Annotated in this window: 94 protein-coding genes, 3 pseudogenes and 1 riboswitch (2 of these 98 running past the window's edge); of the genes and pseudogenes, 36 read left to right on the plus strand and 61 right to left on the minus strand. The window is 37.2% G+C overall.

Annotated features, from left to right (window positions below):
• The 3 genes from ACN6MT_RS00315 to ACN6MT_RS00325 form a co-directional block, all read right to left on the minus strand.
• Window positions 1-1,021 carry the 5' portion of a TRAP transporter large permease gene (locus ACN6MT_RS00315; RefSeq protein ID WP_419954340.1) on the minus strand. The gene continues 266 nt to the left of window position 1, outside the view, so only the first 1,021 of its 1,287 coding nucleotides appear in the window; its start codon is at window positions 1,019-1,021; its stop codon lies beyond the left edge, outside the window.
• On the minus strand, window positions 1,018-1,497 hold the full coding sequence (locus ACN6MT_RS00320) for a TRAP transporter small permease (RefSeq protein WP_419954341.1): 480 nt from the start codon (window positions 1,495-1,497) through the stop codon (window positions 1,018-1,020). The genes ACN6MT_RS00315 and ACN6MT_RS00320 overlap by 4 nt, the downstream gene beginning before the upstream one ends.
• Before the next feature lie 115 nt (window positions 1,498-1,612).
• Window positions 1,613-2,623, minus strand: a complete 1,011-nt coding sequence (locus ACN6MT_RS00325; RefSeq protein ID WP_419954342.1) for a DctP family TRAP transporter solute-binding subunit — start codon at window positions 2,621-2,623, stop codon at window positions 1,613-1,615.
• Window positions 2,624-2,941: 318 nt separating this feature from the next.
• Here ACN6MT_RS00325 and ACN6MT_RS00330 point away from each other — a divergent pair, with 318 nt between their 5' ends.
• Complete coding sequence (locus ACN6MT_RS00330; protein WP_419954343.1) at window positions 2,942-3,919, plus strand: bile acid:sodium symporter family protein; 978 nt, start codon at window positions 2,942-2,944, stop codon at window positions 3,917-3,919.
• A gap of 72 nt (window positions 3,920-3,991) precedes the next feature.
• Here the strand turns inward: ACN6MT_RS00330 and ACN6MT_RS00335 are convergent, their stop codons facing one another.
• Window positions 3,992-4,738 carry an SDR family NAD(P)-dependent oxidoreductase gene (locus tag ACN6MT_RS00335; protein WP_419954344.1) on the minus strand — a complete coding sequence of 249 codons (747 nt, stop codon included), beginning with the start codon at window positions 4,736-4,738 and terminating at the stop codon, window positions 3,992-3,994.
• A 3-nt stretch (window positions 4,739-4,741) separates the two neighbouring features.
• Window positions 4,742-5,242 (minus strand): PCC domain-containing protein, encoded by a 501-nt coding sequence (locus ACN6MT_RS00340; protein WP_419954345.1) that lies wholly within the window; start codon window positions 5,240-5,242, stop codon window positions 4,742-4,744.
• A 224-nt stretch (window positions 5,243-5,466) separates the two neighbouring features.
• Here ACN6MT_RS00340 and ACN6MT_RS00345 point away from each other — a divergent pair, with 224 nt between their 5' ends.
• From ACN6MT_RS00345 to ACN6MT_RS00370, 6 genes are all read left to right on the plus strand, one after another.
• Window positions 5,467-6,882, plus strand: a complete 1,416-nt coding sequence (locus ACN6MT_RS00345; protein ID WP_419954346.1) for a sigma-54 interaction domain-containing protein — start codon at window positions 5,467-5,469, stop codon at window positions 6,880-6,882.
• A 275-nt stretch (window positions 6,883-7,157) separates the two neighbouring features.
• Entirely contained in the window at window positions 7,158-8,099 is a 942-nt protein-coding gene (locus tag ACN6MT_RS00350) for a thiamine pyrophosphate-dependent dehydrogenase E1 component subunit alpha (RefSeq protein ID WP_419956354.1), read from the plus strand.
• Complete coding sequence (locus ACN6MT_RS00355; protein WP_419954347.1) at window positions 8,096-9,091, plus strand: alpha-ketoacid dehydrogenase subunit beta; 996 nt, start codon at window positions 8,096-8,098, stop codon at window positions 9,089-9,091. The genes ACN6MT_RS00350 and ACN6MT_RS00355 overlap by 4 nt, the downstream gene beginning before the upstream one ends.
• 75 nt (window positions 9,092-9,166) lie before the next feature.
• Complete coding sequence (locus ACN6MT_RS00360; RefSeq protein WP_419954348.1) at window positions 9,167-10,402, plus strand: dihydrolipoamide acetyltransferase family protein; 1,236 nt, start codon at window positions 9,167-9,169, stop codon at window positions 10,400-10,402.
• A gap of 53 nt (window positions 10,403-10,455) precedes the next feature.
• Window positions 10,456-11,916, plus strand: a complete 1,461-nt coding sequence (lpdA, locus tag ACN6MT_RS00365; protein ID WP_419954349.1) for a dihydrolipoyl dehydrogenase — start codon at window positions 10,456-10,458, stop codon at window positions 11,914-11,916.
• A 23-nt stretch (window positions 11,917-11,939) separates the two neighbouring features.
• On the plus strand, window positions 11,940-12,803 hold the full coding sequence (locus tag ACN6MT_RS00370; RefSeq protein WP_419954350.1) for an NAD(P)-binding domain-containing protein: 864 nt from the start codon (window positions 11,940-11,942) through the stop codon (window positions 12,801-12,803).
• Between the two features lie 142 nt (window positions 12,804-12,945).
• Here ACN6MT_RS00370 and ACN6MT_RS00375 read toward each other — a convergent pair whose 3' ends face one another.
• The 6 genes from ACN6MT_RS00375 to ACN6MT_RS00400 form a co-directional block, all read right to left on the minus strand.
• On the minus strand, window positions 12,946-14,217 hold the full coding sequence (locus ACN6MT_RS00375; protein WP_419954351.1) for an FtsW/RodA/SpoVE family cell cycle protein: 1,272 nt from the start codon (window positions 14,215-14,217) through the stop codon (window positions 12,946-12,948).
• A gap of 7 nt (window positions 14,218-14,224) precedes the next feature.
• Window positions 14,225-14,632, minus strand: a complete 408-nt coding sequence (locus tag ACN6MT_RS00380) for a PadR family transcriptional regulator (RefSeq protein WP_419954352.1) — start codon at window positions 14,630-14,632, stop codon at window positions 14,225-14,227.
• Window positions 14,633-14,634: 2 nt separating this feature from the next.
• Window positions 14,635-15,159 (minus strand): sigma-70 family RNA polymerase sigma factor, encoded by a 525-nt coding sequence (locus ACN6MT_RS00385; protein ID WP_419956355.1) that lies wholly within the window; start codon window positions 15,157-15,159, stop codon window positions 14,635-14,637.
• A gap of 296 nt (window positions 15,160-15,455) precedes the next feature.
• Complete coding sequence (locus tag ACN6MT_RS00390) at window positions 15,456-16,652, minus strand: MFS transporter (protein ID WP_419954353.1); 1,197 nt, start codon at window positions 16,650-16,652, stop codon at window positions 15,456-15,458.
• A 191-nt stretch (window positions 16,653-16,843) separates the two neighbouring features.
• Window positions 16,844-17,236: a VOC family protein gene (locus ACN6MT_RS00395; protein WP_419954354.1), complete on the minus strand. Its 393-nt coding sequence runs from the start codon at window positions 17,234-17,236 to the stop codon at window positions 16,844-16,846.
• 82 nt (window positions 17,237-17,318) lie between these two features.
• Window positions 17,319-17,606 (minus strand): putative quinol monooxygenase, encoded by a 288-nt coding sequence (locus ACN6MT_RS00400; protein WP_419954355.1) that lies wholly within the window; start codon window positions 17,604-17,606, stop codon window positions 17,319-17,321.
• 322 nt (window positions 17,607-17,928) lie between these two features.
• Between ACN6MT_RS00400 and ACN6MT_RS00405 the strand changes: the two genes are divergently transcribed.
• Entirely contained in the window at window positions 17,929-18,051 is a 123-nt protein-coding gene (locus ACN6MT_RS00405; RefSeq protein ID WP_419954356.1) for a hypothetical protein, read from the plus strand.
• A gap of 151 nt (window positions 18,052-18,202) precedes the next feature.
• Here ACN6MT_RS00405 and ACN6MT_RS00410 read toward each other — a convergent pair whose 3' ends face one another.
• Both ACN6MT_RS00410 and ACN6MT_RS00415 read right to left on the minus strand, forming a co-directional pair.
• Window positions 18,203-19,012 (minus strand): inositol monophosphatase family protein, encoded by an 810-nt coding sequence (locus ACN6MT_RS00410; protein ID WP_419954357.1) that lies wholly within the window; start codon window positions 19,010-19,012, stop codon window positions 18,203-18,205.
• Between the two features lie 26 nt (window positions 19,013-19,038).
• Window positions 19,039-19,539, minus strand: a complete 501-nt coding sequence (locus ACN6MT_RS00415) for a YbaK/EbsC family protein (protein ID WP_063254239.1) — start codon at window positions 19,537-19,539, stop codon at window positions 19,039-19,041.
• Window positions 19,540-19,718: 179 nt separating this feature from the next.
• Between ACN6MT_RS00415 and ACN6MT_RS00420 the strand changes: the two genes are divergently transcribed.
• Window positions 19,719-20,018 carry a winged helix-turn-helix transcriptional regulator gene (locus ACN6MT_RS00420; protein WP_419956356.1) on the plus strand — a complete coding sequence of 100 codons (300 nt, stop codon included), beginning with the start codon at window positions 19,719-19,721 and terminating at the stop codon, window positions 20,016-20,018.
• 151 nt (window positions 20,019-20,169) lie between these two features.
• On the opposite strand, the gene ACN6MT_RS00425 is transcribed toward ACN6MT_RS00420, so the two are convergent.
• Window positions 20,170-21,234, minus strand: a complete 1,065-nt coding sequence (locus ACN6MT_RS00425) for a Gfo/Idh/MocA family protein (protein WP_419954358.1) — start codon at window positions 21,232-21,234, stop codon at window positions 20,170-20,172.
• Between the two features lie 297 nt (window positions 21,235-21,531).
• Between ACN6MT_RS00425 and ACN6MT_RS00430 the strand changes: the two genes are divergently transcribed.
• The gene (locus ACN6MT_RS00430; protein ID WP_419954359.1) at window positions 21,532-22,293 is read left to right on the plus strand and encodes an IclR family transcriptional regulator; all 762 of its coding nucleotides are present in this window, start codon (window positions 21,532-21,534) and stop codon (window positions 22,291-22,293) included.
• A gap of 58 nt (window positions 22,294-22,351) precedes the next feature.
• Here the strand turns inward: ACN6MT_RS00430 and ACN6MT_RS00435 are convergent, their stop codons facing one another.
• From ACN6MT_RS00435 to ACN6MT_RS00455, 5 genes are all read right to left on the minus strand, one after another.
• Window positions 22,352-22,984 (minus strand): FMN-dependent NADH-azoreductase, encoded by a 633-nt coding sequence (locus ACN6MT_RS00435; protein WP_419954360.1) that lies wholly within the window; start codon window positions 22,982-22,984, stop codon window positions 22,352-22,354.
• 646 nt (window positions 22,985-23,630) lie between these two features.
• The gene (locus ACN6MT_RS00440; protein WP_419956357.1) at window positions 23,631-24,683 is read right to left on the minus strand and encodes an AbrB family transcriptional regulator; all 1,053 of its coding nucleotides are present in this window, start codon (window positions 24,681-24,683) and stop codon (window positions 23,631-23,633) included.
• Window positions 24,684-24,784: 101 nt separating this feature from the next.
• On the minus strand, window positions 24,785-25,762 hold the full coding sequence (locus ACN6MT_RS00445) for a VOC family protein (RefSeq protein WP_419954361.1): 978 nt from the start codon (window positions 25,760-25,762) through the stop codon (window positions 24,785-24,787).
• 81 nt (window positions 25,763-25,843) lie between these two features.
• Complete coding sequence (locus ACN6MT_RS00450; RefSeq protein ID WP_419954362.1) at window positions 25,844-27,013, minus strand: acyl-CoA dehydrogenase family protein; 1,170 nt, start codon at window positions 27,011-27,013, stop codon at window positions 25,844-25,846.
• Between the two features lie 24 nt (window positions 27,014-27,037).
• Window positions 27,038-27,934 carry an alpha/beta fold hydrolase gene (locus tag ACN6MT_RS00455; protein ID WP_419954363.1) on the minus strand — a complete coding sequence of 299 codons (897 nt, stop codon included), beginning with the start codon at window positions 27,932-27,934 and terminating at the stop codon, window positions 27,038-27,040.
• A 177-nt stretch (window positions 27,935-28,111) separates the two neighbouring features.
• Here ACN6MT_RS00455 and ACN6MT_RS00460 point away from each other — a divergent pair, with 177 nt between their 5' ends.
• Window positions 28,112-29,917, plus strand: a complete 1,806-nt coding sequence (locus ACN6MT_RS00460) for a V4R domain-containing protein (RefSeq protein WP_419954364.1) — start codon at window positions 28,112-28,114, stop codon at window positions 29,915-29,917.
• A 110-nt stretch (window positions 29,918-30,027) separates the two neighbouring features.
• Here the strand turns inward: ACN6MT_RS00460 and ACN6MT_RS00465 are convergent, their stop codons facing one another.
• A complete protein-coding gene (locus ACN6MT_RS00465; RefSeq protein ID WP_419954365.1) occupies window positions 30,028-31,329 on the minus strand; it encodes an MFS transporter in 1,302 nt (433 codons plus the stop codon).
• Between the two features lie 515 nt (window positions 31,330-31,844).
• Between ACN6MT_RS00465 and ACN6MT_RS00470 the strand changes: the two genes are divergently transcribed.
• Genes ACN6MT_RS00470 through ACN6MT_RS00480 form a run of 3 tightly spaced genes read left to right on the plus strand, consistent with a single transcriptional unit; the run spans window position 31,845 to window position 33,963 of the window.
• Window positions 31,845-32,318, plus strand: coding sequence for a flavin reductase family protein (locus ACN6MT_RS00470; protein ID WP_419954366.1), 474 nt, complete (start codon window positions 31,845-31,847; stop codon window positions 32,316-32,318).
• A gap of 15 nt (window positions 32,319-32,333) precedes the next feature.
• Window positions 32,334-33,128 carry a 2-keto-4-pentenoate hydratase gene (locus ACN6MT_RS00475; RefSeq protein ID WP_419954367.1) on the plus strand — a complete coding sequence of 265 codons (795 nt, stop codon included), beginning with the start codon at window positions 32,334-32,336 and terminating at the stop codon, window positions 33,126-33,128.
• A 46-nt stretch (window positions 33,129-33,174) separates the two neighbouring features.
• The gene (locus ACN6MT_RS00480) at window positions 33,175-33,963 is read left to right on the plus strand and encodes an adenylyltransferase/cytidyltransferase family protein (RefSeq protein WP_419954368.1); all 789 of its coding nucleotides are present in this window, start codon (window positions 33,175-33,177) and stop codon (window positions 33,961-33,963) included.
• 101 nt (window positions 33,964-34,064) lie between these two features.
• Here ACN6MT_RS00480 and ACN6MT_RS00485 read toward each other — a convergent pair whose 3' ends face one another.
• The 19 genes and pseudogenes from ACN6MT_RS00485 to fsa all read right to left on the minus strand — a co-directional run bounded on the left by ACN6MT_RS00485 (window position 34,065) and on the right by fsa (window position 50,435).
• Complete coding sequence (locus ACN6MT_RS00485; protein ID WP_419954369.1) at window positions 34,065-34,535, minus strand: CBO0543 family protein; 471 nt, start codon at window positions 34,533-34,535, stop codon at window positions 34,065-34,067.
• A gap of 158 nt (window positions 34,536-34,693) precedes the next feature.
• The gene (gene wrbA / locus ACN6MT_RS00490; protein ID WP_063254254.1) at window positions 34,694-35,305 is read right to left on the minus strand and encodes an NAD(P)H:quinone oxidoreductase; all 612 of its coding nucleotides are present in this window, start codon (window positions 35,303-35,305) and stop codon (window positions 34,694-34,696) included.
• A 101-nt stretch (window positions 35,306-35,406) separates the two neighbouring features.
• The gene (locus tag ACN6MT_RS00495; RefSeq protein ID WP_419954370.1) at window positions 35,407-35,829 is read right to left on the minus strand and encodes a DoxX family protein; all 423 of its coding nucleotides are present in this window, start codon (window positions 35,827-35,829) and stop codon (window positions 35,407-35,409) included.
• Window positions 35,830-35,855: 26 nt separating this feature from the next.
• Entirely contained in the window at window positions 35,856-36,470 is a 615-nt protein-coding gene (locus tag ACN6MT_RS00500; protein ID WP_419954371.1) for an alpha/beta hydrolase, read from the minus strand.
• A gap of 19 nt (window positions 36,471-36,489) precedes the next feature.
• Complete coding sequence (locus ACN6MT_RS00505; protein ID WP_419954372.1) at window positions 36,490-37,428, minus strand: ring-cleaving dioxygenase; 939 nt, start codon at window positions 37,426-37,428, stop codon at window positions 36,490-36,492.
• A gap of 87 nt (window positions 37,429-37,515) precedes the next feature.
• Complete coding sequence (locus tag ACN6MT_RS00510; protein ID WP_419954373.1) at window positions 37,516-37,914, minus strand: DoxX family protein; 399 nt, start codon at window positions 37,912-37,914, stop codon at window positions 37,516-37,518.
• 52 nt (window positions 37,915-37,966) lie between these two features.
• The gene (locus ACN6MT_RS00515; RefSeq protein WP_419954374.1) at window positions 37,967-38,392 is read right to left on the minus strand and encodes a MarR family winged helix-turn-helix transcriptional regulator; all 426 of its coding nucleotides are present in this window, start codon (window positions 38,390-38,392) and stop codon (window positions 37,967-37,969) included.
• Between the two features lie 96 nt (window positions 38,393-38,488).
• Window positions 38,489-38,893 (minus strand): transcriptional regulator SpxA, encoded by a 405-nt coding sequence (gene spxA, locus ACN6MT_RS00520; RefSeq protein ID WP_063254251.1) that lies wholly within the window; start codon window positions 38,891-38,893, stop codon window positions 38,489-38,491.
• A gap of 357 nt (window positions 38,894-39,250) precedes the next feature.
• The gene (locus ACN6MT_RS00525) at window positions 39,251-39,490 is read right to left on the minus strand and encodes a spore germination protein (protein WP_419954375.1); all 240 of its coding nucleotides are present in this window, start codon (window positions 39,488-39,490) and stop codon (window positions 39,251-39,253) included.
• Between the two features lie 320 nt (window positions 39,491-39,810).
• Window positions 39,811-40,824: a pirin family protein gene (locus tag ACN6MT_RS00530; protein ID WP_419954376.1), complete on the minus strand. Its 1,014-nt coding sequence runs from the start codon at window positions 40,822-40,824 to the stop codon at window positions 39,811-39,813.
• Window positions 40,825-41,172: 348 nt separating this feature from the next.
• Window positions 41,173-42,150: a ring-cleaving dioxygenase gene (locus ACN6MT_RS00535; RefSeq protein ID WP_419954377.1), complete on the minus strand. Its 978-nt coding sequence runs from the start codon at window positions 42,148-42,150 to the stop codon at window positions 41,173-41,175.
• A 19-nt stretch (window positions 42,151-42,169) separates the two neighbouring features.
• Window positions 42,170-43,138 carry a ring-cleaving dioxygenase gene (locus ACN6MT_RS00540; RefSeq protein ID WP_419954378.1) on the minus strand — a complete coding sequence of 323 codons (969 nt, stop codon included), beginning with the start codon at window positions 43,136-43,138 and terminating at the stop codon, window positions 42,170-42,172.
• 517 nt (window positions 43,139-43,655) lie between these two features.
• Window positions 43,656-44,438: an SDR family oxidoreductase gene (locus tag ACN6MT_RS00545; protein WP_419954379.1), complete on the minus strand. Its 783-nt coding sequence runs from the start codon at window positions 44,436-44,438 to the stop codon at window positions 43,656-43,658.
• A gap of 135 nt (window positions 44,439-44,573) precedes the next feature.
• Window positions 44,574-45,242, minus strand: a complete 669-nt coding sequence (gene rpiA, locus ACN6MT_RS00550; protein WP_419954380.1) for a ribose-5-phosphate isomerase RpiA — start codon at window positions 45,240-45,242, stop codon at window positions 44,574-44,576.
• A gap of 53 nt (window positions 45,243-45,295) precedes the next feature.
• On the minus strand, window positions 45,296-45,448 hold the full coding sequence (locus tag ACN6MT_RS00555; protein ID WP_419954381.1) for a BA3454 family stress response protein: 153 nt from the start codon (window positions 45,446-45,448) through the stop codon (window positions 45,296-45,298).
• A gap of 244 nt (window positions 45,449-45,692) precedes the next feature.
• Window positions 45,693-47,303: a DUF4179 domain-containing protein gene (locus ACN6MT_RS00560; protein WP_419954382.1), complete on the minus strand. Its 1,611-nt coding sequence runs from the start codon at window positions 47,301-47,303 to the stop codon at window positions 45,693-45,695.
• Window positions 47,281-47,847 (minus strand): RNA polymerase sigma factor, encoded by a 567-nt coding sequence (locus tag ACN6MT_RS00565; RefSeq protein WP_419954383.1) that lies wholly within the window; start codon window positions 47,845-47,847, stop codon window positions 47,281-47,283. The genes ACN6MT_RS00560 and ACN6MT_RS00565 overlap by 23 nt, the downstream gene beginning before the upstream one ends.
• Window positions 47,848-48,136: 289 nt before the next feature.
• A pseudogene (gene zwf / locus ACN6MT_RS00570) lies at window positions 48,137-49,609 on the minus strand (glucose-6-phosphate dehydrogenase); the annotation flags it as partial.
• Window positions 49,610-49,778: 169 nt separating this feature from the next.
• On the minus strand, window positions 49,779-50,435 hold the full coding sequence (gene fsa / locus ACN6MT_RS00575; RefSeq protein WP_419954384.1) for a fructose-6-phosphate aldolase: 657 nt from the start codon (window positions 50,433-50,435) through the stop codon (window positions 49,779-49,781).
• 523 nt (window positions 50,436-50,958) lie between these two features.
• On the opposite strand from fsa, the gene ACN6MT_RS00580 reads away from it, so the two are divergent.
• Window positions 50,959-51,399: a YaiI/YqxD family protein gene (locus ACN6MT_RS00580; RefSeq protein ID WP_419954385.1), complete on the plus strand. Its 441-nt coding sequence runs from the start codon at window positions 50,959-50,961 to the stop codon at window positions 51,397-51,399.
• A 69-nt stretch (window positions 51,400-51,468) separates the two neighbouring features.
• Here the strand turns inward: ACN6MT_RS00580 and ACN6MT_RS00585 are convergent, their stop codons facing one another.
• The gene (locus ACN6MT_RS00585; protein ID WP_419954386.1) at window positions 51,469-52,647 is read right to left on the minus strand and encodes a helix-turn-helix transcriptional regulator; all 1,179 of its coding nucleotides are present in this window, start codon (window positions 52,645-52,647) and stop codon (window positions 51,469-51,471) included.
• Between the two features lie 257 nt (window positions 52,648-52,904).
• Here ACN6MT_RS00585 and ACN6MT_RS00590 point away from each other — a divergent pair, with 257 nt between their 5' ends.
• Window positions 52,905-54,512 carry a glucose PTS transporter subunit IIA gene (locus ACN6MT_RS00590; RefSeq protein ID WP_419954387.1) on the plus strand — a complete coding sequence of 536 codons (1,608 nt, stop codon included), beginning with the start codon at window positions 52,905-52,907 and terminating at the stop codon, window positions 54,510-54,512.
• Window positions 54,513-54,724: 212 nt separating this feature from the next.
• Here the strand turns inward: ACN6MT_RS00590 and ACN6MT_RS00595 are convergent, their stop codons facing one another.
• Window positions 54,725-55,108, minus strand: coding sequence for a hypothetical protein (locus ACN6MT_RS00595; RefSeq protein ID WP_419954388.1), 384 nt, complete (start codon window positions 55,106-55,108; stop codon window positions 54,725-54,727).
• A 225-nt stretch (window positions 55,109-55,333) separates the two neighbouring features.
• Here ACN6MT_RS00595 and ACN6MT_RS00600 point away from each other — a divergent pair, with 225 nt between their 5' ends.
• The 4 genes from ACN6MT_RS00600 (at window position 55,334) to ACN6MT_RS00615 (ending at window position 59,960) form a co-directional block, all read left to right on the plus strand.
• Window positions 55,334-56,866, plus strand: a complete 1,533-nt coding sequence (locus ACN6MT_RS00600; RefSeq protein WP_419954389.1) for a PTS transporter subunit EIIC — start codon at window positions 55,334-55,336, stop codon at window positions 56,864-56,866.
• 25 nt (window positions 56,867-56,891) lie between these two features.
• Window positions 56,892-57,584: an N-acetylmannosamine-6-phosphate 2-epimerase gene (locus ACN6MT_RS00605; protein WP_419954390.1), complete on the plus strand. Its 693-nt coding sequence runs from the start codon at window positions 56,892-56,894 to the stop codon at window positions 57,582-57,584.
• A 432-nt stretch (window positions 57,585-58,016) separates the two neighbouring features.
• Window positions 58,017-58,856, plus strand: coding sequence for a MurR/RpiR family transcriptional regulator (locus ACN6MT_RS00610; protein ID WP_419954391.1), 840 nt, complete (start codon window positions 58,017-58,019; stop codon window positions 58,854-58,856).
• A gap of 102 nt (window positions 58,857-58,958) precedes the next feature.
• Window positions 58,959-59,960: a DUF3231 family protein gene (locus ACN6MT_RS00615; protein WP_419954392.1), complete on the plus strand. Its 1,002-nt coding sequence runs from the start codon at window positions 58,959-58,961 to the stop codon at window positions 59,958-59,960.
• A 146-nt stretch (window positions 59,961-60,106) separates the two neighbouring features.
• Here the strand turns inward: ACN6MT_RS00615 and ACN6MT_RS00620 are convergent, their stop codons facing one another.
• From ACN6MT_RS00620 to ACN6MT_RS00635, 4 genes are all read right to left on the minus strand, one after another.
• The gene (locus tag ACN6MT_RS00620) at window positions 60,107-61,144 is read right to left on the minus strand and encodes a DUF3231 family protein (RefSeq protein WP_419954393.1); all 1,038 of its coding nucleotides are present in this window, start codon (window positions 61,142-61,144) and stop codon (window positions 60,107-60,109) included.
• Between the two features lie 171 nt (window positions 61,145-61,315).
• A complete protein-coding gene (locus ACN6MT_RS00625; RefSeq protein WP_419954394.1) occupies window positions 61,316-61,516 on the minus strand; it encodes a hypothetical protein in 201 nt (66 codons plus the stop codon).
• Between the two features lie 77 nt (window positions 61,517-61,593).
• Window positions 61,594-62,457 (minus strand): amidohydrolase family protein, encoded by an 864-nt coding sequence (locus ACN6MT_RS00630; protein ID WP_419954395.1) that lies wholly within the window; start codon window positions 62,455-62,457, stop codon window positions 61,594-61,596.
• Window positions 62,458-62,746: 289 nt separating this feature from the next.
• Window positions 62,747-63,049, minus strand: a complete 303-nt coding sequence (locus ACN6MT_RS00635; protein ID WP_419954396.1) for a hypothetical protein — start codon at window positions 63,047-63,049, stop codon at window positions 62,747-62,749.
• A 142-nt stretch (window positions 63,050-63,191) separates the two neighbouring features.
• On the opposite strand from ACN6MT_RS00635, the gene ACN6MT_RS00640 reads away from it, so the two are divergent.
• The gene (locus ACN6MT_RS00640; RefSeq protein WP_419954397.1) at window positions 63,192-63,590 is read left to right on the plus strand and encodes a (deoxy)nucleoside triphosphate pyrophosphohydrolase; all 399 of its coding nucleotides are present in this window, start codon (window positions 63,192-63,194) and stop codon (window positions 63,588-63,590) included.
• 18 nt (window positions 63,591-63,608) lie between these two features.
• Here the strand turns inward: ACN6MT_RS00640 and ACN6MT_RS00645 are convergent, their stop codons facing one another.
• From ACN6MT_RS00645 to ACN6MT_RS00665, 5 genes are all read right to left on the minus strand, one after another.
• Window positions 63,609-66,422, minus strand: coding sequence for a DEAD/DEAH box helicase (locus ACN6MT_RS00645; protein ID WP_419954398.1), 2,814 nt, complete (start codon window positions 66,420-66,422; stop codon window positions 63,609-63,611).
• Between the two features lie 199 nt (window positions 66,423-66,621).
• Complete coding sequence (locus ACN6MT_RS00650) at window positions 66,622-67,857, minus strand: TerD family protein (protein WP_419954399.1); 1,236 nt, start codon at window positions 67,855-67,857, stop codon at window positions 66,622-66,624.
• A gap of 146 nt (window positions 67,858-68,003) precedes the next feature.
• Complete coding sequence (locus ACN6MT_RS00655) at window positions 68,004-68,678, minus strand: uracil-DNA glycosylase (RefSeq protein WP_419954400.1); 675 nt, start codon at window positions 68,676-68,678, stop codon at window positions 68,004-68,006.
• Window positions 68,679-68,804: 126 nt separating this feature from the next.
• Window positions 68,805-69,578, minus strand: coding sequence for an SDR family NAD(P)-dependent oxidoreductase (locus tag ACN6MT_RS00660; RefSeq protein ID WP_419954401.1), 774 nt, complete (start codon window positions 69,576-69,578; stop codon window positions 68,805-68,807).
• A 58-nt stretch (window positions 69,579-69,636) separates the two neighbouring features.
• Complete coding sequence (locus tag ACN6MT_RS00665; RefSeq protein ID WP_419954402.1) at window positions 69,637-70,380, minus strand: SDR family NAD(P)-dependent oxidoreductase; 744 nt, start codon at window positions 70,378-70,380, stop codon at window positions 69,637-69,639.
• Between the two features lie 194 nt (window positions 70,381-70,574).
• Between ACN6MT_RS00665 and ACN6MT_RS00670 the strand changes: the two are divergent.
• Window positions 70,575-71,194: pseudogene (locus tag ACN6MT_RS00670) on the plus strand (GyrI-like domain-containing protein); the annotation flags it as partial.
• A 128-nt stretch (window positions 71,195-71,322) separates the two neighbouring features.
• Here ACN6MT_RS00670 and ACN6MT_RS00675 read toward each other — a convergent pair.
• Window positions 71,323-72,210 (minus strand): AraC family transcriptional regulator, encoded by an 888-nt coding sequence (locus ACN6MT_RS00675; protein ID WP_419954403.1) that lies wholly within the window; start codon window positions 72,208-72,210, stop codon window positions 71,323-71,325.
• 828 nt (window positions 72,211-73,038) lie between these two features.
• On the minus strand, window positions 73,039-73,644 hold the full coding sequence (locus ACN6MT_RS00680) for a lysozyme inhibitor LprI family protein (protein ID WP_419954404.1): 606 nt from the start codon (window positions 73,642-73,644) through the stop codon (window positions 73,039-73,041).
• A gap of 344 nt (window positions 73,645-73,988) precedes the next feature.
• Between ACN6MT_RS00680 and ACN6MT_RS00685 the strand changes: the two genes are divergently transcribed.
• Window positions 73,989-74,327 (plus strand): DsrE family protein, encoded by a 339-nt coding sequence (locus ACN6MT_RS00685; RefSeq protein ID WP_419954405.1) that lies wholly within the window; start codon window positions 73,989-73,991, stop codon window positions 74,325-74,327.
• A gap of 249 nt (window positions 74,328-74,576) precedes the next feature.
• Here ACN6MT_RS00685 and ACN6MT_RS00690 read toward each other — a convergent pair.
• From ACN6MT_RS00690 to ACN6MT_RS00700, 3 genes and pseudogenes are all read right to left on the minus strand, one after another.
• Window positions 74,577-74,732: pseudogene (locus ACN6MT_RS00690) on the minus strand (amidohydrolase); the annotation flags it as partial.
• 297 nt (window positions 74,733-75,029) lie between these two features.
• Window positions 75,030-76,199 (minus strand): IS256 family transposase, encoded by a 1,170-nt coding sequence (locus ACN6MT_RS00695; protein WP_419888493.1) that lies wholly within the window; start codon window positions 76,197-76,199, stop codon window positions 75,030-75,032.
• 294 nt (window positions 76,200-76,493) lie between these two features.
• Complete coding sequence (locus ACN6MT_RS00700) at window positions 76,494-77,384, minus strand: LysR family transcriptional regulator (protein ID WP_419954406.1); 891 nt, start codon at window positions 77,382-77,384, stop codon at window positions 76,494-76,496.
• A gap of 113 nt (window positions 77,385-77,497) precedes the next feature.
• On the opposite strand from ACN6MT_RS00700, the gene ACN6MT_RS00705 reads away from it, so the two are divergent.
• Together ACN6MT_RS00705 and ACN6MT_RS00710 are read left to right on the plus strand one after the other, a co-directional pair.
• Window positions 77,498-78,688 (plus strand): coenzyme F420-0:L-glutamate ligase, encoded by a 1,191-nt coding sequence (locus tag ACN6MT_RS00705; protein WP_419954407.1) that lies wholly within the window; start codon window positions 77,498-77,500, stop codon window positions 78,686-78,688.
• A gap of 145 nt (window positions 78,689-78,833) precedes the next feature.
• A complete protein-coding gene (locus ACN6MT_RS00710) occupies window positions 78,834-80,030 on the plus strand; it encodes a DUF4085 family protein (RefSeq protein WP_419954408.1) in 1,197 nt (398 codons plus the stop codon).
• Between the two features lie 94 nt (window positions 80,031-80,124).
• Here the strand turns inward: ACN6MT_RS00710 and ACN6MT_RS00715 are convergent, their stop codons facing one another.
• Entirely contained in the window at window positions 80,125-81,240 is a 1,116-nt protein-coding gene (locus tag ACN6MT_RS00715) for a M20 metallopeptidase family protein (RefSeq protein ID WP_419954409.1), read from the minus strand.
• A gap of 304 nt (window positions 81,241-81,544) precedes the next feature.
• Here ACN6MT_RS00715 and ACN6MT_RS00720 point away from each other — a divergent pair, with 304 nt between their 5' ends.
• Together ACN6MT_RS00720 and ACN6MT_RS00725 are read left to right on the plus strand one after the other, a co-directional pair.
• Window positions 81,545-82,108, plus strand: coding sequence for a hypothetical protein (locus ACN6MT_RS00720; protein WP_419954410.1), 564 nt, complete (start codon window positions 81,545-81,547; stop codon window positions 82,106-82,108).
• A gap of 94 nt (window positions 82,109-82,202) precedes the next feature.
• Window positions 82,203-83,789, plus strand: a complete 1,587-nt coding sequence (locus ACN6MT_RS00725; protein WP_419954411.1) for an acetolactate synthase large subunit — start codon at window positions 82,203-82,205, stop codon at window positions 83,787-83,789.
• A 348-nt stretch (window positions 83,790-84,137) separates the two neighbouring features.
• Here the strand turns inward: ACN6MT_RS00725 and ACN6MT_RS00730 are convergent, their stop codons facing one another.
• Window positions 84,138-84,683 (minus strand): YhcN/YlaJ family sporulation lipoprotein, encoded by a 546-nt coding sequence (locus ACN6MT_RS00730; RefSeq protein ID WP_419954412.1) that lies wholly within the window; start codon window positions 84,681-84,683, stop codon window positions 84,138-84,140.
• Between the two features lie 148 nt (window positions 84,684-84,831).
• Between ACN6MT_RS00730 and guaC the strand changes: the two genes are divergently transcribed.
• Complete coding sequence (gene guaC, locus ACN6MT_RS00735; RefSeq protein WP_419954413.1) at window positions 84,832-85,812, plus strand: GMP reductase; 981 nt, start codon at window positions 84,832-84,834, stop codon at window positions 85,810-85,812.
• 426 nt (window positions 85,813-86,238) lie between these two features.
• Here guaC and ACN6MT_RS00740 read toward each other — a convergent pair whose 3' ends face one another.
• Both ACN6MT_RS00740 and ACN6MT_RS00745 read right to left on the minus strand, forming a co-directional pair.
• Window positions 86,239-87,099: an EamA family transporter gene (locus ACN6MT_RS00740; protein ID WP_419954414.1), complete on the minus strand. Its 861-nt coding sequence runs from the start codon at window positions 87,097-87,099 to the stop codon at window positions 86,239-86,241.
• A 395-nt stretch (window positions 87,100-87,494) separates the two neighbouring features.
• The gene (locus tag ACN6MT_RS00745; protein ID WP_419954415.1) at window positions 87,495-88,343 is read right to left on the minus strand and encodes a DegV family protein; all 849 of its coding nucleotides are present in this window, start codon (window positions 88,341-88,343) and stop codon (window positions 87,495-87,497) included.
• Window positions 88,344-88,669: 326 nt separating this feature from the next.
• Between ACN6MT_RS00745 and ACN6MT_RS00750 the strand changes: the two genes are divergently transcribed.
• The 8 genes from ACN6MT_RS00750 to ACN6MT_RS00785 all read left to right on the plus strand — a co-directional run bounded on the left by ACN6MT_RS00750 (window position 88,670) and on the right by ACN6MT_RS00785 (window position 96,130).
• Window positions 88,670-89,752, plus strand: coding sequence for a branched-chain amino acid aminotransferase (locus ACN6MT_RS00750; RefSeq protein ID WP_419954416.1), 1,083 nt, complete (start codon window positions 88,670-88,672; stop codon window positions 89,750-89,752).
• Between the two features lie 250 nt (window positions 89,753-90,002).
• The gene (locus ACN6MT_RS00755; RefSeq protein ID WP_419956358.1) at window positions 90,003-90,506 is read left to right on the plus strand and encodes a M15 family metallopeptidase; all 504 of its coding nucleotides are present in this window, start codon (window positions 90,003-90,005) and stop codon (window positions 90,504-90,506) included.
• Window positions 90,507-90,736: 230 nt separating this feature from the next.
• Entirely contained in the window at window positions 90,737-91,933 is a 1,197-nt protein-coding gene (locus ACN6MT_RS00760; protein ID WP_419954417.1) for a class I SAM-dependent rRNA methyltransferase, read from the plus strand.
• Window positions 91,934-92,099: 166 nt separating this feature from the next.
• Window positions 92,100-92,280: riboswitch (Lysine riboswitch) on the plus strand.
• Window positions 92,281-92,407: 127 nt separating this feature from the next.
• A complete protein-coding gene (gene dapA / locus ACN6MT_RS00765) occupies window positions 92,408-93,286 on the plus strand; it encodes a 4-hydroxy-tetrahydrodipicolinate synthase (protein ID WP_419954418.1) in 879 nt (292 codons plus the stop codon).
• 195 nt (window positions 93,287-93,481) lie between these two features.
• Complete coding sequence (locus ACN6MT_RS00770; RefSeq protein WP_419954419.1) at window positions 93,482-94,324, plus strand: hypothetical protein; 843 nt, start codon at window positions 93,482-93,484, stop codon at window positions 94,322-94,324.
• A 125-nt stretch (window positions 94,325-94,449) separates the two neighbouring features.
• A complete protein-coding gene (locus ACN6MT_RS00775) occupies window positions 94,450-94,929 on the plus strand; it encodes a DUF2243 domain-containing protein (protein ID WP_419954420.1) in 480 nt (159 codons plus the stop codon).
• Window positions 94,930-95,718 (plus strand): cytochrome c oxidase assembly protein, encoded by a 789-nt coding sequence (locus tag ACN6MT_RS00780; protein WP_419954421.1) that lies wholly within the window; start codon window positions 94,930-94,932, stop codon window positions 95,716-95,718.
• 223 nt (window positions 95,719-95,941) lie between these two features.
• The gene (locus ACN6MT_RS00785) at window positions 95,942-96,130 is read left to right on the plus strand and encodes a hypothetical protein (protein ID WP_063255267.1); all 189 of its coding nucleotides are present in this window, start codon (window positions 95,942-95,944) and stop codon (window positions 96,128-96,130) included.
• Between the two features lie 79 nt (window positions 96,131-96,209).
• Here the strand turns inward: ACN6MT_RS00785 and ACN6MT_RS00790 are convergent, their stop codons facing one another.
• Both ACN6MT_RS00790 and ACN6MT_RS00795 read right to left on the minus strand, forming a co-directional pair.
• A complete protein-coding gene (locus ACN6MT_RS00790) occupies window positions 96,210-96,680 on the minus strand; it encodes an SRPBCC family protein (RefSeq protein ID WP_419954422.1) in 471 nt (156 codons plus the stop codon).
• A gap of 27 nt (window positions 96,681-96,707) precedes the next feature.
• Window positions 96,708-97,329 carry the 3' portion of a nitroreductase family protein gene (locus ACN6MT_RS00795; RefSeq protein ID WP_419954423.1) on the minus strand. 242 nt of this gene lie beyond the right edge of the window, so the window shows 622 of its 864 coding nt (coding positions 243-864); its start codon lies off the right edge, out of view — the gene reads right to left on this strand; its stop codon occupies window positions 96,708-96,710.

Raw genomic sequence — 97,329 nt, forward strand, 5'->3', positions numbered from 1 at the left:
AGAAAATATAGAAAGCTGAAATCGCGTCTACAAACATACCTGCAATCAAAAGAATAATCGTAATCATTAAAAGAAGAGTAATCTTGTCAGAGGCAATGCTCATTAATCCATTTGCTAGCTCCTCTGCAATTCCCTCTACAGTAATTAACCAAGCAAATGCAGATGCAGATGCAACAATAAGCATGATCATTGCAGTGGTCTTTGCAGATTCAAGTAATATGCTAGGAAGATCTTTTATCTTTATCTCTTTATAGATAAATAACCCTACAAATAATCCATAAAACACAGCAACGACAGCTGATTCAGTCGGAGTAAAAAGACCAGAATAAATTCCACCAAGAATAATGACAGGTACTAATAACCCCCACAACGCCTCTTTAAAAGCAACCCATATTTCTTGCTTGCTTGCTTTCGGTAAAGTTGGAATCTTCTCTTTCTTAGAGATAAAATAACTTGTAATTGCTAAAACTACTGCCATTAAAATACCTGGGATGATACCCGCTATAAACAATTCACCTATTGATACTTCTGCGACAACACCGTAGACAATATAGGCTATACTTGGTGGAATAATAATTCCAATTCCGCCAGCTGTCGCAAGTAAACCACCTGACATATCCTTTCGATAACCGGCTTTGACCATAGCTGGGATGATAATTGAACCAACTGCAGCCATAGTGGCAGGCCCTGAACCCGAGATTGCAGCAAAAAAAGTTGCTGCGATAACAGAAACGATAGCCAGTCCACCCGTATAATGCCCTGTAAGCGTTTGAGCAAGATGAATCAATCTTCTAGATATACCTGCTTTTTCTAGAATAAGACCCGCTAAGAAGAAGAAGGGAATGGCTAAAAGTGTAAATTTGGTAAAAGATGAAAATATTGTTGATGGTAATGATTGGATAGGAAGATCGAAGAAAAGCAATGTCAAAGCTGTCGATAATCCTAAAGAGATCGCAATCGGCAGGTTTAAAAAAAGAAAAAGAAAAAAGAGACCCAATAAAACAATTGCTGTTAAACTCATTTTGTCATCCCCTCGCCATTATTGCTTTTCATGATGATTATATACCCTTCCCAAAATCGATAGAGACATAATAAAGCACCAAGAGGGACAGATACTCCCATGATCCACTCTGGCAGTCCCATAGCTGGTGTCGTTTGTTTAAACTCATACTGCTGCATCACCATTTCTATTCCATACCATAATAGAACCGCAAAAAATACAGTCGTTAAGCAACCTACAATGAACGTCACAATATTTTGGATTTTCTTCGGGAGTAAATCTGTAATTAAAGCAAAGCCTAAATGCCCATTTTCTCTTGCGAGCAAGGCAGCACCGATAAAAATAATAAAAGCAAAGAGATTTGTTGTTAACTCTTCCGTGAACGAAAACGAGGCTTTAAGTAAATATCTAGAAATAACATTTGCGAACGTAATCGTACTGATAAATGCCATTAGAATGATAAGGATCCATTCCTCTAACTTCACTAATTTCCGCAATGACTCTCCTCCTATTCTGATGTGAAAATAATATCTAGTAAATTCGATCTTTTTCTCTTTGAATATGAGATTAAAGAACTTTGGTAAAAGGGAAGTTTCCCTTTTACCAAATTCATTAGTTTCTAAATTTATCTAGTAAGTCTTTACCAACAATTTCTTCATATTTCTTAATAGTAGGTTCTACTTTTACTTGGAAATCTTCAATTTGCTTTGGAGTCAACTCGGTAATTTCCATTCCTAGCTTTTCTAGTTCCGCAAGAATTTTATCATTTTCTTTTCTATTTAATTCAATTTGATATTTTGCAGCGTCTTGAGCCGTTTCTGTAAGGATTTTTCGTGTTTCTTCATCTAAACCGTCGTAAAGTTTTTTATTCATTCCAAAAACAAGTGGATCATACATGTAATTCCAAATAGTTAAATGCTTTTGAACTTCATTCAATTTTGCATTCAAAATGATTGGAAGTGGATTTTCTTGTCCATCAATTACGCCCTGTTGCAGTGAAGTGAACACTTCAGAAAAATTCATAACCGTTGGATCCCCGCCAAATCCTTTATATGTATCTAACATCATTTCCATAGCTGGAGTTCTAACTTTTAATCCTTCTAAATCTTTAGGAGTTTTGATTGCATGCTTGCTATTTGTAATTTGACGGTAACCACTTTCACCATAAGCCAGTGGTTCAATACCTTTTGTTCGAATTAAGTCCATTAATTCCTTTCCACCTTCACCATCCATAGCAGCTTGTGCCTTCTCATAAGTTGGTAGTAACCATGGTAGAGATGGTGTCGCAAACTTTTTATCAAGTACGTTGTAAATAATCATTGAATGAATGGAAATATCAGTAGAACCATTTTGAACAGCTTCTAATCCTTTCGGAGAGTTACCATTTGAAAGTGATTCATTAGCATAAAGCTTTAATTCAATACGGCCATCTGTTTTTTCTTGAAGATCTTCATTCCATTTCTTTACCGCTTTCGCCCAAGTATCCTGTTCAGATGTAGTTACACTTACCTTTAACTGCATTTTTTTCTGACCTGAGTCCTTTGACCCACTTGTTTCATTGCTACATCCAACAATGAATGCGATTAAAAACAGGATAAAACCAATGCCTAAAATTTTCTTCATACTCCATCCCCCTAATGAATGCGTTTCCATTTTGCAGCAGTTAAAAATTTAAGCGAGTTGTACCACCGCTACTTTAAAAGACTTTATTATTGTAACAAGTCTTCTCACAAAACTATTAAACTTGAATCAATAAACATAACATATGATTCGTAAACCTGCCCCCCTTTCTTTGTTTCAAAAAATGAAACCAAAGTTTCGTTTTCATTATAATTTTAATTTTTAGAAATTGTCAATAGTTTTTGAAAATTTCAAATTGTTTTATTGACTAATCTATCATCGTTAATTAATATTCATATAAAAGTAGATATGTAGAGAGGGATGGAATTGTTGACGTTTTTAAGTAATACTCTATCAAACAAACTACCGTTGTTAATTCTTTTAACGGCGGTCATAACCTATATTTCTCCAATTCATATAAAGATGGCAACTTGGCTTCCAAGCTTACTATTAGGCATTGTCATCTTTTTCACTGGAGTTTCTATGAATATAGCGGCCATTAAAGATATTCGAACAAAAAAAAGAGAACTTTTCTTTACTGCTTTATTAAAATGGACAATTACTGTCATCGTATCAATTGTTTTAGCTTATTTGTTTTTTACATCTCATCCAGAAATTATGGCGGGTATCATATTATCGGGGACGGTTCCAAGTGCTACTGCGGCTACATTGTATACGTTTTTAGCTGGGGGTAATACTTCTCTTGTGATTGCAAGCTCTTTAATTGATATCGCTATCAGTCCGTTTGTTACTCCACTATCTATGCTAGGAATATCAGAAAATAAAGTATCAATTTCATTTTTTAGCTTGCTTCAATCATTTATGATGATTGTGGTTATTCCGCTAGCAGCAGGAATTTCTATTCAACGATTATATCCAAAATCTGCGAACTATTCTAAGAGCATTACGAAGCTAGGTTCTTCACTCTCACTTCTGCTTATTATTCACACGTTAGTAGGAAATGGGAAAGAAGTGATCGCACGTGAAATTAACATGATTCCACTTATTTTTTTTGCTAGTTTCATACAAGTTGTTTTTCCAATGATAGCTGGATATTTTATCGCAAAAAGATTATCCATTAATGAATCCGACGCCAGAGGAGTTTTATTTCAGGTCGGGCTTTGCAATACAGCATTAGCTGCAATCCTTGCCTTCGAATTTATCGGTGAACTTGCTGCAATTGCTCCAATCATAAATATGATCATAAATCTTTCTGTCGGCGCATGGATATCCAATTATTTCGCTAAAAAACCTATTCCAGCAAACGTAGCGGATTCCAAATTTACAATGAACGGCTAATTTAATAAACCGTATTACAAAAAAAAAGAATCCTTTCGCAAGGATTCTTTTTTGTAATGAAAAATACTCTCTTTAGTCCATCATGATTCCGCCATCAACATCCATGATTTCACCACTAATATAGTCTGAATCGCTTGATGCCAAGAAGCAAACCGCTTTTGCAATATCAGCGGGACTCCCTGGTCTCTTAAGCGGAATCGAGTTAACTAAGTTTACCCTTTGCTCCTGGCTGATGTCTTTAACCATCTCTGTTTCAGTAAATCCAGGTGTCACAGCATTAACATTAATGCCAAACACTCCCGCTTCACGTGCAACTGCTTTAGTAAATGCTATTACTCCGCCTTTTGATGCTGAATAAGCAGATTTTCCAAACAAACCTCCTCCTCTTTTTCCTGCTACAGAGGCTATATTAATGATCTTCCCGCTCTTTTGATTCACCATATAAGGATATACGGCTTTTGTGCATATGAAAACTCCCTTTAAATTGATATCCATGATTCGATCCCATTCCTGCACGGTTGTTTCAGGAAGTGTTTTCGTAGAAGCGAGTCCAGCATTATTAACCAGAATGTCAATCCTACTAAATTGTTTTATGCATTCTTTAACCATTTCCTCTACTTCAGTTTCATTACTTACATCAGCTTTAACAGCAATCGCTTTCCTGCCAAGTTCCTTTATTTCCTCAACCGTTTTTACCGCATTGTCCATGTTCAGGTCATTTATAACGATATCAGTTCCCCTGTTCGCCAGCATTAGAGCAATCGCTTTTCCTATCCCTCTTCCAGATCCAGTTACCAACGCTACTTTCCCTGTTAACATACTCTATATCTCCTCTTTATTGTTTTTTATATCAGTAAATTGAATGGTTCTAAACCCAAGATTCGGATTAAACCTTCGAATTGCTCCTACGCTTTTTCCAACTTGAATCATGAACTCAATTGTGATTAAGGTTGGATTTTCATTAGGCAATGTATGTCCGCCAAAAATAGTTCCCATTTCATTTACGTACATGGCATGCATATGTAAATCGATTTCTCCTTGCTCGTTTTGACAAAAGAAACCGGTTCCATTTAATATTTCAAATATCCCTTTAATTAATTTGGGTTCACTATAATGAGGTGTACCATCTTCATTCTTAAATGGCGTTACAAATCCCGCTTGAGAAACAGAACCAATACAAGTAACCATCCCCGTAGAAAAATCATACTTTCCAAATTCTTCCTTTAGTCCGTCCATTAAATCAGTACCCTTTGCCAGAGCACCCATAATCACTCCGTTTTCCTCATCGTATATAGAATGAGTTTCACTATTATTGGTTATCATTAATTAAAATCTCTCCCCTCTATTAAATGTTTTTGTTTTTTCTGATTATTCATTAAACTAAAAATATCTTACTAAAAAATACACTATTTTGCATATAAGATTTATCCTAAATTATTTATAATAGTGTTAAAATAATAAATATTGCATTATTTCATTGGCGTTTTTGCTATAATAATAGCAAAAATGCCATATTTTTTTACAAATATTAGAAATGGAGGGTTTAGATGGAACATCTTGAGAATTTTTTAATAAATAAACCAGAATTTTTATTACGAAAACTCATTGGCAGTTCTTTTGATGGTGTTACCATTACCAATTCAAAAGGACAAACCATTTGGTATAACCAATCCTTTTTACAAATGTCAGGCTTACTGCCCTCTCAGTTAGATAACTATACAGCCTCAGAATTAGTTAAAAATGGCTGGATGGAAGATTCCGCGTCCATTGAAGCAATATCAAAGGGAGTAACCACTACAAAGTCAGTTAAATACTCCACTGGAGTAGAAGCTTTAGTATCCGCGACACCTATTTTTGATGACGAAGGAAAACTTATTTACACCTTTCAAAATATTAGAGATATAACAGAACTTAATAAATTAAAAAATCAGTTGGATGAAACATATGCCCTTTCCGAATCTTATCGACAAACCCTGCAGGAAGTTCAACTATCAAAGGTAAATGGCAATCAAGTAGTCTATCAAAGTGCATTAATGGAGAAAATTGTTATCCTTGCTCACAAATTTTCAAAAGTGAACACCTCTATTTTAATCTTAGGAGAATCAGGTGTCGGTAAAGATGTATTAGCTAATTACATCCATTCCATTGATACCCGAACCAATAAAGGGCCTTTCGTAAAAATCAACTGTGGAGCCATTCCTGAGCAGTTATTGGAATCGGAGCTTTTCGGATATGAAGCGGGTGCATTTTCCGGTGCTAACCGAAGCGGGAAAGCAGGGTTATTTGAAGTAGCCAATGGAGGGACTATTTTTTTAGATGAAATTGGTGAAATGCCCCTTTCTCTCCAGGTAAAATTACTTGGGGTATTGCAGGATATGAAAATCCAGAGAGTTGGGGGAACGAAAGAAATCCCAATAGATATTAGAGTGATTGCTGCAACAAATGCAGATTTAGAAAAAATGATTAAAGAAAAACAATTTAGACAGGACCTTTACTTTAGATTAAATGTACTGTCCATTTCAATACCTCCACTTCGAGAAAGACCCGATGATATCATTGTCCTTATTGAACATTTTCAAAAACTTTTCAATGAAAAACACCGGATAAATAAATCTTTCTCGCCAAATACAATTCAATTATTTCTCTCCTATGATTGGCCTGGAAACATTCGAGAATTAAAGAATCTAGTCGAACGACTCATGATTATATCTGATGGAAACCTTGTTAATGAGACGTTTCTTCAAGCTAATATTCATACTAAAAATAGTAATACTGATGATAATCTAATTGAAGATCCGATAGACGAAACTCCTGACCTTCAGCTTAAAGACATAATGGATGAATATGAAAAAAAAGTTCTATCTTTCTATCTATCAAAGTATAAGCCTATGAAGCGTTGTGCTGATGTTTTAGGAATTGACCTGACTACCTTAGCCCGTAAGAAAAAAAAGCTTGGGTTGTGATTTACTCATCTTACAAATAAAAGCCAAAACACATGTCAAAAGTGTTTTGGCTTTTTCTTTTGAATTTTAAAGAATAGAATAATTATTTCACTATTTAAAATCTTGGCACGATACTTGCATTGTATTTTAGCAAGATTAAAAAAGCATTTTCAATAAATCGAAAGCGCTTACTAAGTAAATATCAGAGAGGTGTGGAGAAATTGGTTAACGTACTAAGCACAATTGAAACAGAAAATAAATATTCAAAAGAATTTCTAGTTAAGTTGTATGAAGAAATGGTGAGGATTAGGACGTTTGAAACAAAAGCTGGAGAATGCTTTAACAAGGGTGAGTTAGCAGGAAATATCCATCTTTGTATTGGTCAAGAAGCAACTGCAGTCGGTGCAAACTATGCCCTTGAAAAAAGAGATTTTATTACAAGTACCCACCGAGGGCACGGCCATTGTATTGGAAAAGGTGCAAAAACAGATAGAACGATGGCTGAATTATTTGGGAAAGCAACAGGCTATTGTCAAGGAAAAGGCGGTTCTATGCATATTGTGGATGTTAACCTAGGTATTCTCGGTGCTAACGGTATTGTTGGTGCAGGTATCCCAATAGCTACAGGGTCTGCCTTAGCTTCAAAAATTAAGGGGCAAGATGAAGTAACACTTTGCTTTTTCGGTGATTCTGGTGCGAATACTGGTGCTTTTCATGAATCCATTAATATGGCCGCAACATGGAAATTACCTGTTGTTTACTTAATCGAAAATAATGGCCTTGGAGTTTCGGTTGACATCAAATCTGTAACAAACACACCTAATCTTTCTGTAAGAGCTGTAGCTTATGATATTCCTGGTAAAACAGTTGATGGAAATAATGTATTGGCCGTATATGAAGCTGTCAAGGAAGCTGTCGATTACGCAAGAGCAGGCAACGGACCATCCATCGTAGAGTGTGAAACGTTCAGACATGAAGGACATTATTGTGGTGATCCTTCAAGCTATCGTCCAAAAGAATATATAGAAGAAGCCTATAAAAAAGATGCGATTAAGAGATTTAAAGAATACTTGCTTGAAAACGATGTGACCGAAGCAGAATTAGTAGAAATCGATGCAGCGATGAAAAAGGAAATTGATGAGGCATATGAATTTGCCGTTAATTCCCCATATCCTGATCTCAGTGAAGTAACAACTGATGTATATTCTCAAGATAATGAAAGGAGTGTTGCACGATGAGTAAAAAAATAAGCGTAAGTGCTGCAATCAGAGAAGGCATGCATGAAGAAATGGTAAGGGATGAAAATGTCATTATGGTGGGCGAAGATTTAGGAAAAATGGGCAGCCCATTTGCTTTGACTTTAGGATTTTTAGATGAATTCGGTTCTGATAGAGTGATAGAAACACCTATTTCAGAGCTAGGATTTACTGGAATGGCAGTAGGTGCAGCTATGAGAGGAATCAGGCCCGTTGTTGAACTAATGTACAATGATTTCATTAGTGTTAGTTTAGACCCTGTTATGAACCAAGCTGCAAAATTAAGATATATGACTGGCGGACAACTTACAATGCCAATGGTTATTCGGGCACCTATGGGAGCAGGACGAAGAAATGCCGGACAACACTCACAATGTTTAGAAGCGCTGTTTGCCCATATTCCTGGTTTAAAAGTGGTTTGTCCATCCACTGCAAAAGATGCAAAAGGTTTAATTAAAGCAGCTATCAGGGATAACGACCCTGTCGTATTCTTAGAGCATAAGCTCCTTTATGCAAAGAAAGAAGAAGTTCCTGAAGGTGAATATATAATCCCTCTAGGTGAAGCGGATGTAAAAAGAGAAGGTAAAGATATAACCATCATTACATGGAGCAGACAGGTTTATTTTGCCTTAGATGCGGCTAAGGAATTAGCAAAATCAGGTATTGATGCAGAAGTATTAGATCTCCGTACACTCGTTCCGCTTGATTGGGAAGCGATTAAGAAATCGGTCTTAAAAACACATAATGTAGTCGTGGTTGAGGAAGGCGTTAAAAGAGGCGGTTTTGGCGGTGAAATTAGCGCACAAATTATGGAGGAACTATTTGATGAACTAGATTCACCTGTTGAAAGGGTTGCGGGACTTAATATCGTATCACCTTTCAGCCCGCCGCTCGAGGATGCAAATTTCCCACAAGTGGATGATATCGTCAGTGCCGTAAAAAGAGTGCTAAATAAAGCAGTTAGTTTAGCGTAATTTAAAACGTATATTTACGGTGGATTAAGAGAATTAAACGATAAGTTTATGAAAATAGGTTGGAGGGTAATAGTTATGGCTGTAGAAATTAGAATGCCACAGTTAGGTCTTACGATGGAAGAAGGAACCGTAGACCAATGGTTAAAGCAAGAGGGTGACGTAGTAAAAGTTGGGGACCCGATTGCACAGATCCAAACAGATAAATTGACAAGTGAACTAGAGAGTGACGTAGAAGGAGTCTTATTGAAAATAGTAGCACAAGAAGGCGAAGATATTCCTGTTAAAGGTCTATTAGCCTATATTGGAGAAGCAGGCGAATCAGTAGGTATAGTAGATGAAGTAGCTGTGGCTGTAGAAGAATTACTGCCTATGGATGTGGAAGTAAAAGTAGAAGAAACGGCTGAACCTTTACCTATAGAGATAGGAGGAAGAATAAAAATCTCTCCTCTTGCAAAGAAAACAGCTAAAAAAATGGGCGTAGATTATACAACTCTCAAAGGATCCGGTACAGGAGGAAGAATTATCCAACAGGATATCCTTAAAAAGGCAGAAGAGCCAAAAGTTGAAGCTCCTGGACAAGTTAGCCCAGCACCTGCAGCTCTAAAACACGAAAATATTGAATTAATGGATGGAGATACAGTTGTTAAACTTTCCGGAATGAGAAAAACAATTGCGGAAAGAATGTACAAATCCCACAATGAAATTCCTGTTGTGACTCAAGATGTCAAAATTGACGTTACAAAGTTAATGGAGTTTAGGAAGCAACTTAATGCAAACAGAGATACAAAATTATCAGTAAATGATTTTATGTTAAAAGCTGTAGCGAAAGCATTGAAAAACAATAAAAATATTTTAGTAAGCCTTGATGGAGACAAGATTATCAAACGTGCCCATGTTAATCTTGGAATGGCTGTCTCAATGGACGAAGGCCTTATTGTACCTGTTATCAAGGATGCAGACAAAATGGGTATCGAAGAATTATCCGCAGCAGCAAAAGATTTGGCTGTAAGAGCAAGAGAAGGAAAACTAAATATAGATGAATATAAAGGCTCTACCTTTACCATCTCTAATTTAGGTATGTATGGCGTTGAATCATTCACACCAATCATTAATCAACCTGACGCGGCGATACTTGGAGTAAATACCATTCAAAGTGAACTGGATATGGACGATGAAGGAAAAGTATTTAAGAAACAAGTTATGAAAATATCTTTGACATTCGACCACCGACTTTTGGACGGATCAGCAGCTGCTTTATTCCAACTAGATATCAAAAAATTACTTGAAGAACCTATTAATATACTTCTCTAATTCTTAAAAGAAAATCTACGCGAGATTGTTTTCACACAAGGGGGTTCGTAACATTGTCAAACGAAAGTCAAGAAATCATCGTTGTCGGAGGAGGACCTGGTGGATATGTGGCTGCTATCAGGGCGGCTCAACTAGGCGCCAAAGTAACATTAGTTGAAAAAAGCAAACTAGGTGGTACATGCCTAAATGTTGGCTGTATTCCTACAAAAGTACTGCTGCATGCTGCGGATTTATTAGCGGAGGCTGAGTCTGCAAATGACTTCGGTATTCATGTTAATGTTAATGGTTTTGATTGGAAGAAGGTATTGAAGAAAAAGGATAGTGTCTCCAGTCAGCTTGTAAATGGCATAAAGGGCTTAATGAAGGCTAACAAAATAAAGGTAATAAATGGAACAGCTGAGTTTGTTACTTCCGATACATTGGCCGTAACCAAAGCAGATGGAACGAAAGAAAAGTTGTCGGGCGGGAAAATAATTATTGCAACTGGATCCGTTCCAGCAATACCTCCGATTCCAGGTATAAAAGAAAATGATAACTGTATTGATTCTACAGGCGCCCTTTCCTTTTCGGAGGTTCCTAAATCACTTCTTGTAATTGGCGGCGGCGTAATCGGTGTAGAATTTGCATCCGTATACAGCCAATTTGGTACAAAAGTAACCATCATTGAAGCACTGCCTAAGCTCCTGCCACTGATGGAAGGTGAATTAACGGAAATATTAAGAAATAAATTGGAAAAGAACGGCGTTGACATTTATACAGAGGCAAAAGTAAGGTCCGTTGAATATTCACCCGTTGGTGCTATGGTAAAAGTTGAATACAAAGGCGAAGTAATTAGCTTTGAAGCGGAGAAAGTACTTGTAGCTGTTGGAAGAAGAACAAATACAGAGGCACTGAAACTTGAGAATGCCGGTATCGAGAACGACAAAGGCAGAATTTCTGTTAATAATAAAATGCAAACAAATATTGAAAATGTTTATGCTGTCGGTGACTGTTTAGGTCAAGTCATGTTAGCTCATGTAGCTTCTGCACAGGGTGAAGTGGCTGCAGAAAATGCAATGGGTCTGTCAGCTTCTTATAATGGTAAGACAGTTCCTTCCTGTGTCTATACAAATCCTGAATTTGCAGGGGTTGGTTTAACAGAAGAAAAGGCTAAAGAAGAAGGTATTGATTATATAACAGGTCATTTCCCTCTCATGGCTAATGGAAAAGCACTCATCACAAACGGCGGCGAAGGTATGGTCAAAGTAATTCTCGGCAAAGAGTATAAAGAAGTCCTTGGTGTTCATATCTTAGGACCACGAGCAACCGACATTATTGCTGAATGCGCATTAGCTATCGGGATGGAAGCAACCGTTGAAGATTTAATCGAAACCATCCATGCACATCCTACACTAACAGAAGCGGTTAGAGAAGCAGCATTAGCAGCTGAAAATAGAGCCATACATACAATCAATAAGGCAGCTAATCCTCATGAAAGGAGTGATTCCCTATTAATAAAACAATTGGTTTTATAGGCTTAGGGATAATGGGGTTACCTATGGCACTAAATCTTTTAAAAAAATGCGATTACCCCATAATGGGTTATGATATTTTCACTGAAAAGCGGAGTATCTTTATAGGAAACGGCGGGAAATCTCCAGATCATGTAGAAGAAATTTATGAAAATAGTGATATTATATTCCTCTGCCTCCCTTCTAATGATCTTGTAAAAAATAGTATAGAAGAAATCATAAATAGAGGAAAAAAAGGAACTATTATTGTAGACCTTAGTTCTACGTCTCCAACTGTGATTAGGGAAATGTATGATAAGACAAAGCAAGTGGGAATAAGCCTTGTAGATTCTCCTGTTAGCGGCGGAGAGCCTGGAGCAATTGCTGGTACACTTGTCCTCATGTGCGGTGGTGACAAGCAAACATTTGATGAAGTTAGTCCTCTCCTTCATTTTATGGGAACTTCCGTTTCCTATATGGGAAGATCGGGATGTGGCAGTATTGCGAAACTGGCCAATAATATGATTGCAGGTTGTTATCTCGGTGCCATGTCAGAAGGTTTAGCTTTTGCTGTCAAGGCTGGACTTGATCCTGAAACACTATTTTATGCTATAAAAGATGGATATGCAGGCAGTCCTATTTTTGAAGTGAAGGCTCCTAAAATAATGTCCAGAAATTTCGAAGCAAGTGCAAGAATTGCAGTCCATCAAAAAGATCTTAAGAACGCAGTAAAACTGGCAGAAGAAATGGATGTTCAAATTCCGATGTCTAAGATGGTTCTTGATTATATGAACGAAATGGAAGACTTAGGGAAAGATAGTGAGGACCACTGTGCTATTGTTAAAATCTATGAAAAAAATATGGGTGTCTTGGTAAAAAAGCAGGAAATGAATGTATTATACAGGAAATGAATGTATTATAATAGAAGAAACTCATCAGAAAACGCCTCTTTTCTTAAAAAAAAGAGGCGTTTTCTGATGATATTGACATACATTACTTATAATATTAGCGAAAGTCAATGGTATTCGTTAGGAATACTCAAAGTTCTTTTCATTAACTTTTCCATACCAAATCTTTCTGACGGTACACACTTAACACTGCCCCTATTAGTAATGCATTAAGCAAGGTCGGCATTAAACCGTAACTAATGAAAGGCAATGACATAGAAGTCATAGGAAATAATCCCAGTGTCATACCAATATTGCTAACTAGCTGGATACCATAAAGGGCCACCCCGCCGATAAGAAGGAGTTGTCCATAAGAATCTTTAATCTTTGGTTGGATTACAATCATTCTAGCCGCAAACAGCAGGAGAATCATTACAAGCAATACGCCAAAAATCCAGCCATAATAGTAGGTAAAGCTGACAAAAACAAAATTCGTATGTGCCTCTGGTATGAACTCTCTTGCACCAGACTGTCCAAACCAACCAGCTTTTGACATGATCTCCTGTATCCGAAGTATGATGAACCCTTCGGTGTCGGCATACTTCTCTGGATTAACAAACGCCAGCAGTCTTACAATCTGGTAAGGCTTAATAAATGGCCAAACCAATAAGACCATCAACAAAATGGATCCAAGTGTACTAGCAGAGATCATCCACTTAACCCTTTTACTGAATTTGCTCCACCAAAGCATCACGAATACCATCACAGAATATAGGTAGATGGTTGAAATACTCGGTAAGGCCAGAAAGAGCAGGATAGGGCTAAGAAACAATAATAGAAATTGCCAAACTCTTAATTTTCCATTATTGAAAAATGATGCCCAAGCTAGATAGAAGAACGGCAATGCCATTAGACTTTCAATTGTAACCGGTCCAAGCTTTAATAGCTTCAGCCCATTTATCATAGTGTTCGAGAAAAATGCCAAGATGAATAGAAGCAACATTCCGATTGTGTAAAAAAGCCAGCCGTGCTTTTTCCACTTTCGGTAATCTACCAGCATGACGCCTATTGTTGCAGCGAATCCTATAAAGGCAATGAGAAACTTAGAAATGATAAAGTAGTAACCGTCTTTCATATAACCGAGAGAGAACATCGGCAGAAAGCTTAATCCCATCGCAGCAGCTAAAAGAAGTAGCAGCCACCAATCCACCTTTGGACGGTGCAGCTTGTTCATCTGGATTCCTAATTTAGTTGGACTTCCCATCTGCTCTACAGCTTTTTCTTCTGCTTCACTTTCTGATAATCCTTTTTCCACCCAGTTCCTTTTTGCTTCCTTTAAATGATAATTTAATTCGTTTGCAACATAATTTTTTGCTTCCTTTGAGCGGATTTGATCAGTAACCTGATTTAAGAAAATCTGTTTAATATTATTTGTCACAGAACACTCACCCCTCTAATAATTCCTTTAAAATCAATCGGTGTTTTGTTCGTTTTTTTTCTGCCTTGTTCAATAATTTCCTGCCTTTATCCTTTAACCAATAATATTTAGCACCTGCATTATCCCAATTGGTTTCGATGCAGCCAGACTGCTCTAAACGATGTAACAGGGTATACAAAAAACCTTCGTTCTTTTCGAATTTGTGAATTCCCCGTCCCCGAAGCAGCCCTGTTAATTCATGTCCTGTTTTTTCATGAACAAGAAGCTGCATGACTGCCAGCAGAATTTCCTCATCACTTTCTTGCTGTTGGTTAATTTTTTTGTGCACTGCGTGCTGATGATGGTCAGAAAAATGTAAGTCTGCAAATGTTCTCTTATCCATTACTCTCTTTAGGTTTTTTAAACGATCCTCCACAGTTATTCCTCCAATCGTTCTTTTAGAAGCACTTTAGCCCGTCGTAATCTTGTTTTAACCGTATTAACACCTGTTTCGGTTACTGCAGCGATTTCCTTGATTGGCAGTTCTTCATAATAGAAAAGGTAGATTACCTCCCGATATTTAATCGGAAGTTTCATAATGGCAGAAATTAATTCATCATCCTCTTCCCTTTGAATCACAGTCTGCTCTACTAGTTCCTTTTTCGTACCGTTAATTGGTAATTCCTCGCCTGCTATGACCACGTTCTTTTGGTACCAGCTTCTATGGAAATCTTTGCAATGATTAATGGCAATCCGCCACAACCAGGTTCTCAATTTTGCTTTCCCGCTATATGTATGGAGATTTTTATAGCATTTAACAAAGATATCCTGAGTTAGATCCTCTGCAATTGCTTTATTATTTACATAGGAATACGCCAGCTGCAAAATTTCTTGTCCATACTGATTCATGATTTCATCAATGATGAGTTCTTTATCTTCTATAGCTGTTCCATCGATTATCATTTCTTCCACTACTTTCACCCCTTCCTATATTTAGACGACGTATCCGTTTAGGAAGTTTTTAAAATTTTTTCAAAAAAAAGAAGCCTAGGATAAGTTAACCTTATCCTAAAGCTTCTTTTGTATCCATTACTATGATAGGGGAAAATTTTTAACGATTATTTTTTGTACTTTTCCTTACGTAGCAAAACCATGTCATAAGGTAACACATTTTAAATAAATTGGAGTTATCACCAACTAAGTCTGGATTCTAACCAATCCACAAAACGATAGGTAACGAAAATAAGTAACTTAAATTACTAGCTCGCCTGCAGGATATTGTTTTCTGAATGTTTCTTTTTTCCATGGAGTACATGGTACAAAAAAATGCTCGCAAATACGACCACTGCCAAGGTTAAATACAAGCCGCGAAAACCAACGATAGGAATGATAAATCCTAATAGAAAAGGGCCAACTCCTACTCCTAAATCCAAAAACACAAAAAAAGTTGAGGTAGCAAGGCCCACTCGGTGCCGTGGTGATTCCTTTATGGCAATAGCTTGACAGCAAGAATTCATGGTTCCATATCCAAGACCAATTAGCGCTCCTGCTAAAAGGAGAATGAATCCATGGTTGGCTTGACTAAGAGTGACTAATCCGATCACAAATAATAGTAATGCTGGATATATCACAATGTTATCCCCTTTTTTATCTAAAAGCCGTCCGGTAAAGGGTCTTGAAATCAGGATGAAGACAGCGTATATGAGGAAGAAGAAACTTGCGGCCTCCATTAAATTTATTTCTTTAGCGTAGGAAGTCATAAACGAGAGTATGCCTGAGTATGTAAAACCCATAATTGCAATTATGATTGCGATAGGAACAGCCTTTATTTCGAAAAAATCTTTCAACTTAAAGCCTTTCATCGCCTCAATCTGTTCTTTTGTGATATGTCCTTCAGGAATATGCACAAATAATAGGATAATCGTACTTATGAGGGAGAAAAGTGTACAAACTGCAAATATGATCGTAAAACTTCCTTGTTGGCTGATAAAAAGACCTAGGAAGGGGCCAACTGCCATTGCAAGGGTTATACTTAATGAAAAATAGCTTATTCCTTCTCCTCGACGTTCACTTGGAATAATATCTGTAATAACTGTTGATATGACTGTGGTAAACAACCCAAATGCTGCTCCATGAATAAAACGAATTAATAATAATACGTTCATGTTTCCTACAAAAAAATAGAACAACATCATAATCAAAAATAAAAATAATCCGCCATAAAGCATCTTTTTACGCCCAATGACTTCAATATATTTTCCAGCAAAAATACGTGAAACTAGTGCACCTACTACAAAGATACTAGACGCAAAACCCGCCATGCTTTGTGAAGCGTTAAATTCTTCAATTGCATAAACCGTTAAAGTTGTAATTAATAAATAAAAGGTCAAACTCCCAAAAAATGTGGATAGCGACATGATAATAAAATCTTTTGTCCATAATTTCGATGTATTCATCTCTATGCCCCCTATTTCGTCCCTCATATGGTATCACTTATCAAATTTCCCCTATGACCCAGTTGGTTCTTGAACCGGTTACTCCCTTGCTTGGGCACTGGCTGCCGACTCCAGCCACTATCGTTTCTATAAGAGGTTGATGGACGTGCTGCGGGGCGTCAAATTTCCATTGATTTGTTTTTTCCCCTAACTTAACTTTTCATATGTAGGGATTCAGGATTCATTTCCATAAACTCCAGCCAATTTCCATCTGGGTCTAGTACCCAGAATTGGTGGTTCAAAGCCCTGCCTTGCGAAATTTCATCTTCTAAAGCAACTCCCCTTTTTTTCAATTGATCCGCTGTTTCATAAATATCATCGACCTCGAAACAAATATGGTCTGCTCTGTTCTTTATTCCCTCGGTACCTCCGTAAAATAATTCAATGAAACACCCATCAGCCACTTTTACATAGACAATCCACGGTTCACCATTTGGATGATTTAATTCAAACGCTTTCATAAAACCAAGCTTATTACAATAAAAATCCAATGAGCGTTCCATATCTACTACATGAAATCCTTTGTGATTAATCCCTTTAATCATCGTTTATCCCACCATTTGTTTTATTTTTTTTTACTTAATGAGCCTCTGACTTTTCTTATTAAGACTAATAAATTGGACTTCATTATTTCACTTCTTTATAATGGTTTATTTCTGTGCTTTCTCTCAATTTCCTCAGTTCTGGAACAAATTTCATGATATGTTCACTTTTATTGTGAAGGTTGATAACCTCTTCATTTTCCCATTCTTCAATCGTTGTAAGGATGGATGGATCATTGATATCTTCATGAAGAGTATACATAATACAACCTTTTTCTTTTCTGGTTTCGGTCACAACTTTACGAGCAAGAATTAAATATTCTTCAACATTTACCCCTGGTTTAAGTTTTGCCTTACAAACTACTCGAATCATTTTTTAGCTCCTTGTTTTCGTATGGATTGTTGTTATTGCACCATAGTCTATGCCCATATTACTTAAAATGTCGGCACATCTTTTTCTGTTATTATCTAATTTCTGGTATATTCATATTTTTTAATATCAAAAGAATCATTAACCGCATTATGATACATGTGTATCACAATAAGATTAACTCAAGTTTACAGATGTTTAATTACCCTGTCAATCTATTGGTTTTCATCAATATTATTAACCCATTATTACCCCCTAACATATTACCCTATCTGTACTTCATATCTTAAAATGGAACAAAACCATTTATAAAGGAGGCATTAGTATGATGGTGAAGTTGATTTCGGTCAAATGGGATGCCTCCACTTTACCCAAATCAATGTTCACCCATGGATTCGGGCAAGTAAACCGCAAATCAACAATCAAGGTTAACAAAGCCTTCTGTTAGTAAATTATAAAGTTGAAAAAGTTTAAACTTTACAATTAGCAAAAAAACCTCGGCAACTGGGCTGATTGTCCACAACCCCAGTTGCCGAGATTTTTTAGTTAATTTTATAGCATACAATGGTAGTAATTATACTCCTATACAAATCTCCTGCTTACTTCTTCCCTTTTTTCAAATAATCATGAATGATTTCTTTCTGGATAGCAGGATGGCATGTCAATGTAGATTCATTCATCAGCATGTTAACGGAATTCCCATCCAAATTTGTAGAAACCGCCCCCACTTCATTGGCGATAATCATTCCTCCAGCTATATCCCATGGGGCAAGTTTCTTGGTCAAATAACCATCGACAATGCCTTCTGCAACGTAAGCAAGTGCTAAAGCGGCACAGCAATAGGATCTTACCCCGCGAATTTTTTCCACTAACCGTTGCATGACAATTTCATCGATTACATCATTTTCACATAACAAATAATGATTAAAATCGAGAATCGATTCTTCAAGCGTAAGATTTGGAGCTAATTCAGGTAATCCTTCATCATTTTTATAGGCGCCCTTCCCCCTCATAGCTGTGTAAAGATTACCACCCATACAATCATAGACCAAACCAATCTCACCAATTCCGTTATAAAAAATCCCAATCGAAATGGCGAAATTTCTTTTTTGCTTTACAAAGTTCATCGTGCCATCAATAGGATCCACAATCCAGATGACACCGTCTAATGTTTTTAAATCCTCACCATAGCCTTCTTCACTAAATAAATAATGATCTGGAAACGTACGCTTTATATTTTTTGCTAGAAAATATTCTATTTCTCTATCAACTGCTGTAACGAGATCCTTCGGATTTGATTTTGTCTCAACAATCAATGGACCATTTATTTTCTGGCGGATTAATTCTCCTGCCTCTAATATCCATTCTTTAGCTTGACGATAGATAACTTCACGTCTTTCTTCTTTCATGTTATACCTCGCAAATATTACTCTTTTTAACTAACCTTCTCTTCTTGCTCAGTCTCTTCCCACCCTTTACAAACATCCACCCATTCTTTTGCGTATGAATAGCGATAAATCTCTTCATTTGATAATTCAATCGCTGAATTGGTGCTGCCACATGCTGGGAAAAGGGTATCGAACCTTTTCATGGAAACATCAAGGTAAACATCTAGTTCATTTTTTAATCCAAAAGGGCAAACCCCGCCGATTGCATGACCGGTCTGCTCGAGCACTTCTTCCGGAGTCAGCATTCTGGCCTTGAACCCAAAGGTATGACGAAATTTCTTATTATCAATTTTCGCATCTCCGGCAGCGACAATCAAAAGGGCTTTTTCCCCTTCACCTCTAAAAGATAATGTTTTTGCAATGCGGGCCGGAATAACTCCTATTGTTTCCGCTGCTAAATCCACTGTTGCACTTGATGTGTCAAATTCCATCACATCTTGTTCTCTATCCCATTGCCTGAAATGGGCTTTTACACTTTCGATTGACATCCTGTCCATCCTTTCGTAATGGTTATTATGGAAAATAATAACACACTTTAGTGAGGAAAAGCGAAAAGTTGCTCACCCCCCATCATACCTATAGTTCCTAAGAGATCACTCAATGAAGACTATCCTATATCTCTACTTCGTATATACCAGATTTAAGTAAAAGAGTTTTAAATCAACGGATAGAAGAGCTTAAGGACTGTGGAATTGTGTTAAGAAAGGTCCTTGCCGATCGTCCTGTACGGACTGAATATTCGTTAACAAAAAAAGGTTCAGGACTTCGACAGTCTCTTCAAGCTTTAGAGGAATGGGCAGAGAAATGGCTGTTAATTAAAAACCTCTCTAATTTACTAGTAAAATTACCACATAAAAAGGCAGCGGATTGCTGCCTTTTTTGCTTTAATTCCTTAATCGTTTGTATTAACGAAATTATTTCAAATATTGGTCCCTTGAACCCTAGCTTTCGCCGTTTAAGGGAATGATTCTCGAAGTATTGCTCCCTCTAACCTTTATATTCTTCATTCAAGGGAACGATTCTCTCAATATTGTTCCCTTGCCCCCTCATTTTTGCTGTCCAAGGGAACAATTCCATTTTTCAATGCACACACTTTGACATACTTTTTCTATTACTTGTTAAAAATCCGCCATGTTTACAGGCTGACCTGTACGTGCAGATTGATAAATGGCAAAAATAATTTTTAATGGTTTTAATCCTTCTTTCCCATTCACAAGTGGTTCCCTATCTTCTTTAATAGCGTTGATCATATCAATAAACTGTAAACGGTGGGAACTGCCATCAAGTGCCGCTGGGTTGCCAGATGCAGCATTTAGGTCTCCCCTATTAAGACTTTTCATTTCCGCTAAGTTGATAGCTTCTGTTTCATTCTTAGGATCCCGTAGATAATGCTTGATTAACTGATCATTCTCAATCACAGCTGTACCATTTGTTCCGATAATCTCCAACCGGGCTGACAGACCTGGATAGGCAGCTGTTGTCCCTACAATGGTTCCTAACCCGCCATTTTTAAATTTCACCGTAGCAACAGCCACATCCTCCACTTCAATTCCTTCATGAGCTAAAATGGCTGTATGTGCGTATACACTTTCCACCTCTCCCATAAAGTACTGAAATAAGTCTATCGTATGAATGGCCTGATTGATTAAGACACCGCCCCCATCCATTTTCAATGTTCCCCGCCACTTACTAGTATTATAGTAACTTTGAGGGCGATACCAGTTCACAGAGGCTTGCCCGAGGACCATTTTTCCAATTTTCCCTGAATCTATATCTGCTTTTACCTTAACTGATGATGGATCAAATCGATGTTGTGAAATAACACTTAATTTAACATGGTGCTCACGGCATACATCAATCATTTGCTGTGCTTTCTCAAGGGAAATATCCATTGGTTTTTCAACGATTACATGCTTTCCTGCCCAAGCAGCCTCTATCGCCATATCAGCATGAGTTCCGCTGGGCGTAATAATCGATACAATATCAATCTCTTTCCTCTTTAGCATTTCTTGATAATTTGTATACCAATCTGTACAGGTCTTTTCTGCAAGTGCTTTTGCCTTTTGTTCACTTCGGGAATATACAGCAACGACTTTTGCACCTTCAATTGCTGATATTTGCTCATAATGAGTAGTACTAATAAGTCCAGTTCCAACAATAGCAAATCCGAATTCTCTTTTCATCCCTGCCGGTCTCCTCTCTTACACTAAAAAATCTTTTATATTCAAAAAACAAATATCTTAATACCAGCAAAAGAGTAACCGCATTGTGGTACACTAGTATCGTAATGTGGTTACTTTAAGTATAATTAATTCCAACACTAACGTCAATTATGCTTTCCTAATAATCTGCATCATTAAAAATTTTCGTGTATGTCTAATTTGGGTTCTAATTAGTTTTTCTTCAACACAATATTTGAAATTATGGAGATTCTAGTTTTAAATTAATAGAAGTGGCATAACAGAAAGGGAGTATTTTTCTTGAACAATATTCAAGACCAAAATAAAACATCGGGTATCCAGGTTATTACCCGTGCAGCTAAAATACTGCGAACGTTAAGAGAGCACCCAAAAGGATTAAGTCTTACACAGATATCAAAAGAAGTAGACTTAGCTAGATCAACCGTCCAAAGAATTGTTGCTGCATTAGAGCAAGAAAACCTAGTTACTGTGGCGTCTGCTAACAGCGGGTTTCGCCTTGGCCCTGAGATTGCGAGGCTTGCTAGCGCTGTAAATAGTGATTTGAGAGAAGAATTGAGACCATTTTTGATCCAGTTATCTAATAGGATTAATGAAACGGTCGACCTCTCTATTTTAGATAACGGTAAGGTGCTGTTTGTTGATCAAATCATCGCGGCACATCCACTGCAGGCAACCTCACAGCCTGGCGCGTCATTTCCTTTGCATTGCACAGCAAATGGAAAAGCCATCCTCGCTTCACTGCCTATAACTGAAGTTGAAAACCTGTTACCGGAACAACTAAAACAGTACACGGATAAAACCATTACAAACCGTGATGAGTTATTAAAGGAGTTAGAAACAGTCCGAAATGAGGGAGTTGCTTTTTCAAGAGAAGAGCATATTGAAGGTATTTGTGCAGTGGGAGCTGTTGTAGTAGACCGATTGGGAAATCGGAGTGCAGTCTCGATCCCGCTCCCATCTACACGTTTTTATGGGAATGAGGAAAAGCTTGTTACTTCCCTAATCAAAACTTGCCAAAACATTAATCGATACTTTGATTAAAAGACAAAAAAAAAGGCGCTGGGATATCCAAGCGCCTTTCACTTTGTTTACTGCATTATTAAACAGCTACTGCTGATAATTTCTTTGCAGCTTCTTTTACTTTTTCTAGGCCTTCTGCAATAATCGTTTCAGCTTGAGCTGGCATTGCAGCATGTCCTTCGATAATAACTTCGTCAATGATTTCCATACCGAATACGCCGCCAACAACGTTTTTAATATAATTTGCAGACATTTCCATTGGTGCCGCTTCCGGTGTTGAGTAAACCCCTCCGCGTGCACTTAGGATAATCGCCTTTTTGTGTGTCATTAATTGTACTGCTTGACCATTTTCATCGTACTTGAAAGTGAAACCAGCTTGGTAAACATAATCAATGAAGGTTTGTAATGGTGCTGGAATTGTTAAGTTCCATAATGGGAATGCGAATACTACTAAGTCAGCTGCTGTAAGAGCGTCCATTGCTTTTTGTTTTGCAGCAAGAAGACGTTTTTCTAGGTCCGTCATTTCTTCACCTGATTCAAGTTTGCCGAAGGCGTTGAATAAATCTTGGCCGAAATAAGGCATGTCTTCAGCGAAAACATCAAACGTAGTGACATTCACACCATCTAAGTTCTCCATAAAAGTTTCATACATTTTACTTGATACAGCCTCTGAAGCTGGACGATTGTTTGCTTTAACTACTAATACATTCATTATATTTAAATCTCCTTTTTATCTTTAATTTTATTATTTTTAAATTACATATCTCGAATTAATAATATATTAATCTAGTATTATTGTCAATAAAACACTATTAGTAGATATTTCCTTGGTTAGACCTAAACCTATATTTTGAAAAGGGGTGCTGGGTACTCAACTGAAAATAAAAAGCCGATTCTTCCTTCCATTAGAGGATTAAGAGCCGGCTTTTTTATCAAATTACTCAAGAAAACAGTATATTGAAAAAAGGATAAGATAACATTGCATCGAATGATCCCATCTTTATTCAACCTTAATAGGGTTAAGGATTAAATCGGGTAGACCGTTTTATAATCTGCAAGGATTACCAATTGAATTTCCCTAGGTTGAAAGTTTATTTGTGAACCAGAGGAGTAACGCCAAGTCTTTTCGTTTTTTTGTTACAAATATATTTAACTCTTCCTGAAATCTAAAACAATCGAAGCCGTTTCTTCATCAACAGATAAGACTTATTTTGACGAGTTCCTTCTATTATATATGATTCACTTTCATCCTAATTAATATCAATAAAAAAAGCCCCACTGATTTAAATTCAATCATTAGAGCGCCTTGGTCATACTTATTGATTCTTAATATAAACTTTCAGAAATTCTCTTATAGATTAATACTTTACTACGCTTCTTTCTTGGTTGTAGAGAATCTCTTTTTTCCCTCGCCAACGGTAAAACACTTTCATCAAAGGCATAATTAAAATAAAGATGAATAGCAGCCGGAACGTTTGGAACATCGAAACAAGCGAAACCTCTGCATTAACTTCATCAGCTAATAATACCATTTGATCTAAACCACCTGGTGCTGTGCTTAGGAAACTTGTAGCGAATGTAGTGTCCAATGTAAACGACATTAAGAAGCTTGAGCCGAATGTTAGTGCAATCAGTGCGAATGCGCTGAAAATTCCCCCTACTAGTACACGTACTGGTAGCTTAATCATTTGTGGCTTGAGCATTAAGCCGATATGGGCACCGATGAGTAGCTGTGCGACGTCCATAACGATACCAGGTACTTGTGGCATTGCGATCGGTGTTGTGAGTTGCACCGTAATTAACAAAATAATTGGTGTAATGAAATATGCGACTGGCAAATGAATTCGTTTTGTTAAATAGGAGCAACCCCATGCAAGTGCAATTAATAATACTAAACTAATCGTTAGCTTTGCCTCAGTTGGCTGCTTACTCATTACTTGACCAGCAACAATAAATGGTACAAATACAACGACTAGTAATAACCGAATTACTTGAAAATAAGATATAACGCCAATTTCTTTAATTTTTTCTTCTTCAGCAAATACGACGATTTGAGCTAAACCGCCTGGGATAGCGCCCAATACAGCCGCTTTCACCGGGATTTTTACCCACTTGCTCGTTAAGTAGGCAATGCCGATTGAGCCGCCAATTAAAATAATGTTTAATGTTATCATATAAAATAAAAGTGGGCCCATCATGCCGAATAAATCGGTGTTAAATTGTACACCTATTACTGTACCAACCATGACGACACCTATATCACGCATTTGGCTAGACCATTTGAGCGGTCCTTTATAGACAAATTGGGCTAACATGACGATAACAATTGGGCCAAGCATCCAAGGAATAGGGATGTGCAGCAGGCTAAAAATATAACCGCCAATTAAAGATAAGACTAACACCTTTAACATTGCTTTCAACAGTAACACCCCTTCCCATAATTTCCCTATCTACATTTATTACTTGAAACCACCAGCATGTCAGCACATGAAGACTGGTGGTTTAGTTATTATTATTTTGCTAATTCTAATACTTGTGCTTCACGATCTACGTCATCGCGGCGACGATCGCCCCAGTATGCAGAACCATTTTTCAAATATTCTTCATACGTCCATTTCACTGGCTCCCAGTCTGGCTCGAAGATTAAGTATCCGTTTGTGAAAATTTCAAGACGTAAGCCGCTTCCTGGGTCTTTTACGTAAATGTACATGGCTTGAGAAATACCGTGTTTACCTGGACCTACGAATTGTACATCAGCTTCGCATAAAATATCAGCAGCACGTAGTAAGTCTTGTGCGTTGTCTAACCAGTAAGCAATATGGTGCATTTCGTTTGGCTGTTTTGAACGTGATGTAGACATAATTGCTACGTCATGCACTAAGTTTGTTACCGATAACCAGCTCGCTACTTGTACATCGTCTGGATTTACGAAATATTCGCGCAGCTTGAAGCCTAATGCTTTTTGTAAATATTTCACAATTTCAGCGTTATCGTGGGAAGTTTGTAAGTTAACATGGTCGATACGGCGTGGAGATACGCCTTTCGCCCATGATTTATACGTTTGGTTTTTAAGTACTGATTTGCGAGATTCATCAGCAGGTGTTTTTTCCATATCGTAGTAAAGTTCGAAGCGATGACCACTTGGTAATTCGAAGCGGATTGCTTCACCTTGTGCTACTTCTTCTCCAGCAGCTATCCAATGTACGTCTGTACCAGCCTCTTCTAATAATTTTGCGAAAGTTGCTACATCCTCGCGACGTTTTGTACGCCAGCCGATGTGATCGATGTGAGAAGTTTCACCAGCTGTAATGGATAAGGTATGGTGTTCGAAGTCTCCCCATGCTCTTAAGTAGTGTACGCCATCTACGACCTCTGTTTCTTCTAAGCCGATTGTGTCGCGGAAGAACCATAAAGATTTTTCAAGATCTTCTGACACTAAAGCTACGTGTCCTAATTTTGCAATTTCCGGTGCGTAAAGAAATTTTTCCAATTATATTCACCTCATAGTTTAATAGTTTTTTATAAGAGACACGAATCCACTCTTTATAAACGACATTTTCGAATGCTGCTATTATCCTTGAATGTTTGTATTAACGCCGAATAAATGCCTGCCGTAACCTAAAATGCCGTCTTCATATAAAGAAGTAATGTGTACTGCAATTGCCATTAAGTCACGAGTGAATAGCTCGACTGGATGACCTTTTAATAATGCGTGTCCACCTAAAGTAAGTAGTGATTTTACGCCGATTTGTGTACACTTATCGATGATCAATGCACGGATTGCTTTATATTTTGCCCCTTCGTATGGGCCGCCTCTATCCTTTTCCATCATTGCGATGTATTCATTTAATAGACTTTTAGCCGAGAGCATTTCAAGCTTTAACTCCGAAAGCACGCGTTGGCTCGTTGGAGAATCTTTTTCGTTTATGCCGGAGAAGCGTACGCGGCCTGCTGTATGCTTTTCGAATTCGTCAAGTACACGCTCTGCACCGCCAACAGCCATCGCTGCGAACCCTACATAGAAGCCAGGGTAAAATGGTGTGTTGTAGTATAAGTAGTCTTGATCGAAATCTTCATACGGCGGCTGGCTTTTTTCGATAATTTTGTTAAAGCGTAATATAGCCTCAGGCTTAACGAAAACATTATCGACAATTAATGTATTACTGCCTGATCCACGAAGACCCAATGAATCCCAAGTTTTTACAACTTCTAAGTCAGAAACTTTTAATAAAATACCTACACGCTCAGGCTTGTTGCTGTCCTCGAATTTCATCATTGCGCCAACGCCAACCCAATCGGAGTAGTTGATTCCGCTTACAAAATTGTACTTACCTGAAACAATATAGCCATTTTCAACTGCTTCTACTTTGCCGATTGGTGCAAATACATCAGCTACGAAGCCGCCTTGGTTAATGACTTCGTCGCGAATGTGCTTCGGATAGTAGCATACCCAAGAGTTGTGCACGGAGAAGAAGTATGTTAACCACGAGGCAGATAAGTTGTGGTATCCAACTGTGCTTACCATATCAACGAATGTGCGCCAATCAAGTTGAGGATAGCCGAATTCTTTCGGTAAAATTAATCGATGAATTTCCTCCTTGCGGATAATATCCGCGATGCGTGGAGAAATGGTCGAGTTAAAATCGGCTTCAATTGCTTCTAACTCTGCAGCTTCACCGATACGCTTTGCTTTTTGCATAATTTCTTCATAAGAAGCTTTATTCTCAACTACTGTTAACATCTGATCATTCCTTTCCAAAATAGTTTATTGTGCTGTAACTGCTTGGTCTTTTTCAACTGCTAAAAAATCGATGACAAGTTTGTTCACGATTTCTGGCTGGTCAGTTTGTGCTTGGTGACCGCAGTTTTCGATATATTCGAATTTAATGTTCGGTAATAATTTCTCAAGCTTATAACCTGTCTCCACTGGTGCGACAGTATCTTGATTACCCCAAATGAATATGCCGGGAACTTTTAATTTTGGTAAAGTCTCTTTAATGCAATAACGATCCCAAAGCTTTGGTTCTTCGTTCATTCTGGCTAAGTAAGCATCGAACGCTTGATTTGATTCTCTAATGCCTGGGCGAGTGGCTGCTTGATGACGCAGTTGAATTAGTTCTTCAGGAATGACTGTGTCTTCACTTGAATTGCGATACATAAATTTACGTAATGATTCTTCTGTATAATCGTAACCAATCACTTCTAAGAATGAACGCAACTTTCTTAATGGCACTTCTTGCATCGCTTGATAAATTGTATTACTGCCGATGTAAACAACCTTATTTACTTTCTCAGGATGGTCAATTGCATATTTAGCTGCAACGTAAGCACCTTGTGAGTTGCCGACAAGCGATACTTCATCTAGGCATAATGCTTCAATAAAATCATGTACATGATCCACTAAGCTTTGATGACCTTTTACCGGCCAAGCGTGAGGACGTGCATCTGTGAAGCCCATTGATAGTTGATCTACTGCGTATGCGCGGAAGCCAGCTTTAGCTAATGCAGGCAGCATAAAACGCCAACCCGCTGCGCCGCAGGCTCCAGGTCCTGCCCCATGTAGTAAAATTACAGCTGGCCCTTCTGTCCCTGCCCAAGAATAATGTGTACGTACACCATTTGCCAATACGTAACTATTATGAAATCCTTCAAAAATTGTCATCCTTTTTCCTCCTTGTGCTGATTGCTTGTTATTTTCTGTTTTGAGTATAACTGTAAAAAAATCCAAACATAATATTGATTTTTATTGAATGAATAGTTAGAATCATTAAAATTTATTGAAAATTATTTTTAACTTTAGTAACATGGTAAACATAAAAACCTAGGGGATGTGACTTTAGTGAGTGAAATTGCATTTGATTCTAGCGAAACAAAAAATATTTTAATGTCGGCTAATGCCTTCCACACATTAAAAAACAATTTATTTAATAACATTGGCTCCCATAAAACAAAAGGTTTTTTATTCCGATTTGGCAAAGAGTTTGGGATGGAATCAGCAAAAAATAGGCTCCAAAATAAAAACTTGATAAGTCCTGTCGGTAAAAGACATTCGCGCTTAGGTCACGTAAAAGATGTTAATTTCATGGGGGAAATTGTGCGCCATCCGGACGGCACGATTGAATGTATCGATACGTGGGGACAATGGGTGGAATCATTCGAAGCAGCATTACACCTTAAAAATTACGGTTTAGCAAATGAATGTGTTTGTCATATGTTATGCGGCTTTGCGAGTGGTGCATTGACATATGAGTTTGGCGAGTCAATTATTGCCGTTGAGTACAAGTGCGTCGCAAAAGGTGATTCATGCTGCGAGTTTAGAGTGCGTTTAGAGCGCGATTGGCTCAAAGAGAAGGAGGAACTTATACACCTTTATCAAAACGACAACATTTTATCTGAGCTTGAAATGACATATGACGCACTTTTGCACCATAAGCAAATGCTCGAAAAAATTTCGGTGTTTCATGGTCAGCTCACGCAAAAAGTAACAGATAAGCATTCGATGGATGAAATTGTACAAGCTGCGTATGAGCTGTTGAACATCCCGATTTTGATTGAGGATATTCATGGCACTCCATTAAGTCAAAATGGTTTAACCGAGGAACAGCAGCTAATAATTAAAAAAGATAAGGCAAAATTAGTGCATTTTGATGATAAGCACAACGTTTCGAATTACAAAGGAAATGAATATTGGAAGTTGACGGCACCTGTTCTTATTAATAAAAAAAATTATGCCACCTGTTCTTTTTTTTACTTTGATGAAGAACGTATGGATGAAAACGATCACTTATTTTTAGAGCGTATTTCGACTGTCGTAGCGTTATGTATTTTATACGAGGAGGCGCAGTTTGAAGAGCAGCAGCGGATGCGCAGCTCGTTATTAGAGCGCTTAATTCATAATCGAAATATTAAAGATATCGAATCTTACTATAAGTTTTTACCGTTTATGTTTCGGCCGCCGTTTTCTACAGGTATTATTAGTGTGAAAAAGAAAAAGAAAAATAACGAAATTATTGACATTCATGATCAGCTCACACAGCTGTCAAAGTTGGTAAAAGATTGGGATTTACCTTGTATTTTTGCAGTCCTTGGGGAAGAAATCGCTCTCCTTAACTCACTAAATAGCGACAAGCAAGGCTGGCAAAAGAAAATCACGAAAATTTTTCAAAAAATGGAGAAGCAAAATAACAATTATAAATATTCAATCGGGCTTAGTGGAACATTTAGCAACTTTAAAGATTTCGAACGTTCCCTGCAAGAGGCGCGTGTCGCACAGCGCTTCCCAAATCAAAAGCTGCTAACAGATTACGAAGATTTAGGAATGCTTGGCGATATCGTAAAGAACATGAGTATTGAACAGCTACATGAAATGGCGAAAAAGACGTTAAAAGACTTATACAATTTCGAAGATCCTCGAAAAAAGGAGTTGTTGCACACGCTTTACGTTTATTTATTAAATAGCCAGCGCCTAAAAGAAACGATGGATGAGTTGACATTATCAATCGGCGGTGTCCAATATCGTATAAAGCAAATTGAAGAGCAGCTTCAAATTTCACTAAAAAACGCATCAACAGCAGCGTATACTTTATTAGTGATTCAGGCGCTAATATTGTCGGATAGTTTATGCTTTGAGGAATTTGCACGATAAAGAAGCTGAATTCCCTTATTAAACAAAAAAAGAGACTGTAGACAAACTTTTTTAAAAGTTCGTCTACAGTCTTTTGAATTTTTTCTGATAGGATAACCCCTTGTTGGATTTTATTGTTCAACAGAAACATCTAAGCTCAATTGCTTTTCGTCCGTAGTACGACGTGCATCTTCATTTTCAGTTGCTGTAATTTTTAATTTACGTGTAGCTAATAATACTATTGCGGATACAACATATAAACTTACGATCAATAATACCCCTGAATTGAAGCCAGAGCGAATGTCATCACCTGCAAGTGTAATTAAATAACCAGTAATCCATGGACCAATTATACCAGCCATACTTGCAATAGATAATGAAATACCTGTTACACTGCCCACTAAGTTTTTCGGAATGATTAACGTTTTAATTGCAGCGTTTAACGGTAATAAGCTTGTGTTCATTACTAAGCCTACCCCTAAGAAGATACATGCTAAGACTGGAGAGGATACTATAGTTGTCATTGAGTAAGAGGCCGCACCAACAAGTAATACGGTAACTAATACACGGTCATAAGATTTAATAAGGCTTTTATTTTTCTTGAATAAGACGTCTGTAAATTTACCTGCACAAATTGCGAATACCGTACCTGTAATCCCCATTCCAGCGAATATAATGCTCATACTTTGCTGCTTGAGACCGACGATTTGTATTAAGTAAGTTGGGGCCCACGTAAGAACCCAAGTTGTAATCCACATTGATACGAAACCTACAACTAAAATTGATAATACATACGGGTTGATTAATACTTTTACTATATACTTGAATGGTACTTCCTGGGTTGAAGCTAAGGATTTTACGTCTTCGACTAGTGGCTGCCTCGGCTCGTCTCTCATAAAGAAGAAGAAGAGTGCCCATGCCAGGCTCGCTACCCCTAACAATGCGAAAGTATGCTGCCAGCCTACGTTTGTAATACCCATAACTAAAAGTGGGGCAGCTAAATACGTACCAACTGTTGTACCAGAAGTCATAATAGCTGTAGCGACACCACGTTGTGCACTAGTGAACCATCGTGCAAGGTGTACTAGGCAAAAACCGAGCGTAGAACCTTCGAAGAAACCTAAGACAACACGTAGTAAAATTAAGTGTGTTAACGTTTCTACAAAATAAGCGCTCGCTAATGCAATTGTCCATCCAGTGGCAATCATCATTAATAAATACTTTGAGTTGAAGCGATACGTTAATGTGCCTAAAACAATACTTCCGACAGCATATGCAGCAAAGAAGCTGCTTCCTACTAAACCAAATTGATCGTAAGATAGATTCAGTTCAGTCATGATTGGTTCTGCGGCTAATCCTAAAACTGATTTATCCGTATAGTTTAAAACCGATAGCAAGAATAGAAATCCTAATACAACCCAACGCATATGCATGTAAATCCCCCTTGTATTACTGTATTTTCCCATTCACATCATTTCGTAACCAAGTTGTTCGATTTTTCTGAAATTATTCAAGACGATTGTTAGCGTTTTCAATAAAATGTTAGGATAATTTCACACCTCCATTTGTTTTGCTAGAAATGCATTCATTTCAGCATTTTTTTTAATTTCTTTAAAAAAATAATGGTTTCTAATGGGAAAATTCAGTATACGAATCTTCCATGAAATGAATTCTATTTGAAAAAAAAGAGATTTACAAGAAAAAAAAATTGATACCAATTTTGGTTTGAAAGAGAACAAAAAAGAAAAGATTAAATTCCCAGTTAAAATTTTCCCATTAAGATATATTGACAAATCTGACTTTCCTTAAAATTCTGTCGCAAAAAATTCAAATTTGAGTTCACATAAATTTTATTGTTTTTTTCTAAATTTTCAATAAAAATAACAATAACAATTTTAAATGGACTCCTTTATGATTAAATTATTCGATTATGGATGGAGGAATTGTAATGGATGATCGTTTATTTAGAGATGCGATGGGGAAATTCGCCACTGGGGTAACCGTTCTTTTAACTGAAAACGAGGGAGAAACACATGGAATGACAGCAAACGGTTTCATGTCAGTATCATTGGACCCGAAGCTTGTCTTAATCTCTATTGGACATAAAGCAAAATTTTTAGAGAAGGTTTCACAGTCTAAAAAATATACAGTAAATATTTTAGCGGAAGATCAAGAGCATTATTCACGTCATTTCGCTGGGAGGCCCGGTGAAGCTGTAGAATTTGAAACGTTAGATGAGCAGCCAGTACTAAAAGGGGCTATCGCTCAAATCGCATGTGAAGTTGTATCAGAACATGTAGAAGGTGACCATACATTATTCATTGGCAGAGTAGTAGATTTGCGTCTTGAGGATAAAAACCCGTTATTATTCTTCAGTGGCAAATATCGTCAATTGACTGAGGCAGAAACAGTTAAGTCATAAAAGGGAGAATGGCCTATGAATATTCAAATAATGGCTGAAGCATTGCTTGAAGCAGAACGTACAAAACAGCCAATTGCCCCACTAACTGAAACCTATGAAAATATTACAGTTGCTGACGCCTATGCAGTGCAATTAGCGCAAATTCGACAAAAGATTGACAAAGGTGCGACAGTAAAAGGGCTAAAAATTGGTTTAACCAGTAAAGCGATGCAAGAAATGTTGAATGTATATACACCAGACTACGGCTTTATTTTAGATACAATGGTATATGACGAAGCAGATGGTTTAGCTGCTGAATCCTTTATTCAACCAAAGGTAGAGTTTGAAATCGCATTTGTTTTCAATAAAGAGTTAAAAGGGCCAAAAGTGACTCCGCAAGATGTAATCGAAGCCACGGCTTATGTTGTACCAGCCGTTGAAGTAATCGATAGCCGTATCGCGAATTGGAAAATAAAATTCGAGGATACAGTGGCAGACAATGGTTCTTCAGCAGGTGCGATTTTAGGTGAAAAGCATACACTCCTTAAAGATATTGAAGACATTACAAATATCCCCATGATTGTGAAGAAAAATGGTGAATTTTTAGACGAAGCAACGAGCTCGGCCGTGTTAGGCACCCCCCTCAATGCTGTTGTTTGGCTAGCAAATGAAGTGAGTGCATACGGTATTTCTATCGAACCAGGCATGTTTGTTTTATCAGGAGCACTATCAAAAGCTGTTCCCTTTGAACCAGGCGATGAATTTGAAGTTGACTTTGGTATACTCGGGAGAGTAAGCGTTAACATTTTGAAGGAAGTAGTGAAAAAGTAAAAGTTTTATGGTGTAACACAACTAAAAGAAAAAGGAGAGAATCGCAATGAATGTAATCTATGTGAATGCGAATAACTTACAAGAGATTAAACGATCAGCTCCCAACGCAGCGATGGCACTTGGTTATTTTGATGGTGTGCATTTAGGGCATCAAAAAGTAATTCAAACAGCTAAAGAAAAAGCAATAGCACATAATTTATCATTAGCGGTCCTCTCTTTTTTCCCGCATCCCAAAAGTGTGTTATTTCCGGACAAAGAGGTCTCGTATCTAGAGCCGATAGAACAAAAAGTTGAAAAGTTGGAAAGGCTTGAAGTAGACATTTTTTATATTGTAGAGTTTACAAAGGAATTAGCCAAAGTAGAAGCGAACGATTTTTTAGATGATTATATTATAGGTTTGAATGCTGTGGAAATTATTTGTGGTTTCGACTATACATATGGGGCAAAAGCAAGCGGTACTGTTAATACACTGGCAGTTTATGCAACTGCAAAGCAAGTTGGCCTAACGGTTGTCGAAGAGCTAAAGTGGAATAATCAAAAAATTAGTTCGACTTTGATTAGAAAGTACCTAACAGAACGAAAGCTTCGTGATTTACCGACTCTATTGGGAGGCTTTTATAAAACTAAGTATTGTCAAAAGAACGGTTTACTGCCGAATTATTCGTTACCGAATGTAGGCAGTTATAAAGTATTAATTGAAGATCGACAATCTTTTATTGAGTGTGTTGCGACTGTAAAGTGTAATAGATATATTCAGATTCATAATGAAACTTCCATACTACCGAATTTATTAACGATCCTATGGGTGGATCAATTAGAAAAAGTACCGAGCTGAATGTCGGGGTGCATTTAGAATTGCACCCTTCTGACCAATTAAAAAAAGCACCATTGATATTCAGCTCTATGTAAAACTTTATTTAATATTAATTAGGTCACTTATGCTCCCTTTAACTTATCTATTTTCTTCAAAAGGCCGACTAAACCTCTTATAGTAAACAAAGTAAAATTTACACTTGCAAAAGTATGAAAAGGAGTCCACTTTTTCCATTTAAATAATTTAGTGTTTTTTTCAAAGTACCATTGACCGATACTCATGGGCACACTAAATAAGAAACTTTTCAATAGGATTTTACTAAACTTATCGTTATAAGAGAGCTTAACCCACATCACACTTAAAAGTGGGAAAAATAATAATGTATAAATGATGTTAGTCCTAAAAATCTTTGGAAAAGGACGGACTGGATATTCTAGTCTTTTAGTACCAATAACATAAGCGTCTATTAGGTAAGCAAGAACTCCCTTTGAGAAAAAAATAACAAGATTTTCTCTCATTTTTGGCCCTTTAAATAGGAATGGGAGGAAAACAACGCACAAAGATGTGAGTAAATTCAACAGTTTCTTTTCCATACAATAACTCCTTCGATAGAAAAATTTCGCAACAGTGACATCCTACCTATTATTTCTTTAGGTATTATTCACTATTCCTTCGAGTTTAAAATTACTTTCTATGTAATTAAAAAAGCTAATCGGAAGGCTCCGATTAGCTTTTTTAATTAATGTAGATTTTATTGGTTCGCCTTTTTTACCCATTCTGCAACGGTAACCGTACGTTTTGCTTGGTGCTTTACAGCAGCTTCAACATCATCAATCATTTTTCCATCCTGACCAACAGTCACACTTGTTCCATATGGGTTACCGCCAGCTCCAAATGTAACAGGATCCGTATAACCAGGAGCAGCAATAATGGCACCCCAATGCATCATGGATGTATATAATGAAAGAAGTGTAGCTTCTTGACCGCCATGTGGATTTTGTGCAGAGGTCATGGCGCTGACTACTTTGTTTACTGTTTTACCAGTTGCCCAAAGTCCTCCCTGGATATCAAGAAATTGCTTCATTTGAGAAGGCATGTTTCCAAATCGAGTCGGAACACTGAAAATGATGGCATCTGCCCATTCAATATCGTCCCCTGTTGCAATTGGAACATTTTTTGTTGCTTCTACTGTGTTTTTCCATACTTCATTTCTCTCAATAATAGAATCGGGAGCTAATTCTTGTACTTTTAATACTTTAACCTCAGCACCAGCTTCTTTTGCTCCTTCTTCAGCCCACTTTGCTAATTGATAATTTGTTCCACCCATACTGTAAAAAATTACTGCCAATTTTACATTTGTCATACTTTTTTCCTCCTTATCAGGTGTATTCCCAAATAATCTAGACAAGAAACTCATTCATAACACCTCCTATTATTTCTTTGTTTTAAAATTATCATTCACTGCTAAGCAGCTCTTTTTATCTCTTTTGACTCCCTTTGAAAAATCAATTGACTAATTGATAATAGCTTGCTTCCATTAATGAGAAGATATACCGCAATAGCTAAGAATGCTAAGTCTAATTCATAACCGGCCATTTGGCCATTTCCTAATAAACCAATTGCTAGTTTTACTTTTATTGTTGCTCCAATCATTAATAAGGCAAACAAAGCCGCAACTAATCTTGTTGCTAATCCAACGATTAATAGGATCCCACCAATAATTTCGAGTAAAGCAACTCCATATGCCATAACTCCTGGTAAGCCAAGGCTTTCAAACCAGCCTGCTATGTTCTCTATTCCACCTTGAAACTTTACAACTCCATGAATAAAAAATATTGCTCCTAATGTAACGCGTAATATAAGTGCTCCAATTTCATTTTTAAACATTTTCGTTTTTCCCCCGTTTAGTTATATTATTTAGTAATAAAATGTTTTTGATACCAAGACGCTGCTGCTTCTACTTCTTGTTTAGTTAATTGATGGCCTTTATTTTCCCAATGGAGTTCAACTTGCGCATTTGCCTTTTCTAATAAGGATTGAAGTTCAGATGATTCCATAGGAGAGCAAATTGGATCATTTGTCCCCGCAGCAATAAATACTGATTTCCCTGTTAAATCAGGAAGGTCCATTCCTTTTCGCGGCACCATTGGATGATGAAGAATAGCACCCTTTAAAGCATGTTGATAATGAAATAATAAACTAGCAGCAATATTTGCTCCATTTGAGTAGCCGATTGCAAGAATATTATCGCGATCAAAATCATACTTTTCGGCAGATTTATCTAGAAACTCGTTTAATTCTTTTGTTCGAAATATCAGATCTTCCTCATCAAAGACACCTTCTGCTAATCTGCGGAAAAACCGAGGCATTCCATTTTCCAAAACATTCCCGCGAACGCTTAATACATTTGCCTCATCATCAATCATTCCCGCAAGTGGAAGCAGGTCTAATTCATTGCCGCCAGTACCATGAAGCAGTAACAACGTTGGTTTGGTTGGATTTTGTCCCTTATTAAAAATATGTTTCATTATTTATCTCCCCTTATATTCAATCTAATTCTCTCACTTTAATTGGCAGCAACCCACGTTCAATCTGGTCTCTATGTGATTCATACTGTGCAGGAAGCATTAATTTCTCTCCCATTGTTTCTTGTGATTCATCATGAGCAAAGCCTGGAGGATCTGTTGCAATTTCAAATAATATTTCTCCGTGTTCTCTAAAATAAATGGCATTAAAATAGTTTCGATCTCGTACTGAAGTGACGCCATACCCATTCGCAGCAACATACTTTTGCCATTCCAATTGATCTTGATCATCACTTGCCCGCCAAGCGATATGATGTACGGTTCCCACACCCATTTGCCCGCGTCCAATCGGAGTTAATTTTAGATCAATGACATTTCCGATCTCAGCTGATGAACAGTAACGTGCGAAATCTCCTTCTTTACCTACGAATTCAAGTCCCATAACATTTTCTAACAAATCTGCCGTTTTATTAGGCTGGCTGGATAATAGAGTGGCTCCGCCAAACCCTTTTATGGCAACATCCGGTGTTACCCCGCTAAAGTTCCAATGATTAAGTTCGCCTTCTGCTCTTTCAACAATTTCAAGGTGAAGTCCGTGCGGATCATCAAATTCCAAATATTGCTCCCCGAATCGCTCCATTTTTATAAAAGGCACTTTGAACTTTTCTAATCTATTTTCCCAAAACGCAAGGGCACCTTTAGGAACAACGTATGAGGTAACTCCTACTTGACCATCACCGATCGTACCTTGACGGGCTCCAGCCCAAGGAAAAAATGTGATGATCGTTCCAGGTTTTCCTCCTTCATCTCCGAAATAGAGATGATACGTGCCAGGATCATCAAAGTTTACCGTTTGTTTTACTAAGCGGAGCCCTAAAACACCTGCATAAAAATCAACATTCTCCTGTGGATGACCTACGATAGCAGTGATATGATGAATTCCCATTGTTTTCTTACTCATTTTGAAACACCCCTTTTTGTATTATGATGTCTATTAACTGGTTCATATATAATATTTGTAAATCCATATTCTCTAATTCGAGATATTTTAGAATAAAAAAGCATCCAATGCATATTGTCCAGGTCCAATTAATGCTACTCCAATGACCACGGCAATGATTGTCAAATTATATTCATATCCATTTTGTGTGGACCAATAACCATTTGGAGCATGAACCTTAACGATTGCCATAACCATTGTACCTGCAATCATGATACCTGCAAGAGGAGTAAGAAGTCCTAAAGTAAACAACAATCCGCCAATTACTTCTGCTAACCCTGCCATGAGAGCCATCATCACACCTGGTTTCAAACCAAGGGATTCCATCCAGCCTCCTGTACCCTTCAAGCCGTAGCCTCCAAACCAGCCAAATAATTTCTGGGCGCCATGAGCCATGAACGACAAACCAATCACTAATCTAATAATTAATAACCCTATACTCATCATTTTAGTTCCCCCTATTTTTTATCTCGAATCTGAGATATTAGTGCAAAAAAATTTATTTCACTTTCTTAATAATTTTGTTTAACAAATTGACCATTTCCTCATGCTCAAGACCAGTCAAATCTCCAAAAAAGGAATCTACCATCTCTTGATATTTCGGCATAATGTTTTCCATCATTTCCTTTCCTTCAGCCGTTAAGGTAATATGAATAACCCGCCTGTCTTCTCTGCAATCATTTCTTTTTATGATTCCTTTTTGTTCAAGTTTATCAATCACATACGTCATCGAGCCGCTTGAAATTAGAATTCTATTTCCAATCTGTTGAATCGTTTGTTTTCCTTGGTAGAAAAGTACCTCTAAAACAGAAAACTCAGTAATACTAAGTTTATATTGGGACATTTCATCTCTTATTCGTTCCTGAATTGCTTTTGAGGTTTGCATTAACAGCAAAAATGGCTGATTTGTACATTTCCTTTCCATGATTTAGACCTCCTATTTAAATATCCTGAATTAATATATCTCGAATTTAAGATAATGTCAATAGATATTTACAAATGTTTACTATCTATATTTCCTCTATTGAACTTCTTCAAAAAAGCTATACTCTTCATCAAGTTGGAGTAGACGCATTTTACGCGGCAAAAAACTCCGTATCTCTTCTTCGTTAAAACCTACTTGTAATCTTTTTTCATCAAGAATTAAAGGTTTTCTTAATAGCCCAGGATGCTCTTCAATAAGTGTATACAATTCTCGAAGTGAAATAGTATCGATATTTACATTTAACTTTTTGAAAGTTTTTGACTTTGTTGAAATAATTTCATCGGTGCCATCTTCTGTGTAACGAAGGATATCCTTAATTTCATCTACTGATAGCTTTTCAGAAAGAATGTTTCTTTCTTTATAAGGAATTTGATTTTGATCAAACCATGCCTTTGCTCTTCGGCATGAAGTACAACTAGGTGATAAATATAAAGTTACCATTATTCACACTCCCCTGATGTTTATTAATCCGTTTGACTTCTATCAATTAGCTATCCTTTTATCTTAAATCAGCGTATCTCAAATTACAATATCTCGAATTAAATATATTTTTATTATATATCATCTTCTACAATTGTCAACAGAAAATCATAATGTAATAATACGATGCCGTATGGCACAAGGTATTTTCATTTTGTGCAGCTCCTATGTTTCAATAATCTATATATGTGAAAAAGCATACTCAATGAGTATGCTCAATCTTTATAAACACTCTCACATACCCCAGGTTTTGGTTCATAGATTTAGAGAATAGATTATCAGTCCTAGCTAGATCCCTAGAATGAAGTTGATGAACCATCATTGGCTACTGTTTGGTGAAGATGGATTTTCAGTTTGACCTTGATCACTGATATCGGAATCTTGAGCCACCGTAATAATCAGCGATTTAGCAGGTGAAAAATCTCCCATTGAAAAATTAGTACCATATAATTTCATGTTTGAAGTATGGCTGTTTTGCAATGTTCTTCCTATATTAATGTTTGCATTTTGTGTTATCCCATTTACGTGCAGGTTGTAAATATTAATTTGGTTAGACATAAGATCCTCCAATTAAAAGAAGATTTTAGTATACAATATGTTAAACAAGTATCATAAGAAATGGACAAACATGGAATTTAGTTGATAGTTTTTTCTAATCTTATTGAAAAAAAAGCAATGCGTTAAAACATACCAGTCCAATGTTTATATTTTGACTATAATAAAAAAACGAATATCAAACACAATTTTTACATTGGTTTGATATTCGAATCACAATCATTCGCTTTTGTTGAAACTGTATGGTTTTTTGTATAAACTGTACACTTTTTTGTTGAAACTGTATGGTTTTTAAAAGCAGTACCTTTCCTAATGAATAGTGGTTACCTTTTCTCAACTCTACCATCCGCATGGCGTGCGAATCTTCCAGACTCACGCTTATTCACAGGATCTGGACGATCCCACGGCCAGCCTCCGAATTGGGTATTTTGGTAATCCTTGAACGCTTCACGAATTTCCTGCTCGGTATTCATGACAAACGGTCCATAGGCTGCTACAGGTTCTTGTATCGGCTCACCCTCTAGGAGCAGCAAATAACTCTCAGATGATCCATTGGTAATCGTAATCTCCTGATCACCAGCAAGCTTTACACGATGGTACGTCTCAATTGCTGTTTCGTCAATATTTAGTTTTTCTCCCTGATAATAGTATAAATTTCTCGTCATGGTCGCTGAGACAGAAGGCAGGGTGTAGACTGCTTCCGGCTCCATATGAATGACGTAAATGCCCACATGATGATTTTTATCGTTTGCCCAAGAAGCTGCGTTTGGTTCTAAACTAGACTGGCCCATCGCATTCCCTGAAACTAGTCTTACAGTTGTTTTTTGTCCATTCACAGCTGCCGATTGTACTTCCGGTATATCTTCAGCCCATAACATTTTATACTCAGGATCAGCAAATTTATCTTTTGCAGGCAGATTCAGCCAAATCTGAAAGAACTCAAGTGGATTGCCTTTGTCCTGGTTTACGAGAGGAAACATTTCGGTATGTTGGGCGCCCTTTCCTGCTGTCATCCATTGAACATCCCCATTCCCAAATCGTCCTACCGACCCATATGAATCAAAGTGATCAATCAGACCTTCAAGAACGACGGTTACCGTTTCAAAACCTCTGTGGGGATGTACAGGAAATCCAGGAACCGTTTTACCATGATACATTCTAAAACCATCACGTAAGGTAAAATCCTCGCCAAGATTTCTACCTTCCAGTGAGACGTTCGGACCCTGCTCGTCATTTCCTGGTGGATACGCATCTTTATGATGAACCGTCATAAGAAACGGATCTTCGGTCTCCCATGGAAATCCTAATTTTTGTATTTTTATGATTTTGCTCTTCACTTCTACCTCTCCTTTAAAAGCCTCCATGTTATGGTTGAAAAAGTTTGCTATTTTTCCTTTGGCTCTGTTATTACTGAATGTTGATTTCACTATGTTTAGAAATAACCGTAAAATTCCGCCTAAATTGGGAAATACCCATATTCCCTTAAATATAAGGGGATTTTTTCCGCTTATTTTATCAAAATCTTTAGATTTTGTCTTATTTAGAGCTCTTAATCGGAATATCTCCATTTATATGGGCTTCATAAGCTTCCTTTATATACATTAGCGGAAATTCTCCGCCTAGCAATTCACATACCTACACCTACACGGTAAAATCAACACTGGATAATAACATAGCCATTCCATCTATTCTTTAACGAATTCCTTTGTACTTCTCACTGTATCAATTGGACGTACTAATTTTTCGATTTCTTCACGTTTTGGCTCTAAAAAAGGCGGTAACGATAATTTTTCCCCAAGTGTTTCATAAGGTTCATCCCCCATAAAGCCAGGACCGTCGGTAGCGAACTCAAATAAAATTTGCGGTGCAACTCTTGCGTACAAGGACTCAAAAAAGTGACGATTTACATAACCGGATGTTTGGAATCCAAAACTACTCATCCGTTCAATCCATTCCTCTAAAACAGCCCGATCCTCTACACGTAGTGCCGCATGGTGAACTGTACCATATCCTTGTCGGGCTTCAGGAAGAACCGCATTATATTCTACAATGACCGAGGCACCATTTCCGCCTTCACCCACTTCAAATAAATGGAAGGATCCGTCTTGTGCAGTCTCCTTAAATAATAGAACTTTTTCCATCATTTCTTTAAAGTAATCAAAGTTCGCAATTCGAACAAAAACAGGACCTAAACCAGTAATGGCATATTCCAGTGGAATGGGACCTTTTTGCCATGGTGTGCCAGATTCCACGCCTTGATTGAATTCATCGGAAATCAATTGATATTGTTGATCATCAAAATCAACAAAAGAGAGTGTTTTCTTGCCAAATTGTTCTTTGATTCCAGTATGTTTGACTTCTAGGCGATCAAAACGTTTTACCCAATAGTCTAACGCCGCATCACTAGGTACACGGAACGATGTCTTTGAAATTTCATTTGTACCGTGAACGCCTTTCGGAATGCCGGGGAAATCAAAGAACGTCATGTCTGTGCCTGCGCTGCCTTTATCATCAGCAAAGAATAAATGATAGGTTTGAATATCATCTTGATTGACTGTTTTTTTAACTAATCGCATACCTAAAACATATGTGAAAAATTCATAGTTCTTTTCTGCACTGCTTGTAATGGCTGTTACATGGTGTATTCCTTTTAAATGGTTCATGATCTATTCCTCCAAGTGTTTAATTTAAATTTAATGGACGTAAATTTTCTTCAATCTCTTTTCGTTTTGGTTCCAAAAATGATGGTAGTGATAGTTTTTCTCCCATTGTTTCCATTGGTTCATCTGTCGCAAATCCTGGTGTATCTGTTGATAATTCAAATAAGATTCCATTGGGTTCCCTAAAATATAATGCCTTGAAGTAATACCGCTCCACTTTCCCTGAATTCGGTAACCTGTATTCTTCCAAACGCGCTGCCCATTGATTATATTCTTCCTCATTCGGAACACGGAAGGCAACATGGTGAACACCACCACGTCCTAAGCGGCCTCTTGGCAAATCGGGTCTTGTTTCAATATGAACCTCAGCACCGCTGCCGCCTTCGCCAGTAGCATAAACCAATATATCAGGATGATCCCCTTCAAGTGATGGATAGGATCCGACAGAACGAAAACCCATCACTTCTGTTAAAACACCAATCGTTGGTTCTGCTATTGCCACTGTGAGGGTTACAGGTCCTAAACCAATAATGGCATTTTCCAATGGAATGTCATTTCTTTTCCAAGGAACCCCAGCTCTCACACCTTTTTCACCGTTATCCGCTACTAGTATGATGCTTGTCCCCTCGAAATCTCTAAAAGCCAATGTATCACGATTTGCTCTTTTTTGAATCTCATCATGTTCTACACCATATTGCTTAAAACGTTCTTTCCAAAATAACAATGATTCTGAATTTCTAACCCTAAGTGATACAGTAGAAATATCTGAAGTTCCCCTGTATGTCTGCCCAAGATGAGGTATGTCAAAGAACGTGACATCCGTTCCTGGTGTTCCTTCACCGTCAGCATAGAAAAGATGATAGGATTCTGTATTATCTTGATTAACTGTTTTCTTGACCAATCTCATTCCTAAAATTTTAGTATAAAATTCATAATTTTTTTCCGCTTTTCCAGTTAATATGGATACATGATGTAGTCCTAAAAGTTCCATCTTATCATCACTCCTGTCATAATATTAATTAATCCATTTGGTGCACGCACTTTTACGTATAGGATAGCTCCAACATTTATTATTTCTCCAAGTCGTGTTAATAGCCCAAAGCTAGTAAACAAATGTCTATCATCTTAAATCTTATTTATTTTATCTTGGATTCGAGATATTATTTTAAAAAAATAACACTTAACTTTTATTCCTTATTAGATGATTGTATTAATATCAGAAAGGGGAAATTATTGCATTTCCATTCCAAAACTCGAATGAAATTATCTTGAATTTGGTTATCTTGAATATGAGATAATAATAATCCTTTTAAATTATTTTGTCAATCACCTTTTATTTTATTGATTAAAATGCCTTTCTACGACACGATCCATTATCTAAATAAAGATGATGAGTCATTCCGGCCGAGCAAAATTAAAAGCAGTCCAATTGGTATGCATCCAATAATGACCTTAAAAAAAACGAATCCAATTCAAATCATTGGAATCGTCTTTTTTGCATGAAAAAATTAATACTTATAGGATTGTCCGCCATCAATTGGAATAACCGCAGCGTTGATAAAACTTGATTGTTCGGATAATAAGAAAGCTACTAAATAACCAACTTCTTCTGGTCTTCCGAAACGCTTCATTGGATTTGGTTCCACGAAAGCTTTTCCAACCTCTTCCCAATTAACTGGGTCGATTTGTTTTAACGAGCCTTCAACCATAGGGGTCATAATGGCCCCAGGCGCAATGGCATTAACATTAATACCAAATTGTCCATATTCGATAGCTGAGTTTCTAGTTAATCCTACTACACCATGCTTACTAGCTGCATAGCCTGATTGATTTCCTACACCACGGATACCACCAACAGAAGCCGTATTAACAATAGAACCTGAACCTTGTTCTTTCATTACTTTTAAAACATGCTTCATTCCATAAAATACACCGTTTAGATTTACGTTTAATACTTTAGCGAACTCGTCGCTTCCAAATTCTTCGGTTAAATTTTGTTTTCCTTCAATTCCTGCATTATTGAAAAATCCGTCAATTTTGCCGTACTTTTCAACTGTTTGCGTAACATAATTCTGTACTGCTTCTTCATCTGCTACATTCGCAGAAATTAAAAGGACTTCTGCTTCAGGGACAGCTTCTAAAACCAATTTTTTTGTTTCTTCTAGAGAATTAGTGTTTAAATCTACTAGGGCAAGTTTTGCTCCTTCTTTCGCCACTTGTAAAGTTGCAGCTCTACCTAATCCAGATCCTGCACCTGTAACTATAACTACTTTTTCTTCAAACCTTTTCATTTTTATCCAACCTCCTACAATTGTTTACCCTAAACGAAACCCGTTAAACGAAGTATCCCCAATTGCTTCAAATAAGACAAAGGTCAATGATTCCATTATTCTTTCCCCATGTGCATTTTCTGATTCTCCCTTGTTCTAGCTTCGGACTATCGTTGATAGCTTATTATCTTTAATGGTAATAACGATATCTGCCATATCTACAAATAATCCGTTATCCACTACACCTGGTATGAGGTTGAGGTTTTTCTCTAACTCTCTTGATTGTGTAATTTCTTGAAAGTTGCTATCTATAATATAGTTACCATTATCTGTTCGATAAGGAGCCCCATCCTTTTTCCGCAGCTTTGGACTGCCTCCAAGTTTTCTAATATGTTTTGCTGTCATTTCGTATCCAAATGGAACTACTTCAATCGGCAATGGAAAAGTTCCTAACGTATCGACATTTTTATCAGAGTCGGCAACGACAATAAACGTTTTAGCTGCTGCAGCGATGATTTTCTCTCTTAAAAGAGCACCGCCGCCTCCTTTAATAAGATTAAGCTCAGAATCTACCTCATCTGCACCATCAATTGCGACATCAATTTGCTCTATCTCATTAAACGATACAAGTGGAATGCCAAGTTGTATCGCTAATTGTTTCGTTTGTTCAGAAGTAGGAACTCCTTTAATGGAAAGTCCCTGCTGAACTAACTGACCGAGCTTCGTGATGGTATAAAATACAGTAGAACCCGTACCGAGTCCAACCACCATACCGTCTTTCACATATTCAACAGCTTTTTCCCCAACTTCTTTCTTCTCATTCAAGGCTTTGTCTCCTTTCGACTAAAGTTGGAAATTCTCCATTTTTATTTTGTCCATTATTTTGCAACTTGTTCCCATGCCATCTGTAAGATTTGTGGTTCAGAAGTGTCCTTACTTGCAATGACGTTTGTTTGGTATTTCTTCCCCTTATAATTAAGTTTTACAGTGATTTCAATCCTCAGGTTCCCTCCCTGCCAACAATAGTTCATTTCTCATTATTAATTATAATTTTGATTTCTAAGTTATTTTAAATAGTGTTAGTTACTTTATGTAATCAATGTTATATCTTCAAATAAAAGCCGTCAATCAAAGTATCTCAAATTCGAAATACTTTATGAAGTAATTCATTAAGAAAGGCTGGCGAGTTCGCCAGCCTTGTTGTTATGATTATCTGAAACTTCTACAGTTACCCAAGGGTCTTTTTTTCTGTTAACATTCATTTATCAAATTTACTTATTTATACAATGGAACTTCCCATTTATCCCCTGTTTTTTCATATCGCGTTACGGAAAGCAGGTGTAAAGTTAATTCCCCAGAAACTTCTTCAATATCATAGGATTTGAGATCAAGTGTTGTCTTGTAGCGGCCATTTTTATCTTTTTCATCTAGAATAGCTCCGCTATGATATGCAAGGAATGGTTTACCTTGGTTATCCACAATAGCCCAAGCTCCAAAATCAGAACTCCCTGCTTCTTTTCCTCCTTCCATTTCAATGGTAAAAATATTTTCGATATCGACAGGGTTAAGTGACTTGCGGAGCGACAATTTAAGCTTCTTTTTCGCCTCCTTTATCGTGATAAAATTACCTTCATATTCAAACGAGACTGGGTTCTTCTTCAATTCTTTCGGTTTAAACTTGATCGAGAAATCGGAAGGCACTGTTTTCACAACGCCATCTAATACAAATGTTAGTTTGCCATCCTCTTTTTGCGGGATAAAGGATTCATTCCAGGCAACCTGCCCGATTTCCCCCATTTCAGCACCTGAACCTTGGAGTACTCCTGAATCACTCGGGTGCCCTTTTCCTTCCAAAAAACTATTGTGATGGTACACTGTTTTCTTTTCCTCGTTCTCTATATGGTATTGAATAGCCGTTCCAAAATTAGTGAAAGAGTTGACGATTTCCTCACCAAATCTGTCTTTTAGATTCCTAATCTTCTCTTCTACCTTTGCCTGTTCTTCTTTAGCAAAAGACGTTTCATATAATAATTCACTAGAGGAAGGAGCAAATCGAACTTCCTTCATATTAATCTCCACGCCATTCATGCTTGTTACCGCCCCATTTAATGAGAGAGTGGTGGTAAATTTATTTCTTTCTCTTAAATCAACTGGAATCTCCAATCTCCAATTGCCCTTTACACCGTCTAGCTCAACCAAATCAAATGTAACGTTGACTGCCTTTAAATCCTCTTGTTCCCGCAGCGAAAATTCGATTAAGCCGTAATCACTTCCGTCCTGCCAACCCAAGCCAACCCCTTCAAGTCTTTTTCCATTTTGATCGCTGGCGTAGATTTCGTTCTTGGAATCTGCTAATTCAATATAGGAATCTTGTATTTTTCCTTTTTTATTAATGATTTGATAGGATAAAGCCACCCGGGAAGTATCTGCGACCACATCTTCTACCTTTAATGTAAGCCCATGATTTGTCACTTCACGATTAACCCGCTCTGCCATACCTGCATTCGAAGCTATTTTTAAGCCTTCGTCTACTTGATCGGTTGCAAACAAACCTCCAACCCACTTTGCAAAACTTGGATTCAGTGTTGTGCTAAATCCAACAGCTAACACCAGTCCTGCAGCAAACAGCATTCTTCGTTTCCAAACAGGCTTTTTGGGCTGTTTTTTATAAGGTCCAAGCTGAGCAAGAACGGTAGAAGCAAAATCATCTGGCAGCGCCGGTGTTTGTAAGGTTTCCATTAAAAACTTTTGTTCTTCGTCAAGCTTTTCAACGATGTGTTGACAATCCTTGCAGCTTTCTAAATGAGTGCTGAGGTCAACAAGCTCCTGTTTCGATAACATGTTATCAACATATTGTGATAGTTTATCTATCGTTGGACAATTCATGAAAGTACCCTCCTTCTCGTTTGACAGAAGCTCTCATTTTAATCTTTGCGCGATGAAGTTTATTCCGAACGCTTGAGACAGGGAGTTCGCACAACTCACTAATTTCGCTATAGCTTAATTCATTTACATAGCGTAAAAGAATAATCATTCGCTCATCTTCAGGAAGGTCTGCAATTAAACGCTCAAGCTGGCGGTTTTTCTCCTTTTTCAAAAAAATGAGCTCAGGATGATGGGAATTTACTAGTTTTTCTTCCTTTATCTCTACCACTTTCATTTTATAGCTCTTCTTGCGGAACTCATCCATACAATGGTTAATAGCCACGCGGTACATCCAATTGGAAAACGATCCCTTATTATCGTATTTCCCCAGCTGTTGATACACCTTTATAAAGGCTTCTTGTACTAAGTCTTGTGCATTCTGCGGATTTCTTGTCATCCTTAAAATGGTGGCATATAACTGATTTTTGTATTTATTGATAATGTGTGCATAGGCTTGCTTATTTCCAGATAACACTTCTTGAATCCATTGCCATTCTTCATCCATAAGAACCCCTCCTGCTAAAACGACCATGTGCACGTATCGCTTTTCTTTCTTTCATCTATTATAACGAGTTCACATGCTGAATAATTTCATATAAAAAAGAAAAAGAAGCGAAACGTTACCCTCCTCCGTTGCCAATGACCCTAAATTCTTGTTGAACTCCAGATATCAAAAGGGCAGCCTTATCCCACTGATAAGGCTGCCCTTTTATTCTCTACTTTATAGAAAGTTGTTTTTGTAATTCTCCTGTTTCTGCTTTATCTCCTGGTTGAAGGACCGTATCCTTACTATCTTGAAGCTCTTCATCAAGCCACCATTTAAAACCATTTTCCAATAATAAGGATTCTGAAGCAGCAGGACCATATGAACCTGATTGATAAGGATGGAGCGGTACTAGATTTTTCTCAAATGCATGAAGAATAGGCTGTACCCATTCCCATGACAATTCAACCTCTTTCCAATGAGCAAAGAAGGTAGAATCTCCATTAAACGCATCAAAGATTAGTCTCTCATATGCTTCCGGTACGTCCAATCCTAATTGTTCATTAGCGAAATTAATTTTGATTGGAGTAACCATTCCGTTATCCAATGGGTTTTTGCTGTTTAATTGTAAAGAGATATTTTCATTCGGATTGATTTCAATAATCAATAAGTTAGGATCAAGTTGGCTATTTTTATATGACTGGTTTTCCATATTTTTAAATTCAATCACAATCCGTGTTGACTTTTCCTTCATTCTTTTTCCAGTACGAATGTAAAAGGGAACCCCAGTCCATGATGGATGATCGACCCACAATCGGGCAGCAACAAATGTATCTGTAGTGGAAGAAGGATTTACTCCAGGCTCTTCTATATAACTTGGAACCTTTTGATCATGTACCTCTCCTGAAATGTACTGGCCACGGACAATATCGGTTGGAACATCTTCTTCTTTTAAAGGACGAAGAGACTCTATGACCCTCCGCTTCTCCTGTCTAATTCCGGCTGCATTAATTTTTTCAGGCTTATCCATAGCTGTCATCATTAAAATTTGCAGCATGTGGTTTTGGAACATATCACGAATGGCTCCAGCTTGGTCGTAATAACCGGCTCTCTTCTCAACCCCAACGGTTTCACTGGCAGTAATTTGGACATTTGCAATATGGTCTTTATTCCAAACAGAACGTAGAATCGGGTTGGCGAAGGCCAAGGCTTCCAGGTTCTGAATCATTGGTTTGCCTAGGTAATGGTCGATTCGATAAATTTCCTCTTCTAGAAAGGCACGGCTAAGTTTTTGATTAAGTTCACGTGCGGATTTTAGATCATGACCAAAAGGCTTTTCGATGATTAATCGTTTCCAGCCATTTGTCTGACCAAGGCCGCTATTATTTATGTTTAGGGCGATGGTATCAAAAAATTCCGGTGCCACTGAAAGATAAAACATACGATTTTCTTTTAAATCTAGTTCTTCTTCCCGCTGCTTGACTAATTGAAGCAGCTGTAGATAATCATCTTTACTGGTGACATCCAATCTGCTGTATCGGAAATATTCTAAAAACTCTCCCATATTTGCTGCCTCGTGTTCAAGGCGGCGTGAAAAGTCTAAAATCGAGTCCTTCACTTTATCTTGAAAATCAGAATGAGAAATCTCCCCTCTTCCGAGCCCAATAATAGATATCGATTGTGGTAATTTTTGATCAACATACAAGTTGTAAAGCGCTGGATAAATCTTTCTTCTCGCTAAATCCCCAGTTGCTCCAAACAAGACAAATGTCATTGAATCCATTTTTCTTCCCCCATGTTCGAATTCCGTCTTCTCCCAGTTTCTAGCTTATGCGTTCGTTTTAAGCTCTTTATCTTTAATGGTAATAACAAAATGACTCCGGGTACAATACCGGAGTCATTAACTGGTTTCCCTATTTTTTCACACATTTTCTCTATCAAATATGTTGGTTTTAAGCGTTCCAGTCAGCAGCAAATTTTTCAATACCTTGGTCAGTTAACGGATGTTTTGATAATTGCTCAATAACCTTAAATGGAATTGTTGCAATATGAGCTCCTGCTAACGCCACACGTGTAACATGGTCAGGATGACGAACAGACGCTGCAATGATTTGTGAATCCAAGTTTTGAACCTGGAACATCTTTGCGATTTTCGCAACTAGTTCTACACCATCTTCGTTAATATCATCTAAACGGCCTAAGAATGGTGAAACATATGTAGCACCTGCACGAGCTGCTAATAATGCTTGGTTTACACTAAAAATGAGTGTAACGTTTGTTTTAACACCTTTTTTGGTTAGGTAACGGCAAGCCTCTAATCCGTCCAATGTCATCGGTAACTTAATGGTGATATTTTTATCGCCACCGTTAATTTTAATAAGCTCGTCTGCTTCCGCAATCATTTGTTCAGCTGTTACAGCATGAGGTGTTACCTCGGCAGAAACAGACTCCACTTCTGGAACGGCATTAAGAATTTCTTCAATACGATCCTCAAATTTAACGCCTTCTTTTGCTACTAAAGAAGGGTTGGTTGTTACTCCTGATAATACACCAATTTTATACGCTTTTTTGATTTCATCAAGATTTGCAGTATCGATAAAAAATTTCATTATCTTTTTCCTCCAGTTATATTTATATTTATCCTTATTTTACATTTTTTCGACAGCATGTCCACTAAAATTGTCTCGCAGTGCGGCTGCAATTTTATCAGCAAGATGTCATCTTCTAGAAGAACGATAGCGTATTATGATGGACATTGCAATGACTGATGTTGCTTTTTATAGGAGCCTTATCTTACCTATACACCATTTTCACACATTAAAGCACTGCAGAATCCCTTTAGTTTCTTCATAATTCGAATATTTCAATTAAAGCAATCTCAGTCAAATTGATTTTCGCTGTTATTTTTGAAAACGGAACCATTTTAATTTCGTGGTTCACCCTTCAACAAAAATAGTTCAACATTGATAATTTGTCCATTATCTAAAAAATCCACTCCATCCTAATCTTGATAACAAGAAATCCTTTTCTTATTTTTTATTCTTTCTAAAGTGGTATATTTAATAAAAGAGGTGGAGATGACTAAATCGCAATATATCCTTCATCAAAATTGCAGGTACAGGAGAGATTACGATGAAAATTTATGTTGACGCCGACGCTTGCCCAGTAAAAGATATTATTATCACGGAAGGTACGAATGCTGATATTCCTGTCATTCTTGTTACTAGCTTTTCACATTTTTCAACTGCGGAACAACCAACAGGAGTGGAAACCATTTATGTTGATTCCGGAGCAGATGCGGCAGATTATCGGATCATGAAGTTAGCACAAAAAGGGGATATAATCGTTACACAGGATTATGGTCTTGCTTCGCTGGGTTTAGCAAAAGGGTGTACGGTGCTGCATCATACTGGTTATAGCTATACAAATGAAAACATTGATCAATTGTTACAAACACGATATTTGAGTGCAATGGCTCGAAAAAGCGGCAAGCGTACAAAAGGACCAAAACCATTTACAGCAGAGGATCGGGAGAAATTTAGGAAACATTTTAAAACAGCCATTTCTTCTTAAAAAATAATGTTTACCTATATCAAAGCTCCTTTCCCCCGGACAATCCCCTTCTCTATCTCCCCCCACTTCCTATTCTGCAACCTCGTCTCGATATTGAGAGGGAGTCCTGCCTGTTTCCTTTTTAAAGACTCTTGCAAAGTAGGAAGGATCTTCATAGCCAATGGTCCAGGCAATTTCCTCAACAGTTAGGTTCTCCGTTTTTAACAAGTGTTTAGCTTGATTTATTCGTAACATCTGCTGAAAAGCAGATAAGGTCATCTTTGTTTCTTCTTTAAATTTTCGGGAGAGGTGACTAGGATGGATGGACAAGTTTGCCGCCAATTCTTCTTTATTGATTGGTTTATTATAAAAGCTGTGGATATACTCAATCACCCGCCTGGTCAAGGTTGTGTATTTACTTAAAGCATTTGAAATCACTAAATCGCAATATTCCCCAATCATACGATCTTCCAATTCATGCAGTGTTTCTACTTGATTCGCATTTTCAATTTCATAAGCAAATTTTTCTGAAATCCGATGAAGCATGATGGCGGGTACATGACTATTACGTGCTGATGTTCGGAGCAGCGTATTTAATATAATGGCCACATTTTTGAGTCGCCGTAACGGCTGATTTGGAAAACGTTCTGCAAAAGAAAACAGCATGTTTTTAGAATTAATCAGTGCTAAAGCAGTCTTTTTATCCCCGCTTTCAACAGCATGCATAAAGTCCTTTTCCGTCTTATACCTCAATTTGACTATTTCTGCTTCTTCATCAATGTTATGTTGGTCCTCCTGATGAGGAGCAGAACGGGTGCTTTTATCAGAAAACATAACAAATGGGGCCAGTTCCTGCTCCATCATGTTGGTAAACTGCTGAAGGACGCTTCCAAAACTGCTTGCCTGTTCAGCCGTTAGTACATAGATTTTATCTGCTATCAGCCTTAGATCTTCACATTGTGTACCTGAGAGCCGGTATTCCGTTGATAAGCGGTATAGATTCGGTGTCTTATCAAAATAAGGACCGATAATAATCGTAAAGCACTCTCCATTGTCGCAGAAGGAATATCCAAAATAATGTAAGTCCCATTCATTAATATAGGAATACAGCTGTCCTCGCTGCTCCATTTTGTCATACAAAAATAGAACATCTCCATCCCTTGAACCAGGCATGAATGCAGGAATGGAAATGACTTCATGGTGGTAAACAAGCTCGCGATTTTGAGCCAATACATATGTATTTAAATTGGTTAAATGTTGTATTTTCATAGCCGTTGAGACAATTTTTAATCGTTCCAGGGTGATTTCCCTCCAAATAAGTGGCTGCAAAATAAAATCGATATCAGTCCAGATTATATCAAAAAAATCCTACTACTAAATTCATTACGTTCATTATACTAATATTACATTCAGACCTTCAATTCATGATGTTGAAAATGAAAGCGTTAATAGACTTTATGATTTTTGATATAGAAATATGGGAAACCTAACTAAGAGATAGGGATATGGGAGTGAGGAAATCAACTATGAGTAGTCAAAAACAAGTTCATCCTGATCAAATACCTTCACCTAATCAATCAAAAGAAACGAAATTAGCCAAAGTGTTAAGCGTCATCTCAGGAAGTTTCGCCCCGATTATCGGTGTTCTTGCGGGTGCCGGACTTTTAAAAGCAATGTTATCGGTTTTAAACACCATTGGCTGGCTGTCAAAAGACAGTGGTGCCTATATCATTTTATCCGCTGCCGGAGATGCTGTTTTTCACTTTCTTCCTTTGTTTCTCGGAATATCGATAGCGCTTAAACTAGGTGCGAACGGATATGTGGGCGGGGTTATTGGTGCCTCTATACTGACTCCTGAAATTATGCACCTTGTTGAAAACGATGTGAAGACAATCGACTTTTTTGGCCTTCCGGTCTTATTAGCAGATTATTCTTCTACTGTTTTTCCAATCTTTATTGCTATGTTTGTTTATGCAGGTCTAGATCGGTTTTTAAAGAAAGTCATTTATAAAGATATCCAAATGTTTATTAACCCGATGATATCTTTAATCATTCTCGTTCCATTAACCATGTTGGTGTTCGGTCCTGTTGGTACGCTGCTGGGAGAAGGATTAGGTTCAGTCATTAGTTTCTTAAGCGACAAAAGCGGACTTTTAGCAGGGGCAATTTTAGGTGCTTCTTGGACTTTCCTAACCATTATGGGATTGCATTGGACCGTTATCCCATTAGCTATTGCAAATCTGGCAACGGGTCCAGACCCTATCATTGCCATGGCTGCGGCAGCTCCGTTTGCTCAAATCGGAATAGGTATTGCCGTTTTTCTGAAAACACGCGATAAAGATCTGAAGGCGCTGGCAGCGAGTGGAATTGTTCCTGGCGCATTGGCAGGAACAACCGAAGCGATCAATTATGGAATTATTCTTCGTTATCGAAAAACCATGGTATATGTAATCATTGCAGCGGCAATAGGCGGGGCTATCAATGGCAGCATCGGTGTTATGATGAATGACTTTGTTCTTCCAAGTGTTCTTTCCATCCCTGCGTTTACACCGATTTGGGAATATTTAATTGGGATTGGCGCTGCATTTGTCATAGGGTTCCTTTTGACGTATCTGTTAGGATATGAAGGCAAAAATTCAAAAGTAGATGATGGTTTTACTGAGAATATTTTTGGTGTAAAACCAGAAACGATTAAAAGTCCATTACGCGGGAAAGTCATACCATTAAGTACTATTCGTGATCCATTATTCGCAACCGAAACGGTCGGGAAAGGCATTGCCATTGAGCCGGAAATTGGCAATATTTATTCACCTGTTGATGGTGTGATTAGCACACAATTTCCGACAGGACATGCTGTTGGGATACAGTCTGAAAATGGTGCCGAGGTGTTAATTTATATTGGCCTGGATACGATAAAGCTGAAAGGAAGATATTTTACACCGCATGTAAAACAAGGTGATCATGTGAAGCAAGGCGACCTGCTCATCGAATTTGACATGGATCAAATAAAAGCACAGGGTTATGAAACATCCACATTGGTGGTGATTACCAACACTGATCAATATATGGATATTAATGCCACTGCTAGCGGAACAGTAGAACAAAATGATCAGTTGTTGAAATTATCGGTTTAAGCTAAATTTAAAGGATTGGCCAACATTTGGCCAATCCTTTTATTCTTTTCATTAACGGTCAGTTAAATCATATTAATTTTAAACAAACGTTCGATTAGTTTTTGTAACCAGTAATGCCAAGGCTCCAGCCTGTCTAATCAAACGTTTGATTAGTTTACCACTCGATTTAATCAATCGTTTGATTAGTAAATCTGTGATAATAAGTATGATTTTTATTTCGGTAGATTGACTGAATCTTTATTCTTACGTTTTTTAACTTCTGCCATTTTGGCATAAAAGTTTTCTTCTAGATCAATTCCAAAGTAATTATAAAACTTCAGCATATACGCCAGACAGTCTGATAATTCCTTACCGATGTCTTCTTTAATCTGTTTCTTGGCTAACTCAAATGCTTGTTCCTCTTCCATGCCATTTTCTACATAAGAAGCCGTAAGATTAAATGCCTTCCTTAGTTCCTCCGCTACTTCGGCAACCTCCGTCGTTAGAAGCATGTAATTATTTAAAAGAGACTCTCTGCTCTTTGTATAACTCTCCTCAGTAATATCCCATCCCATATCTTTTTGATACTGTTTCGCAAATGTTTGTATATCTTTCATTGTTGCTCCTCCCGTCACTCAAAGGTCAGAATCCGTCAATTCAAATAGTACACTTACAAACGAACAAACGAAAGTGAAAATGTTTTCACTGTTACGGGTAGAATAATGAAAACCATTAAAAACGGTTCCAACCCCATTGTAAACCAGTGATGACGGATATATGATACCGGTGTAAGGTTTAAGTCAACAAGCTTCAGATCAACAACATGAAGGAGGTCAATAGTAATGAACAAAGCTTTTGAAAAAGCTCAGCAATTTGGTAAATCATTTATGCTTCCGATAGCGGTTTTACCGGCAGCAGGTTTGTTATTAGGAATAGGTGGAGCGCTGTCCAATCCGAATACGGTTTCAGCTTATCCATTTTTAGATATCAGCTGGTTACAGGCGATTTTTACAATCATGAGTGCAGCAGGTGTGATTGTATTTGCCAACTTGCCTATCATTTTCGCTGTCGGTGTGGCAATCGGTTTAGCCCGTTCAGATAAAGCAACTTCTGGATTAGCTGCAATGATTGGTTACTTTGTAATGAATAGTACCATCAATGCCTTTCTTTCTTTAACCGGTGAATTAGCGAAAGATAATTTGGCAGGAGCCGGGCAAGGGATGGCAGTCGGGATTCAAACATTAGAAACCGGGGTATTTGGCGGGATTGTCGTTGGTATCGTGGCAGCAGCCTTGCATAATAAATACAATAAAATCCAGCTGCCTCAAGTCTTAGGATTCTTTGGTGGATCTCGATTCATTCCAATTGTAGTTTCGTTTGCTTCGATTTTCGTTGGAGCCATTCTTTTTGTGATTTGGCCTTACTTCCAAGCTTTAATCAATCAGCTTGGGTCGCTTGTCACAAGTACTGGAGAAATCGGAACTCTTTTCTATGGATTTATTTTACGTATGCTTGGACCGCTTGGCTTGCATCATATTTTCTATCTTCCTTTTTGGCAAACAGCTCTTGGCGGTACACTGGAGATTGGTGGAAAATTAATCAGTGGTACACAAAATATCTTCTTCGCGCAATTAGGCGACCCTTCGACCGAACAATATTACGAAGGGGTATCAAGATTCATGTCCGGCCGTTTTATTACAATGATGTTTGGTTTACCAGGTGCCGCATTGGCTATCTATCATTGCTCTAAAAAGAAAAATAGAAAAGTCGTTGCAGGAATTCTGTTATCAGCGGCCTTAACTTCTTTCTTAACAGGAATAACAGAACCGCTTGAATTTAGTTTCTTGTTCGTCGCACCGCTTCTTTATCTAGTACATGCCATTTTCGATGGTTTTGCTTTTATGATGGCAGACATATTCAATATTACGGTTGGACAAACCTTCTCAGGTGGATTTATTGATTTTATTTTATTCGGAGTTTTACAAGGCGCTGATAAAACAAACTGGCCATATGTTTTATTGGTTGGTATCCCTTGGTTCTTCTTATACTACTTTACATTCAAATTCTTAATCAGAAAAAAGAACTTCAAAGTCATTGGCCGCGAAGATGAGGATCAGGTTACCGAACAAGTTTCAGCTACAGAACGTGCTAAAACAATTGTTGAGGGTCTAGGCGGAGCGAGCAATATTGATATAGTCGATTGTTGTGCTACACGACTGCGTGTCACTATAAAAGATGAATCCTTAGTGAAGGAAGATGTCATTAAACAGACCGGATCAAAAGGAATTGTGCAAAAAGGAACAGGTGTACAAATTATTTATGGACCTCAAGTCACCATCGTGAAAAACGAAGTAGAAGAGTATTTAGGTCAATAATAATTAATAAGGACGTGTTTTTGAAATGCAACAAGTGCTGGAACAGATCAAAAAAGGATTAATCGTTTCTTGTCAGGCTTTAGAAGAGGAACCATTGCACAGCTCGTTCATTATGGGACGGATGGCAGTAGCTGCAAAGGAAGGTGGCGCAGTTGGCATTCGGGCCAACTCCGTCCCTGACATTTTGGAAATAAAAAAACAAGTAGACCTTCCTCTGATTGGAATTATAAAACAAGTATACAATAACCATCCTGTCTTTATAACGCCAACGATGAAAGAGATTGACGCCTTAGCAACGACTGGTGCCGAAATCATTGCAACGGATGCAACGAATCGAATCCGGCCAGATGGCAGTGATTTAGAATCCTTTTATCGGAAAATACGATCAAAGTACCCTCACATTTTGCTGATGGCAGACGTCTCTTCTGTTGAAGAAGCTATTTTTGCTGATGAGTTAGGGTTTGATATAGTAGCACCGACATTATACGGATATACAGAAGAGACAAACGGTTTGAAGATCGATGACAATGACTATGAAGTTATCAAACAAATCGTAAAAGAAGTAAAAAACGCAAAGGTAATAGCAGAAGGTAATGTTTCAACACCGGAAATTGCCCGCTTCGTCCTAGACATTAATGTTCATGCGGTCGTTGTCGGCAGTGCAATTACAAGACCACAGATCATTACGAAAAAATTTGTGGATGCTCTGCAAAAATAAACTGTAATAAAGAATAATCCAGGCGGTTGCCTGGGTTATTTTTTATCTTTTGGCTCTGTTATTATTCATTGTTAATTTTCGTGTAGTTGGATGTGAGAATTAATAGGCGGAGAATTTCCTGTTAGTTTTAAGAATAAGTGTTAAAAAGCAGATATTAGCGGAGTTATTCCGATTAAAAGCTCTAAATATGCCAAAATCCTTAGGTTTGGCTTATTTATTCGGAAAAACTATCTTTATTTTTAAGGAAAAATCAATATTTCTCAATTTAGGCGGGAATTCTCCGTTTATTATTCAAAGATAGTGAAACCCAACATGTAGTTATAGATTACAGTAGACTAGTTAAGAACTTTTCATAGTTTCTGATCATTTAACTAAGAATAAAATTATCCCCATGCTTTATGAACGGATGGATTATCAAAAAGGAGAAAGCATATGGAATATCTCGGTGAGAATCTTCTTCATGGTATAGCCTGCTCTATGGAAAAATTCACAAGCTCTGAGGCAGAGCTTGCAGAATATATTGTCAAAAATCCTGATGAAATTAGTCAATTATCGATAAGTCAAATTGCGAAAAAGATTCATATTTCACCGGCTACAATCACCCGTTTTTGTCAAAAGATCTCTTTTTCAGGATTTAATGAATTTAAACATGAATTAAAGCGATATATCGATTTAAGAAATAAACCTGCGGCGGCCAGTGATATAAAAGAGATTGATTATTTTTCTAAACTCTATCAAAACCATTTGGAAATCATTGAAACGACCTTTCGAAAGATGACTTATTTTGATATCCAGCAAGCGGTTTCTCTTTTAAATAGTGCTCAGAAAGTTCATGTTTACGGTATTGGTAACTCAGGGATTGCAGCCCAAGAGTTTAAATGGAAGTTCTTTCGAATTGGAATCCAAGTTGAGTGCATTACTGATCCACATCAAGCGGCAATGGACGCTGCATTAAGTACAGACAACAGTTTAGTAATTGGAATTTCCGTTTCGGGGAGAACAAAAGAAGTTATTGATGCGGTTAAAATCGCCAAGAAACAAGGCGCTTCGATTCTTGCCATCACAAGCGATAAAAAATCTGAACTTTCCAAGTTAGCAGATTTCACCCTTGGTGTCATGAGTAAAAGTAATATGCATATGGGTCAGAACATCTCTCCAACCCTGCCGCTGTTTTTGCTTTTTGACTTAATTTACACAGATCTTGTTGCAAAAGACTATATGAACCGGATTCAGACCCGTGATAAGACACTGAGGGCTTTGGAGGATATTTAAATAACCATAATGGGGTTTCTTACTCTCTTTCGTGTATCATTAGATATTTTTTCTATTAAAGGGAAATCTAATCCTTAGTGATGTACCAAAGGAGGGAATTTAGTGGATCATAACGTTGAACTTACTTCAGCAGAAATAGCAAATCTATGGACTCAATATATGAATGATTCGTTATCCATTTGTATCCTTACTCATTCAATTGAAAAGGCAAAAGACCAAGATATTAAAGAAGTACTGGAATTTGCCCTTAGTCTTGCAGAATCCCATATCAAAAAAATTGCGGAATTTTTTAATCAGCAAAAATTTCCTATTCCAAAGGGATTTTCATTAGAAGAAGATGTGAATCTTAATGCCCCTCCCTTATTTACGGATGCGTTTATGATAGACTACTTGCATATTATGACCTTACTTGGATTAACAGGGTACGCTGGTGCGGTAGCAACCTCATGTAGAGAAGACCAAATAGATTATTTTATCAAATGCAACATCGAAACAATGGAATTACATAAAAGAATCATTAATGTAATGCTAAACAAAGGTCTATATAGTAGGCCATCTCGAATTAATACACCAAGTCAAGTTGAATTTGTTGATAATCAACGTTATTTAACAGGTTGGTTTGGAAAGAAAAGACCTTTAAACGCTGTAGAAATTAGCGGTATGAGTTTTAACATGAAAAAGGATGTTGCTAAAACTGTATTAGAATTGGGTTTTGGACAAGTATGTCAAACAAAAGAAATTCAAAAGTATTTCGAAAGAGGAAAAAATATATGTAAAAACCATTTTAATACTTTTAGCAATATGTTAACCAAGGAAGAATTGTCTTCCCCAAAATCATGGTCCTCTGAGGTAACGAATTCCACCGTTTCTCCATATTCAGAAAAATTAATGTTATTTCATATTGTCACCTTAGTTTCATCTGCGATTGGCTACTATGGTGCTGGTTTATCAGTGACTCAAAGAAGAGACTTAGCTTTAGAGTACACAAAGTTTATGACCGAAGTTGCGTTGTATGCAGAAGATGGGGCACAACTATTAATAAAGTACGGCTGGCTGGAACAACCACCATTAGCGTCTGACCGAGAGAAATTAGCAAAGGGATAGGACGGTGGCGAATACCGCAGCAAACGAGTAGAAATCAATTTGGGGCCCTGAAGAATCTTCAGGGCCCTTAAAATTACTTACAGGTGGGGGATGGATTTTTTCCTGTTACTACTATGCATGCATGTTTTGGACATTTAAATAAGTAGCTATTTTGAAGCCAAATTCTTTCTCTCTGCTGCATATGGAGGTTTTTCCATCCAGCCATTTTCGATCATGAGTTTAGCTGCCTGTTCACAAAATAAAGAGATTTTTGCAAACGACCTAGAATAAACTAGCCCAACATCATGTCTTCCATTTACCGCAACTGAATTTCCATACGCCCTTAACTTCATGGAAAACATATCTGCCTTATGAAATAGCATAATTTTATCAGAAAAAGGGGAAAACGTTGAGTTTGTTACTAAATGGTCTAAAAGAGATGGAGAAGGTAAATTTTCATCGTGTAGTTTTTGCATGTAACGTTCTACATTGGTATGTGTTAGATCTCTCCCTTTTTCAAACAATTTCCGAACCTGTTCGTTTTTTGCGACTTGGGCAAATGCCATAATCAATGCTTTACTGGTTACATTGTTCTCAATATTATCGTAAAAATGGGTGATTTCCAGGGCATGTAAAGGTCGTACATGCCCGAAGAAACCATTTAAAAAATCTTTATGGACAAATTCCACTTGATCTGGGACCGGAATTAGAGGTGGTTTTATGATAAGCCCTTTATGCATTAAAATCGCTTTGATTTGGTCCATTAAATCCATAGTGGACTCCAAACAATATCTAAAAAAATCTCTTACATCTTTCCTGTAAATAAGTGGGTACCCGACGTTATAAATACTCATTCCAGCTTTTGCAACATATTTTAAGTAATGCACATAGAACTGATCTTCGAATAATCGAGGTACTCCTGGGTTTACATCTTCCTCTTCAGTAAAACCTTTAGGAATAGGGAAATTTTCTTTATTAAAGATTTCTTCCGTTGTCTTCATTAAATCCATGCTTAAATGATATGCATTTTCTACTAAAGTTTTAATATCCTCATCCTCGACGTGTTGTAAATAATAAGATAAAATGCATTTTGCCATACTGTTTCCCATATAGGTTGCCCATAGTTTTGCCATTTCTGCAGACGTTAATTTTTCCGTCGTTTCTGTATTTTGTGAAATTAGATTAATCGGTTTAAGTACTATCATATTAACCCCTTGTATTGGTTTTTTCGATAGTATTTAACGTAATGTGAAATGCTATACAGACCCACCATTTAATTGTTCCAGCACCAAATAAAGACAGAATTCTGGAGGGACCATTTTTTTATCTAAATTTTCACTTGCAGTAAAGGAGCACTTCTTAAAATAGAGTGGAGTTTACTCTTTTTCGGTAATAAACCATCCTTCAGGTTTTTTCTCTATATGAAAAACGTCTTCATCGAATTTTTTTCTTAGTTCTTTATATTCCTCATTTTCAATTTTAACCTGTGCTACTCTAATTTGCTTCAATGTTATTTCTGGTTTCTTCATTTCAAAAACCAGATCGTTTAGAATAAAAAAGGTCTTTTGACGTTTCATACTCTCCACTTCCTTCCTTTTACATCTCTTCTAATGGATGGCTTTTCATTTTGAGAAGTTGAGATTGAGTTTTGAGTTTAATCAATCAATCCTATAAAGTTTTTTCCAAAGATATATTCCTTTTGATTATCAGAAATTTGAAGTGATTCAATCCAAGCTTTTTTTGAAGAATAATCAAAATCATCATTAAATTTTTTCATTCCATATGGGCCGTCGCAGCCAAACAAAACTTTTCGATATCCTAAAGATTCCACTGCCTTCATTACAATTGATGCATTTAGATAATCACTTGATGTATCGACAAATACATTGGGTTTATCCTTAATATAATCCCATAGTTTTTTCCAAAATGGGAGACCAGCATGAGCATAAATTAATTTAAGATTAGGGTACTTTTCAGGTAAATATTTATATGAGTCTCGTTCTGATGATAAATGAATAATCATAGGTATGCCCTTTGATTCACACATAGCGGCAACGGTATCAAGTGCCTTAATACTATATTCATGCATGAACGGATGAGCTTTCACCCCAATAAAACCCGGTTTAGTAAGATATGACTCTACTTCTTCCAATGATTGAGGAATCATCGGGTTTATTGCTGCCCATCCTAGAAACCGGTCTGGAAATCTATTAATGGCAGCGGCAACAATATCATTCCTCGGCATGGTAAAAATCTTATATGAGTGGCCATAAAGCTTGAAAAAGCCATCCTTCGCTAGCCCATCATAAATTCCGAGCCCAATTTGAGGTGCATGAAGTATTAGAAAACGAAAAAACCTTTGTAAATTTTCTTGATAAGTACTTTCTACTTCAAACATCGTTTCGTTCATGGGAGCAATGATCGCTGTTTTCGTTACATCATTTTCATCCATACCCTCTACCATTTTTCCTAGAGTCAACATTGTTTCATCCACATGAAAATGGCAATCAACAATCATACGTCCATCTCCTTGAAAATGCTATTCTTTTTTCTGTTATCAAACAACTTAGCTGTATCTAGCATTGCTTATTATCTTGTTACATACATATTCTGTTCCGGTCTGAAATATCCTTCATTTGAGCACAGGACTAAACTGCCCTTTAATACCAATCATTGTAGGAAGTAAAAAGTGACGAAAAAAATAAAGAACCCTAAAAAAGATTAGAGTTCTAAGTGGTGCGATTTTGTTTAGGATAAGTTTGTATTTCCTCTAAATCCCTTTCTAGTAAAAATCACACTTAGGCTAATTACAATTGAATTGTATTATTAACTGCTTGGATAGTGCTTATTTCCTTTGATAATGCGTTCCTCATTTTCTCTCCACATTTCTCACTACAAATAGGAAAAATACCATCGATTCCTTGTTTATCTGCTTCAGAGTCTTTACCAGGGACTAACATTGGTACACTTGTGTTCCTTGACTCAAGATGTATATGTACAATTCTTCCTGATGAATTCGTAATCTTCTTTCCTTCAACAAACTTTACGTTTTGCCCATAAATTGGTTTTCCGCTCTTAAACTTTTTCATACACCATGAACATTTCAGCATTTAATCACCCTTATTTATCTTTGTAATAATAGGAATTTTATCATTGAAAACTAAATTGTTAAAACACTTTATGCTTTTACAAACAGGGACTGTTTGAAAAATGATATTATTATGATTATAACTAAAATATAAGGAGACTATCATGAAAAAACTTGTAAAAGTAGTAGCTGCTGTTATTGAAAATGAAAATAACGAAATATTATGCGCGTTAAGATCTCCAGAAATGTCAATTCCTAATATGTGGGAGTTTCCAGGTGGAAAAGTGGAAGCAAATGAGGATTTTTATTCAGCACTGAAGAGAGAAATAGATGAAGAATTGGATTGTAAGATTGAAACAACCAAAGAAATTTTCAACGACAACACGCATGAATATGAAACATTTATCATTAATTTAATTTCAATTAAATGCAAAGTTGTTGAAGGTACGCCAACACCGAGTGAACATTCTAAGTTAATCTGGTTAAAGAGAGAAAATCTAGATTCACTTAAGTGGGCTCCCGCGGATATTCCCGCTGTTGAGCAGTTAATTCAAGAAAAATAGTCTTCTCGAATGAGAAGACTAAACCTTTTCTGTAAACTCTGTATATAGGTTTGCCGGTACCTCATTTTCTAATTCCATTCTTACCGTAATTGGTTTGTCACCTTCGAAATAAATAGAATTCCCTTTTCCAATATAGATATAGGGTTCCGTCTTCCCATCAATCTCTCTATACTTACGAATAAACAAGTGAAGATTGATACCACGTTGTTTATTGAAAATAATATTTTTCCCTCTTTCGGACTGCTGAGTGGTATTATTCACTGATTGCCATTGGAACTCATGAGGACTAATAAATTTATCTTTATAGTTAATACTTTCTTTTACATCCTCTTCTTTGTGTAGGTCAATAAATAGAAAATACTCATTCCCATTTGCTAACAATCCTGATCCTCTAAAGGAACTGTGGATTTTACGATAGTTAGACAATAAAGCTGCATCCACCATTTGATATTGCTCATAAAGTTTAAATTGTGGAACCCCGTAATATTCAGCTTTAAATTCCTTTTCATATCGGAAGATTCCATAGGTAATAATATCTTCGATAAACTTCCTGTAATCTTCATTTTCCAATAGCTTTTTAAAAAGTGGAGATTTAGTAAGTTTTCCATTGCTATAATGAATTAATTTCGGCTTGTTCTTTATTTGGACACTATCATAGTAGTTTTGATTCAAGCACTCAAAGGCATGTAGAATGCTATCATCATCAACTTCAGTTATCATCTTTTTGATTTGTCTCTTTGCAATTTCAAGATCTATTTCATCATGCTCTAATAAATATCGAATGATAACAAACTCATAAATTCGCTTAAGTGGAAGCTTGCTTGACAATTCTTTTAAAGTCCCCTCAAATGCCTCATTTTGTAAAAGTTCCTTTAAATAATCATCCTTCTCCACTTTGGACACAAATTGTATATATGTTTTTTCCCGATCAATGAATTTAACAGGATCCGGTGCTCCATCATATTTCAGATAATCCAATAGCATCAATGGTATACGACCCTGATTAAGTTTCTTAAATTCAAAGTACTCTTCCTTGAGGTACTTCATTGAATTGAAGTTTTCTCTATCAATCTGAGTCAATATTCTCTCCTGAGTTATTTTATCCATTTGAATATGGGTACACCCAGGTATATTAGCGAATCCTGTTGCAACTGCTACCTTCAAGCTTTCTTTATCATAATAACGGCTTCCGTTTAATGCCAATGCAATTAGGAAAGTTTTGTTATGGTTCCCAATGAAATCGAGTACTGTTAAGAAAGTCTTTTCTCCATGTTTCCGTAGCCCTCTTCCCAGCTGCTGAATAAAAACAATGGGAGAATTAGTTGGCCTTAACATTAGTACAGTATTTACAGATGGAATATCCACACCTTCATTAAAGATATCCACTGTAAAAATGAATTCTAATTCGTCATGGTCACTTTCTAATTGATTAATAAATCGTTCTCTTGTTTCGGGTGAGTCTCCACCATGTAAACAAACACTCTGATAACCTCTTTTATTAAATTCACTAGCCATATACTGTGCATGCTCAATACTGGCGCAAAAACCTAGTCCCTTTCTTTTTTCACCGTCATGACCATAGAAGTCCATTTTCTCAATAATAAAATCGACTCTTTCATTAACTTTTAACCTTTTTGTGATTTCAGCGATATCGTCGATGTTCACATCACTCAAATCTATACCTTCAATATCCGTTATTCCAAAGTAGTGAAAAGGAATAACTAGCTCGTCCTCAAGCGCCTCATGCAAGCGGACCTCTATTGCTACATTATTATCAAAAAGGTCAAAAACATTATATCCATCACTGCGCTCTGGTGTTGCAGTCATTCCTAATGTAAATTCAGGCTTAAAGTAATCTAATACAGTTTGATAGCTTGGGCTAGTCGCGTGATGTGCTTCATCAATGATTAGATATTCAAATTCATCCCTTTTAAACTCATGGTAACATTTAGACATGGTTTGAATGGTAGCAAATACATAATCAACATTTTTCTGTTTATGGTTACCAGTGAGCAGACCAAAGGATAGCCCTTCATTTGGTATTAGCAACTCAAATGCTTCCTTTGCTTTTTTCAAAATCTCTTCTCTATGAACAATAAAAAGAAGTTTCTTGGGTTTAAAGCTTTTTACATCAAATGCCGACATATAAGTTTTACCTGTACCAGTCGCTGCAATGACAAGAGCCTTTTTCTCACCAAAGTTTCTCAGTCTCTCTAAATTCTCCGTAGCTCTTCTTTGCATTCTATTTGGGACAATATATTTTTTATTCTCATAAATTAAGTTCCTTGATTGTTTGGTATCCTTAAAGCTCTTTAGAAACTCTTCATATCTATTAATAAAATCTTGATCGGCAACCTCACTCATATTCCAAAGATATTCGTACTCCTTTAAAACATCCTGTATAAATCGACCATTCTCTTTCGTGATGATTTCAACATTCCATTCAATATTACTCTTCAATGCACTCTGAGTAATATTTGAAGAACCAATAATAACTTTATAGCTATCTTTATATTCAAATATGTATGCCTTGGTGTGGAAACCAATCTCTTTATCCGTAACAAAAACCTTCAAATCCACATTTTTAAACTCTCTTATCTTTTCCAATGCCTTAGCATCGGTAAAATTAAGATAAGTTGAAGTAATGATTTTACCTTTAACACCCTTTTCTTCGGCTTCCTTTAAAGGGTCAAGTAAAAGCTGTAGGCCGCTAAAGTTAATAAAAGCCACACTAAAATAAAACCTTTCACACTCGTTCATGGACCTCACTAATTCTCTTAATAAATTCCCTTTATCGGAATTCACTATCAACTTCTTTTCGACCGTATCCATTGAAATTCCCCTGACTATATTGTTAATACCATAATGTTATTATTTGGATATATAAAAATTGTACAATATATGGGAATAAATAAAAAGATCTTCTATTCAATGAAGAATAGGAGATCCTATCTTTTTGAGCCTATGAAACGTTGTCATATTGATATGAGGTTTTTATTATCCCATTAGTAACATACACTATTAATAGGTTTTACTTGTAATCATTTTTCGGTCCTTTATCCATTACAACTTCTACCATATTGGATGAACCCATCCTAAGTTTAGGTCTATTCTCTGAGTTCGGTGAACTATAAAGCTCCAACGGGCTAATCATTACTCCTTCTGGGGTATTATGAAGAATTCCGGGTACGCAAGTATAAATTCTATCATTGTTATTTGCATTTTTTGCAGATATGGTAACGGAGGTTCCATTATTATTATCTATACTCATTGACACCTTGTATCTATAGAATGAGCCTGTCCCATTTGACTGAGCAGAATAAACCACAGGAACAACTGCGAGAATATCATTATTTAACCTTAATTTAATAACTTCTGTCTTAGTTGGTCCGCTATTTCTCCTAACATCCCCCATATGTTCTACTGCTCCGTTGCCAAAACTTCTGAGTGGAGGTGTTCCTTTTGCCCCAAACATAGCAACATCAATCTGCTTACCATTCTTTGTATAGACTAAAGCATATATGTCATAATCTGTCCCAGTCTTCCAGGATACCGTAGCCGTAATTTCTGGTGTCTTTTCAATCATCACTGGTCTTTGACCTTTTTCAAGACTTACCTTACCCTTCACCTTTTCAAGGCTGATCAGTGACATCGTGTTATTATTAGGAACAGGTTGAGGCGTATCAGGTTTTTTTACGGTTTGTTTTTGAATCGTTTTAGGTTCAGAAGGCTTGCTTTGCACATCAGCTTCAACCTCAACACCGTAATTTCTACATAACCCTTCTAGCCCAGATTTAAACCCGCGCCAAATTGATTTTGCCTTTAGCTGGCCATTCCTTAAATATAATTCTAATACTACGATTCCATTTTCATTTGTGAAACTAGATGGGGTTAACTGGAAAATCGTATTATCGGTACATACCTCTGCCTTTAGATTCTTTACATTTGAAAATCCCGTACTATTATCCTCTGTAAGAGTTATCGCTATTTTCGTAATACCTGTAGGGACTTTACTCATATCAAAATTAATTTTATGTACTTTTGTATTACCAACTATCTCAGTTGGTATAAGGGTAGCTACACCAGAAGCACTCTCTGGTTGATTATAAAAGATAATCCCACTATCTCCTTGTACCTTGTCTGAATCAGTTAAAAGAAAAGCTGTTAAAGAAATATCGATTGAATTAGAAATCTCGTAACTGACAGTAACATTACCTTTCGGTGAACTTAAAGCTGTATTTGCTCCCATCTGGAGAAATTGATTCATTTAAAAACCACTCCATTCCTCTATCTATTTATCAAACCTCAGTTATTTACAATAGGGTGACCGTATCATAATTTCCAATGAATTAGATTTCTATGTGTCGACTTAAAGGTGATACTTATAATGAGGCGCAGTACCATTACCTTTACCTAGAGATTATTTATTTGCCAATCAATCTCATTGCTCCCAATTTCCCGCAAATACATATTAGCCTTAGAAAATGGCCTGCTGCCAAAGAATCCATTATGGGCAGAAAGCGGGCTCGGGTGAGGCGATTTAATGATAAAGTGATGGGGTGAAGTAATTAATTGTTGTTTCTGCTGAGCAAAATTACCCCAAAGGATGAATATGACAGGCTCCTCCCTTTGATTCAATATCTCTATGACTCTATTTGTGAATATCTCCCAACCAAGACCCTTATGTGAGTTTGCATTTCCTGCCTGTACAGTCAGCACTGCATTTAGCATCAATACTCCCTGTTTGGCCCACTCCACTAGATACCCATGATTAGGAATCGAGCAGCCCACATCTTCTTGAAGTTCCTTATAGATATTGCGTAGAGATGGCGGAATTTTTATTCCCGGTTTAACGGAGAAACTTAATCCATGAGCTTGTCCAGGGCCATGATAGGGATCCTGACCGATAATCACTACTTTCGTATCTTGATAGGAAGTGTAGTGGAGCGCGTTAAAAATATCATGTTGATCTGGATAAATTACTTTTGTTTGATATTCCTCTAGTAGTTTTTGCCTTAACTGTTGATAATACGGTTTCTCAAATTCCTCCTCCAATAAAGGTGCCCAATCATTTTTTAAAATTGCCATTCTCATTCACTCACTTTTCTAGATTGTAGAATAATTTTAATTATAGTTTAAAAAGTAAGTTATAAACACTTTGCCCATAAAAAATACGAACAGTGCCAGGCACTGTTCGCTTAGTTTTTCGTTTATTTACACGTTGTATAATGCACCATCAACAGTAAATGAAGATGAGCTTACATATGAAGCTTCGTCAGAAAGTAAAAACGCAATTACGTTAGCTACTTCTTCAGGTTCACCGTAGCGTTTCATTGGTACTGCATCGTTATAAGCTTCTTTTGCAGCTTCTGCTGCACCTGGCGCAACGTTTGCTTCAATTTTACGCATCATTTGTGTATTAATTACACCTGGGTTTACTGTGTTCACACGAACGTTAAATGCTGCTGCTTCTAAAGCCGCCACTTTATTAATGCCCATTACAGCGTGTTTAGATGAGTTGTATAATACCATGCTTGGTGAACCAATTAAACCAGCTATTGATGAAGTGTTGACAATTGATCCAGATTTTTGTTCTTTCATGATCGGTAATACGTATTTAAGGCCAAAAAGTACGCCTTTTACGTTAATTCCATAAACAAAATCAAAATCTTTTTCTGTAATTTCTTCAATTGATTTAGCTGGACCCTCAACACCTGCATTATTAACAAAGCCATCAATGCGACCAAATTTAGAAATTGTTTGAGTTACATAATTTTTAACACTTTCTTCATTCGAAACATCTGCTTTTACTGCTAAGCTATTTTCTTCTGTTAAACCAAGCTCAGTTTGAACGGCTTTGATTGCATCTTCGTTTAAATCAACTAATACGACTTTCGCCTGTGCGTTAGCTAATTTTCGTACGACTTCTTTCCCGATACCGCCTGCTGCACCTGTTACGATTACTACTTTACCATCAAATTTTTCCATTTTGGTATTCTCCCCTTTTAACTATAAATTAGTAGATTTCTATAATAGAGTCTTTATGTTATTTAGCCGTATATCCACCATCAACATGAATCGTTGTACCTGTTACAAAGTCATTTTCAGCTAAGAAAACAACTGCATGAGCAATTTCTTCCGGATTTCCTAAGCGGCCAATTGGGTGCTTTGCGACTAATCCATCATAAAAATCTCCCAACGCCTCTTTGTTCACTAGACCTGATTCGATAAATCCAGGTGCAACCGCATTTACACGAATGTTACGATCCGCATATTCTAACGCTAATGATTTCGTCATTAGGTTAACAGCACCCTTACTTGCAGCGTATGGAAGTGCATTCGGTTCTCCAACCGTTCCTAAGATAGAAGAAGTGTTAATAATTGAACCTCCACCGGTTTTTAACATTTCTCGAATGGCATACTTTGCACCATAGAAGACTCCTTCTTGGTTAATCGCAATAATTCTTTTATATTCTTCTGCTGTCATTTCATGGGATGGCTTTTGTATCCCAATTCCAGCATTGTTATAGATGATATCTAATTGACCGAAATGATCAACAGTTTTAGCTACTAGATTTTCAACATCTTTTTCATCAGCAACATTTACCTTCACAAACAATACATTTTCATATGTTTCTTTTAATTCTTTTTCTACTGTTTGTCCTGCTTTCTCGTTATAATCAGCGATCACAACCTTGGCACCTTTTTCTAAAAACGCCTTCACAGTAGCAAGTCCAATACCAGAAGCGCCACCTGTGACAATTGCTACTTTACCTTGTAAATTTGTCATGTTAATACCTCCAATGTTTTAAAATTTATATTTAAAAAGTTTGAACTTTTTGTGAACAACTTTATATTAATACTTAATTAAAATAGTTTCAATTAAAAAGTCTCGAATTAAGGATATTTTTCAAAATGTTAAACTAAAAGATTAAAAAGGAAAACAAATGAAGCAATATAGTAAAAGATAGGAAAAACTGGAAAAATTCTTTTACTAAAGCTTTTCAAAATTTACATGGTGTAACACTATCAGAGGGATGAAACAATGGGCAGCCATTCAAAGCCCATCCACTAATGATCTTTCACTTATCCATTATAGGAGGAAATGAAATGAATTACCGAAGCCGAACAAAAAGAGGCATTTAACTTAGTTGGGATTATGAAAAGAGTCCCCATTATTTTTGAGGGAGAAAATCCAGAAATTACAGCAATGTGGAAATCCTTGACGATGAAAAAAATAGATCAATTAAAAGTACTCTCTAACGTTGAACCTGAAGGAATGATTCAAGCAGCTACAAACTTTTCTGAAGGACTCATGGAGGAAAAAGGAGGGCTTGATCAGTATATCGGAGTGGCAACTACAACACGATTGCCCTGATAACTTTTCAAGCCTTAAAGTTCCTGCCTTAACATGGGCGATATTTGAATCAACAGGACTATTTTCTAGTACGCTATAGGAAACGTGGGGAAGGATTTATTCTTAGTGGTTTCCATCTTCCAATTATCAAGTGACTGAAGGACCCGAAATCTTATCGATTAAAACCAAAGATTTACCCTCACCATCTGTGAAAACTGAAATTTGGATTCCATTTTTGAAAAAATAATGTTATTTTAACTCACTGAGCTGCTTTGGCAGCTCTTTTTTTACTCTTAATAGATGGTGATGATTGTGAATGTATTCGCTTACCCTTTACTTATGGTACAGTTCTCCGTGAAGTATCTAAATGAGGTTTTATACCTCAGACGTATGATTAAGTTTTACTTTTTCCTTTAATGGCATCCAAATTTCGCTATATACATTTTCATAAGTACCATCATGCTTTGTAAAAGAGATGCCAGGCAGATCAGCTATTTCATAACCTGAAGATGGCAGCCATTCAGAATAAATTTTTGCAGTCGTTTCTTGAAGTGTAGCAGGGAATGGGCCTTGATTAGGGAAGATTGCCCATAAACTATCTTCGATCGAAAGTTGTTCTAAATCAGCGAATGGATTTTCTTTTGTCGTTGCAAAACCGATCATATGTGTTAAGTAACCTTTTTCCTCCAAATATCCATCATCAAAATTAAAAGATACATTCAAGACTTGATGTGGATATAAATCAGCCAATTGATGCATTTCATTTCTTTGTTGTTCGGTAATGGACTGAGCCAGTTCTAAAATTGCATTATTGACACCTTCGAATTGTATCGGCACCCTTTTTGATACACCAATGATATTAAATTTCTCTTTCTTTTCAATTTTGAATTCCATGGAAATTCCTCCCCTAATATCTATAAAGAATGAAAATTTGGGAAATGATTTTTGAATTTTATTTTTCGTTACTTCTGAAGGTAAGAAGCCGCACCATTCACGAAAGGCTCTAGAAAATCCTTCGACTGATTGATAGCCATATTTATAGGCAATATCTGTCACTTTTGCACCGTTTATTAATTCAACATTCGCTTTGGATAATCTTCTGTTTTTGATATACTCATTCAATGTCATTCCAGCCATATACGAAAACATTCTTTTAAAATGATAATCAGAAAGCCCAACAATTTTCGAAATTTCTTTTCCAGAAATCTCCTCCGTTAAATGCTCTTCGATGTATTCCATTAAATCGTTAAACTCTTGTAACATTTCATTTCCCTCCTCTTCAAATAAATCATATCGCTATTATTAATTTTTCACTCGATATTTTTTATACGGATTTTATCGGATTAGAAAGAAAAACAGCTTAGAAATATTCTAAGCTGCTTTGGCGTTCATTTCGATATTGATAGGACTACGGACACGACCTTGCCTTTATAGCTCTTCCTTGTCTGAAGGTGAAATGGCTTCGGACAAGGCGCTCCTTTTTCAGCTTTACCTTGTCCGAAGTTCTCACGACATCAGACACTGCCTTACTTTTTTGGCTCTACCATGTCCGAAGTTCTCACGACTTCAGACACGGCCTTGCCTTTTTGGCTCTTCCTTGTCTGAAGGTGGCACTACTTCGGACACGCTCTTGCTTTTTTGGTCTTACCTTGTCCGAAGGTGACACGGCTTCGGACAAGGCGCTCCTTTTTTAGCTTTACCTTGTCCGAAGTTCTCACGGTTTCGGACAAGGCGCTCCTTTTTTAGCTTTACCTTGTCCGAAGTTCTCACGACTTCAGACACGGCCTTGCCTTTTTGGCTCTTCCTTGTCTGTAGGTGGCACTACTTCGGACACGCTCTTGCTTTTTTGGTCTTACCTTGTCCGAAGTTCTCACGGCTTCGGACAAGGCGCTCCTTTTTTAGCTTTACCTTGTCCGAAGTTCTCACGACTTCAGACACAGCCTGGCTTTTTTGGCTCTACCATATCCGAAGTTCTCACGACTTCGGCCTCCCTAAAGGTCTTTCAATTGCAGCTTTTGCTCTTTTTGTAGCATTTTCAATCTCTACTTGTTTCTCATCTTCTCATGAAGAGCTTAATACTGTTCGCTAAAATCATTTCATATAAATTTCGACCAGCTCATAGCATCTTTCTTCTGTAAGATTTGCTAATACAGCCACATATTCTAAGTGTTCCTGCGTACCGCCTTTATTTTTTTGGGATGCCTCTAGTGCAGTATCATCTCTATGTTTTAGCCAATTCCGTTGTTCTGTTCTCAATTGGTCCATCTCTTCAGTAGAAAGGTGCTCGTTAAGGACTGCATAAACCTCATTCAACAAGGCATCCCACATTTCCCATCTATCGTTTTCCACTTTTTTTAATGCGAATGTTGATGAATCTGTTGCTGCCAATTCTTCAGTTGCTTGTTTAGTAGTATTTAATTTTTGGAGATACTCTACCTTTTTACTTTCCATCACTCCATTTTCACTAGTATCGATATTGGATGACTCTTTATCACTTGAATTTGCAGACGTATTAGAAGGAGTATCCTCTTGGTCATTTACCGGACTCTTGTCATCAATCTCTGGAGTGTTGTTTTCCACTGGATCTTCCTTTGTTGTACTAGCTGCAATGTCTTTATTTGTCGGGTTTCCACAAGCAGACAATATAACAAATGCTATGGTGAACAACACCATTAAAAGTATTTGTTTGTTTTTCATTGTAATCACCACCTTCAAAACTACTTTAACATAAATTTTTCCATTTACAGTCAAGATAAGATTGTGTACTTAATCATTAGTGAACTTTAATTGAGCTAAGAATTTATGAAACTTTTTAAAATACTTGCTTATGAGTTTATAGATAGTTTCAATGCTTAACCTTATTTTCATATTTCTCAAAAAGCTGGACTATTTAAATTTAAAAAAGAGGATTAATTCTAAGTGGAGGTTTAGAGCGTGTTTGGGCAATATTCATTTATGTGCTTCAATATTTAGTGGTACAATCTATTAAGCAAATAAATCCAGATAATTAAAAATATCAGTAACTTAAAGAGGTGAAGGAAATGAAAAACAAAGTAATTTTACTTGCTTCAGATCAACTTGGCAAAGGTGAAGCAGAACTAGGTGAAGGAATTTTAGAAACCTTCTTTACGATTCTTAAACAAAGGGAAGAACTGCCTGCAGCTGTTTTTTGCATGAACCGTGGCGTGTTTACCTTAACGGAAAAGTCGCTTGTTTCACTCCAATTAAAAGAACTTGAAGAAAAGGGCGTTGACGTCCTTGCTTGTAAAACATGTGTTGACTATTATGAGCTGAATGATAAGCTTACAGCGGGAAAAATCAGCGGAATGGCTCAATTTATTGAGCTAGCTTCAAAATATGAGGTCATTACATTAACTTGATTTGCTAGGATACTTTCATTTGCCGAAAAACCAAAAAGACTGCAGAGTAACCTCTTCTGTCAGTCTTTTATTTTTTACACAAGGAAACCGTATTTTTATGGAATCAAATTGCAAGGTTTGTTCCTTTTCTTCCTTGCCCTCTTTTTTGTATAGGTTTGATATTCCGTTATTTTTAATGGGATGATTTCCTCCTGTATTTGCATCGATACACCTTCGAGCTAATAGATATTAAAAAAGTGATTTCAAATCCTACTCCAACCCATAATAGCTGCATACAACTTGTCCAACTGATTTGGCTGCAACAAGAAGACACTCTTCATCAATATCAAATTTCGGATGATGATTGAAATAGGCTTTCTCAATTCCTTTTGGTTTACAGCTAATGAAAAAGAAACAACCAGGGATCAGTCTTGTCCTTAAAGTAACCAGCGAAAGTCAAATAAGCGGAGATTTTCCGGTTAAAGGCAAAATGGAGCTTATTTCGAGGTTAATAAGGGGAGGTTTTCCGATTATGCAAAGCAAAATCCCCCATTTCCACGTTTTTCGAGTCAATAGGCGGAATCTCTCAGTCAAGTCCTAGATTTTGTGTAAATTAATTTACTCATGATTACAATGTTTAATAGCTATTATGAATTTTGATGGTTTGGGAAGGGGGTACCCCCTTCCAAAACCATCAAAATTTCGCGCGCTTCGCTCCTACTCCTACTTTTTCCCTATCATAGATGGTTTCTTTGCTTGTTCATCGGCAATATCCATTAGTACAGCTCCTATTAATCGGAACGCTGATTGTGTATTTGGAAAGATCCGTATGACTTTTTCCCTTCTCCTAACTTCTTGATTCAATCGTTCCAAGGAATTAGTGCTACGTATATGATGATGATATTTAGTAGGTTCATTCAAATATTGAATGGCATCTTCGAAGCCTTCTTCTAATGTATTTATTGCGTTTTCTAGTTTTGGATTTTCCTCATATTTCTCCATAAACTCGTCCTTAAGTTTCCTAGCATCTTCAATTTTTACTACATTAAATATCCCTTTTAATGCCGCTTTTACCTCGTCCATATCTTTTTTTGGTAATTGATTAAAGATATTTCTTTTAAAATGTACAGTGCAGCGCTGCCAGGTTGTTCCCACAAACTCTGTGCCAATTGCCTTTTTTAAGCCCTTATGTGCATCTGATATGATTAATCTTGGTGATTGAAGACCACGTGATTGTAAGTGTTGAAAAAATCTTTGCCAAGCCTCATAGCTTTCAGAGTGGTCTACTTTCAACCCCAGGATTTCTCGCTCATTTTTTTCATTAATGGCAGTTGCGATATAAACAGCCTTAGATACCACTCGGTTATGTTCCCTCACTTTAATGTACATGGCATCTGCAAAGATGTAGGGATAATACATCGTATTAATTGGCCTATTAGCCCATTTATTTACAATCGGGTCAAGTTTCTCTGTTAGAGAGGAAACAAGTGATTTTGAAAAACTTTCCCCACATAACTGTTGTACAATATTCTTTACTTTTCGGGTAGATACACCATTCACTACCATTTCTAACATAGAAAGGACAAGTGCTTGGTCACATCGGGCATACCTTTCAAATACGGATGGAGAAAAATCCCCGTTACGTGTACGAGGTACCCTTAGGGTGATTCTTCCAATACTCATAATGAGATCTCTTTCATAATAACCATTCCGGTAGTCGCGTCGGTCAGTAGAACGCTCGTAAGCTCTAGCGTTTAAATGCTTATCTCTTTCATCTTCCATAACTGAATTTAGAACCAGGACAACAGACGCTTTAACAACTGCATCGATATCAGATTTCATAATACAATCTTTTAAATCCTCAATATTTAGGTTAAACTGAAACTGGGTCAAATTAATTCCTCCTCATTGTTTTCGTCGCTGATAACATTGTAGCCATGAGGAACTAATTTGACTCATTTTGTTTTTACACAATTATACGGACTTAATCGAATCTCTCTGTCTATTAGGACCATTTTTAATCCGTTTTACAATTTAAGCGAAATTTTTCCGTTTATCTTTCTAAATGAGTGCTTAACATGTTCCCCAGCCTTACGGAGAGGCATCTGGATAAAAAACATAAAACCTGTCTAATGTTCGAAACTACAAAACAGCACCTCTCCAGGTATTACGAGAAGGTGCTGTTTTTCATTCCATCCTTTTTTCTATGATTTCTACAAATTTTGTTGAAGATGGTGACTGTGGAACACTTTTTAAATAACATACACCTATATTTCTCTTTGGAATCTCTTCTATCAGTTGTACTTCATACAATAATCCTTTAGTTAAATACTCTTGTGAAAATTCTTTCGTCACACATGCAATTCCCAAATTTATTTTAGCAAATTCCAATAATAAATCATGTGAGCCTAGTTCAAATTCCGGCGACATCTTTATACCTCTAGATAATATATAATCCTCTACATACTGTCTTGAATTTGACTTTGGTTCAAGAAAGATTAGTGGCAGTTTTACTAATTCATGAAGCCTTAATGGTTTAGATACTATTTTCTTAAACTTCTCCCCGCAAACAAAAGTATCATGAATATCAATAAATGGTATTTGTTCTAATGAAGGATCATCGATCGGAAAGTTACAAATTGTAATATCAACCTCGCCTGATTTTAATAAAGCACAGATTTCTGATGTTGTACCATTTTTAATCTTAAATTTAATATTGGGATATTTATTATGAAAATCTTCTAAATAAGGAAGCAAAAAATATCTAGAAATCGTATCACCGACACCTATCTTTAATTCCCCTGCTGTTAAATTTTTAAATTCTAATATCTTTTCTTCTCCGGCATCAATTAAATTAATCGCTGAATTTACATGTTCAAATAGAAGACTACCCTCATTTGTTAAAGATACCCCTTTGGGTGTTCTAGTAAAAAGACGTGTATCTAATTCTCTTTCTAATTGCATAATCGCTTGACTAACTGCTGGTTGTGTCATATAAAGATCTTTTGCTGTCCTAGAAAAACTTCCACTCTTCCCCACCATACAAAATACTTTATATAAATCTAATTTACTTATCACATAATCACCTCTTATACCCATCATTAGAGATATTAATTTTACTTATATCATTAAACGAAGGTATATTACAAGTAGATATCATTTAACGTAAGTAGTTATAAGGAGCGATTATATTGGAAAGAGTAGTTGGAACTGTTGTAAGAGGTCTTCGCTGCCCAATCATAAATCAAGGGGACCAAATAGAAGAGATCGTTGTGGATAGTGTGTTAAAGTCTTCAGAAGTTGAAGGTTTTACCATTAACGATAAAGATATTGTTACGATAACCGAATCAATCGTTGCTCGTGCTCAAGGTAATTATGCGACGATCGATCATATTGCAAAAGATATTCATACAAAATTTGGTGAAGATACGATTGGAGTTATATTCCCTATTTTAAGTCGTAATCGTTTTGCAAACTGTCTCCGTGGTATTGCAAAGGGAGCTAAAAGAATCGTTTTAATGCTTAGCTATCCATCTGATGAAGTTGGTAATCACCTAGTGGATCTTGACATGCTTGATGAAAAGGGAGTTAATCCTTGGACAGATGTATTAACAGAAAAACAATTCCGTGATTATTTTGGATATAAGAAACATACCTTTACTGGCGTTGATTATATTGATTATTATAAATCGTTAGTTGAAGAATACGGTGTTGAATGTGATGTTATCTTCTCAAACAATCCAAAAACCATTTTGGATTACACAAAAAATGTTCTAACTTGTGATATCCATACACGATTTAGAACGAAGAGAATATTAAAAGCAAATGGTGGAGAAAAGATTTACAGCCTTGATAACATATTATCGGAGTCTGTTGATGGCAGCGGATGCAATGAAGCTTATGGTCTACTAGGATCAAATAAAGCAACAGAGGATAGTGTTAAACTTTTCCCTCGTGATTGCCAGCCTATCGTTGATAACATACAGCATATGCTTAAAGAAAAGACTGGAAAAAATGTTGAAGTGATGATTTACGGAGATGGAGCGTTTAAAGATCCTGTAGGTAAAATATGGGAACTAGCGGATCCAGTTGTATCACCAGCTTACACATCAGGTCTTGATGGCACACCGAATGAAGTAAAATTAAAATATCTCGCTGATAATAATTTTGCTAATCTAAAAGGTGAAGAACTTAAACAAGCGATTTCTCAATTTATTAATAATAAAGAATCTGACCTTGTAGGATCAATGGAATCACAAGGGACTACACCTAGAAAACTTACCGACCTAATCGGTTCTCTATCCGATTTAACTTCAGGAAGTGGAGATAAGGGTACACCTATTATCTTTATCCAAGGTTATTTCGATAATTACACAAAATAAGCTAGTCAAAAAAACTAGATGCCTCCATATAGGGCATCTAGTTTTTTTGTTAATCATTTTCCTTTCAATACAGGATGGAGTCCGTTCGGGGTAAAGGCAAAATTGTATAGTATACTATCTTTACCAAATACTTTGAGGTGCGGTTATGTGGAATTTAACAAAAGAAGCGAAAGAAAAATTTTCAAAGTGTCATCTTCTTCCCATTCATGAATCTGATGATGACTGGAAAATGGCACTAAGAGAAGCAAAAACGGAGCGGGAAGACCTTATTGCACGCTTGAAGGAAGAACTTAAAGAAGTGAAAGAGGAATTGTTACATGTCTTGCCAGGCCGTTTCATTCCCTACGTGGAAAATGGTACATTAAATCAACCGACATTACCAAAAAAAGTGAGGGAAGATTACTTGCAATGGGTACAGGAGACAGTCAAGGAATTTGAACAAATTTTAGATGCTGCCCATGAACAAACACTACATGCGATCGCCTATTTACCAATGGCCGTTCAGGATGTCTTTGCAGAAAGTCTGCATGACGCCATCATTGAGAGGATAGAACGTGAAGGGAATACGCTTCATCTTTACATCAATACAGACAGCGGATTTTCAACCAAATCCCATATTCATCTTATTTTTAATGACGTCATAATAGAAGAATCGGATGACCTACTGCAAGTTGGGCAATTGTTGATTTACTACGAACTGCAGAAAACGGACGAGGGATTTGCGTTTCGGGTGTTGTTTGATTGTCCCGAGGCGGAGTGGACAATTACCATGAAGGGGATGAATGCCCAATATTATTATCGTCCGATGATGTATACAAGATTAAGAGATGAAGAAAAGCTTGAAGAAACCTCACTTACAGAATACGTTTCCCTGTTAAATCCTGATTATCGCTATTCGTTGATTACACCTCATTTAAGAAGCAACATTAATGCATTTACAGATAATCTTATTTTAGATAAAGGAAAATTCGAATTGGGACAAAATGAGATTGTTGTTTCTGTTGAAAATCAACGTTTTATTTATGATTTAACAGAGTACAATCCAATTCAATTCATCTACACAGACGTCTATGAAGATCCGTATGCCCATTTTAATGAACCTGTCCCAACCGAACAAATCGAAGCAGCTGCCTTAGGGAATGATTTAGAATTACAAGTACGTGCATGGAATACAATGTATGCAAATCCGAAAGCACTAGCAGACATTATTAATCGGGTATTATGGAAAATCCAGATAACCGAAGAAAATCAAATGATGGTTAGTGTTTATGCCAGCCATTTTTATAAAAGTGAGATTTTGATAGAGGCGGTCCTAGAAAGGTATCGTAATTTAATTGATTAGCGGTACTTTTCTAGGATGGCTAGGTATGCAAGAACACAACGTTTTACGCTATTAAAAATGCGAACAGTGCCAGTCACGGTTCGCTTTACGGTTCCTATATTTCCGCAAGTCCTTTGAAAAGTTCCACTGCGGTTTCAATGATTTCATCTCGGAAGTCATACTCATAGGTATGAATATGCGGATAATTTTCACCGTTTCCGATGTAGCACATCGCACCTTTAGTGAACTTTGTATAGTGTCCGAAATCTTCAGAAGCACGGAAGGCTTCCTTCATTTCAACCAACTGGAATCCTTTTTCTTGGCTTACCATACGAATCTTGTCAGAACTTTCTTTGTGGTTAACCGTTTCTGGAAATTCATCGTTGAAAGAGAAACTTACTTTTAGTCCATACTTTTCAGCCTGCTCTCGTGCAAGGTCCTCAAGGTTTTTCTGAAGATTACCCAGTTCTGCTTCATACAGAGCACGGATGGTTAACAGAAGCTCACCTTTACTTGCTGCTAATCCGAATGCTCTTTCCCCTATGTTTACTTGAACAACCGTGCAGAGTACCAAACCTTCATTTCTGTTAGGAGAAATAAGCCCTGGAATCGCATCAATGATTTTTGCAATAGCAAATGAAGGATTAACTCCATTTTCAGGCTGACTCGCATGAGCGGGGGAACCTTCCATGGTGATGGTCATGCCCTTTGAGGCACAATGAGCGGTTCCGTCGATGACATTGATTGAATTAAAGGCCATTCCACTCATATTATGAAAGGCGAAAATTTCTTCAATGTTATGTTCCTTAATAAAAGTGGCACATTCAATCGCGCCATCTCCCGTTTCCTCCGCATGCTGGAAGACGAAAAAGATGTTTTTATCCGCACCCTTTTGGTCGACCTCCACTGCAAAGCCGGCTAAGCTTGCCGCATGTCCATCGTGCCCACATTTGTGGGAAATCCCTGGATTCATAGAAGCATGAGGAATGTTTATCACTTCGGGCATGGGAAGTGCGTCAAAATCCGCACGAAAAGCAATGTTCTTTTTATCTTCACCTGCTCGATAAATCGCATAAAACCAAAGGCCTCTATCTACGATTTCAAGCCTAGTATTCTTTTTAAGAAAATTAATTAAATACTGTTTAGTCCAGACTTCCTCATTCGAAAGTTCAGGATTCTGGTGTAATTCATGACGCAGTTGTTTAGCTAATTCTAGATTTTTTACATCCAACGTGCCTTTAACCCCTTTCTAGTCTATGAAAAAGTATCAATAATAAGCTTCCTTCTAATCTCACTTTACCTAAATTGTGCTTACAGCCCAAATTCTCTATGTTTCTATATACATTATATCACCTTGTAATTACTCGTCTTCCAAACTATTAACATTCTTTTTCATTCCTATAATCGGTTTTACCTTAACCGTTAATACGGCGGTTACCCCCTTTATTAATTCTACTTAGATAGTTTTTAGAATATCTTTATAGCAGTATTAAAACCGTAAATAACGGTACTTAAGACAAAAAGGGTGATTCCCCATGTTTTGGAAAAAGGATATAAAGGAAATCATCTTACCAGCAATCGCTGTAGTAAGAAATCAGAGAAGTTTCGCCTTTAAAGTGGTTGCTACTGCGTTACTGGCTTTAATCACGGCTATCTTGCAGGCTGCAGGCGGGATACTCCCAGGAATCGGAATGCTCATCAGCCCTTTTTCCACCGCCCCCATAATCTTAAGCTTGTTAATCTCACCATCCTATGGGGTCTTAAGCTATCTACTTACGATTTTCCTACTGCTGTTCATGCAACCTTCTGAACTGATTGTCTATCCATTTACGACGGGTGCTATGGCCATTGGAATCGGCTTTGGTTTTATCTTGTTTAACAGACGTTGGAAAGTTCTAACCTTCTCAAGTTTGTTTTTATGTATTGGGATATGCCTCTTACTCTATGTCGTTCAATTCCCTGTTTTAGGACCATTTTTATTAAATTTTAAAGTTTTGAATATCATCGTTATTTACTTATTTTCACTCCTATATTGTGGGTTATGGATTGAACTAGTCTTACGATTACTCCCTAAACTCATAAGACCAATCAAAAAATAATACCTAAAAACTATTTCTACAAGAAGTAGTTTTTTTGTTTTTTAAGTAAATAAAAGGGGAAAATAGGAAATATGCAGTTGGAAAGGAGCGTCTTATGAAAGCAACAGATTTACTCGTTCAATGCTTAGAAAATGAGGGTGTTGAGTATATTTTTGGCATTATGGGAAAGGAAACCCTTGATTTGATGGATTCATTGTCCAAATCAAAACAAATTCAGTTTGTGAATGTCCGTCATGAACAAGGCGCAGCCTTTATGGCCGATGTATACGGCAGATTAACCAACAAGGTTGGTGTTTGCTTAGCGACATTAGGCCCTGGAGCCACTAACCTTCTGACCGGGATAGCAAGTGCTAATTTGGACCATTCCCCTGTTGTAGCCATTGCAGGACAAGCAGGCTTTGAAAGGCAGCACCAAGAATCACACCAATATGTAGATCTTGTTAAAGTATTTGAACCAGCCACAAAGTGGTCTGTTCAAATGAAGGATGTACAAACCCTATCGGCCATCATTCGGAAGGCATTTAGAGTAGCACAAATGGAAAAACCGGGTGCCGTTTTTATTGAACTGCCAGAGAACCTGGCACCACAAATGACTTCAGCCCAGCCAATACCTATAACACCTATTCCAAAATCAACACCTGTTTCACAATCATTAGAGGAAGCTCGTACTCTACTCCATCAAAGCCAAAAACCACTTGTCATTGTAGGGAACGGGGTCATAAGGCAAAAAGCAGCGAAAGAACTCCGCACCTTTGTCGAGAAGCTTCAATCACCTGTGATCCATAGCTTTATGGTAAAAGGAATTTTACCTAAAGACCATCCACTTAATTATTTTACGTTCGGTTTTAACAAGAAAGATGCTGGATTGCCGATCATCGAGGAATCTGATTTATTGGTTGTGGTTGGATATGATTTTGTTGAAGCACTTCCAAAGGACTGGAATAAAAAAATGCTCCCTATTTTACATATCAATCCGCTGCCTGCAGAAATCGATGAATACTACCCGATTAAAGAGGAAATGGCCGGCGATTTAACGGAGACATTCAAGGCGCTTAATCAACTCGATATAACTCCTAAATCATGGGTTCCAACAGGGAATGTGAAGGAAAAGATTAAGGAGTCTTACCAAATAAATTTAGGTGAGCAAGGGAATCAATCATTAACAGTAGAGAATATCTTAACCGTTATTGAAAAACTTTCAACAGAACAGACCATTGTCCTTTCTGATGTAGGTGCCCACAAGGTATCCATTGCTCGTACCTATCAACCAAAACAAGCTGGCCGACTCATCATCTCCAATGGATTAGCCTCAATGGGAATTGCCCTGCCTGGCGCTATTGGGGCCAAATTAGCTTCTCCGGAAGCCCCGGTTATTTGTATCACGGGGGATGGAGGGGCATTAATGAATATCTCTGAAATCGAGACTGCCAAAAGATTAGGTCTCTCTTTTATCATCATCGTTCTCAACAATTCTGCCTTAAAACTAGAGGAACAAATGATGCAGGAAAAGTTTGGACATAGCTTTGGGACAGACTTTGGAAACCCTGACTATGTAAAGCTTGCTGAAAGCTTTGGAATAAAAGGAGCAAGACCTACTCTGCTGAATGAGTTTGAGCAAGTATTGAAGGATGCTTTAAATCAGACCGATGAGATTACACTGATTGAAATTCGCCATGAATAGACTTTTATTAGTATTCATGGCTGATTTTCATGTAGGTAGCGAATTCATAGGGGGAGAATTTCCGGTTAATGAATATGGAGGAAGTTTAAAAAGCAGATTAGGAGGAGATATTCCGATTAACTGCTCAAAATAAGACAAAATCCACAGAATTGAATAGTATAAACGGAAAAACTTCCTTTATTTTTAAGTTAATTGGGGTTTTTCCTAATTTAAGCGGAATTTTGCCGTTTATTTTCCAAACCCAGTGAAATCGACATTCCATTATAATAGAGCGTAAAAAAGGAGAAAACATTTCTAGCTAGCGTAGAAATGTTTTCTCCTTTTTATTTTCTTTACACAAGGTACAGATTAGCGCTTGTTAACCCCCTGATGATGATTAAACACTCTATCCACCATTGTATTAAATCCGCCATTTAAATCATCTGCTGCTCGTCCATTTTGTATTTGACCTCGATATTTTTTCATCTGTCTGACAAAGTCACGATTGGTAGAAATATATACATTTTGAATAGAGGCGTCTGCAGCCCGAACTTGTTGAGCGATTTGGTCTTCCACATATGGGTAAAGTTCACCTTCGAAGTCATTAACCATAACAACCCCTACATAGGCATTACGGTTTGTAACAATGATAACCGCACGTTTCACTTCATCTAAGTTCTGTACGTTATCCTCTGCTTCTTTAGCTACTCTTAATCCAGTTCTAGTATTGTTTGTGTTTGTGTTTGTAAAGTTTAAATTAGGATTTCCTAAACTATTTGTTGTATCTAAAGCACCAAAATTGCGGTTACTCATCTCGCCGTGCTGATCGGCTTCTCTTCCTTCTTCTTTCATATTACATCCCGCTACTACTGCCGCAATGCAAATGCAGGTCAATATGAGTTTAACTGTTTTCATATAATTCCTCCTAAAATAAGTTCATGCTTACAATTACCTTTATCCGCTATTTTTATGTAGAGATTGGGAGGAATTTTTAAAAAAGGAATAAATAGATACCATTTCAAACACACTAAACCATTGATGATTTTTGTTTGAGGAGGCCCTTATGGATAGTGTATTTGATTATGAAGATATTCAATTAATTCCGGCAAAAAGTGTCGTGAATAGCCGAACTGAGTGTGATACAACCGTTTCTTTTGGCGGCAGGACCTTTAAGCTGCCTGTCGTGCCTGCCAATATGCAGACCATCATTGACGATAAGATTGCTATCTTCTTAGCGGAAAAAGGTTATTTTTATATCATGCATCGTTTTGAACCAGAAAAGCGGCTGGATTTTATTAAAGACATGCACTTTCGCGGGTTATTCGCTTCTATTAGTGTTGGAGTCAAGCAGGAGGAATATCGTTTCATTGAACATCTAGCAGAAGAACGGCTTAGTCCGGAATACATTACCATTGATATTGCACATGGTCATTCCAATGCTGTAATTCAAATGATCCAACATATTAAGCAGCACTTGCCCCAAAGTTTTGTGATTGCGGGCAATGTTGGAACGCCAGAGGCTGTCCGCGAGTTAGAACGAGCGGGTGCAGACGCGACAAAGGTTGGGATTGGACCTGGAAAGGTATGTATCACGAAGATTAAGACAGGATTCGGAACGGGCGGCTGGCAACTAGCGGCTCTCCGCTGGTGTGCAAAGGCAGCAAGTAAGCCGATTATCGCGGACGGCGGGATTCGTACCCATGGTGATATTGCGAAGTCCATACGGTTTGGTGCATGTATGGTGATGATTGGCTCCCTATTTGCGGGTCACGAAGAATCTCCCGGCAAAACAATTGAAAAAGAAGGCAATCTTTATAAAGAATACTTCGGCTCCGCATCTGAGTATCAAAAAGGAGAACGCAAGAATGTCGAAGGTAAGAAGATGCTGGTGGAACACAAAGGTTCTTTACTCGATACACTTGTCGAAATGGAGCAAGATTTACAATCCTCTATCTCCTATGCTGGCGGAAAAGAGTTAGAAGCCATCCGTCATGTCGATTATGTTATTGTAAAGAATTCTATTTTTAACGGGGATAAGTTTTAATAAAAGGACTAGCAGGATGACCTGTACTGCCGTGATTTTGTTAGGCAGATAAACAATCAATATATGCAGGTAAGCGACTCAAAATCGCAGGTGGAGGAACCATTTTGGCAGGTAAGGGATTTTTAATGAAAAAGGTATCAAAAATCTGCAGCTGCAATCGAGCATTTATGCTTTAATTTGAGCGAAATATTCCATATATAGGAAAACACAACACCTAAGCCAGGCCACAGCCTGGCTTTTTCAGTGTCGGTTTGGATGGCTGAATTTGTTAGGCAGATAAACAATGGATATATGCAGGTAAAATGAAATTTATGCAGGTAAGCAACTTAAAATTGCAGGTAGCGGAATCATTTTGGCAGGTAAAAGTTTTTTTATAAAAAAGGTATCCAGAAACCAACCTGAATCCAGCCTTGAACTTCATTGAGCTTATAAAATCAGCAATACCGTTCCAATCGTTATAACAATACCACCGATAATCGTATGTTTGGCCGCTTTTTCCTTTAAAATGCTAAAACTCAAAATCATCGTGAGTACCACGCTGAATTTATCAATGGGAGCAACGATTGAAACTTTGCCCATCGCCAGAGCAGCAAAATAACATAACCATGATAAACCAGTCGCCACCCCGGATAGAATTAAAAACAGGTACCCTTTTTTCGAAATGTCCTTCAACTTCTTATGTGTTCCTTGGAAAAATACAATCACCCAGGCAAATAACAGGATCACAATGGTGCGTAAAAAAGTTGCCACATTGGAGTCGACATCTTCCATTCCGACTTTTGCCAGTATCGAAGTTAAGGCAGCAAATACCGCCGCTAAAATGGCATACACAATATACCGCTGCGATCCTGAAAATCGTTTCTTATCTTCATTTTTTCCAATCAAAATAAACGTTCCTATTGCAATAATGGCTCCTCCAGCCATAATCAGAGGTTCGGCCGGCTCCCCTAAAACCAGAATAGAAAATATAATCGTCAGTACCACACTCGATTTATCAATCGGTACCACTTTGGAAACATCACCAATGGCAAGTGCTTTAAAGAAAAATAACCATGAAAAACCTGTTGCAAAACCAGATAAAAGAATAAACCACAAAGCATTGGTTGGTATCAGAGAAATTGTCTCCAGCTTGCCTGTTATCATGACCATGGTAAAAGCCATAATTAATACCACTATTGTCCTAACAGCAGTCGCTAAGTTGGAGTTTACATTTTCGATTCCTACTTTTGCTAAAATGGCTGTAAATGACGCAAATAAAGCTGCTAATAATGCTAAAATAATACTCATTTTACACCTGCTTTTGTCCATCGTTATATGTATGATTATGAGGAATTCTTTGCACTCATGATAAGGAATTATGCCCTTTCCAGTTAAAGATAATTGATGGATTGTCGAAAATAAAATGAAATATTTTTATCATGGGTGAATATATATAGTTTAAAACCAAATTTTCACTGGAAAGGGGAGTCTTTTCTTATGGATATCTGCATTTCTTGTGGAAACGAATTATCTCTCCCAGAGAGAAATCGAAGTGAATGCTGGGATTGCAGGGATACGACAACCGAAGCCTATACGGAAGATGAATGAGTTAAGGTACTGATTTTAGTCTAGATCCATCGAAATGATAGCCACTTATACAAGAGACACCCGATCACAATGGATCGGGTGTCTCTTCCTGTTTGTTATTCATTTACCCATGAAAGTCCAAGTGTCCCAACACCTGTATGCACACCGGCAACGGTTATGAGCATTAACTTTTCTGTTTCAATCGCTGGGAATGTTTCATGTATGATTTTTTCAAGTCCGTCCGCTTTTTCCTGGTCGTTTGCATGTACAATAGCCACTTTCTGAACGGTTTTTGTATCCAGGTCTTCCTTTAAATGATTTACCAGCCATGCGAGTGCCTTCTTTTCAGTTCGGACTTTATCCTTAATTTTTGCAGCGCCATCCTCAATCGATAAGATCGGCTTAATATTAAATAATGAGGCCAGTATTTTTTGACTTCCAGATACCCTGCCGCTTTTATGAAGCTGATCCAAGTTGGATGGTACCAAAAATAATCGAGTATGGTCACGCAGATTGTTTAATTGAGAAACTACTTCGTCTATTTCAAGTCCCTGTTCAACTAGTTCTATTCCCCTTTTCACCAGGAACGATAAAGGGAAGGAACCGGTACGTGAATCGATCGCAAACAATTTAAAACCAGCCATTTCCGCTGCCATAACAGAGGTTTGATACGTGCCAGTTAAAGTACTAGAGGCGTGAATCGCTATGCCAAAGTCATACTCTTCTTTTAACTTTTCATAAAGGTCGACGATATCACCGATATTTGGCTGAGATGATTGAAATTTTCCTTCCTCATTTTTCATTCGATGATAAAACTCTTCCTCGGTAATATCAATGGTTTCTTTGTAAAATTTATCGTTAATAACAACATGCAAGGGAATAACATGTATATGGTGCTTTTCAATAAACTCTTTGCTAAGAGAAGCAGTTGTGTCCGTAATCCATGCAATTTTAGGCTTGTTCATATGATCACTTTCCTTTAATGAATTTCTCTCAATCTATATAGGAATAACGAAAATTAGTAGTATGGTAACGTGGTTAACATTACAAAAATGAATAATCTCTCACAAGTTATATTTGTCATATATGACAAAGTTTTTCAGGCATGGTAAGCACAATTGTCACGGCTTTGACAAAATTATTTCAAAATTTACGTGTTTTTATTTAAATAGTGGTATAGTATAGGAAAGTATTTTTACTATTTCAAAAATATAATTATTATGGGTTTGAAACATGATTTTTCATTGAATTGTGTTTCAAACTGAATCTATTATTAAGATGAGGTGCGAGCATGAAACAGGAGATTTCATTTATTCCTAGAGAACAATTAAAAGCAAAGCCTGATACCGCTTCACTTGGTTTCGGGAAGTATTTCAGTGATTACATGTTTGTGATGGATTATCATAGCGAAAAAGGCTGGTATGATCCGAGAATTGCTCCTTATGAGCCTATAACACTTGAACCATCATCAATGGTGTTCCACTACGGACAAGCTATTTTCGAAGGAATGAAAGCATATAAGAAATCGGATGGTTCGATCCAGCTATTCCGTCCAGAGAAAAATATGAAGCGATTAAACGAGTCATGTGATAGGCTTTGTATTCCTCAAATTGATGAGGAGTTTTTATTAGAAGGAATTAAACGATTAATTATTACAGAGAAAGACTGGGTGCCGAATGGTGAGGGTACATCCCTTTATATTCGACCATTCATTTTTTCAACTGAGCCTTATCTTGGTGTTCGTCCTGCGAGCCAATACAAGTTGCTGGTCATCCTTTCTCCCTCTGGGGCCTATTATGGCAGTCAATTAAATCCGGTTAAAATATATGTAGAAGAGCAATATGTTCGTGCGGTTATTGGCGGTGTGGGTCATGTAAAGACAGCAGGCAACTATGCGGCCAGCTTAAAAGCACAGGAAAAGGCAGACGCAGGCGGCTACGCACAAATCCTTTGGCTTGACGCGAAAGAGAATAAATATGTCGAAGAAGTCGGCAGTATGAATATCTTCTTCAAAATCAATGGCGAAGTGGTAACTCCAAGATTAAATGGCAGCATTTTACCTGGAGTCACTCGTGATTCAGTCATTCAATTATTAAAATATTGGAATATCCCGGTGCGCGAAGAGAGAATCTCGATTGAAGAGGTCTTTGCGGCAAACGAGCGCGGTGAACTCGAGGAAGTCTTTGGAGCAGGAACTGCTGCCGTTATTTCCCCTGTTGGCGAACTAACTTGGAAAGACCAATCCATCGTTATTAACGATAATAATATTGGTGAGCTATCACAGGCTATTTATAATGAGATAACTGGAATACAGCTAGGGAAAAAAGAAGATCCATTTAATTGGACAGTGAAAGTTACTCAAATTGAAGGATAAACTACTGATATGGAAGATCCAGTTGTGCTGGATCTTTTTTTTATGGAACGACTTTTTCTGTATGGAACTGCATATGGATATACAAAATTAGGAAGGCAATTTTTTGAAACATTGCTTCTTTAGTTCTCGTCTTAGTTTATGAAAGACTTTTGATAAGAAAGGATCTACGACTTTGAGACTTAACTGGAAAGGCAGACTACTATTTACATTCATTATAGGTCTTATTATTTTATTCATTGTAGAAAACCCTATTGGCATCAGCATATTAAATCGTTTTAACATTGGTGGTACTGCTCCAATGCCAACGGAACTTCATCCAGTAGTGAGAGAACGGAGCAATCAGTTAGTCCAACAAGCAGCTGATAAAGGAATTATGATGGTGATAACCGATGACTTCCGTAGTGCGGAAGTCCAAGATCGACTTTATGAACAAGGCCGAACAGCGGCTGGAAATATTGTAACTCATGCAAGAGGAGGAGAATCGTTTCATAACTTTGGGCTTGCCATTGATTTTGCCATAAAAACCCCCTCAGCAGATGTTATTTGGGATATGCAATATGATGGCAACCAAAATGGAAAAGCAGATTGGGGCGAAGTGGTAGAAATGGCAAAAGCCCTAGGCTTTGAATGGGGCGGTGATTGGGCTCAATTTAAAGACTATCCCCACTTACAAATGAATTTTGGCTTAACACTAGGAGACCTGCAAAACGGGAAAAGGCCGGCAGATTTATCCTTAACGGCGGATACCCATTAAAGGGAAACAGTGAGGTCCTTCCTCGCCTATACATCGTTTTTTAGAAAATAATAGTCCTGATTAGAAAATTAGATCCAGTTTACCTGGATTTTTTTTATGCGTTCCTCTATCTTTATTTTGATGACGAAATACGCATCACTCGTAAACAGTGTTATGATTGATTGACAGTTATTGATTTTACAAACATTGTTAACAATACTAATAATAAATACAACTGATAGGATGAAGAGATGAGAACAGAAGTAAGGTTAAAGGTGAAATCAAAGTTCGTTAATAAATATAAAAGCGGCTACCCGCTTATCACAAAAGACACCATTATGAATCCTAATGTTCTAGATGAAGAAGGTAGCACCATAAACCTTGTTGATGAAAAGAACAACTTTATTTCTAAAGGCTATTATGGTAAGCAAAATAAAGGTCTCGGTTGGGTGCTTAGCGCTAAAGAAAGTGAAACGTTTGATCATAGCTTTTTTCAAAAGACTTTGAAGGCTGCCTTCGATCAGAGAGAATTTTTTTACAACAGTTCTGAAACAACAGCATTTCGAGTGTTTAATGGTGAAGGCGATGGAATCGGTGGTTTAACGATTGATTACTTTGATGGTTATTACTTGATTACCTGGTACAGTATAGGCATTTATCATTTTCGAGAATTTATTATAGATTCATTGAAGGAATTAGTGGAGTATAAAGCCATCTATCAGAAAAAGCGTTTTGATGAAAGTGGTAAATACATTGAAGAGGATGACTTCGTCACAGGTAAACGAGGAGAGTTCCCAGTTATCGTGAAGGAAAACGGCGTCAATATTGCCGTTTATTTAAATGAAAGTGCTATGGTCGGTGTATTCTTAGATCAAAAGGATGTTAGAAAAGCATTACGAGATAGGTATACACAAGGGAAACGGGTATTAAATACATTCTCCTATACCGGAGTGTTTTCAGTGTTTTCCGCTTTAGGTGGCGCAAAAAAAACGACAAGTGTCGACCTTGCTAATCGTAGCAAACGTAAAACAATTGAGCAATTCCAAGTGAATGGAATAGCATATGAGGATCAAGATATCATTGTAGAGGATGTATTCAACTACTTCAAATATGCTGTAAGAAAAGGGCTACTGTTTGATGTCGTTATTCTTGATCCTCCAAGTTTCGCAAAATCAAAAAAGTTTGTTTTCAGTGCAGAAAAAGATTATAAAAACCTGTTAAAGGATGCCATCTCAATAACGGAGGATAACGGAACGATCCTCGCATCCACCAATTCTAGCTCTTTTAATATGGACAAATTTAAAGGGTTCATAGATACAGCCTTTAAGGAATCAAAAAAACGCTATAAAATAATGGAAGAATACTCACTTCCTGACGACTTCCGAACCAATAAACATTACCCAGAATCGGACTACCTAAAAGTAGTTTTCATTAAAAAGATAGGATAAAGTTCCAGTTCATAGGAATTTACTGTCCACCCCACACGGACAGTGTCCACGAGTGGTGCCTGTCACCGCAGTCCCTACGGTGACAGGGCACCTTTGCTCTTGAATTTTATAGAATTTTCTGCTATTATTATTAATAATTAAATATTTTCTTACTTCATTACCTTGAAGTGAGGATAGAGGCGCAAAGACCATAAGTACGCAATAGGAGGATAATGAGGTCCTAGGATGATTGTGGAAAGGGGAATTTGCCGAAGTGGTTAGAATCTCATTTGTCTATGCCGCTGGTTCTGCTATTGAATAAATACAGAACTGTCATATAGGTGACTATATGGAGGGCTATCTTACGCAAAGGAACGGTTTTAAATTATGTTTCTACTGCAGTAGCGAGCCTTCGTTGCTGCTTTTTTGCGTTTACTATTGATTGACCTGATCTACCTCTAATTTTTATTAAAAATTATGTAAAGGGTGAGCTTGATGATTTTTGGCCAAGTTTTAACAGCTATGGTGACGCCATTTGATCAACATGGAGAGATTGACTATCACGCAGCTAGAGCACTAGTAAATTATTTAATTGCTAATGGTACGGATGGATTAGTAGTTGCAGGAACCACTGGAGAATCTCCAACATTAACAACAGAGGAAAAAATAGCGTTATTTAAATTCGTGGTCGAGGTTGCAGCCGGCAGGGTGCCTGTCATCGCTGGAACTGGCTCTAATAACACGAGAGCATCTATCAGCTTAACGAAACAGGCAGAAGCAGCAGGCGTTGATGGAATTATGCTCGTAGCTCCATACTACAATAAACCATCTCAAGAAGGGTTATTTCAGCATTTTAAAGCCATTGCGGAAGCTACTTCCTTACCGATAATGCTTTATAATATTCCTGGACGCTGTGCCGTCAACATCTCCGTAGAAACCATTGTCCGCCTCTCAGAAATTAGTAATATTGTGGCGGTAAAAGAAGCAAGCGGCGATTTAGATGCCATGGCAGAAATCATTGGCCGTACTCCGGATACATTTACATTGTACAGTGGTGATGATGGACTAACTATACCAGTCCTAGCCATCGGCGGCGCAGGTGTTGTGTCTGTTGCTTCGCATATCATTGGCAATCAAATGCAGGAGATGGTTACACTATTTAAAAATGGACGTGTTCAAGAAGCAGCTGTTTTACACCGCAGCCTTCTCCCAATTATGAAAGCATTATTTGCAGCACCTAACCCTACACCAGTAAAAGCTGCATTAAATATGCAAGGTGTCCAGGTTGGGGAAGTCCGTCTTCCCATGATTCCCTTGAATGATGAAGAAAAGAGTGCACTGCAAAAAGTACTCCCAATTAACACCCTGGTTTAATCTGATTATCATTCCTGTCCCTTCGTGGGGCAGGTTCTTTTTTACAAAAAATTAATATTCAAATATTCACAAATATTACAATTCTCATGATAATCCTCTTCCCTATAAAATTGTATACTACAAATAGTTACATCCAATTCCCCTGATTTACCCTCTCTGCTACGCCCCTAAAAAACTCTGAAAGCAGGTCGATTTATGAAAATTAGTAAAAAGAAAAATTCTAGAGACAAAAACATGCCGGAAATAAACGCATGGGCAATTCCTATGACAACTCCACAAGAAAGAAAGAGCGTATTTATGGACTTAGCGACAAGTTCTGAATTTGGAATGAGGAATCGAGGTCTTGTCTTTTACTATGGAAAGGACTTAATTGCATACAAACGTGAAAAACCCTCTGACGAAAATCGCAACGAATTTCTCCGGGTTCTATCAAAATTTATGACCGATTGTTTAGAAGATGATTGTCCTTCCTCTTGGGATCTCTGTGGGTCCTCATTCTGGGAAAAACTCATTTATTACTTTTATCCCCAAAACATATCAATCTCACCAGCTATGAAGGAAGCAGCTAACTTCCTAATCCAATTGAAAAAGTTTGTTCAATGGCTTGATAAAAGAGTTGGTACTCATTATTATCCTGCAATCGAAATATCCACTTCAGAAGCTGCTCTTCATTTACAATCCTGTGAAAAACTATTAAATGTCCTCTTTTTCAAACACTTTCCGAAAGCTTATAGTCCTGACTGGAATCCAGAACAAGACATCGAAAACTTAACACTAAATGGCGCCCATTTTGTAAATACTCAGGAAGGTGTATTCGAGGTCACAAGCAAAATTGAAGACACATGTGTATTAACTGATTTGGGTTCGCATAAATCGTATTATGTAAAAGATTTGCCGACTGTTAATGTGGAATTAGGTATGATCTTAAGTGGTGTCATCGGCAGGCGAAAAGGTGACAAACATTGGCATTGGTATATTAGCGTTGCGGTTAATCCACCGCAGGCAAAAAATTATATTCCCACTTTTCTTACCTGTTAATCAAACGTTTGATTAGATTTGTACCCTTAAAATCAGTTCTATTGCCTTTATCCATAAACTGTTTGGAATTTATTGAGACAGGATAAACTAATGGGAGGTAAAAACTGGTATAGGGAGAGAATTAAATGTCTAAGGTTCTTGATGAACGTTTGAACTACTTAGGACAAAATCTATTGTCGGGTTGTTTACTAGGGATCGGTTTTGTTGCTTTTGTCGATGAGGCTGTGTTCCACCAGCTCCTGCACTGGCACCATTTCTATGATAAATCTACCCCTGATATTGGTCTGGTATCAGATGGGATTTTTCATGCATTTAGCTGGTTCTCAACGGTAGCAGGGTTATTTCTGGTTTCCGACCTTCGTCGTAGAAATGCTTGGTGGCCAAAGAGATGGTTTGGAGGATTTCTTTTGGGCGGAGGCGGATTTAATTTATACGATGGTACGGTTCAACATAAAATCATGAGGATTCATCAAATTCGATATAACGTCAAAATTGCACTTTACGATTGGGTATGGAATATACTCGCGGTTCTCATACTAGTTGTTGGATTTATCATCATTTTTCGGACTAGCCGGGAATCAAAAACGATGGACGGGACTGTCTAAATGGAACATCACCATATCCATCAAGCAAAAGAGCTGTCAATTGAACTTCTTTTAGCTCTCCCTTTTGTACTGGCTGTATTGATTTATCTTCTATTAGGATTAGTCTCTAACCAACGTCATAAGCGATGGCCGATTTATCGATACATGTACTGGGTATCCGGCGTTCTTTCGGCAGCTGCTGCACTAATCGGTCCTGTCGCCGACCGTGCTCATGAAAATTTCACGGCCCATATGGTTGGCCATTTGTTTCTTGGAATGCTGGCGCCTCTTCTTCTAGCACATGCTGCTCCAATGACTCTATTAATGAGAACACTAAGTGTTGGACATGCTAGAAAACTCTCCCGCATTTTAAAGCGTTTTCCAGTTAGCATATTTTGCCACCCACTTGTTGCCTCTATACTCAATATCGGAGGTTTATGGGTATTATATACGACAGACCTGTACTCAGCAATGCATCAATATAACCTTCTTCATATGGTTATACATCTGCATGTATTCTTGGCAGGATATCTTTATACCATTTCGATTATCTATATTGACCCCCTCCCCCATCGGTATAGTTTTATTTTTCGAGCAATCGTTCTAATTCTGTCATTAGCCGCCCACGGAATCCTTTCAAAGTACATTTATGCTTATCCCCCCGCTGGTGTACCAATTGAACAGGCACAAGTGGGAGGAATGATCATGTATTATGGAGGGGATATGATAGAAATTAGCCTGATATTCTTATTCTGCCGACAATGGTATAAGGCTTCCCGACCACGAACCTCTGTGTCGTTAAGTCATTAAAAATAATATAAGAACACCTAAAAAACCTGTATAGATGAATAAGGTATCATCTATACAGGTTTTTCATTGAACTCATTTATAAATTTTACTAATCTTGTCTATCATGGTAATTAATAAGGAATGATGGAACCGAGAAACTCATCCACAAATGCCTCTTGGTCTGCATAAGTTTAGCTTTACGAAAATATGATAAAATAAGTATCCTAAAAAAGGAGTTGTTTAAATGGTAATCTTTAATAAAATCGCTCTATTTTTTGTTATTTTATACTCAGTCATCATTATCTTAAATACTTATTTAGGAGAAACGGAACGGGTACAATCAAATGTAATTTACTTTTTAATGAATGGTTTTGCATATATTGTATCAGCCATGGATATGGAAAAAAGAAAAGTGGAACTATCGAAGCCATAATATTTTCTGAACCTTTAAGAAGTTAATTAAACGTTTGATTAGTTCATCGAAAATCCTTTTAAACAAAAGTTCAACCCCTTTAATCAAACGTTTGATTAGTTTTTATTTCTGCTATTTGCTTTAGGTCTATTGAACGTGTAACAATAATCTTTTTGATATATTTAGCTAAGAACCATTTATCCATTAACACTCCAATTGGACCCAACCATAAATGATATTGAATATGATCAATCATTGTCGTTCCCTTTTCTTCTTCAATGAACTGATGGATATATATGAAAGATTTAAATGGGCCCTTAACCATTTTTTCTACAAAACTATGAGGCTTTTCCATGAATATAATCCTCGAAGTAATCCTTTGTTTAATCCCAAAATGTACACACTCCCAAGATACCCAATCACCTTCTCCTGGCAAACTGTTACTTATACCAGCGACAGCCTTTCCCCTAGCTTTCAAGGGAGTTTGTGAGTGATTGCCGAAGCCTCTTGCTACGTCAAAACAAACCTCAATGGGCGCCTGAATAAATTGTTTGTATTCAATTAGGGGCATTTCTACCGACTCCATTCTTCACATTCATCAAAGAGTATTCCAGCTGACGATGTACTCAATATGCTCCGTTGGGAGTTGTATACTTGGTTCTGCCACAGACCAATGACCTTCGATCTCCAATTCCTTACAAGCTAATTCAAACTGCCCCATGGCAATTCCCATATCTAAAAGCTGCATGTCATATCCAAGTTTCGAACTATAATTGGGTGTATGCTCAATGTAAAAATGACAGACCTTTCTATCGCTGGACATTAAAAGTCGCCAAGGCTGTTTATTAGATGCGGAAGGGCCAAGCCTGACCATTTCAATAGGTATTTCCAGTGGTCCTGCATTTTCTCTTTTCAATCGAACTTCAAATGAAATGTCATAAAACAACTGATCCCATTGTTTTTTATTATCAGCCTTAACAACGTATCGGAGTGCCTTATCAAATACCCGTTGTTTTTGGTTCGGGTATCCGATGGGTGTTATACAGGGGATAAATTCTTCTTCTCCTAGCTGGATTTCCTTTTCAAACGAATTTCGGTTGAACGTTCCCCCCATCCAGCAAGTACCGACTTCTAACCCCGTTAACCATATTACTAGTTTTTGAAAGGTATAGGCAAACTCAACAAGGGAGTATTTACTGTTTCGTGCCACACCTGCCAAA

Source organism: Neobacillus niacini, from assembly GCF_048572935.1.
GTDB lineage: Bacteria > Bacillota > Bacilli > Bacillales > Cytobacillaceae > Neobacillus > Neobacillus niacini.

Coding starts and splice junctions, on each gene's coding strand:
- ACN6MT_RS00325 (WP_419954342.1), bottom strand. CDS start 2,623: ATGAAGAAAATTTTAGGCATTGGTTTTATCCTGTTTTTAATCGCATTC.
- ACN6MT_RS00330 (WP_419954343.1), top strand. CDS start 2,942: ATGGAATTGTTGACGTTTTTAAGTAATACTCTATCAAACAAACTACCG.
- ACN6MT_RS00335 (WP_419954344.1), bottom strand. CDS start 4,738: ATGTTAACAGGGAAAGTAGCGTTGGTAACTGGATCTGGAAGAGGGATA.
- ACN6MT_RS00340 (WP_419954345.1), bottom strand. CDS start 5,242: ATGATAACCAATAATAGTGAAACTCATTCTATATACGATGAGGAAAAC.
- ACN6MT_RS00345 (WP_419954346.1), top strand. CDS start 5,467: ATGGAACATCTTGAGAATTTTTTAATAAATAAACCAGAATTTTTATTA.
- ACN6MT_RS00350 (WP_419956354.1), top strand. CDS start 7,158: ATGGTGAGGATTAGGACGTTTGAAACAAAAGCTGGAGAATGCTTTAAC.
- ACN6MT_RS00355 (WP_419954347.1), top strand. CDS start 8,096: ATGAGTAAAAAAATAAGCGTAAGTGCTGCAATCAGAGAAGGCATGCAT.
- ACN6MT_RS00360 (WP_419954348.1), top strand. CDS start 9,167: ATGGCTGTAGAAATTAGAATGCCACAGTTAGGTCTTACGATGGAAGAA.
- ACN6MT_RS00370 (WP_419954350.1), top strand. CDS start 11,940: ATGGCACTAAATCTTTTAAAAAAATGCGATTACCCCATAATGGGTTAT.
- ACN6MT_RS00385 (WP_419956355.1), bottom strand. CDS start 15,159: ATGATAATCGATGGAACAGCTATAGAAGATAAAGAACTCATCATTGAT.
- ACN6MT_RS00390 (WP_419954353.1), bottom strand. CDS start 16,652: ATGAATACATCGAAATTATGGACAAAAGATTTTATTATCATGTCGCTA.
- ACN6MT_RS00395 (WP_419954354.1), bottom strand. CDS start 17,236: ATGATTAAAGGGATTAATCACAAAGGATTTCATGTAGTAGATATGGAA.
- ACN6MT_RS00400 (WP_419954355.1), bottom strand. CDS start 17,606: ATGATTCGAGTAGTTTGTAAGGCAAAACTTAAACCAGGGGTAAATGTT.
- ACN6MT_RS00405 (WP_419954356.1), top strand. CDS start 17,929: ATGATGGTGAAGTTGATTTCGGTCAAATGGGATGCCTCCACTTTACCC.
- ACN6MT_RS00410 (WP_419954357.1), bottom strand. CDS start 19,012: ATGAAAGAAGAAAGACGTGAAGTTATCTATCGTCAAGCTAAAGAATGG.
- ACN6MT_RS00415 (WP_063254239.1), bottom strand. CDS start 19,539: ATGTCAATCGAAAGTGTAAAAGCCCATTTCAGGCAATGGGATAGAGAA.
- ACN6MT_RS00425 (WP_419954358.1), bottom strand. CDS start 21,234: ATGAAAAGAGAATTCGGATTTGCTATTGTTGGAACTGGACTTATTAGT.
- ACN6MT_RS00435 (WP_419954360.1), bottom strand. CDS start 22,984: ATGAATGTATTAGTAGTTAAAGCAAACAATCGTCCAGCTTCAGAGGCT.
- ACN6MT_RS00440 (WP_419956357.1), bottom strand. CDS start 24,683: ATGTTAAAGGTGTTAGTCTTATCTTTAATTGGCGGTTATATTTTTAGC.
- ACN6MT_RS00450 (WP_419954362.1), bottom strand. CDS start 27,013: ATGTTAACAGTAGTTGAGAATAAAGCTTCTTATGAAGAAATTATGCAA.
- ACN6MT_RS00455 (WP_419954363.1), bottom strand. CDS start 27,934: ATGACAATTTTTGAAGGATTTCATAATAGTTACGTATTGGCAAATGGT.
- ACN6MT_RS00465 (WP_419954365.1), bottom strand. CDS start 31,329: ATGCATATGCGTTGGGTTGTATTAGGATTTCTATTCTTGCTATCGGTT.
- ACN6MT_RS00470 (WP_419954366.1), top strand. CDS start 31,845: ATGGATGATCGTTTATTTAGAGATGCGATGGGGAAATTCGCCACTGGG.
- ACN6MT_RS00475 (WP_419954367.1), top strand. CDS start 32,334: ATGAATATTCAAATAATGGCTGAAGCATTGCTTGAAGCAGAACGTACA.
- ACN6MT_RS00480 (WP_419954368.1), top strand. CDS start 33,175: ATGAATGTAATCTATGTGAATGCGAATAACTTACAAGAGATTAAACGA.
- ACN6MT_RS00485 (WP_419954369.1), bottom strand. CDS start 34,535: ATGGAAAAGAAACTGTTGAATTTACTCACATCTTTGTGCGTTGTTTTC.
- wrbA (WP_063254254.1), bottom strand. CDS start 35,305: ATGACAAATGTAAAATTGGCAGTAATTTTTTACAGTATGGGTGGAACA.
- ACN6MT_RS00495 (WP_419954370.1), bottom strand. CDS start 35,829: ATGTTTAAAAATGAAATTGGAGCACTTATATTACGCGTTACATTAGGA.
- ACN6MT_RS00500 (WP_419954371.1), bottom strand. CDS start 36,470: ATGAAACATATTTTTAATAAGGGACAAAATCCAACCAAACCAACGTTG.
- ACN6MT_RS00505 (WP_419954372.1), bottom strand. CDS start 37,428: ATGAGTAAGAAAACAATGGGAATTCATCATATCACTGCTATCGTAGGT.
- ACN6MT_RS00510 (WP_419954373.1), bottom strand. CDS start 37,914: ATGATGAGTATAGGGTTATTAATTATTAGATTAGTGATTGGTTTGTCG.
- ACN6MT_RS00515 (WP_419954374.1), bottom strand. CDS start 38,392: ATGGAAAGGAAATGTACAAATCAGCCATTTTTGCTGTTAATGCAAACC.
- spxA (WP_063254251.1), bottom strand. CDS start 38,893: ATGGTAACTTTATATTTATCACCTAGTTGTACTTCATGCCGAAGAGCA.
- ACN6MT_RS00525 (WP_419954375.1), bottom strand. CDS start 39,490: ATGTCTAACCAAATTAATATTTACAACCTGCACGTAAATGGGATAACA.
- ACN6MT_RS00535 (WP_419954377.1), bottom strand. CDS start 42,150: ATGAACCATTTAAAAGGAATACACCATGTAACAGCCATTACAAGCAGT.
- ACN6MT_RS00540 (WP_419954378.1), bottom strand. CDS start 43,138: ATGGAACTTTTAGGACTACATCATGTATCCATATTAACTGGAAAAGCG.
- ACN6MT_RS00545 (WP_419954379.1), bottom strand. CDS start 44,438: ATGAAAAGGTTTGAAGAAAAAGTAGTTATAGTTACAGGTGCAGGATCT.
- ACN6MT_RS00555 (WP_419954381.1), bottom strand. CDS start 45,448: ATGAACTATTGTTGGCAGGGAGGGAACCTGAGGATTGAAATCACTGTA.
- ACN6MT_RS00560 (WP_419954382.1), bottom strand. CDS start 47,303: ATGAATTGTCCAACGATAGATAAACTATCACAATATGTTGATAACATG.
- ACN6MT_RS00565 (WP_419954383.1), bottom strand. CDS start 47,847: ATGGATGAAGAATGGCAATGGATTCAAGAAGTGTTATCTGGAAATAAG.
- fsa (WP_419954384.1), bottom strand. CDS start 50,435: ATGAAATTTTTTATCGATACTGCAAATCTTGATGAAATCAAAAAAGCG.
- ACN6MT_RS00580 (WP_419954385.1), top strand. CDS start 50,959: ATGAAAATTTATGTTGACGCCGACGCTTGCCCAGTAAAAGATATTATT.
- ACN6MT_RS00585 (WP_419954386.1), bottom strand. CDS start 52,647: ATGAAAATACAACATTTAACCAATTTAAATACATATGTATTGGCTCAA.
- ACN6MT_RS00590 (WP_419954387.1), top strand. CDS start 52,905: ATGAGTAGTCAAAAACAAGTTCATCCTGATCAAATACCTTCACCTAAT.
- ACN6MT_RS00595 (WP_419954388.1), bottom strand. CDS start 55,108: ATGAAAGATATACAAACATTTGCGAAACAGTATCAAAAAGATATGGGA.
- ACN6MT_RS00600 (WP_419954389.1), top strand. CDS start 55,334: ATGAACAAAGCTTTTGAAAAAGCTCAGCAATTTGGTAAATCATTTATG.
- ACN6MT_RS00605 (WP_419954390.1), top strand. CDS start 56,892: ATGCAACAAGTGCTGGAACAGATCAAAAAAGGATTAATCGTTTCTTGT.
- ACN6MT_RS00610 (WP_419954391.1), top strand. CDS start 58,017: ATGGAATATCTCGGTGAGAATCTTCTTCATGGTATAGCCTGCTCTATG.
- ACN6MT_RS00620 (WP_419954393.1), bottom strand. CDS start 61,144: ATGATAGTACTTAAACCGATTAATCTAATTTCACAAAATACAGAAACG.
- ACN6MT_RS00625 (WP_419954394.1), bottom strand. CDS start 61,516: ATGAAACGTCAAAAGACCTTTTTTATTCTAAACGATCTGGTTTTTGAA.
- ACN6MT_RS00630 (WP_419954395.1), bottom strand. CDS start 62,457: ATGATTGTTGATTGCCATTTTCATGTGGATGAAACAATGTTGACTCTA.
- ACN6MT_RS00635 (WP_419954396.1), bottom strand. CDS start 63,049: ATGCTGAAATGTTCATGGTGTATGAAAAAGTTTAAGAGCGGAAAACCA.
- ACN6MT_RS00640 (WP_419954397.1), top strand. CDS start 63,192: ATGAAAAAACTTGTAAAAGTAGTAGCTGCTGTTATTGAAAATGAAAAT.
- ACN6MT_RS00645 (WP_419954398.1), bottom strand. CDS start 66,422: ATGGATACGGTCGAAAAGAAGTTGATAGTGAATTCCGATAAAGGGAAT.
- ACN6MT_RS00650 (WP_419954399.1), bottom strand. CDS start 67,857: ATGAATCAATTTCTCCAGATGGGAGCAAATACAGCTTTAAGTTCACCG.
- ACN6MT_RS00655 (WP_419954400.1), bottom strand. CDS start 68,678: ATGGCAATTTTAAAAAATGATTGGGCACCTTTATTGGAGGAGGAATTT.
- ACN6MT_RS00660 (WP_419954401.1), bottom strand. CDS start 69,578: ATGGAAAAATTTGATGGTAAAGTAGTAATCGTAACAGGTGCAGCAGGC.
- ACN6MT_RS00665 (WP_419954402.1), bottom strand. CDS start 70,380: ATGACAAATTTACAAGGTAAAGTAGCAATTGTCACAGGTGGCGCTTCT.
- ACN6MT_RS00675 (WP_419954403.1), bottom strand. CDS start 72,210: ATGTTACAAGAGTTTAACGATTTAATGGAATACATCGAAGAGCATTTA.
- ACN6MT_RS00680 (WP_419954404.1), bottom strand. CDS start 73,644: ATGAAAAACAAACAAATACTTTTAATGGTGTTGTTCACCATAGCATTT.
- ACN6MT_RS00685 (WP_419954405.1), top strand. CDS start 73,989: ATGAAAAACAAAGTAATTTTACTTGCTTCAGATCAACTTGGCAAAGGT.
- ACN6MT_RS00710 (WP_419954408.1), top strand. CDS start 78,834: ATGTGGAATTTAACAAAAGAAGCGAAAGAAAAATTTTCAAAGTGTCAT.
- ACN6MT_RS00720 (WP_419954410.1), top strand. CDS start 81,545: ATGTTTTGGAAAAAGGATATAAAGGAAATCATCTTACCAGCAATCGCT.
- ACN6MT_RS00725 (WP_419954411.1), top strand. CDS start 82,203: ATGAAAGCAACAGATTTACTCGTTCAATGCTTAGAAAATGAGGGTGTT.
- ACN6MT_RS00730 (WP_419954412.1), bottom strand. CDS start 84,683: ATGAAAACAGTTAAACTCATATTGACCTGCATTTGCATTGCGGCAGTA.
- guaC (WP_419954413.1), top strand. CDS start 84,832: ATGGATAGTGTATTTGATTATGAAGATATTCAATTAATTCCGGCAAAA.
- ACN6MT_RS00740 (WP_419954414.1), bottom strand. CDS start 87,099: ATGAGTATTATTTTAGCATTATTAGCAGCTTTATTTGCGTCATTTACA.
- ACN6MT_RS00745 (WP_419954415.1), bottom strand. CDS start 88,343: ATGAACAAGCCTAAAATTGCATGGATTACGGACACAACTGCTTCTCTT.
- ACN6MT_RS00750 (WP_419954416.1), top strand. CDS start 88,670: ATGAAACAGGAGATTTCATTTATTCCTAGAGAACAATTAAAAGCAAAG.
- ACN6MT_RS00760 (WP_419954417.1), top strand. CDS start 90,737: ATGAGAACAGAAGTAAGGTTAAAGGTGAAATCAAAGTTCGTTAATAAA.
- dapA (WP_419954418.1), top strand. CDS start 92,408: ATGATTTTTGGCCAAGTTTTAACAGCTATGGTGACGCCATTTGATCAA.
- ACN6MT_RS00770 (WP_419954419.1), top strand. CDS start 93,482: ATGAAAATTAGTAAAAAGAAAAATTCTAGAGACAAAAACATGCCGGAA.
- ACN6MT_RS00775 (WP_419954420.1), top strand. CDS start 94,450: ATGTCTAAGGTTCTTGATGAACGTTTGAACTACTTAGGACAAAATCTA.
- ACN6MT_RS00780 (WP_419954421.1), top strand. CDS start 94,930: ATGGAACATCACCATATCCATCAAGCAAAAGAGCTGTCAATTGAACTT.
- ACN6MT_RS00785 (WP_063255267.1), top strand. CDS start 95,942: ATGGTAATCTTTAATAAAATCGCTCTATTTTTTGTTATTTTATACTCA.
- ACN6MT_RS00790 (WP_419954422.1), bottom strand. CDS start 96,680: ATGCCCCTAATTGAATACAAACAATTTATTCAGGCGCCCATTGAGGTT.